Raw genomic sequence first — 113,378 nt, 5'->3', positions numbered from 1 at the left:
TCTGTCGTGGTATCAGCCGCGCCAGCTCCTGCCGCTCGGCCTGCGGCCGATTCTTGGCCTGCTCCTGAGCCACACTGCGCCAGGTGTCGTGCACCGCGCGGAACTCGACGACCATCGCGATCAGTACGGCAGGAATGACCTGCGCCAGTAAGCCTGCGTGCGAGACAAGATCCACGAAGCCGGATTCTACGGTTGGCGGCCGTGCTGGTCTTCACCTCGCCGGGAGCGCATCGCAAGCAGGCTCCGGTCGCGCTCGCCGACAGTCACGGCGCTCACGACGCGGACGGGTGGGCCGCGTCGTCACCGGGCCGCGTCGTCACTGGGCCGTGACGGGGACGAAGCCCTCGCCGGCGCGATAGTGGGGGGACTGGTGGCGGAAGTACGTGTTGTACACGTCGCAGTACCGCCCCCCGCGCGCCAGCAGCGTCGCGTGGTCCCCCTCCTCCACGATCCGGCCGTGGTCCAGGACGATGATGCGGTCCACGTGCTCGATCGTGGACAGCCGGTGCGCGATGACGATCGAGGTGCGGCCGGCCAGCACCACGTCCAGACCTTCCTGGATCTGCGCCTCCGTGAGCGGGTCGACGCTGGCCGTGGCCTCGTCGAGCACCACGATGGCCGGGTCCTGGACGAGGAGCCGGGCCAGCGCCACGAGCTGCCGCTGCCCCATGGACAGGGCGCGGCCGTGCTCGCCCACGTCGGTGCCCAGCCCGTGGGGCAGGGCCTCTACCCAGTCGCCGCCGCCGACCGCCGCCGCGGCGGCCAGCACCTCTTCGTCGGTCGCCTCGGGTCTCGGGTAGCGGATGTTGTCGGCGACCGTGCCGCTGAACAGGAACGGCGCCTGCGGGACCGCGCCGATCTGCCTGCGGTACGCGCCGAGCTCCAGGGTGCGGATGTCCTGGCCGTCGATCAGCAGGCGGCCCTCCTGGAACTCGTAGAACCGGGTGATCAGCTTGCTGAGCGTGGACTTGCCGGCGCCCGTGTGACCGACCAGCGCGACCGTCTCACCGGCCTCGATCACCAGGTCGAAGTCCCGCAGCACCGGAGTGGCCGCGTCGTACCCGAAGGTGAGCCGCTCGAACTCGATGCGCCCCGCCAAACGGCCGACCTCGCGCGCGTCGCTCTGCACCACCCGCGGCGGCGCGTCGATGAGGGCGAACACCCGCTCCGACGCAGACAGCCCCTGCTGGAACTGCGACCAGAACGCGGCGATGGACGTCAGCGGGAACCAGAACAGCGCCACGCCCTGCAGGAACAGGTACCAGTCGCCGGCCGACAGCCGCCCGCCCAGCACCGCCGTGCCGCCCAGCTGCACCAGCGCGACCGTCGCCAGCCCCGCCACGAGGAACAGCACCGGGAAGATCGACGAGAACACGAAGCCCTGCCCCAGCGTCACCCGGTAGCTCTGCTGGTTGATCGGCTGGAACTCGTCGTAGACCTGCCGCTCCTGCCGGAAGTTCTTGGCCACGGCGATGCCGCCCATGGTCTCCTGCAGGTTGGCGTTGACGCGGCTCAGCGACCGCTGCGCCCGGCGCGTGCTGGTCCGGGCGATTCGCCGGAACAGCAGTGCGACGCCCACCACGACGGGCACCACGAGCAGCGTCAGCAGCGCCAGCTCGACGCTCCGCAGGAACAGCATGACCGTCACGAGCCCGACCATCAGCACCTGGCTGATCAGGTCCATCGTCAGCGTGGAGACCGTGGCGAAGTCGTCGGTGTCGGAGGTGACGCGGCTGACGATCCGGCCCGACGGCGTCTCGTCGTAGAACGACAGGTCGCGCTGGAGCACGGCGTCGAACGCGTCCTCGCGCAGGCGCAGCACGACGTCGCCGGTGACCCGCGAGCTGTGCCACTGGCGGACGAAGTTGAACACCCAGCCGAGCCCGCCCGCCAGCAGCAGGCCGAGCGTGAGCCGCCAGCCGGTCTCGGCGATGGTGCCGTCCTCGATGGCGTCGAGACCCCAGCTCGCCACCAGCGGCATGGCGGCCTGGCTCGCCGAGCCCAGGACGATCATGGCGGCGACCAGCGCCATCGCCCCGAGCTTCGGCCGGAAGTACGACAGGATCCGGCGCAGCAGCTCGCGGTCGCCGTAGGTGCGGTCGTAGTCCTCGGCGTCGAGGCCGTCCATGATGAACCCCATCAGCGCACCCCTCCCTGCTCGCCGGCCATCGCCTGGCCGTTCTCCTCCAGCACCCCTCCGGCGTGGAGCTCCAGCCCTTCGCCGTCCACCCCTCCGCCGTCCAGCCCTCCGGAGTTCAGGTCTTCGCCGTCCAGCTCCACCTCGTCGTAGTGGGAGAAGATCCGGCGGTAGAGGCGGCTGCGGGCGATCAGCTCGTCGTGCGTGCCGTAGTCGGCCAGCTCGCCGCGTCTCAGCAGCAGCACCTTGTCCGCCCAGCGGATCTGGGAGAGGCGGTGCGTGATGAGCAGCGTGGTGCGTCCCTCCTGGATGCGGCCGATCGCCTGCTGGATCCGGTCCTCGGTGGCGGAGTCGATGGCGCTGGTGGAGTCGTCGAGCACGAGGATCGCCGGGTCGGTCAGCAGGGCCCGTGCGATGGCCAGGCGCTGCCGCTGCCCGCCCGACAGCGTGACGCCGCGCTCGCCGATCACCGTGTCGTAGCCGTCGGACAGCTCGGAGATGAACTCGGCCGCCTGCGCGTCCTCCGCCGCCCGTACCACGGCCTCGCGGTCGGCCCGCTGGCCCAGGCTGAAGGCGATGTTCTCGGCGACCGACCGCGAGAAGAGCACGATGTCCTGCTCGATGGTGGAGATCTGCGAGCGCAGCGAGTCGAGGTCCCAGTCGCGGACGTCGACGCCGTCGATGAGGATGCGGCCCGCGGTGACGTCGTAGATGCGGGGGACGAGCTTGGTGAGCGTGCTCTTGCCGGAGCCGGTCTCGCCCACGATGGCGACCGTCTCGCCCGGCCGCACGGTGAACGACACGCCCCGCAGCGCCGGCCCGCCCTTGCCCTCGCCCTGGTTCTCGTCCTCGTCGTAGCCGAAGCTCACGTCCTCGAAGACGATCTCGCCGGTGACGGGCGCGGCGTGGCCGTCGGCGGGCTGCGCCAGCTCGCTCTCGGACGTCATGATGGCGAGGATCCGGCGCGAGGAGACGATGCCGATCTGCACCAGCGAGAACGTGAAGATGGACATCTGCGTGGGAAAGCCGAGCATGCCCATGAGGCCCATGAACGCGACCAGCTCCCCGAGGCTGATCACCCCGGACCCGTGCAGCGCCAGCCCGTGCCACAGCGCTCCCGCCATCGCGAAAGCGAACAGCAGCGTCGGCAGGTAGCGGGCCTGCACCAGGCCGTTGCGGGCGAAGGAGTCGCGGTAGCGGCGCGCGTGCGACCGGAAGCGCCGCCGCTCCTGCTCCTCCTGCGCCGTCACCTTGATCACCTCGATGCCGCGCACCGCCTGGTTGAGCGCGGCGTTGAGATCGCCGAACTCCTCCCGCATGCGGGTCGCCACCGGGTTGAGCCGCCGCATGTAGTGCCAGAGCGCCGCTGCGAACACCACGGCGAAGATCCCCGGCACGAGCAGCAGCCGCGGGTTGATCGCGCCGATGAAGAACAGGGGCACGATCCCGCTGAGCCCGGAGTCGACGATGAGGTCGAGGCCGGGAGAGACCATGGTGGACAGCTGCCGGATGTCGTTGGCGGCCCGGGCCATCAGGTCGCCCACCCGCTGCCGGTTGTGGAACGTCTGGCTCTTGCCCAGCAGGCTCACGTAGAGCTCGTCACGGGCGTCGCGCTCCAGCCGCTTGGCCAGCACCTCGCTGGACAGCCGGGCGACGAGGTCGAACACGCCGCGCGCCAGCACGATGGCCAGCAGCGCCAGCGCGATCAGCCGCAGCGCCTCCGCGGGGTCGCCCCGCTCGCCCAGCACGGCGTCGAACGCACCGCCGGTCAGCGAAGGAACGGTGGAGTTGAGCACCACCATCACGAGCGACCCGCCGAGGAACCCCATCAGGTGGACGGCATGGCGGCGCAGATGCGACCACAGCCAGCGGATCGGACCGCGGTGGTCGTGGCGGGTGCCGGAGACGGAGAACTCCGGTGTGCTGACGGCGGTCACCGAATACCTACAGACTGGAGGCCCCGTCCTTCAGAGCGGGCAGGAAAGTCGGAACGGTCGGACACTCTGATCTCCGGGTTTTGTCGGTGAGGGTCGGTAGGTTGATCGGCATGTCCCGCTACCGCCTGACGCCGACGCCTGCCCAGGAGCAGGCGCTGGCCGAGCATTGTGGGCACGCCCGGTACGTGTGGAATCTGGCGTGTGAGCAGCACGCGCACTGGCGGCCGGGACGCAAGAGCGCGCCCAGGTTCGCCGAGTAGTGCCGCCAGCTGACCGAGGCTCGAGTGGAATCCGAGTGGCTGCGGGCGGGGTCGATAGTCGTGCAGCAGCAGGCACTCAAGGACTTCGCCCAAGCGATGGCGAACTTCTTCGGCGGGACGCACCGCCGCCCGACGTGGCGTAAGCGCGGCCAGGGCGAGGGGTTCCGGATCGTCGCGGTCAAGGCGGGCGACGTACGCCGCCTGTCCGGCAATGTCGGCGCGGTGAAGGTTCCCAAGGTCGGCTGGGTCCGGTTTCGCTGGTCGCGTGCTGTCCCCGACGGCGTTAAGTCCTACCGCATCACCCGCGACCGGGCGGGACGCTGGCATGTGGCGTTCGCCGCGATCCCGGACCCGATCCCCGTACCCGGCACGGGCGAGGCTGTGGGCGTGGACAGGGGTGTGGCCGTGTCGGCCGCCCTGTCCACCGGGGAGATGCTGAACGCTCCCGGCCTGCGCGATCCCGAGAAGGTGCGCCTGCTGCGGCTCCTGCGCAAGCTGGCGCGGGCCAAGCGGGGGTCGAACCGGCGCGGCAAGGTCAAGCGGGCCATCGCCAAGCTGAAGGCGCGGGAGACCGACCGACGCAAGGACTGGGTGGAGAAGACCTCCACCGATCTGGCACGCCGGTTCGACGTGATCGCTGTCGAAGACCTGAAGATCCGCAACATGACCACGTCGGCCAAAGGCACCATCGAAGCGCGCGGCCGGAACGTCCGTCAGAAAGCGGGCCGCAATCGGTTGATCATGGCCGCCGCATGGGGCCAACTCGTCCAACGACTGGAACACAAGGCACCTGAGCGGGTCGCCAAGGTCAACCCCGCGTTCACGAGCCAGCGGTGCTCGGCGTGCGGGATCGTGGATGCGAAGTCGCGCGAGAGCCAAGCCGACTTCCGTTGCCGGTCCTGCGGATACGCCTGCAACGCTGATGTGAACGCGGCCAGGAACATCAAGCTGGCGGCAGGGCATGCCGTGTCTGCGCGGGAAGGGCCACGGGTTGCCGGGCCGGTGCACCGCGAACCTCAACGCGACCTCCTCCTCGTGGGGTAGCGGCCGTTGGAATCCCCCGCCTTCAGGCGAGGGAGGATGTCAAAGGCGAAGCTCCCCGAGGCGGCGGCGGGTGGACGTATATCGAACCTGTTTTCTATCACCGCCCACCGACAGATTCCCACCGCTTTTCTCGCGTGTCCCGGCGGGCGCCGCCGCTCCGGTACCGCGCCGCCGGGGGATACGGGGGGATCGCTCCAAGCAGGCGCATCGGTCAGGCGCCCGCGCCAAGGGTCCTGAAACACGAAACCCCAGATCGTGAGACCTGGGGTGAGGTGTGGTGGACGATACTGGGATTGAACCAGTGACCTCTTCCGTGTCAGGGAAGCGCTCTCCCGCTGAGCTAATCGTCCGTTGCCGAGGTGGAGACGGGATTTGAACCCGTGTAGACGGCTTTGCAGGCCGCTGCCTCGCCTCTCGGCCACTCCACCGAGCCGGAAGCTCCGAGCGGAAGACGGGATTCGAACCCGCGACCCTCACCTTGGCAAGGTGATGCTCTACCACTGAGCCACTTCCGCGTCGCCGCCGCTGTGTCGCGGTGACGAGAGAACTCTAGCGAATCCTCGCCGAGTCCCCAAACCGGAGGTCGCCGACCTGCTCCGCGTACCAGATGACGTCGGCGACGTGCTCGGCGATCTGGCGCAGCGTCCAGTTGGGGTCGCGGGGGACGTCCCAGGCGTCGGGGACGGTCGCGTAGCGGTTCACGTACGCCTGGGCGAGGCGGGGCCAGCGGGCGCGTGCCTCGGCGAGGTCGAGCTCGGTGAAGCGGGCCCAGTCGGCGTCCAGCGTCACCGTGCGGCCGTGCCAGGTGTCGGGTGCCGGAGTGGCGCCGGCGAGCAGGGCTTCCACCTCGGCGAGGTGGTCGATGAGGTGGTCCTGGATGCGGCGGGCGGCCTTGGAGGGGGTCCACAGGTTGTCGGCTTCGGTCAGGATGGGCCTGCCGTCCCAGGCGAGCCAGGTCTCGGCCAGAGCGAGGCAGCGGTCGACGGAGGCGGCTACGAGGAGCGCGGGGTTCTCGGTGGTCATGACGCCGATCGTGTACCCGAAGCATTCAAACGGCTGTCGAAGCGTCCCGGTCGCGGGAAGTGTCCGCGGGCAAGCCGTTCTCCGGGCAAGCCGTTCTCCGGGGGCAGTTCGGGTGGGAAGGAGTGGCCGACTCAGGGGGGCGGGGTCTCCGGGCCGTACGCCCGCAGGAAGGTGTCGACCGCGGACCCCGCCATCCCACCCGCCTCGGCGTCGGTGACCTCCTGTGTGCCGAGCCGGCCGCGCGCCTCCAGCGGCCCCGTGAGCAGCGCCAGGAACTGCTCGGCCGCCACCGCGGGGTCGCACGGGCGCAGCCGTCCGGACAGGGAGAGCCGCGCGAACCGGTCGGCCAGGCCCTCGCCGAGCCGGTGCGACGTGCGGCTCTGGACGGTGTCGACCAGGTCGGGGAAGCGGGCGATCTGCGCGTAGGTGAGCCAGCGCAGCGCGTGGGCGCGCTCCCCCCGGCACACGTGGAGCAGCCGGTACGCGACCTCCTCCAACGCCGGCCGGAGGTCGTCGCCCGGGTCGCGCAGCCGGTCAGCCACGGCCAGGCACTCCTCCGACACCGTCTCGGCGGCGGCGGTCAGCGCCTGCCGGAACAGGTTCTCCTTGTCGCTCAGGTGGTTGTACACGGTGAGCTTGGCGACGCCGGCCTCCTCGGCGATCTCCTGCACGCACGCCTGCGAGTAGCCCCGCCGGGCGAAGACGGTGAAGGCGGCGTCGAGGATGGCCTGCCGCTTGTCGATGCGTCCTCGCGCTCCCTTGCGGGCGGTGGCAGCCGTCGTTTCCGTCACGTCCGCAGGGTACCCCTCGACCGGGTCGCGAGTGAACTCGCGGGTTCACTCTTGCTGATGGACCGGATAAGTCGTTACGGTGAACCGACGAGTTTAGAAGAAAAGACCAATGAGGAGAGAAATGATCGTCAACATCCTGCGCTTCAGCTTCAGGAGCGGGACGACGGAGGAGGAGAGGGCCGAGGTCCTGGCGGCCATGCGGCGGACGGCGTCCGTCGAGTCGGTGTCGTTCTCGACGGTCGGCCAGGACCTGGGCGACCCCGCCGAGGGCTACACCCACGCCTACTGCGTCGGCATCGCGGACCTGGAGGCGCTGGAGCGGTACATGCACGACCCGGTGCACATCGAGGGCGACTACACGATCATCCCGCGGGTGGAGAGACTGGCGCCGGCGCGCCTGTCGGACGACCTCGACCCCGAGCTGGCCGGCAAGGTCATGGCGCTGCACCTGAAGAAGGTGGAGACGTACCCGGAGTGGGGGCGGCTCGTCGAGTCGGTCTCGGGCGGGCGGATCCCCAGCGGCGCCTGACCTGGTCCGGGGTCACCACACGGCGACGTCTTCTTTGCCCGTACCGGCCGTGGCGCATACCCGGGCGGAACGGCTTCCGGGACATCCTTGAGCTGACGACCGGGTCCGCCGCGTGACAGGAGACGATCATGGGACAGCTCGACGGCAGGACGGCCGTCGTCACCGGCGCCACCAGCGGGATCGGGCTGGCGGCGGCCCGGCGGTTCGCGGCCGAGGGGGCGCACGTGTTAGTCACCGGCCGCCGCCAGGAGGCGCTGGACGCCGCGGTGACCGAGATCGGCGGCAACGTCACCGGCGTCCGGGGCGACGTGGCCGACCTGGGCGACCTCGACCGGCTCTACGCCGCCGTCGCCGAGCGCGGCCGGGGCGTCGACGTGCTGTTCGCCAACGCCGGCGGCGGGGAGCTCCGGCCGCTGGAGCAGGTCACCGAGGAGCACTTCGACCAGACCTTCGGCAGCAACGTCAGGGGCACGCTGTTCACCGTCCAGAAGGCGCTGCCCCTGCTCAACGACGGCGCCTCGGTGATCCTGACCGGCTCCACCGCCGGCGCCAAGGGCGTGGAGGCGTTCGGCGTGTACAGCGCCTCCAAGGCGGCCATCCGCTCCTTCGCCCGCACCTGGGCCAACGAGCTCAGGGGCCGGGCGATCAGGGTCAACACCCTCAGCCCCGGCCCCATCGACACACCCGGCGTCACCGGTCTGGCGCCCGACCCGGCCGAGGCCGACCGCCTCAGGAACGCCCTGGTGGACCTGGTGCCGCTCGGCCGGATGGGCACGCCCGAGGAGGCCGCCTCGGCCGCCCTGTTCCTGGCCTCCGACGAGAGCAGCTTCATCACGGGCGCCGAGCTGTACGTCGACGGCGGCATGAACCAGATCTGACCGTCACCGGCTCAGGTGTGGCCGCCGTTCACCGTCACGCGCTCGCCGGTGACGAACGAGGCCGCGTCCGAGGCGAGGAACGCCACCGTGGCGGCCACGTCCTCCGGCGTGCCCATCCGGCCCAGGGGCACGTCGTCCCGGTAGGCGGCGATGTCCTCGGGGCCGTGGTGGGCGTGCCGTTCGACGGGGATCCAGCCGGGCGCGACCAGGTTGACCGTGATGCCGTACGGGCCCAGCTCGCGGGCCCATGTCCGGGTGAGCCCGAACTGCGCCGCCTTCGCCGCCGTGTAGGCGGACATGCCGGGCGGGGCCCGGTCGACGATGTCGGAGCCGATCTGGATCACCCGGCCGCCGCCCGCCGCGCGCATGCCGGGCAGCGCCGCCCGTACGAGCAGGGTGGGGCTCTTGACGAAGAACCGGAGCTGGTCGAGGTGCGCCTCCCAGGTGAGGTCCTCGACGGGCACGGCGGGCTGGGGGCCGGTCGCGTTGAGCACCAGCGCCGTCACGGGCCCGAGCCGGTCGGCGACGCGCTCCACCAGGGCGGGGGCCTCCGTGTCGTCCGTGACGTCCGCCGCGAACGCCTCGGCGGCGCCGCCGTCCGCCCGGATCCGCTCCACGACCGCGCCCGCCTCGCCGGCGCTGGAGCGGTGGTTGACCGCCACGGCCCACCCGTCGGCGGCCAGCCGCCGCGCGATCACGCCGCCCAGCCCTCGGGACGCGCCGGTGACGAGGGCCACCCGCCCGCCGTTCGCTGCCGTCAAGGAGAACACCTCCGAACTCGCCGTACGATCTTCGAGCCTAGCCGCCGGGTCTCCGCGGCGGCATCCTTCGGCCGGCGGCGAAACATTCCGGCGCTAGGGTCGTGGACATGGCAGCAATGGAGCACGTCGCGGCCGACGCCGACATCGCGCCCGTCGCGGCGCTCATCGCCGACCCGACCAGGGCCGCCATCCTCACGGCCCTGCTGGGAGGCCAGGCCCTGGCCGCCGGGGAGCTGGCGCGCATGTCGGGCGTGAGCGCCGCCACGGCGAGCGCGCACCTGTCCCGCCTGCTGGAGGGCGGGCTCGTCGACGTCGTACGGCAGGGCCGCCACCGCTACTACCGGCTGGCCGGGCACGAGATCGCCGAGGTGCTGGAGGTGCTGGCCAGGTTCGGCGGGCGGCCGCCCGTGCGGTCCCTGCGCCAGTCGCGCCAGGCCCGCATGCTGGAGGAGGCCCGCACCTGCTACGACCATCTGGCCGGCCGGGCCGGGGTCGGCCTGCTCGACGGCCTGCGGGCCGCCGGCTGCCTGACCGGGGGAGAGGTGACGCCCGAGGGCGAGCGCCTCCTGGGCCTCCTGGGCGTGGACGTCGAGGGAGCGCGCCGGACCAGGCGCCGCTTCGCCCCCGAATGCCTCGACTGGACCGAGCGGCGGGCCCACCTCGGCGGCTCCCTGGGCGCCGCCATCACCGCCGTGCTGTTCGAGCGCGGCTGGTACGCCCGGGGGCCGGTCCCCCGAGCGGTGAGCGTGACCGAAGCGGGCAGGGAAGGGCTGACGGCGCTGTTCTCCGGTAAGGAGCTAACATCGCATACGCCAGTTACCTGAACGAGAGAGAACACCATGCGCGACAACGGAGTCGTGAACGTCGGCCCGGAGCCCCTGACCTTCGACGACGTCATCCGGGTGGCCCGCCACGGCGCCGCCGTCCAGCTCACCGACGACGCCGTCGCCGCGGTGTCGGCCGCGCGGCAGCGCGTGGACGAGCTGGCCGAGAGTCCCGTCCCCGCCTACGGCGTCTCCACCGGCTTCGGCGCGCTCGCCACCCGCCACATCGACCCGGCGCTGCGCGCCCAGCTCCAGCGCTCCCTGGTCCGCTCGCACGCGGCGGGCAGCGGACCCGAGGTCGAGCCCGAGGTAGTGCGCGCGCTCATGCTGCTGCGCCTGCACACGCTGGCCACCGGCCACACCGGCATCAGGCCGACCACCGCGAAGGCGCTGGCCGGGCTGGTCAGCGCGGGCATCACGCCCGTCGTCCACGAGTACGGCAGCCTCGGCTGCTCCGGCGACCTTGCACCCCTGGCGCACGTGGCGCTGGCCCTCATGGGCGAGGGCCCGGTCCGCGACGCCTCCGGCCGGCTCACCTCGGCGGCCGAGGCGCTCAAGCAGGCCGGCGTGGAGCCCGTCGAGCTGGCGGCCAAGGAGGGGCTCGCGCTGATCAACGGCACCGACGGCATGCTCGGCATGCTGATCCTGGCCATCGACGACCTCACCCGCCTGGTCAGGACCGCCGACGTCAGCGCCGCGATGAGCGTCGAGGCCCTGCTCGGCACCGACCGCGTCTTCGCCCCCGAGCTGCAGGCGCTGCGCCCGCACCCCGGCCAGGCACGCGCCGCCGCCAACATGACCAGGATCCTGGCCGGCTCGGCCATCATGGAGAGCCACCGCGACCCCAACGCCTGCACCCGCGTCCAGGACGCCTACTCCCTGCGCTGCGCCCCCCAGGTCGCCGGCGCGGCCCGCGACACGATCGCCCACGCCGCCAACGTCGCCACCTGGGAGCTGGCCAGCGCCGTCGACAACCCGGCCGTGCTCGCCGACGGCCGCGTCGAGTCCAACGGCAACTTCCACGGCGCCCCCGTCGCGTACGTGCTGGACTTCCTGGCGATCGTCGCCGCCGACCTCGCCTCCATGTCCGAACGCCGCACGGACCGCTTCCTCGACGTCGCGCGCAACCACGGCCTGCCCGCGTTCCTGGCCGACGACCCCGGGGTCGACTCCGGCCACATGATCGCCCAGTACACGCAGGCCGCCATCGTCTCCGAGCTCAAGCGGCTGGCCGTGCCCGCCAGCGTCGACTCGATCCCCAGCTCGGCCATGCAGGAGGACCACGTCTCGATGGGCTGGTCGGCGGCGCGCAAGCTCCGCCGGTCCGTCGACGGTCTCACGCGCGTGCTCGCGGTCGAGGTGCTGACCGCCGCCCGCGCGCTCGACCTGCGCGCCCCGCTCCGTCCCGCGCCGGCCACGGCCGCCGTGGTCGAGGCGCTGCGCGAGACGGTCCCCGGCCCGGGGCCGGACCGGTTCCTGGCGCCGGAGATCGACGCCGCGGTCCGCCTGGTGGCGGACGGCTCGGTGATCGCGGCCGTGGAGTCGGTCACGGGCCCGCTCGACTGACCCCCGCGGCCCGGGGTCAGGGCAGGGCCACGACGACGTCGACCTCCAGCAGCAGCCCCGGCATGAACAGCTTCGGCACCTCCACGGTGGTGCTCGCCGGCGGCGTCCCGGTGAGGTACTTCCGCCGCACCGCGCCGTACTCGGCCCGTCGGTCCATGTCCGTCAGGTACGTCCTGATGAAGGTCACGTCGTCGAACGTCGCGCCCTGGTCGGCCAGGATGCGCTCCAGGTTCCGGAAGACGTGCTCGGACTGGGCGGTCATGTCGTCCTCGCCCACCACGCGGTGCCGCTCGTCGAGGGCGGCCTGCCCGGAGACGTAGAGGGTGTCGCCGGCCCGGACGGCGTGGGAGTACATGCCGTTCGTGGGCGGGACGGTCGGCGGGTTCAGCGGCACGGCCCGCCGCCCCTTCCGGCCGCCCGTGACGTGGCCGGCGATCGCGGTGAGGTCACGCCCGCCCAGGCCCGCGGCCTCCGCCTCCTGCAGCCGCCGGCGGGCCGCCGTGGCCAGCGACGCCTCGGGCCACGCCGCCAGCGCCAGGTCCTTGGCCGCCAGCCCGAGCGCGTACCGGGTCTCCCGTGAGGGGACGCGCAGCCGCTCGGACACCGCGCCGAGCGGGGTGCCCGCGAGCACGTCCGCCAGCTCCTCACGCGGCACCCCGTGCGCCTCGCCGTACGCGAACGTCTCGGCGACCAGCACCTGGGCCGGGACGATCGCGCTCATGACGGCGACCTTCACGGCCGCGCCCGCGCCCAGGGGACCGCACGCGCGCACGGTCCCGAACACCGACAGCACCTCCCGCAGCCCGGCGGCCACTGCCCCGTCCCCTTCCCGAGGGCCGTCCAGCCCTCCGGCGAGCACGGTCAGCGTCCCCTCCGCCGCCGGCCCGACGCTGCCCAGCACGGGCGCGTCGACCAGCCCGGCGGACGCGGGCAGCAGCGCCCGCAGCTCCCGCACCGCCTCGGGGCCGATCGTGGACATCTCCACCACCGTCGCCCCGGGAGCCAGCCCCGGCAGCGCGGCGGTCAGCACCTCCCGGACCGCGGCCGGGTCGCGCAGCATCGTGACGACGAGCGCGGCTCCGCGCACCGCCTCGGCGGCCGTGACATCCGTCCCGCGCCGCCACACCGTCACCTGGTGGCCGGCGTCCACGAGCCGCCGCGCCATGGGGACGCCCATCCGGCCCTGTCCAAGAAAAGCGATCTTTCCCTCGAAAGCAGTCATGGGCCCAGTGAACCGGGTGGCGAGAGATTCCACCACCGACTACATTGCATGGCAGCCATGACTGACACGAATGCCTTCGACACCGCCACCCTCCGGCTGTTCGACGAGGTGGCGCGCAACGGCTCGTTCACCGCGGCGGCCGAGCTGCTCGGCTACACCCAGTCCGCGGTCTCCCGCCGGATCGCCGCCCTGGAGCGCGCCGCCGGCGGCCCGCTGTTCGAGCGCCTGGCCCGGGGCGTACGGCTCACCCCGGCGGGGCATGCGCTGCACGCCCATGCCGGCGCCGTCCTCGACCGGCTCGAACGCGCGGGGGAGGAGCTGACCGCGATCCACGGGGGCAGCGGCGGCACGCTGCGCGTCGGCGCGTTCGCCACGGCCAACGTGGACCTCGTGCCGGGCACGCTCAGGCGGTTCGCCCGTGCCCGGCCGCGCGTCGAGCCGCGCGTGCTGGAGGGGCTGACCTCCCGGCTGGTCGAACGCCTCCAGGCGGGCGCGCTGGACATCGCGGTCATCAGCGACTACCCGGCTGGCCTGCCCGCCGGTTTCACCCTCCGCGAGTCACCACCGGAGCAGCCCCGGGGCGCGCGTGGGGACGACGCCGGTCCCGGGAGGGCCGTGCTGCTGCGCGAGGACCGGCTGTTCGTCGCCCTGCCGCGCGAGCACCGGCTGGCCCGCGAGGACACCGTGGAACTGCGCGAGCTGGCGGGCGAGCCGTGGATCGAGGCCGCGCCCCGCGGCCAGCCGACGCTGCTGGCCGCGGCCTGCGCCGCCGCCGGGTTCACCCCGCGCGGCGGCCTGCGGGTGGCGGAGTGGACGGGGAAGTTCGGGTTCGTCGCCGCCGGGCTCGGCGTCACCCTCGTACCGGAGCTGGCGGCCCGCGGCGTGCCGCCAACCGTCGTGCTGCGCCCCCTGCGCGGCCCCGCCCCCGCGCGGAAGGTGTACGCGGCCCTGCCCAGGACGCCGCTGCCCGCGGCGCTGGAGTTCCTCCGGCTGCTGGGACAATGGGAGCCGTGCACGACTCCTTCGCCCACGTAGGCGGTGTCCTCGCCACCGGCCTGCGCGACCTGACCACCGACCTCGCCGCCCTCGACGGCGACGGCTGGTGGGCGGTCGTCGCCGACTACGAGGGCAAGGCGACGTGCGCCCGCTTCGACCACGTCCGCCCCGCGCCGCTGCCGCCGCCCCGCCGCCCCTGGCACGGCCCGCCGCCCGGCCGGTGGCGCAGCTCGCTCGACCGGGCCGCCTACGAGCGCGGCGTCCAGGCCATCCGCGACCACATCGAGCGGGGCGAGGTCTACCAGGCCAACCTGTGCCGCGTCCTGACCGCACCGGTGCCGCACGACGCCGACCCGCTCGCCCTGGCCGCCCGGCTGGCCGCGGGCAACCCGGCCCCGTACAGCGCGGTGATCGACGTGCCGGGCGCGACCGTCGTATCCGCCTCGCCGGAGCTGTACCTGTCGCGCGAGGGCGACGTCGTCGAGTCCCGCCCCATCAAGGGCACCGGCGCCACCGCGGCCGACCTCCTCGACAAGGACCGCGCCGAGAACATCATGATCGTCGACCTGGTCCGCAACGACCTCGGCCGGGTCGCCGAGGTCGGCTCCGTCGAGGTGCCGTCGTTGTGCGCCGTCGAGGAGCACCCCGGCCTCGTCCACCTCGTCTCGGCGGTCCGCGCCCGGCTGCGGCCCGGCGCGGGCTGGGCCGAGCTGTTCGCGGCCACGTTCCCGCCCGGCTCGGTCACCGGGGCCCCCAAGTCGTCGGCGCTGCGGATCATCAATCGGCTCGAACCCGAACCCCGGGGGCCGTACTGTGGGGCGGTGGGCTGGGTCGACGCCTCCCGACGCAGGGCGGCGCTGGCCGTGGGCATCCGCACGTTCTGGATCGCCGCCGGCGAGATCCGGTTCGGCACGGGCGCGGGCATAACCTGGGAGAGCGATCCCCGGCGTGAGTGGCTCGAGACCGAGCTGAAGGCGTCCAGGCTCATCTCACTGGCATCCTCAGGAGGCACTGCATGAACATCCCTGTCTGGGTCAACGGGGAGCTGATCGACCCGCAGCGGGCGACCGTCTCGGTGTTCGACCACGGGCTCATGGTCGGCGACGGCGTGTTCGAGACCGTGAAGATCGTTCACGGTCGCGCGTTCGCCCTCACCCGGCACCTCGACCGGCTCAGGCTCTCGGCCCAGCGCATGGACCTGCCCGAGCCCGACGTCGAGGCCATCGCCGAGGGCATCGGCAAGTGCCTGGCCGCCGCCCCCGCGTGGGCGCTCGGCCGCATCCGCATCACCTACACCAGCGGCCCGGGCCCGCTCGGCTCCGACCGCGGCGACCAGGGCACCACCTCCGTGGTGATCGTGGACGAGCAGAAGCCGTTCCCCGTCACGGCCAACGTCACCGTCGTCCCCTGGCCGCGCAACGAGCGCGGCGCGCTGGCCGGCGTCAAGAGCACCTCCTACGGCGACAACGCCAAGGCCCTGGCCTACGCCAAGGCGCGCGGTGGCGGCGAGGCGATCTTCGGCAACCTCGCCGGCGACCTGTGCGAGGGCACCGGCTCCAACATCTTCATCGTCCGCGACGGCCGCCTGCTCACCCCCACTCTCCAGTCCGGGTGCCTGGCGGGCGTCACGCGGGCACTGACGCTCCAGTGGTGCGGCGGCGAGGAGGCCGACGTGCCGCTGTCGGCCCTGTACGAGGCCGAGGAGGCGTTCCTGACCTCGACCACCCGCGACATCCAGCCGATCAGGCTCGTCGACGACACCGAGCTGCCGGTCGCGCCCGGCCCGATCACGGCCAAGGCCATGCGGGTCTTCGCCGAGCGCTCGGCCGGCGACCTCGACCCCTGACACCCCGCACCCGGGCGGCACCGACCGGCCGCCCGGGCCTGCCACCGCGACACGGTCGACGGCGTGCGCGACCATACCGGTCCGGGCGCGATCACGCCTACGCTGACGCCTTCCCGGCAGGACGTCAGGGATTGGTCGCCACGGTGAGGATCACCGCGCGGGAGCCGACGTGCGCCAGGCGCGACTCCGCCTGAACGAAGCCCGCCGTACGGGCGAACTCCGACGCCTCGCCGGCGGTGCCGGGGACGGGCACGTCCGAGGCGACCAGCGCGGCGAACGCGCCGCTGGGCCGGAACTGCCCGGCCACCGGCAGGGTGAACCCGGCCCGGCCGCCGGGGCGCAGCGCGCGGCGCCAGTCGGCCAGCGCCGTCGAGCCGAGGAAGTGCAGCGAGGACGAGCAGAGGACCAGGTCGAGCGAGGCGTCGGGCACGGGCAGGGGGACGGCCTGCCCCACCCGCCAGTCGATCGCCGTGGCCAGGCCGGCCGCTTCGGCGCGCTCACGGCCGACGGCGATCATGCCGGGGGAGATGTCCACGGCCACGACGGGGACGGTGGCACCCGCCCGGGCCAGCGCGAGCGCGACGGCGCCGTTGCCGCAGGCCACGTCGGCGATCCTGTCGCCCGCGGCCGGTCGGACCAGGTCGAGAAGCAGGCGGGCGATCTCGTCGTGGTGGTCGTTGTCGTAGTCGCCGGCCAGCTCGTCGAAGGCATCGGCCATCTGAGGGGGAATCGTCACGAGGCGATTATCGGGCACGGGCCGTCCGCGCCGCGGACGGCGTCAGTACGTCTTCTGCGTCTGCACGTTGAAGTCGTCCATCGTGACCTTCTTGGCGGGGTCCGTCAGCGGGTCGTCGACGGAGATGACGTCCAGCCCCTCGCGGATGTCGCTGGAGTAGATGTAGCCGTTGTAGTAGTACGCCGACCACGAGCCCGCCACGGGATCGTCGCCGCCGTCCGGGAACGGTCCGCGCTCGAAGAAGCCGATCTCCCTGGGGGCGGAGGAGTCGGTGAAGTCCCAGATCGACACGCCGCCCTGGTACCACGCCTGCACCATGACGTCCTTGCCCGGCACCGGCACCAGGGAGCCGTTGTGGGCGACGCAGTTCTCGTCCTTCTCCTGCTCGCGGGGGATCTTGAAGTAGCCGCGGCGCTCCATCCGGCCGTCGACGATGTCGTAGATCGCGTTCGCGCCCTTGGTCTGCGGGGTGTTCCTGTCGCAGGTGGGGGCGTTGCCGCCGCCGAGCTCGTCGCTGAAGACGACCTTGGTGGCGTCGTTGTTGAACGTGGCCGAGTGCCAGATCTGGAAGTTCGCCTCGTCGCGTACCTGCTGGAGCACCGTCGGGTTGACGGGGTCGGAGATGTCGAGCAGCACGCCGTCGCCGAAGCAGGCGGCGGCGGCGAGCTTCTTCTCGGGGAAGGCGGTGATGTCGTGGCAGCCGCCGCTGCCCTTCTGGCGCTCCGGGAAGATGTTCGGCTTGGCGACGACCCTCGCGGAGCGGGGGTCCTTGACCGGGATCTCCACGACCTGGATGACCTGGTGCTCCGGCGTGCAGGTCGCCGAGTCCGCCTCACCGCCCGGGGAGGAGACGTACACGTAGAGCGTCTCGCCCTGCGGCACCATGGTGTGCGTGTGCGACCCGCACTCGGTCGCCACGGACGAGACGTACGTGGGGCGGGCCTTGTCGCTGATGTCGAAGATGCGCAGGCCCTCCCAGGCGCGCGTGTCCTCGTCGGAGCCGCAGCCCGCGTCGCTGCGGGGCTCGTCCACCGACAGGATCAGCAGGTCGCCGTAGACGGAGACGTCGTTCTGCTGGGCCGGGCAGGCCACCTGGCTGACCGTCCTCGGCCTGGCCGGATCGCTGATGTCGTAGACGGAGAACCCGCCGAAGTTGCCGACGAACGCGTAGTCCCCCTGGAAGGCCAGGTCGGTGTTCCAGTCCATCTCGTTGTTCAGCGGCGCCGAACGCGGGACGTTGGCCACGAGCTTGACGTTGGGGCTGGTCATCACGGTGTCGTCACCCGACCCCCGTGAGGTGCCTCCCGAGCGCGGCGCGGACCCGCCGGGGTCCGATCCCGAACTGCACGCGGACACGAACAGGGCGACCGCGCACAACACCGCCCCCCGAGCCCTGGCAGAGAACACGCACGCACCCCTCGTCTTGTGTCCCAGTATGGAAGCTATGTCAGTACGATCCCGGTTCGTACCGCACCTTGTCGCAATTATGGCGGTATTGGCGGTAGCCGCGTGTGCCGAGCGGCCGGAGGGACCCTCGGCCGTGGGCACGGGCGCCCCGGTGATCGTCCCGGACGAACCGGGGGCTCCGGCCCGTACGGCGACGCCTGGGGAGCGTGTCGGCCAGGCCGACAGGGAGCCGGGCGCGGCGGACGTCCGCTTCGCCGAGGGCATGATCCCGCACCATCGCCAGGCCCTGGAGATGACCGCCCTGGTGGCGGAGCGCACGGGGAACGTGACCGTGCGGGGCTTCGCCGCGCAGATCGCCGCGGCCCAGCAGCCCGAGATCAGCGTGATGACCCGCTGGCTCGCCGGCCTCGGCCGCTCCGTCCCTGCCGGGCACGAGCACGGCCAGGTGGGCTACGGGATGGCGACGCTGGAGGAGATGAACGCGCTGCGCGCCGCCCGCGACGCCGCCTTCGACCGGCTGTTCCTGCGCCTGATGATCAGGCACCACGAGGGCGCGCTGAGGATGGCGGGGGAGCAGCTCTCCGGCGGGCGCGACGTGGGCATGCGGCGCATGGCGCGAGACGTGTACGCGGGCCAGAGCATCGAGATCGCCCGTATGAGGAGGACGCTGCAGGCGCTACCCGGCCGCTAGGGAATCCTGGGGGGTTCAGGAGGGCCAGAGCATGTTGGTCAGCTCGGCGTCGAGGTCCATGAAGTCGGTCTCGCGACCGGCCGGCACCTTCTCGTACGTGCGGTGCAGGAACTCGGTGAGGGGCGTCAGCGGCACCTCGAACAGTGCCTGGCCGAACGGGGAGGTCAGGCTGATGTGCAGGGTGCGCTCGCCGTCGGAGCGCGCCGGCCACACCTGCACGTCGCCGTCGCCGACGCGGCGCACGATGCCGACGGTCAGCAGCTCCCTGGCGAAGATCCACTCGACCGGTTCGTCGTTCCCCACGTGGAAGGCCATGCGGATGGCGTACGGGTCGTCGGCGGTGTAGCTGAGTCCGGCGAGCAGGGGGACGGTCGTTCGGTCGGGGACCACAAGCCGAAGGCCAAGCTCGGCGGAGACGGTGGTGCTGTTCATCGTCAGCCAAACCTTTTCGTCGTAGGTCCCCTCTTCGGGGCTTTCGCTGCTCTGACGGACTTCGTCCTGAGCTATGACGCGGAACGAAGAAACCTGTAGGAAAGATTCCGCTTCCAGGGCCTTCTGTAACGCACCTCACAGCTGGACATTCGGGCATCTATCTGGCCAAACGGCATCTGTTGGCTGGTATTTGCGAGGGCTTTGCGCGCCCTCCGGTCGGCTCCGGCGTAATCCTTCATGAACGTTTCCGGAGAAAAGATCACGATCGGCTCCTACCGGAACACGTCGATGGTATGCCACCGACCCGCTCCGCCGATGGGCAACCACCCCCTTTCCCTCGAATCTCCGTCCCAGTCCGCCTCCCGGCGCGCCGCCGCTTCGCCAGGTGGTCCTGGAGTGCGGTATGGTTTTCCCGTCGGCGCCGCAAGGGGCCGCCAGGGCGGGCGATTAGCTCAGCGGGAGAGCGCTTCGTTCACACCGAAGAGGTCACTGGTTCGATCCCAGTATCGCCCACCGGAATTCACCAGGTCGAAGGCCAGACCGCATGTCGCGGGTCTGGCCTTCTTCATGTCTGGACCCTGATTGGACCCTGCGACCAGCGCTCACCCACGCCCTGGCCGACAGCCCGCCCGGCCGTACCGGGCCATGGCCCGGCCTTCGCGCCGGCGCCCTACTCGACGACCACGCATCCCGCCGCCTCTATGGCGGCCCGGACCGACCGCTCGTCGACCGGCCCGTCCGTCAGGATGCTGACGCGCGAGGTGGCCGGTGTCACCTCCACTCCCACCACGCCGGGCACCTGGATGAGTTCGGTCCTGATGGTCGCCAGGCAGTGGTCGCACGTTTCCGAGGACAAGCCGGTGAGCTGGTAGGCGACCAGGCTGTACGCCACAGTGATCATGGTGTCCTCTTCCTCTCAGGACGCTTCGAGGCTACGTCTGCCCCTGCCTCCGATCGTGGAGCACCGGACCCGGCGCGGGGAGTCCGGGCGGGCGTCGCGAACACGCCATGGCGCGAACAGGAAGCCAGCTTTGCGGCGGTATAGGGAGATCTGTCATCGTTTCGGGAGGCGCACGAGAGGATGGAGGGCAGCTTGCCGCATCAGGATGACGATCATCTCGCGCAGGCCCTCTACCGGCAGATGCACGAGCGCGGCGAGTCATGGTCCGAGGCCGGCGCCGCCCTCGAACTCGGTCCGGCCGAGCTCGCCCAGGCGTGCGAGCACCTGATCCGCCTCCACCTGATCGACTCCGAGACCGGCACCGCCGTCGACGCCGCCGCGGCGCTCGCCCGTAGCCTGCGGGACAGCCACCGAGCTCTCGATCGCCTGGTCGAGCAGCATGTCAGGGCCGCCCTGCTGGCCCAGCGTTATCTGGGCCTGCCCGGCCGCCGGACCGACGACACGCACATCGAGTTCTTCGCCCGCACCCACCACCAAGAGCGGCTGTACCAGCGCATCGACGAGCTGACCGAGCTGACCAGGCACGAGATCGCGAGCATGCATCCCGCGGCGCCGTGGACCTCGGAGGTGCTGGAGAAAGGGCTGGCCCGCAACCGCGTCTCCATCGGCAACGGCCTCCGGGTGCGCAGCCTGCACGCACAGATCACTTTCGCCGACCCGATGATGCGCGAGTACGTCAACACCCTCGCGGAGGTGGGCGTCGAAGTGCGGGCCGCCCCGCTGATCCCCACGCGCATGCTCATCTACGACCGGCACACCGTGATCGTCCAGGCCGACCCCGAGGACCTCGACGCCGGCGCGGTGCTCATCCAGGGCGATGGCGTGGTCCGCTCGCTCTCGGCGCTCTACGACTACTGCTGGATGACCGCCTCCGAACCCGAGGACGTGCCCCGCACCGCGGACGGCGTGACCCTCACCGAGGCGCAGCGGGCCGTCCTGCGGCTGCTCGCCTCCGGCGCCAAGGACACCGCCATCGCCCGCGGCCTGGGCGTTTCCGTCCGTATGGTGACCCGCACCGTCGGCGAGCTGACCACGATCCTGGGCGCGACCAGCCGCTTCCAGGCCGGAGTGCGGGCGGCCCGCCTCGGTTGGCTGGACTGAAGCGGGCGAAGGGCGGCGCCGGAAAGGGCAGGCCGGTCTGTCACAGGGCGGCCTTGGCGTAGCGGCTCGCCGGGCGGGGCAGGCCGAGTCGCCCGCGCAGGTCCGCTGTGTCGTACGCCGTCCGGAACGCGCCCCGGGCCTGGAGCTCGGGCACCAGGCCCCTGGTGATCGACGTCAGGTCGCGGGGCAGCTCGCCCGGCCGGAGGCGGAATCCGTCCAGCCCGGCCTCCCGCCAGCTCAGCAGCAGATCGGCGAGCTCCTCCGGCGTGCCGGTGAAGACGTGCGCGTCCGAGACGAGCTCGTCTCCGTCGAGGTCGTCCAGCCGCGCCTTGCGGTCGGCCGCGCCGCCGGGGTCGAGGAAGGTCACCAGGTCCGCGAAGATCTTCAAGGGCGGTCCGGCACGGCCGACGGCGGACTCCGCCGCCCGGACCCGCTCGACGACGGCCGTGGCCTCGTCCCGCTCGCGCGGCGTGACGTACACGACGTCGGAGGTCCGGGCCGCGAACTCGTACGGCAGCGTGTCGTGGGCCAGGGCGGTGACCAGCGGCTGCCCCTGGGGGGACCGCGGCGTGATCGAGGGCCCCTTCACGCTGAACCACTCGCCGCTGAAGTCGACGTAGTGCAGCTTGTCGCGGTCGATGAACCGGCCGGTCGCGACGTCGCGGATCTCCGCGTCGTCCTCCCAGCTGTCCCACAGCCGGCGGACCACCTCGACCGCGTCGGCCGCCTCGGCGAACAGGCGCTCCACGTGCCTGGTGAAAGCCGGATCGGGGTGGCCGGAGAGGTCGAGCGGCGGGAGGACGCGGCGGCCGAAATGGAGGGCGTGGTCGGGGCGGCCCGAGACCTGGGGCCGCCACCCGCCCCTGCCGCGGGTGACGTGGTCGAGCGAGGCGATGCCGGTCGCGACGTGGAACGGCTCCGTATGGGTCGTGCTGGTGGTCGGCACGAGGCCGATCCGCGAGGTCAGCGGCGCGACGTTGGACGCGATCAGCACCGCGTCGAGGCGTCCGCGCACCTGGTCCAGGCGCTCGTCGGGCTCGTTGAGCCGGGTCGACTGGAGGCCGAGCGCGTCCTCGAAGGTGACGAAGTCGAGCAGGCCGCGCTCGGCCTCCGCGACGAGGTCGGCCCAGTAGCCGGCGGTGAACAGCCGGTCCGGCTGCGCGCCCTCGGCCCGCCACGCGGCCGGGTGCCAGCCCGCCCCGTCGAGCGCGACGGCGAGATGCAGGGTCATGAGATCTCCTCGGTACGGGCGGCGAGAGGGCGGGGGGCGAGAGGGCGGGCGGCGAGGCCCAGGTGGTCGCGCAGGGTGGGCCCCGTGTAGTCGGCGCGGAAGACGCCCTTCTCCTGCAACAGTGGGACGACCTTGTCGACCAGGTCGTCCAGCCCGCCCGGGGTGAGGTGCGGCACGAAGATGAAGCCGTCGGCGGCGTCGGTCTGCACGAAGTGGTCGATCTCGTCGGCGACCGACCGCGGTGTGCCGATGAAGGTCTGCGGCACGCCGACCTCGATGACCAGCTCGCGGATCGACAGGTTCTTCTCCTCGGCGATGGCGCGCCACTTGGCCGCCACGGCGCCACGGTCGCGGCGGAACTGCGCGTCGCCCTTGGACACGCCCTCGTCCAGGTTCGGTTCGAGGTCGGGCAGGGGGCCGTCCGGGTCGTATCCCGTCAGGTCGCGGCCCCACACGCCTTCCAGGAAGTAGAGCGCGGTCTGCGGGCTGACCTGCGCGCGGCGGATCTCGGCGGCCCGTTCCGCGGCTTCGGCATCGGTGTCGCCGAGCACGTACGTGACAGCGGGAAGGATCTTCAGGTCCTCGTGCCGCCGGCCGTACGCGGCGAGCCTGCGTTTGACGTCACGGTAGAAGGCGCGGCCCTCCTCCAGCCTGCTGTGCCGGCTGAAGATCACATCCGCCGAGGACGCGGCGAACTCGCGGCCGTCCTCGGAGTCCCCGGCCTGGATGATCACCGGGTGGCCCTGCGGGCCCCGCGGCACGTTGAACAGGCCGGAGATGTCGAAGTGCCGGTCCCGGTGCCGGAAGGGGGTGACGCCGTCCGGCCGGAGGAACCGCCCCGACTCCGGGTCCGCGACCACCGCGTCGGGAGCCCAGGAGTCCCACAGCTCCCTCGCGGTCCGCAGGAACTCCTCCGCCCGGGTGTACCGGTCGGACTCGTGGAGGAAGCCGCCCCGGCGGAAGTTCTCGCCGGTGAAGGCGTCGAAGCTGGTCACCACGTTCCACGCGGCCCGGCCGCCGCTCAGGTGGTCGAGTGTGGCGAGCCTTCTGGCCACCTCGTACGGCTCGTTGAAGGTCGAGTTGACCGTCGCGGCGAGGCCCAGGTGGGTGGTGACGGAGGCCAGGGCGGAAAGGACGGTGAGCGATTCGGGGCGGCCCACGACGTCCAGGTCGTGGATGCGACCCTTCGCCTCGCGCAGCCGCAGTCCTTCCGCCAGGAAGAAGAAGTCGAACTTGCCCCGTTCGGCCGTCTGGGCAAGGTGGCGGAACGAGTCGAAGTCGAGTTGACTGCCCGATCCGGGGTCGGACCAGACAGTCGTGTTGTTCACGCCGGGGAAGTGCGCGGCGAGATGGATCTGCTTGGTCATCGGGGCTCCTGACGGGGTAATAACCTATAAACATAGTAGGAAAAGAGGGGTATATCGTCAATGATGTCCGTGATCCCTGTCGTCCAGGAAGTCCAGAAAGTCCAGGAAGGGAGTGGTGCTGGGGTGAAGGGTCCGATCCGGGAGGAAGTCGATGACCGGCAGGGTCCGCGGGGACGCCCCGAGCGTCACCCGCTGGACAACCCCGTCCGGTGGTCCCTGGCCGGCCCCCACGCGCACCTCGCCGGACGACGCGGTGCCGCGCTGCGATACCCGGCCGACGTCGCCCCGTTCGCCGCGCTGCCGGACGAGCCGGGCCCCGCCGACTGGGCCGACCTGGCCGCGCTCGCCGGCCCGGGCGCCGTCGTCACGCTCACCGGTCCGGCGATCGCGCCGCCGGACGGGTGGGAGGTCGTGATGTCGCTGGAAGGAGTCCAGATGGTCGGCGACGACGTCGCGGCGGCGTATGACGGCGAGACCGTCCGGCTGGGGACGAAGGACGTGCCCGAGATGCTGGACCTGGTCCAGCGCACGCAGCCGGGCCCCCTGCTCGACCGCACCGTCGAGATGGGCACCTACCTCGGCATCCGCCGCGACACGGCCGCAGGCCACGCGGACGGCTCCCCCGCACTCGTGGCGATGGCGGGGGAGCGGCTGCACCCCCAGGGCTGGACGGAGATCAGCGCGGTGTGCACCGACGCCGCCTTCCGCGGCCAGGGGCTGGCGAGCCGGCTGGTGCTGGCCGTGGCGGCCGGGATCCGGGAGCGAGGGGAGATCCCGTTCCTGCACGCGGTGGCCGGCAACGTCAACGCGATCCGTCTGTACGAGTCGATCGGGTTCCGGCTCCGCCGCCGGGTGGTCTTCGCCGCGCTACGGGTGCCCGCCGATGCGGAGGCCTCCGGAGCGGGCTGAGACCACCCGGCCGCGGCCGCTCGTCACTCCGCCGGCCGGACCGGGCCGCGCCACCTGAGGTCCGGCAGGTTGACCACGATCGCCTCCTGCGAGCTCCGGGCGATCACCACGATCGCCTCCAGGTCGGGGTCCGGGTTCTCCTCACGGTGGGGGACGAACGGCGGCACGAAGATGTAGTCGCCCGGCTTCGCGTCGATCCGCACCTCGTGCGGCTCCTCGGCGTCCAGGTCGAGGAACACGAACGACGGGGTGCCGCTGACCACGTAGATCGCGGTCTCCGAATCGCCGTGGTGATGGTTGAGGGACGCGGTCGCGGGCGCCACGTGGGTCTGGCCCATCCACAACCGCCTCGACCCGACGGTGGCGCCGCTGATGGCGGCGCGCCTGCGCATGCCGCCGGTCTGCGCGGTCTCCGAGGTCAGGCCCGCGGGCGCCACGTGGTGCAGCCTGCGGTGGAACGGGTCTTCGGGAAGAACGACGCTCAACTCTCTCCTCCTGGCGGTCACGAGCGGGCGCCTGGCGGCTCCCGCGCCGGTCAGGCCAGTCTCGCTCCTCGGGCGGAGATCCGGGGCGGCCGGGGAGGACGGCGCGGCGAGCGGGCAGCGACAGCACGGGACGCCGCGTGGATAATGTGATCTCTCGCTACGTCTCCCCGGGTGAGGATCGCACGTGAGGCGAACGACTGCCGCGCTGGCCGCACTGGCGCTGGGGGCGAGCGCCTGCGCCGGCTCGCGCCCGGCCGGAGAATCCCGTGCGAGCTCTCCGGCGCCGGCGGGCACGTCCGCGCCGGCCGGCAGGGTCGCCGAGCCCGCCGCCGTCACGCCCGGCTCCTGCCCCGGGACGCCCCGGGCGGCCGACCAGCTGCGGCCGGTCGAGGTTCGCGGCTCCGGGTGGCGGTTGATCTCGCTCGACGACTCGCCCGGCCACCTCACCGACGGCAGCGTCACCTCCGACGGAGCCCTCTGGGCACTCCACGGCACGCCCGGCGCCATGGGCGACCACGTGGCGGCCCGCCGCTGGGACGGCCGGGCGTGGACCCGGCTGCCGCAGGTTCCGGGTGCCCGTGGCGCGGACCAGGCGCTGTCGGCCGTCTCCCGCGACGCGGCCTGGATCGTGACCCGTGCGCCGGGCAAGGAGGACGGCGCCCGCGGCCCCAGGACGCTGTGGGCCTGGAACGGCGCGGCGTGGCAGACGGCGCCGCTCGACCTGCGCCCGGCCCCGGACGACGTGCGGACCTCGGCCCGCGGGCCGTGGGTGGTGGCCGGGGATCGGTCGATGCGGTGGAACGGCACCCGGTGGCAGCCGGCCCCGCTGCCCGCGCCCGCCCACTCGCTGGGCGGCACCGACGACGAGCCCTGGGTGGTGGGCGAGCTGCCCCCCGACGACACGGACAGCGACAAGTCGCGCGTCGCCCGGTGGACCGGGAGCGCCTGGCAGGACGTGCCGCTGCCGGAGCTGAGGCTGCCACCGGACGCCGAGCCGCAGCACGGGGACGACGGCGACCGCTTCCCGCGGGTGGCGGTGCGGACCGGTTCCGCCGAGTTCTGGGTGCTCGGGAGCTTCCGGTGGCTGGAGCATGACCGCGAGGACCTGGAGGACGTCTTCCCGGCCCGGCCCGTGGCGATGCGCAACGTCTCCGGCGTGTGGACGTGCTTGTGGGGACCGACGGGAGAGCCAGGCTTCAGCGACGCGGTGCCCGACGGAAGCGGTGGCCTGTGGGCCGTCACGGACTGGGACGACGGTCCGCGCAGCGTCCTGTGGCATCGGGCGGGCGGGCGGTGGACGCGGGAGTCCCTCCCCGTGCGGGACGGCGGCCAGGCGCGGGTGTACGACCTGGCGGCGCGCGACGGCACGGTCTACGCGCTCGGCGCGGTCGTCCGGGACCCCCTGCGGGAGGGGCGGGCGGCGCTGTGGCGGCTCGGCCGCTGAACGGGACGATAATCGTCACTGCCACGATCATCGCAACGACTCCGGAGGCCCCCGTCTGGGACCGTCCCGATCACCCGGACCGTCCTCGAAGGGGATCTGGGCCCCGTCGCGTAGTCGTCCATGGCGGGGCCGTGCGGCACCCGTGTTCCGTCATGCGCCCGAAACCTTGACGCACCATTGGCTTCGGTTCATAGTGAGCCCGTCAACCCCATGAGAATTTCCCCCGGAGGTCATATAGCACCTACGAATGTTAGCGCTAACAACGCAAATCCCCTTTCCGTTCTGGCCGCGACACCGCAGGTCAGAGGGCATATCGCTGCGCGCGCAGAAGTGCGGTGGCGGGTTCGATCTTTTCGATCGACGACCCATGCCTGAAATCTCCGGCCCTCGCGGCGGGTCCCCCCTGAAAGGCAGATTCCATGATGATTGTCAGGTCCGGATTCCGGCGTCTCGCCAAGGCACTGCTGTCCGCGGGCGCGGTCGTCGCGCTCGCCGCCGGCCTGCTGACCGGCCTCCCCACGTCGTCACAGGCCGCGACGTCGCCGCCGTGTGACCTCTACGCCTCGGGCGGCACGCCGTGCGTGGCGGCGCACAGCACGACCCGGGCCCTGTACGCCTCCTACAACGGCTCGCTGTACCAGGTGCGCCGTGCCTCGGACAACGCCACCCGGAACATCGGCGTCCTGAGCGCGGGCGGATACGCCGACGCCGCCGCGCAGGACTCCTTCTGCGCCGGCACGACCTGCCTCATCACCGTCATCTACGACCAGTCCGGCCGCGGAAACCACCTCACCCAGGCGCCCCCCGGCGGGTTCCAGGGCCCGGCTCCGGGCGGGTACGACAACCTGGCGAACGCGACCGCCGCGCCGATCGTGATCAACGGCCACAAGGCCTACGGCGTCTACGTGGCTCCCGGCACCGGCTACCGCAACAACAACACCAACGGCGTCGCGAAGGGGGACCAGCCGGAGGGGATGTACGCGGTCTTCGACGGCACCCACTACAACGGCGGCTGCTGCTTCGACTACGGCAACGCCGAGACCAACAGCCGTGACAACGGCAACGGCACCATGGAGGCCATCTACTTCGGCAACATCAAGGTCTGGGGCTACGGCACGGGCAACGGTCCCTGGGTCATGGCCGACCTCGAGAACGGCCTGTTCTCCGGGGTGAACGCGGGTTACAACGCGAACGACCCGAGCGTGAACCACCGGTTCCTGACCGCCATCATCAAGGGCGAGCCGAACCACTGGGCGATCCGGGCGGGCAACGCGCAGTCGGGCAGCCTGTCCACCTTCTACAACGGGAAGCGCCCCAACGTCGCGGGCTACAACCCGATGAAGAAGGAAGGGGCCATCATCCTCGGCATCGGCGGCGACAACAGCCACGGCTCCGCCGGCACCTTCTACGAGGGCGTGATGACGTCCGGCTATCCGTCGGACGCCACGGAGAACTCCGTGCAGGCGAGCATCGTGGCCGCCGGATACGCGACGTCCGCCGGCGGCCAGAACGGAACGCTGACGCCCGGCTCCTCGATCTCGCTGCGCGCGACGACGTCCTGCTGCGCCGACCGCTCCATCCGTCACCAGAACGACCAGGCCGTCACGTCGGTGATCACCTCGTCCAGCCCGGCTCTGGACAGGAACGACGCCACCTGGATCGTGCGCAGCGGCCTGGCCAACAGCTCCTGCGTGTCGTTCGAGTCGAAGAACTACCCCGGCGACTACCTGCGGCACCAGAACTACCAGCTGTACCGGCAGCACAACGACGACAGCTCGCTGTTCGCCGCCGACGCCACCTTCTGCCCGCAGTCCGGCAAGAGCGGCCAGGGCACCTCGTTCGCCTCCGCCAACTTCCCGGACCGGTTCCTCCGCCACTACAACAACACCGTCTACATCGCCGCCAACGGCGGCTCGAACGCCTTCGACAGCGCCACGTCGTGGGCCGCCGACGTGAGCTGGCTCGTCGGCCAGCCCTGGGCGTAGACACCGCCGAGCGGAGCCGCCCCTGGTCCACGGGGGCGGCTCCCCGGAACTCCTGACATGCGGGCATACCAGTATCGATATGACCCTCGGCCCGATATCGATATTGGACATCAGGTGATCGCCTCTGATTTGCTCCTGCGTCTGACCGACCCATGACGCACCGCCGTGAGGACCCCACATGCGACACCTGCACGCGCTCGGCACCACCACCCTGACACTCTCCCTTCTCACCGTCCCGGCCGCCGCCGCCCCGGCGGCCGCGGCCTCCACCACGGCCGGGGCGCAGCCGGTGACCACGAAGCCGGTGACCACGGGGACCGGCGTCAGCAAGGAGCTGCGGGCCCTGGAGAAGTCCTTCCAGGGGCGCATCGGCGCCTACGCCATCGACACCGCCACCGGCAGGACCGTCGCCTACCGGTCGGGTGAGCGGTTCCCGCTGCTGTCCACCTTCAAGGCGATGGGCTGCGCGGCCGCGCTGCACAAGGCGCGCACCTCCGAGCCCGGCCTGATGGACAAGGTCGTCACGTGGACCGCCGCCGACCTCAAGCCCAACTCGCCGACCACCGAGAAGCACGTCAAGGACGGCCTGACCGTCGCCCGGTTGTGCGAGGCGGCCATCACCCTGAGCGACAACACCGCCGGCAACATGGTGCTCAAGCAGATCGGCGGCCCCGCCGGGCTGACCCGCTACTTCCGCACGCTGAAGGACCCGATCTCCCGGCTGGACCGCTGGGAGACCGAGCTCAACGACTGGAGCCCGAAGGAGCGGCGTGACACCACGACGCCCGCCTCCGTCGCCCGTGACCTGCGCGCGGTCACGGCCGGGAACGCGCTGCACGTCAGGGACCGGCAGCGGCTCATCGGCTGGCTGACCGCCAACAGGACCGGTGACGCCCGCATCCGGGCGGGCCTGCCGAAGACCTGGAAGATCGGCGACAAGACGGGCACGAACTCCCGGTACGGCGCCGGCAACGACATCGCGATCGTCTGGCCCGAGAAGTCCGCCGCTCCGATCATCCTGGCCGTCTACACCAACCGCGAGGCCGCCGACGCGGCGGTGAACGACAAGGTCGTCGCCGACACCGCCACCGTCCTCGTCCGGGCCCTCGGCAAGCTCTGACCCCACCCGGCATCGGACCGATCCTGGCGGCACCCCACGACGGGACACCGGGGCGGCCGCTCAAGACCGTCATCGCATCGCCGGAGCCGGTGGCGCAGAATGGAGCAGGCCGCCTCGACCCGGACCAAGGGGACGGGGTGCGGCCCACCCCCTCCAGATGCGAACGCCCCGTACAGGACGGATTCGATGTCAGATTCAGAGTTCCCCCTCGTCCAGTTCATGAGGGAGGGTTTCGATCCGGTAGCGGAGCTTGCCCGCATCCGTACCGAGCATCCGATCTTCCCCATGGAGATCCCGGGCGGCCAGACCGTGTACCTGGTCACCCGCTATCACGACGTGCGGTCCGTGCTGGGGGACCACGAGCGGTTCAGCAACGACTTCGGCAACGTGATCGGGCTCGGCTCCAACCAGGAGGACCCGGGCGGCCTCGGCTTCCGCGACCCGCCCGAGCACACGCGGCTGCGCCGCTATCTCACGCCGGAGTTCACGATGCGCCGCCTGCGCCGGCTGGAGCCCCGCATCGAGGCCATGGTCGAGGAGTACCTCGACAAGATGGAGGCTGCGGGCTCCCCGGCCGACCTGGTCGAGTCGTTCGCGCTGCCCATCCCGTCGCTGGTGGTGTGCGAGCTGCTCGGCGTGCCGTACGAGGAGCGCGCCGACTTCCTGCGGATCAGCACCAACCGCTTCGACCTCACCGCCGGCCCCGAGGCGTCCCTGCAGGCCGTCAACGACGCGATGACGTACCTCACCGACCTGGTCGCCCGCGAGCGGCTCGATCCCGGCGACGGCCTGCTCGGCCGACTGCTGCGCGAGCACGGCGACGAGCTCGACGACCGCACACTCGCCAGCATGGCCGACGGCCTGCTCACCGGCGGCCACGACACCAGCACCAGCATGCTGTCGCTCGGCACCCTCTGGCTGCTGGAGAACCCCGAGCAGGCCGCCAAGGTGCGCGAGGTGGACGGCCACGTCAACGAGGTGGTCGAGGAGCTGCTGCGCTACATGACGGTCGTGCAGGTCGCCTTCCCGCGCTTCGCCCGCGAGGACCTGGAGCTGTCCGGCCACACGGTCAAGAAGGGGGAGATGGTCCTCTGCTCCCTGACCGCCGCCAACCGCGACCCGAGCCTCGGCGACGACATGGACGAGGTCAAGCCGTACCGCGACACGGCCGGCTCCCACCTGGCCTTCGGCCACGGCATCCACCGCTGCATCGGCGCGCCGCTCGCCCAGATGGAGATGCGCATCGCCTTCCCCGCGCTGCTGCGCCGCTTCCCCGGCCTGCACGTGGCCGGCGAGGTGCCGTTCAGGGCGCTGTCCATCGTCCACGGCGTGGAGAAGCTACCCGTCGCCTGGTAATCGGGTTACGTTCACAAGTGTGAACGAGCCCGCCATCGACCTGACCGCGGTGAGCGCCGTCGTGTTCGACACGGACGGCGTGGTCACCGACACCGCACAGAGCCACGCGGCCGCCTGGAAACACGTCTTCGACGCCTTCCTGCGCGGCCGCTCGGCCCCGTTCGACATCAGGGACGACTACCTGCGCCACGTCGACGGCCGGCCGCGGCTCGACGGCATCCGCACGTTCCTCGCCTCCCGCGGCCTGGAGGTGGAGGAGGGCTCGCCCGACGACGAGCCGGGCGAGCCGACCATCCACGGGCTCGGCCGGGCCAAGGACCGGCTGTTCGTCGCCCAGGTGGACAAGTACGGCGTCGCCGCCTTCCCCTCCACGGTGGCGCTGCTGCACGAACTGCGCCACAGGGGCGCGCGCACCGCGGCCGTCTCGGCCGGCTTGCACGGCCGCAAGCTGATCACCTCGGCGGCCGTCACCCACCTGTTCGACGTGCTCGTCGACGGCCACGACGCCGCCCTGATGAACGTGCCCGGCCCGCCCGACCCGGCCCTGTTCCTGGAGGCCGCCCGCCGGCTGGCCGTGCCTCCGGCGCGCACCGCCGTGGCCGAGGCGGCGCTGCCGGGCGTGGAGGCGGCCCGCAAGGCCGGATTCGGCCTGGTCGTCGCGGTCGGCCGCCCCGACGCGCAGGGGGCCGCCGAGCACACGGACCCGGAACGCGCGGCGGCGTACGGCGTGGAGCTGCGCGAGCACGGCGCCGACGTGGTCGTGGCCGACCTCGGCGAGCTCACGGTACGCGGCAGGGTCCTACCCTTGACCACGTGACCGTGCTCATCGACCCCCCGAACTGGCCCGGCCCGCGCGGCCTCATGTGGTCGCACCTCGTCAGCGACCACTCCCTGGAGGAGCTGCACGCCTTCGCCGCGCTGCTCGGGGTGCCGGGGCGCGCCTTCGACCGCGACCACTACGACGTGCCGGAGACGGTCCACCGGCGGGCCGTCGAGCTGGGCGCCCAGGCGGGCAGCTCGCGGGGGCTGCTGCGCCGCCTCATCGCCGCCGGCCTGCGCCGCCGCAAGCGCCACACACCGGGCGCCCCGGTGAGCTGAGGCGCTCGCCGCCCGCCCGGAGGAAGCCCCCCGCCCGGGGGGGGGCGCCCCCGCCGGCGTGAAGTACCCCCGCCGGCGCTACGGCCGGGTGCCCGCCGTGAGGGAGCGCAGCTCGGCGCGCAGGTTCGCGCGCGCCCGCTCCTCCCACAGCTCGTACGCCACGGGAGTCCGGTACAGCCGCGGAGCCGCCAGCAGCCGCCCCAGCACGGCCGCCCGGCCCGCCCTGAACGGCTCGTCGGCCACGTGCGCGTACTCCTGCCGGACGCGCGCCGCGTAGTCGTCGTACGCCTCCCGGCTCGGGGAGCCCAGCACGGCCAGGTCGGCGTCGCACAGCACCTCCCCGTTCGCGTCGCCCGGCGCCACCCGGTCGTGGGCGGCCGTCAGCCGTACCAGCCGGGCCACCTCGGCGACGCGCGCGGGCGGCACCCCGCACCGGGGCAGCCGGACCTGGGCGAGCTGGGCGCTGCGCTCCTCGTCCCGGCCGGGCCGGCCGTCGTACACGGCGTCGTGGAACCACAGGGCCAGGCGCACGGCGCCGGGATCGTCCGCCGCGCCCGCTAGCCGGTCGGCGGCGGCCAGGACGGCGGCCAGGTGGTCGAGCGTGTGGTAGCGGCGGTGCGGCTCGCTCCAGCGGGCCACCAGCTCCGCCCGGGTCGCCAGCGACGCGGGGGAGCGGCCCGCGAGCTTCGTCCAGCCGTCGTCCATGCGCCTCACCCTAGAGCGCCCGTCCCGCTGCCGCCGCAGCGCGGCCGTCAGCGGGTCAGCTCGGCGGAGGGGGCGCCGGGCACGCGGGTGCGGCCCAGGTCGGCGCGGCGACCGGCGGCGGCCCCGTCGTGGTAGCCGGTGCCGCTCATCCGCGGCACCGTCACCCGGATCCGGGGGTACCGCGCCGCGACCGCCCGCTCCACCTCCGCCCGCCGGTCAGCCAGCACCAGGGCCGTGCCGGCGCCCGCCGGGTTCCCGTCGAGATGGTCGGCCTCCGCCCGCTCCTCTGCCTCGCGCAGCAGCCGGTACACCTCGTCGGCGAAGCCCAGCATCCACGAGCGGCGGTAGGCGCGGGCCGCGGCGGCCTCGGCCGGCGGACGGGTACGCCCCAGGCCGGAGGCCATCTGCAGCAGCAGCGACGTGGCCAGCAGGTCGGCCCGCTCCAGATCGGCGGCGAAGCCGAAGATGTGAACCTGGTGCCCGCCGTCACCGCGCCCGATGAGCAGCGGCCGGCAGCGCACGGCCTGGGCCACCAGCCCGACGAGGCGCGCCTTCTCCCGCGCCCACGGGGCGGGCAGGGTGACGATCCGGTCGCCGGGCGCCTGGCGCGGCTCGCCGGGGTCGAGGGCGTCGATGCCGTACTTGGCCATGAGCGCCGAGGCCGCCGCCATGAACGTGGCGCGCTCGTGCTCGTTGTCGGTGCCTTCGGCCTTGGCCAGGAGCTTCCTGACCCGCTCCAGCGTGCGCTCCCTCAACCGGCCTCCCGCGCCGTCAGGACTTGGCCAGCACCCGCCCGTCGGCGCCGAGGGCCGGGAAGGCTCCTGTGTCGACGATGCCGTGCTGCTGGTACAGAGCCTCGATGAGGGCGTGCGCCTCCGGCTCCAGCTTCCACAGGGCACGATACTGGCGCGCGGTGGCCAGCGAGATGCCGATCTGCTGCGCGATGTCGATGGTGCGCGGCACGATGCCCTTGGCGATCTGCCGGTCCCAGTAGTCGCGGGCGGCCCGCATGAGCGCGGCGCGCTGGGCGGTGTCGACGACCTGCGGGGTGGTGTCGAGCACCGTGACGTCCTCGTCCTCGTCCTCGACCAGCTCGGCCAGCGCGGGCGGCAGGGCCGGACGGGCCGGGACGGGGTGGTGGTCGGCGTTCGGCTCCCAGGGCACGCGCGGGTCGGCGTCGATGAGCGCGGTGGTGTTGTAGAGCGCGGCGATCTGGGCGAGCAGCGCCTCCTGGCGGGCCGGGTCGACGGCCAGGCCGGTGTGCTCGACGGCCTGGTCCATGGCCTTGTCGAGCCGGGCGAGCGCGGCGCGCAGCTTGCGCTCGGACGCCCCGCCCTCGCGCAGCGCCTTGGCCTTCTTGGCGGCCAGCGCGACGCGGGTCAGCCGCCGGTGCGCGTCCACCTCGCTCGCGGTGCGGTCGCTCACCTCGGCCAGCCCCATGCGGACCAGCAGCCGCTCGGGGGTGAGCCGCCAGTTGATGCGGCCGGTGCCGCGGATGCGGTGCCGCTCGATGGCCATGCCGCGCTCCCACAGCCAGGCGGCGACCAGCGGCGCGGCGAGCCGGAAGAGCGCCTCGGGCAGGCTGCGGGCGTCCATGCTGGACAGCACGGCCGTCAGGCACGTCAGCGCCCACACGGCGATGCCGTCGATGCCGGCGGAGAAGTTCTCGCGCATGTTGCGGCGGGCGCGCACGGCCGAGGTGATGATGGCCACCTCGATGAACGCGAACAGCAGCAGCCGCAGCGGCCCGTCGAGGCCGAGCACGTCACCGGAGAAGCGCCACATGCCCTGCGCCGACACGCCGGTGGCGATGGACGCGGCCACGACCGTCAAGATGTCCTCGACGGGACGCGGCGCGACGTAGCGGGCGACCAGGAACGCGCCGGCTCGCCACGCCACGCGGACCAGCAGGAACGCCAGGCCCAGGGCGGCCAGGACCAGCAGCGCGATGACAGCGGTGGCGAACGGCTTTTCCGTGACGAAGGCGGCTATTTCCTCGAATGTGGGCATCAGTCACTGTCCGTGGGGGGCTACATACTCCGGCTGTCCAACGACGAGATCATTGCAGAATGTCGCCATCTTGTACGCCAAACAGCCGCTGCCGCCCCATTTTGCCCACCCTTATCGCAGGTTGTCATGCATCCCGTCAGCCTCAGGCCCCGGCGAGCGTCTCCGAGACGAGCGCCCGCGCCTCCTGCTGGACCTCGGCCAGATGCTCCGGCCCCTTGAACGACTCCGCGTAGATCTTGTAGACGTCCTCGGTGCCCGACGGCCGCGCCGCGAACCAGGCGCTCTCCGTGGACACCTTCACCCCGCCGAGCGCGGCGTCGTTGCCCGGAGCCCGCGTCAGCACCGACGTGATCGGCTCCCCGGCCAGGGCCGTCGCCGTCACCTGGTCGGCCGACAGCCTGCCCAGCACCGCCTTCTCCTCGCGCGTGGCCGGCGCGTCCACCCGGGCGTAGGCGGGCTCGCCGTACCGGGAGGTCAGCTCGCGGTAGCGGGCGCTCGGCGACTCGCCCGTGACGGCCGCGATCTCCGAGGCCAGCAGCGCCAGGATGATGCCGTCCTTGTCGGTCGTCCACACCGAGCCGTCGCGGCGCAGGAACGACGCCCCCGCGCTCTCCTCGCCGCCGAACCCGAGCGACCCGTCCAGCAGCCCCGGCACGAACCACTTGAACCCGACCGGCACCTCGTACAGCCGCCGCCCCAGCGACTCGGCCACCCGGTCGATGATCGAGCTGCTCACCATCGTCTTGCCCACCCCGGCGCCCTGCGGCCAGCCGTCCCGGTGGGTGTACAGGTAGGAGATCGCGACCGCGAGGTAGTGGTTGGGGTTCAGCAGCCCGCCGTCGGGCGTCACGACGCCGTGCCGGTCGGAGTCGGCGTCGTTGCCGGTGGCGATGTCGAAGCGGTCGCGGGCGTCGATCAGCGACGCCATCGCGTACGGCGACGAGCAGTCCATGCGGATCTTGCCGTCCCAGTCGAGCGTCATGAACCGCCACGTCGGGTCCACCAGCGGGTTGACCACGGTCAGGTCCAGCCGGTGCCGCTCGGCGATCTCGCCCCAGTAGGCCACGCTCGCCCCGCCCAGCGGGTCGGCGCCGATCCGCACCCCGGCCGCCCGGATCGCGTCGAGGTCCACCACCGACGGCAGGTCGTCCACGTACGCGCCGAGGAAGTCGTGGCGGCCCGCCTCCCGCCGCGCCCTGGCGTACGGCACGCGGCGCACCCCGGCCAGGCCGCCGGCCAGCAGCTCGTTGGCCCGGTCCTGGATCCACGAGGTGGCGCCGGTGTCGGCCGGTCCGCCGTTCGGCGGGTTGTACTTGAAGCCGCCGTCGGCCGGCGGGTTGTGCGACGGCGTGACCACGATGCCGTCGGCCAGGCCGGACGAGCGGCCCCGGTTGTGGGTGAGGATCGCGTGCGAGACGGCCGGCGTCGGCGTGTAGCCGTCGCGGGAGTCCACCAGCACGTCCACCCCGTTGGCCACCAGCACCTCCAGCGCCGACACCTGGGCCGGCTCGGACAGCGCGTGCGTGTCCGCGCCGAGGTACAGCGGCCCGTCGGTGCCCTGCGCCGCGCGGTACTCGCAGATCGCCTGGGTCGTGGCCACGATGTGGTCCTCGTTGAAGGCGGTGTTGAGCGCCGACCCGCGATGACCGGACGTGCCGAACGCCACCCGCTGCCCCACCTCTCCGGGGTCCGGGTGCAGCGCGTAGTAGGCGGTGACCAGCCGGGCGACGTCGACGAGGTCGGCGGGCTGAGCGGGCTGTCCGGCGCGATCGTGGGTCATGTTCCCACCTTACAAACGCCTCCCGCGCGCACCCCCGGCGATCTCCCGTGTCGCGTGGCGGACCGTCCCGGCCCCCGCGGTTAGACTCGCGATCACCAGAACAGAATGGAGCTCGGTGGCCATGCGCATCGGATTGTTGCTGAACGAGACCACGGGACCGGATCCGCTCAAGGACCTGGGCGACAGCATCGCCGCGGCGCGCGACGACGGCTTCGCCTCGGCGTGGCTCTCGCACATCTTCGGCCTCGACGCGCTCACCGCCCTGGCCGTCGCGGGCGCCCGCACCCCCGGCATCGAGCTCGGCACCGCCGTCGTGCCGACCTACCCGCGCCACCCGGCCGCGCTCGCCCAGCAGGCGATGACCGCCAACGCCGCGCTCGGCGGGCGGCTGGCGCTCGGCATCGGCCTGTCCCACCAGGTCGTCATCGAGAACATGTTCGGCTACAGCTTCGAGCGCCCGGCCCGCCACATGGCCGAGTACCTCGACATCCTGCTGCCCGCCGTCCGCGGCGAGCACGTCCGCGCCGAGGGGGAGACGCTGAAGGCCGACATCCGGCTGAGCACGCCCGGAGCCGGCCTGCCGGTCCTCATCGCCGCCCTCGCGCCGCGCATGCTCAAGCTGGCCGGCTCCCGCGCCGACGGCACCGTGCTGTGGATGACCGGCCCCAAGACCGTGACCGAGCACGTCGTGCCCGCCATCACCGCCGCCGCCGAGGAGGCGGGCCGCTCCCGGCCGCGCGTCGTCTGCATGCTGCCGGTCTGCGTCACCGACGACGCGGACGCCGCGCGGGCCCGCGCCGACGAGGTCTTCGCCACGTACGGCCAGCTCCCGTCCTACCGGGCGATGCTCGACAAGGAGGGCGTGTCCGGGCCGGGCGAGGTGGCCATCGTGGGCGACGAGGACTCCGTGCGCGGCCAGATCGAGGAGCTGCGCCGGGCCGGCGTGACGGACTTCGTGGCCTCGCCGTACTCCAGGCGCGACCGCACCCTCGCCCTGCTCCGCCAGCTCCTCTGACGGCGCGTCGAGGGCCCCGCCGGGAGGCGCCCGCCTAGACTTCCGCAAGGTGAAGCGCTTGCTGCATGGCATCGACGTGTCCAACTGGCAGGGCCGGGTCGACTGGGCCCACCACGCCGGTGAGGGCGTCGCCTTCGCCTTCGCCAAGGCCACCGAGGGCGGCGACTTCACCGACAAGTTCTTCGGCCGCAACTGGCAGGGCATGCGCGAGAACTGGGTCGTCTGCGGCGCCTACCACTTCGCCCGGCCCAAGGGCGACCCCGCCGAGCACGCCCGCCACTTCCTCGCGACCCTGCGCGAGGCCGGCGGGCTGCGCCGCGGCGACCTCATCGCGATCGACCTGGAGACCAGCGACGGCCTGCGGCCCGAACAGGTCGCCCGGCACGCCCGCCGCTGGTGCCGCTACGTCGAGCGGCACGCGGGCATACGCCCGTTCATCTACACGTTCCCGAACTTCGCGCACGGCGGCCACTGCGCCGGGCTCGGCGACTACCCGCTGTGGATCGCCAGCCCCAGCCATCCGCGCGGAGCGCCGCAGGTGCCGTCGCCGTGGGCTGCGTGGACGATCCACCAGTACTCCAGCCGGCCGGTGGACCGCAACGTGTTCGACGGCAGCCGCCAAGCACTGACCAGGCTGGGGTATCACCCGCGATAGCATCGGTGTCCATCACCGCCGGACGCCATCCGGGCCACCCGGCGCCTAGCATCAGGGAGCCACCGTGTCAGCCGAGTTGCACATCACCCGCGCCGGAGCCGAGCGTGTGGTGGCGGCCGGCACGACGGCGGGTGACGCGCTCGAGGCCGACGGCCGCACCGTCATCGCCGCCCGGGTCAACGGCGAGCAGCGCGACCTCGCCTGGGTGCTCGCCGACGGCGACGTGGTCGAGCCGATCGACATCTCCAGCGACGAGGGCCGGGCCATCGTCCGCCACTCCACCGCCCACGTCATGGCGCAGGCGGTCCAGGAGCTGTTCCCCGACGCCAAGCTGGGCATCGGCCCGCCGGTCGAGAACGGCTTCTACTACGACTTCGACGTCGAGCACGCCTTCCAGCCCGACGACCTCAAGCGCATCGAGAAGCGCATGCGGGAGATCGTCAAGGAGGGGCAGCTGTTCTCCCGCCGCCCCGTCGGCGACGACGAGGCGCGGCAGGAGCTCGCCGGCGAGCCGTACAAGCTGGAGCTCATCGGGCTCAAGGGCGGCGCCGCCGACGAGGAGTCCGTCGAGGTCGGCGCGGGCCAGCTCACCATCTACGACAACCTCGACGCCAAGAGCGGCGACCTGCGCTGGAAGGACCTGTGCCGCGGCCCGCACGTGCCGTCCACCCGGTCCATCCCCGCGTTCAAGCTCATGCGCTCCGGCGGCGCCTACTGGCGCGGCAGCGAGAAGAACCCGCAGCTCCAGCGCATCTACGGCACCGCCTGGGAGTCCCGCGACAAGCAGGACGAGTACCTCAAGCTGCTGGAGGAGGCCGAGAAGCGCGACCACCGCAAGCTCGGCGCGGAGCTCGACCTGTTCAGCTTCCCGCCGGAGCTGGGCAGCGGCCTGCCGCTCTTCCATCCCAAGGGCGGGATCATCCGCAAGGAGATGGAGGACTACATGCGCCGCCGGCAGGCCGAGGCCGGCTACGAGTTCGTCAACACCCCGCACATCACCAAGTCGTCGCTGTTCGAGACCTCCGGCCACCTGCCGTGGTACGCCGACGACATGTTCCCGGCCTTCGAGCTGGAGGGCATCGAGTACCGCGTCAAGCCGATGAACTGCCCGATGCACAACCTGATCTTCCGGGCGCGCGGGCGGTCCTACCGTGAGCTGCCGCTGCGGCTGTGCGAGTTCGGCTCGGTCTACCGCTACGAGAAGTCGGGCGTGGTCCACGGCCTGACCCGGGTGCGCGGCATGACGCAGGACGACGCGCACATCTACACCACCCGCGAGCAGATGGCGGATGAGATCAAGTCGCTGCTGCGGTTCGTGCTGAGCGTGCTGCGCGACTTCGGCCTGGACGAGTTCTACCTGGAGCTGTCCACCCGCGACGACTCCGACAAGTTCATCGGCGACCCGGCCGAGTGGGAGGAGGCCACCCAGGCGCTGCACCAGGTGGCCAGCGAGTCCGGGCTGGAGCTGGTGGACGACCCGGGTGGCGCGGCCTTCTACGGCCCGAAGATCTCCGTGCAGGCCAGGGACGCGATCGGCCGCACCTGGCAGCTGTCGACCATCCAGCTCGACCTGAACCAGCCCAAGCGCTTCGGCCTGGAGTATCAGGCGGCCGACGGCAGCCGGCAGACGCCCGTCATGATCCACCGGGCGCTGTTCGGGTCGATCGAGCGCTTCCTGGGCGTGCTGACCGAGCACTACGCGGGCGCCTTCCCGCCCTGGCTGGCCCCGGTCCAGGTGGTCGGCATCCCGATCGCCGACGCCCACGCCCCCTACCTGCAGGACCTCGCCAAGCGGCTGCGCGAGCGGGGCATCCGGATCGAGGTCGACACGGCCGACGACCGCATGCAGAAGAAGATCCGCAACGCGCAGAAGGCCAAGGTGCCGTTCATGCTGCTGGCCGGTGACGACGACATCGCCAACGGCGCGGTCTCGTTCCGCTACCGCAACGGCGAGCAGAAGAACGGCGTGCCGGTGGACGACGCGGTCGACGAGATCGTCTCCGCGGTGGAGCGCCGGATCCAGGTCTGATCCGCACGAGCGGGTGCGGCGAGCAGTGTGACGGGACGCCCGGCCGGAGTCATCCAGCCGGGCGTCCCGCCGCCGGCCACTACGATCATCCGTATGCGGGAGGACGAGACGGAACTCGGGGTGCGGCTGGCTTCGCCCGCCCTGAGCCCGTTGCGGGCGGTGCTGCGCCGGATGGCCGTCGCGCTGCTCATCCTGCTGGCGATGTACGCGCTGGTCCTGATCGACCTCGAAGGCTACCGCGACAACGCCGACGGAGCGGTGTCCCCGCTGGACGCCCTCTACTACGTCACGGTGTCGCTCTCCACGACCGGCTACGGGGACATCACGCCGATCACCACCGAGGCGCGGGTCGTCAACATCGTGGCGGTCACGCCGCTGCGCATCGCGTTCCTCGTGGTGCTGGTCGGCACCACGCTGGAGGTGCTCACCAAGCGCACGCGCGACGCCATCAGAATCCAGCGATGGAGAGCCAGATTGCGAGACCACACGGTGATCGTCGGCTACGGCACCAAGGGCCGGGCCGCCATCCGCACCCTGCTGGAGAGCGAGCGGTCCAAGGACTCGATCGTCGTGGTCGACCCGAGCCGGGCGGCGATCGAGGAGGCCGCGGGTGACGGCTTCACCGGTGTCGTGGGCGACGGCACGCGCGGTGAGGTGCTCAGGCGCGCGAGCCTCGGCACGGCCAGGGAGGTCATCATCGCCACCCAGCGCGACGACACCACGGCGCTGGTGACCCTGACCGCCCGCAGCCTCAACGAGACCGCCACGATCGTGGCCGCCGTGCGCGAGGCGGAGAACGACCCCCTGGTGCGGCAGAGCGGCGCCGACGTGGTGATCACCTCCTCCGACGCGGCCGGCCGCATGCTGGGCGTGGCCACCCAGAGCCCGGCGGTCAGCTCGCTGATCGAGGACTTCCTCGTCTACGGCAAGGGCCTCGACCTCTACGAGCGGGACGTGCGCGCCGGCGAGACGGGCCGGCCCACGCAGGCGGCGGGCGAGATCGTGCTGGCCGTGGTGCGGGGCCGCGAGACCATGACCTACGCCGACCCGCGCGCCGCCACGCTCCAGGCCGGCGACAGGCTGGTCGTCATCCGGGTCCACCCTCCGCAATAGCGACGACGCGGCGAGCCGGGGTGTTCGGCGACCACGGGAAGGGGCGCATCCCGGGGGGAGCCCTATGCTGCTAGATATGCACGATCAGCCTGGAGCGGGGGACCCCGACAACTTCGAGCGGCTGTGGACGCCGCACCGCATGGCCTACATCAAGGGCGAGGGCAAGCCGACCGGCACGGGCCCCGGCGACGGGTGCCCCTTCGACGCCATCCCGCGGATGAGCGACGAGGAGGGCCTGGTCGTGGCCCGCGGCGAGGTCGTCTACGCGGTGCTCAACCTCTACCCGTACAACTCGGGTCACCTCATGATCGTGCCCTACCGCCACGTGTCCGACTACGACGAGCTGGACCGGGCCGAGGTGCTGGAGCTGGGGGAGTTCACCCAGCGGGCGCTGCGGGCGCTGCGCAAGGCGTCGGGCGCGCAGGGATTCAACGTCGGGCTCAACCTCGGCGACGTCGCCGGCGCGGGCATCGCCGCGCACCTGCACCAGCACGTGGTGCCGCGCTGGGGCGGCGACACCAACTTCATGCCGGTGGTGGCCCGCACCAAGGTGCTCCCTCAGCTCCTGCGCGACACCCGCGACGTCCTCGCGAGCGCCTGGGGCTGACCCACGTCCTCAGCGGTGGCCCTCAGCGCACCGTGACCGTGGCCGCGTCGCTCTCGTGCTGGAGCCGGTCCAGCGCCGTCACCAGGTACGTGCCCGGCTTGGGCGCGGTGAACGACGGCGCGGTGACCACGGCCACCAGGTCGCGGGCGTCCGTATTGTGGCAGTCGGCGCCCGAGCCGGGCAGCCGGTAGACCGCGTAGGACCGCGCCCCCTGCGCCGGCGTCCACGTCAGCGCGGCGCCCGCCGCCTTGAGGCCCGCCGGCCTGGCCGGGGCGGCGCCGCCGCGCTCCTTGATCAGCGGCAGCAGCGCGGGCCGCGCGTAGTGGTCGGCCGCCAGGCGGCTCATGGCCCCGAGGGGGTCGTCCATGACGTTCTTGGCGCTGAAGTAGACGTCGCCCTCGATCTGCTTGTACTTGCGGTTGAGCGTCAGGTGCGCCGACAACTCGCCCGGCCGGGTCCACGCCTTGTCGTCGCGCGCCCCGACCCGGTAGACGGCCTGGCCGATGTACAGGTCGACGCCGGTGCCCTTGACCTGGCGCGCCCACCACGGCGCCAGCACCCGGTAGTCGGCCGCCTTGAAGCCGCGCGGCCAGTACAGCTGCGGGAGCACGTAGTCGACCGTGCCCGCCTTGATCCAGGCACGGGCGTCGGCGTAGATGCTGTCGTAAGCCGACATGCCCGTCGTGTCGGAGCCGGCCGGGTCCTGGGCCTTGTTACGCCAGATGCCGAACGGGCTGATGCCGAACTTGACGTACCCCTTGGTCGCGTGGACGGCCGCGTCGACCTCGGCGACCAGCGTGTTGACGTTCTGGCGCCGCCAGTCGGCCAGGCTCTGGCCCTTGCCGTACTTGGCGAAGGCCGCCTTGTCGTCGAACGTGCCGCCGGAGCCGGGGTACGGGTAGAAGTAGTCGTCGAAGTGGATCCCGTCGACGTCGTAGCGCTTGGTCACGTCCGTGACGACCTTGACGACGTGCTCGCGCACCTGCGGCAGGCCCGGGTTGTAGTAGCGGCGGCCGTCGTAGGTGACCGTCCAGCCGGGGTGGCGCCGCGCCGGGTGGGAGGCGGGCAGCTTGGCCAGGTCGGTGTCGTCGGCGACGCGGTACGGGTTGAACCAGGCGTGGAACTCCAGCCCCCGCTTGTGCGCCTCCTCGACCAGGAACGGCAGCGGGTCCCAGCCCGGGTCCTTGCCCGCGGTGCCGGTCAGGTACTGCGACCACGGCTCCATGGAGGAGCGGTAGAGCGCGTCGGAGGCCGGGCGCACCTGGACGAAGACGGCGTTGAACCGGAGCTTGACCGCCCCGTCGAGGATCTTCACGTACTCGGCGCGCTGCCGCTCGGGCGTCAGCCCCGTACGGGAGGGCCAGTCGATGTTCTTGACCGTCGCGATCCAGAGGCCGCGCAGCTGCCGCTTCGGGTAGCGGGCGTCGGCCGTGCAGGCCGCGGCGGGCGCGCCGGTCGTCTTCTTCTTGGCGGATCCCGCCGCGGGCGGCTCACCGGGGCCGGGGCCGAACAGGAAGGCGGCGCCGGTGGTGAGGACGGCCAGCGCGGCGGCGGCGAGCAGAGGGCGTCCGGTTCGCATAATGTCCCCAGTCTCGCATCGCCTCCCGGATGCTCCGGCCCGAAAAGAGAAATCGATTCGTGATGCCGGAGTGAAGGAAGCGCATGTGAGGGGTCAGAGGCGTGCCCCCGGGAGGCACGCCTCTCCTGCCCTCACTCGGCGGCGACCTTGCCCGCCAGGTGCGACGGCAGCGGCTCGTAGCGCAGGAACGTGCGCGTGAACGTCCCCGTCCCGTGGGAAATGGACCGCAGGTCGATGGCGTACCGGATGATCTCCAGCTGGGGCACCTCCGCCTTGACCAGCGTGTGGCCCGTGCCGACCGGCTCGGTGCCGAGCACCCGGCCGCGCCGTGACGACAGGTCGGACATCACCGAGCCGACGTGGTCGTCGGCGACCAGCACCGACAGCTCGTCCACCGGCTCCAGCAGCAGCGTCGACACCTTGGCGGCGGCCTCCTTCAGCGCGAGCTGCCCCGCGATCTGGAAGGCCATGTCGGAGGAGTCCACCGAGTGCGCCTTGCCGTCGTACAGCGTCACCCGCACGTCCACCATCGGGTAGCCGGCCACGACGCCGCGCTCCATCTGGGAGCGCACGCCCTTCTCCACCGACGGGATGAACTGCCGCGGCACCACCCCGCCCACGATCTTGTCCACGAACTCGAAGCCCCCGCCGGAGGGCAGGGGCTCGACCTCGATGTGGCAGATGGCGTACTGGCCGTGGCCGCCCGTCTGCTTGACGTTGCGGCCCATGGCCTGGCACCTGCCGCCGAACGTCTCGCGCAGCGGCACCCGCAGCTCGACCCGCTCCACCTCGACGCCGTGCCGCTTGGACAGCCGGTCGAGCAGGACGTCGGTGTGGGCCTCGCCCATGCACCACAGGACGAGCTGCTTGGTCTCGGGGTTGTTCTCCAGCCGCAGCGTCGGGTCCTCGGCGACGAGCCGGGCCAGCGCCTGCGACAGCTTGTCCTCGTCGGCCTTGGACCTGGCCTGGATCGCCACGGGCAGCAGCGGGTCGGGCATCTGCCAGGCGGTCATGAGCAGCGGCCGCTCCACCTCCGACAGCGTGTCGCCGGTCTCGGCCCGCGACAGCTTGGCGACGGCGACGATGTCGCCCGCGACGGCCTTGGGGACGGGCCGCTGCTGCTTGCCGAGCGGGCAGGTGAGGGTGCCGATGCGCTCGTCCACGTCGTGGTCCTCGTGGCCGCGCTCGGCCAGGCCGTGCCCGGAGACGTGCACGGTCATGTCGGGGCGCAGCGTGCCGGAGAAGATCCGCACGAGGCTGATGCGGCCGACGTACGGGTCGCTCGTGGTCTTGACGACCTCGCCGACCAGCGGCCCGTCGGGATCGCAGGAGACGTCCTTGACCGGCTTGCCGTCGACCGTGGTGATCTCGGGCAGCGGGTGCTCCAGCGGCGAGGGGAACCCCTGGGTGATCAGCTCCAGCACCTCCATGGCGCCGACGCCGATGCCGGAGCAGAGCACGGGGTAGAAGCTGCCGCGCGCGACGGCCTTCTCCAGGTCCTCGATGAGCACCTTGGTGTCGATCGGGTCGCCCTGGAGGTAGCGGTCCATGAGCGACTCGTCCTCGCTCTCCTGGATGATCCCCTCGATGAGGACACCCCGGTGCTCCTCGATCCGGCTCTCGTACTCGGCTCCGGGGTCCTTCTCCGTGCGGGCGCCGGTGGCGTAGTTGTAGAACTTCTGTGACAGCAGCCCGATCAGGCCGTTCACGTGCCCGTTCGTGATGACCGGCAGGTAGAGGGGGGCGACGCCGTCACCGAAGGCGTCCTGGCAGGCGGCGAGCACCTCGTCGAAGTCGGCCCGCTGGTGGTCGATCTTGGTGATCACGACGGCGCGGGGCATGCCGACCCGGGCGCACTCCTGCCACAGCATCTGGGTGAGCCCGTCGACGCCCTCCGCCGCCGAGACGACGAACAGCGCGGCGTCCGCGGCGCGCAGGCCGGCGCGCAGGTCGCCCACGAAGTCGGCGTAACCGGGGGTGTCCAGCAGGTTGATCTTCACACCGTTGTGCGTCAGCGGCGCCAGCGCCAGGTTCACCGACCGCTGCTGGCGCACCTCCACCTCGTCGAAGTCGCTGACCGTGCTGCCGTCCTCGACCCGGCCCGCCCGCTGAATGGTGCCGGTGGCGGTCAGAAGCTGCTCCGTGAGGGTCGTCTTTCCCGCTCCCGAATGGCCGACCAGGACGACGTTGCGTATCGCGTCCGCCCTGTCGGCCGATGGTGCCCTGCCCGCGGCTCCCATGGCCGCGCCGGGATTCTTGTCCGCCACATCGCCTCCGGTCTCGTGGGACGAGCCGGCCCGCTCCGTCGGCCTGACCTGGGGCCAGGCACCCGGCCGGGCTTCCTCTCCCGTGTCGTCGGTTGAGTTCCAACGCCGCGCCCGCGCGGAGGGTGAACAGGACCGCATGGACAGACGCGGTGTGTTCACCAAATACCCGTGTGGCGGATATCACAAGGGGGAGGAGGCAAAGAAAGTGGCCGGGCCCGGGATGGCCTACGATCGGACCGCGATGCTGAAACTCCTGCGTCCGGCCGTCACCCGGATACTCACCCCGCTCGGCAGGGCCCTGGTCCGCCATGGGATCGGGCCCAACACCGTCACGGCGATCGGCACTCTCGGCACCGTCGTCGCGGCCCTGCTGTTCTATCCCCTGGGCCTGCTGGCCGCCGGCGCGCTGGTGATCACCGTTTTCGTGCTGTTCGACCTGCTCGACGGCGTGGTGGCGCGGCTCGGCGGCGGGGGCGGCAGCACCTGGGGCGCCTTCCTCGACTCCACGCTCGACCGGGTGGCCGACGCCGCGATCTTCTGCGGGCTGATCCTCTACTTCATCTCGCTCGACGACCTGCTGATGACGTCGGTCACACTGTTCTGCCTGGTCGCGGGCACCCTGGTGTCCTACGCCAAGGCCCGCGCCGAGGGGCTGGGCCTGACCTGCGACGTGGGCGTGGCCGAGCGGCCCGAACGGCTCGTGGTGGCGCTGGTGGCCAGCTTCCTCGCCGGGCTCGGCGTGCCGTACGTGCTGGCGGCCGGCATGTGGTTGCTCGCGGCGGCCAGCGCTGTCACCGTGGTGCAGCGCGTGGTCCACGTCCACCGGCAGACGAGGGAGCGATGAGCGAGAAGGCGTCCGTCACCGACAGGGCCGTCGCCGCGGGGTTCGCGGCGGGCTGGCGGCTCGTCCCGCTGCTGCCGCGCCGGCTGACCAGGGGCGCGTTCCGGTTCGCCGCCGACCGGCTGTGGGCACGGCGGGGCAGGTCCGTGCTCCGCCTGGAGTCCAACCTGGCGCGGGTGACCGGGCTCGCCCCGGGCAGCACCGAGCTGCGCGAGCTGAGCAGGGCGGGCATGCGCTCCTACTTCCGCTACTTCGAGGAGATCTTCCGGCTGCCGTCCATGCCGGTCGAGGAGATCGTGCGGCGCACCCACGTGACCGGGGGCGAGCACATCTTCGACACCGTCGCCGCCGGCCGCGGGGTCGTGCTGGCCCTGCCGCACATGGGCAACTGGGACCAGGCGGGCGCCTGGCTGGTCGGCGTCGGCCACCCGTTCGCCACGGTCGCCGAGCGGCTGCGGCCCGAGTCGCTGTTCCGCCGCTACGTCGCCTTCCGCGAGGGCCTCGGCATGGAGGTGCTGCCGCTCACGGGCGGCGACGGCCACAACTTCGCCACCCTCGCCATCCGCGTACGGCGGGGCGGCATCGTCTGCCTGCCCGCCGAGCGCGACCTGACCAGGAGCGGCGTCGAGGTCGAGTTCTTCGGCGCCCACACCAAGATGCCGGCCGGACCGCCGCTGCTGTCGGTGCAGACCGGGGCGGCCCTGCTGCCGGCGACCGTCTACTTCCACGGCGACGACTGGGGCATCGACATCCACGAGGAGATCCCGGTGCCCGCCGAGGGCACCCGGCAGGAGAAGGTGGCGGCGATGGCGCAGAGCCTCGCCCACGTCTTCGAGAAGGGCATCACCGCCCACCCGGAGGACTGGCACATGCTGCAACGCCTCTGGCTGGAGGACCTCCCGCGATGAGAGCCGCGCCATGAGAGTCGGCATCGTGTGTCCCTACTCCTGGGACATGCCGGGCGGGGTCAAGCAGCACATCGACGACCTGGCGCAGGCGCTCATCGCCCAGGGCCACGAGGTGTCGGTCATCGCGCCGGCCGCCGACGACGAGGATCTGCCGCCGTACGTGGCGGGCGCGGGCCGGGCGGTGCCCGTGCCGTACAACGGGTCGGTGGCGCGGATGTCGTTCGGGTTCCTGTCGGCGGCGCGCGTGCGCCGCTGGGTGCGCACGGGCGAGTTCGACGTGCTGCACATCCACGAGCCGCTGATCCCCAGCCTCGGCGTGCTGGCGTGCTGGGCGGCCAGGGGGCCGATCGTGGCGACCTTCCACGCGTCGTTCTCCCGCTCGCGGGCGATCGCCGTGGCCGAGCCGCTGCTGCGCAGCGCGCTGGAGAAGCTGAGCGGCCGCATCGCGGTGTCCGACGCGGCGCGCAAGAGCCTGGTCGAGCAGTTCGGCGGCGACACCGTGCTCATCCCCAACGGGGTGACGGTGGCGCGCTACGCCGACGCCGAGCCGCTGGAGGGGTGGGGGCCCGACGGGTCCACGATCGGCTTCCTCGGCCGCATGGACGAGGAGCGCAAGGGCCTGCCGATCCTGCTGGACGCCTTCGCCGAGCTGGCCCCCGCCCGGCCCGGCCTCAAGCTGCTGCTCGCCGGGCCGGGCGACGCCAAGGACGTCTACGACCGGGTGCCGAAGGACTTCCACGACCGGGTGACCGTGCTCGGCATGGTCAGCGAGGCCGACAAGATCCGCGCCTACCACTCGGTCGACGTCTTCTGCGCGCCCAACACGCGCGGAGAGAGCTTCGGGATCGTGCTGGCCGAGGCGATGGCGTCCGGGGCGACCGTGCTGGCCAGTGACATCCCGGCGTTCCGCAAGGTGCTGGGGGAGGGGCAGGCCGGGGCGCTGTTCGCCAACGGCGACCCCTCGTCGCTGGCGCGCGAGGCCGCGGCGCTCCTCGACGCCCCCGAGCGGCGGGCCAAGCTGGCCGAGGAGGCGCTGGTCGCGGTCCGCAAGTACGACTGGTCGACGGTGGCGCGCGACGTGGTCCGGGTGTACGAGACGGTGACCACGGCCGGCGCGGGCCGCGTCGAGGAGGACCTGTGACACGAGACGTCCCGGCCGTGCTCGGCCGCGTGGAGGAAGATCTGTGACGTCCACCCTGATCGTGCTGGTCGTGGGCATCGTCGTGGTGCTCACCGCCGTCTACGTCTCCTGGCGGGCGGGCCGCCTGGACCGGCTGCACATCCGGCTGGAGCTGGCCCGCGAGGCGCTGGACGCGGCGCTGGTGCGGCGCCGGGCGGTCGTGCTGGAGCTGGCGGGCTCGCGGCTGCTCGACCCCGCCACCTCGCTGGTGCTCGCCGCGGCGGCCCACGAGGCCCGCATCGCCGGGCCGGAGGAGCGCGAGCACGCCGAGAGCGACCTGTCCCGCGCGCTGCGCGCGGCCGTGGACCAGGAGCGGTTCCGCGAGAAGCTGTCGGAGGCGCCGGGCGGCCCCGACCTGCTGGAGGAGCTCGACGCGGCCGTGGCCAAGGTCGTCTACTCCCGCCGTTTCTACAACAACGCCGTGGGCGTCACGCGCACGGCCCAGCGGCGCTGGCTGGCCAGGACCCTGCGGCTGGCCGGGCACACCGAGTTCCCCGAGTTCTTCGAGATAGACGACGATCCTCCGGCGGCCATGGCAACTGAATGACCCCGATTTGGCCCGGCCGGTAAGCTTCTTCCATTTTCCGGGCCTAAGCGGAGGAGTCGTACAGGTGCGCCTATCCCGGTTGATCGCCGTGACGCTGGCGGGAGCGGCCGTCGTGCCGCCCCTGGCGGCCTGCTCGTCGGAGGAGCCCGCGCCCGGCAAGGTCCCGCAGGCCGCCACCTCCTCGCCGGCCGCCGAGGAGCCGACGGCCGAGCCGGACCTGCACCCCTTCACCGGGAAGCCGACCGGCGCGCTCAAGCCGGTCCTCGCCGTGAAGATCGAGAACACCGCCGCGGGCAAGCCGCAGCTCGGCCTCAAGAGCGCCGACATCGTCTACGTCGAGCAGGTCGAGGCCGGCCTGACCCGGCTCATGGCGATCTTCTCGTCCAAGCTCCCGCCGAAGGTCGGCCCGGTCCGCAGCGCCCGCATCTCCGACCTGCACATCGTGCCGCAGTTCGGCAAGCCGGCCTTCGCCTACTCGGGCGCGCAGACCAAGATGCTGCCCTTCATCGCGCAGGCGTCGCTGTGGGACGTCTCCGACAGCCGCGCCCCCGGGGCGTACTTCCGCCAGCCGGGCCGCTTCGCCCCGTACAACCTGTTCGCCAACACCAAGGAGCTCCTGGCCAAGGCGCCCAAGGCGAGCAAGGCCAAGGACATCGGATTCACCTTCGGCGACGCCCCGGCCGAGGGCGGCGTGGACAAGTCGTCGTACACGGTCCGCTGGCCCGGCGCGCGCTTCACCTTCGCCTGGTCGGAGGAGAAGAAGCAGTGGCTGATCTGGCAGGACGGCAAGAAGGACATGGCGGCCGAGGGCGGCCAGCTCGGCGCGCCCACGGTGGTGGTGCAGTACACCAAGACCGAGCGCTCCGAGTTCCACGACAAGAACCAGAGCTACACGCCGCTCGTCCACTCCGTCGGCAAGGGCTCGGCGATCGTGCTGCGCGACGGCAAGGCGTACAAGGCGCGGTGGGAGCGGAAGTCCGAGGAGGAGGGCACGACGTTCACGACCGACAACGGCGAGCCGATGAACTTCTCCCCGGGTCAGGTGTGGGTCGCGCTGGCGAGCCGCAAGCCCGTCACTCCGTGACGTACAAATATCCCGAAATATCGTGACATTGTGGTGTGTCGGGGGCGGGCCCCTTCAGGACCTACCATGGGTTTGATAACTGACTGTAGGCGCAGGAGAGGCAGCCGGCCCCGACCCCCGGCGACGGGACGACGGGCGCGGCACACCCGACCAGAGAGTTCGTGAGGAAGACCGTGTCCAGCAGCACGCCCGAAGCCCCGTCCACCCCCGGGCCGGCCACCGGCCCCGTCACCGGAACGGCCCGCGTCAAGCGCGGCATGGCCGAGATGCTCAAGGGCGGCGTCATCATGGACGTCGTCACCCCCGAGCAGGCGAAGATCGCCGAGGACGCCGGGGCGGTCGCCGTGATGGCCCTGGAGCGCGTGCCCGCCGACATCCGCGCGCAGGGCGGCGTCTCCCGGATGAGCGACCCCGACATGATCGACGGCATCATCTCCGCGGTGTCGATCCCGGTGATGGCCAAGGCCCGCATCGGGCACTTCGTCGAGGCCCAGCTGCTCCAGTCGCTGGGCGTCGACTACGTCGACGAGTCCGAGGTGCTCACCCCGGCCGACTACGCCAACCACATCGACAAGTGGCAGTTCACCGTGCCCTTCGTGTGCGGGGCGACCAACCTCGGCGAGGCGATGCGCCGCATCACCGAGGGCGCGGCCATGATCCGCTCCAAGGGCGAGGCCGGCACCGGTGACGTCTCCAACGCCGTCACCCACATGCGGACGATCCGCGGCGAGATCAAGCGCCTCACCTCGCTGCCCGAGGACGAGCTGTACGTCGCCGCCAAGGAGCTCCAGGCGCCGTACGAGCTGGTCGCCGAGGTGGCCCGCACCGGCAAGCTGCCGGTCGTGCTGTTCACCGCGGGCGGCATCGCCACCCCGGCCGACGCCGCGATGATGATGCAGCTCGGCGCCGAGGGCGTGTTCGTCGGCTCCGGCATCTTCAAGTCGGGCGACCCGGCCAAGCGCGCCGCCGCCATCGTCAAGGCCACGACGTTCTACGACGACCCCGACGTCGTCGCCAAGGTCTCGCGCGGCCTGGGCGAGGCCATGGTCGGCATCAACGTCGACGAGATCCCGCAGCCGCACCGCCTGGCCGAGCGCGGCTGGTGACCCGCCCGGAGGCCGCTGCCGTTCGGTGAACGGGTGGCCGGACGCGACGCGTCGATCATCATCGGCGCGTCGCAGCAGGTCGCACCGCCGTCATAAGGCATGATCCTGCACGGCGGGCGCCGGCCTCCATGAGGGAAAGTTCCGAAAAGGCGATATCCGCGAAGGATGTCGCCTTTTTCGTGTTGTGTGGCGTTCACCGGGGCGTCACGGTGCTCAGTCAGGCTACGGGACGTCCTCCACCCTTGATCGTCCCAGGAGCCACGCATGTCCCAGCTCAACCGGCGGCACTTCCTCGTCACCGGGTTAGCGGCCGGAGCCGCCGCGGCGCTCCCCGCCGGAGCCGCGCACGCCGATCCCACCCCTGGCCCCACCTCCGGCCCCGCCGCCGAGACCGCCCAGTCGCCGGCCTCGCGCGGCCTGCGGACAGACCCGTTCACCCTGGGCGTCGCCTCGGGCGACCCCGACCACTCCGGCTTCGTGCTGTGGACCCGCCTGGCCCAGGAGCCGCTGGCCGAGGACGGTCTCGGCGGCATGCCGCAGCGGCCGTTCACCGTGCAGTGGCAGGTCTACGCCGACGAGAAGGGCCGCCGCGTCGTGCGCACCGGCGTCGCCGTGGCCGCGCCCGAGTGGGGACACAGCGTCCACGTCGAGGTGGACGACCTGAGCTCCGACCGCGACTACTGGTACCGCTTCCGCGTCGGCCCGTACGTCTCGCCGGTCGGCCGCGCCCGCACCGCGCCCCACCCGCTGGCGTACGGCGTGCCGCTCACCATGGCGTTCGTCTCGTGCGCCCAGTACGAGCACGGCCTGTTCACCTCGTACCTGCGCCTGGCCGAGGAGCGCCCCGACCTGGTGCTGCACCTGGGCGACTACCAGTACGAGTACGCCCGCGACACCTACACCATCCCCGGCGGCAACGTCCGCGACCACGAGGGCCCGGAGACCGAGACCCTGGCCGGCTACCGCCAGCGCCACGCCCAGTACAAGGCCGACCCCGACCTCCAGGCCGCGCACGCCGCCGCGCCGTGGCTGGTCGTGTGGGACGACCACGAGCTGGACAACAACTGGGCCGACGAGGTCCCCGAGAAGCCCGAGGTGCCGCAGCCGAACTTCCTCGCCCGCCGCGAGGCCGCCTTCCGCGCCTATTACGAGAACATGCCGCTGCGCCGCACCTCGATCCCGCGCGGCATCGACATGCAGCTCTACCGGCGGATCCGCTGGGGCCGCACGGCCACGTTCCACATGCTCGACACCCGCCAGTACCGCGACGACCAGGGCTGCGGCGACGGCTACCGCGACTGCCCCGAGGCCGTCGACCCCAACCGGTCGATCACCGGCTCCGCGCAGGAGGCGTGGCTGATCGACGGCTTCCACAAGTCCCGCGCCCAGTGGGACATCATCGGCCAGCAGGTGTTCTTCGCCCAGCGCGACAACAATGCCGGCCCCGCCAAGATCACCAGCCAGGACGCGTGGGACGGCTACGTCGCCTCCCGCCGCCGCATCACCCAGGGCTGGGTCGACGCCGACGTGCGCAACGCGGTCGTCCTGACCGGCGACGTGCACGCCCACTGGGCCAGCGACCTCAAGCTCGACTACGACGACCCGACCGGGCCCTCGGTCGGCTCCGAGCTGGTCACCACCTCGATCACCACCGGCGGCGACGGCGCCGACTCCGACCCCGCCTCGCAGCCGTTCCTCAAGAGCAATCCGCACCTGAAGTTCTACAACAACCAGCGCGGCTACGTCCTGACGAGGATCGAGCGGGACGCCCTCACCGCCGACTTCAAGGTCGTGCCGCAGGTCCGCCAGCCCGGCGCCGAGGTCCACACCAAGGCCACGTTCGTGGTCGAGGACCGGGTGCCCGGCGTCCAGCAGACCTACCTGCGGCCGCTCGACCCGGCGGCGCGCACCCTCGGCGCCCCGTCGATCGAGGAGACGGTCCGCCTGGAGACCGAACGCCCCTGACCCCGTGACCCCCGGAGGAGCGGCGCCGCTGATGCGGGCGCCGCTCCTCGCGTTTCCGGGACGGGCCCGGAATATTAGCTCAGCTAAGTTAGTTGGGCTAAGTATGAGCGCCCACCCCAGCGACACGCACTCCGGCGACAGAGAAGAGTCCAGCGATCCGGACGTGCTCGCCGAGCAGGTGTCGGCGGTCCTGCGCCACCTGGTCCTCCTCCTGAGACGGACCACCGCGGGCCAGCCCGTCACCACCCAGCAGTACGCCATCCTCGGCTCCCTCGAACACGGGCCGCGGCGGATGACCGAGCTGGCCGAGGAGCACGCCGTCCAGCTGCCCACCATGACCGTGCAGATCAACCGGCTGGAGGACGCGGGGCTGGTCGCCCGCGGAGCCGACCCCGCCGACGCCCGCGTCAGGACGGTCGAGCTCACCGGAGAGGGCCGCACCCGGCTGCTCGCCGTACGGGAGGCGCGGATCACCCGCCTCGGCCGCGACCTCGCGGCGCTCAGCGAGCAGGAGCGCGAGACACTCGCCGCCGCCCTGCCGGTACTGGCCAAGTTCGGCCGCCTCTAGCCGACACATCCAGAAACACCCGTACGACCCGGAGAAGGAGCACCATGTCATCCGGTGGCGGAATCCTGCGTCAGCCGATGTCCGTCTGGGCCACCGCGTTCGCCGCGGTCGTGGCCTTCATGGGCATCGGCCTCGTCGACCCGATCCTCCCGTCCATCGCCCAAGGGCTGAAGGCCACACCCAGCGAGGTGTCCCTGCTGTTCACCAGCTACTTCCTGGTGACCGCCGTGGCCATGCTCGCCACCGGCTGGGTGTCCAGCCGCATCGGCGGCAAGCGCACCCTGCTCGTGGGCCTGGCCCTGGTCATCGTCTTCGCCGCGCTCGCCGGCACCTCCACGAGCGTCGCCGAGCTCGTCGGCTTCCGCGCCGGCTGGGGACTCGGCAACGCGCTGTTCGTGGCCACCGCCCTCGCCGTCATCGTCGGCGCGGCCAGCGGCGGCGCCGAGTCGGCCATCATCCTGTACGAGGCCGCGCTCGGCCTCGGCATCTCCGCCGGCCCCCTGGTGGGAGCGCTGCTCGGCGACTGGAACTGGCGCGCGCCGTTCTTCGGCACCGCCACCCTCATGGCCGCCGGCTTCGTGCTCATCGTCGTGCTGCTCAAGGCCACCTCCCGGCCGGCCGTCAAGACCCGGCTGAGCGCGCCCATCCGCGCCCTCGCCCACGGCGGCCTGTCCACCACCGCCTTCACCGCGCTGTTCTACAACTTCGCCTTCTTCACCGTCCTCGCCTTCACGCCGTTCATCCTCGGCATGTCGCCGTACGGCATCGGCGCCGTCTTCTTCGGCTGGGGCGTCTGCGTGGCGCTCGCCTCGGTCTTCGGCGCGCCACCGCTCCAGCGCCGCCTCGGCTCCGTGAACGTGCTGCATCTCGCGCTCGCCCTGCTCGCCGTGCTCCAGATCGGCATCGCCGTGTCGGCCGGCGCCGGCGCCCGCACCGGGATCATCGTCTGCACGATCCTGTCCGGCATCCCGATCGGCCTCAACAACACCGTCTTCACGGAGTCGGCCATGGAGGTCTCCGACGCGCCCCGGCCCGTCGCCTCCGCCGGCTACAACTTCGTCCGCTGGATGGGCGGCGCGCTCGCCCCGTTCATCGCCACCAAGCTGGGCGAGGAGATCGGCGTCGCCGTGCCGTACGTCCTCGGCGCAGTCTGCTGCGCGGCCGGCATGACCGTCCTGTACACCCGCCGCCACCACCTGCGGTCCCTGGCGCGCGTGGACCTCGACCACACCGTCCACGACGTGGCGCCCGCCTGAACCCGGCGTCCCGTGTGATCAGGCGCCCGCCTGATCCCCGGCGGAAGACACCGCCCCGCGGTGGTGTTGAATGAACCGGACCCCGCACCCCGACGGAAGGACGACCGTGCCCGCCACCGTGCCCGCCAGCGAGCCCGCCGGAGCGCCCGCGAGCCGCCCGCCCACCATCGGGGTGCTCGCCCTGCAGGGCGACGTGCGCGAGCACCTGCGGATGCTCACCGAGGCCGGCGCGACGGCCGTCGCCGTGCGCAGGCCGGCCGAGCTGGCGGCCGTCGACGGGCTCGTCATCCCCGGCGGGGAGTCCACCACGATGTGGAAGCTCGCCGACACGTTCGAGCTGCTCGAGCCCCTGCGCGGTCGCGTCAAGGCCGGCATGCCGGCCTACGGCTCCTGCGCCGGCATGATCATGCTCGCCGACCGCATCGAGGACGGCGTGTCCGGCCAGCAGACGATCGGCGGCATCGACATGGTCGTCCGGCGCAACGCGTTCGGCCGCCAGATCGACTCCTTCGAGGCCGACCTCGACTTCGCGGGCGAGCCCGTGCACGCGGTGTTCATCCGCGCTCCCTGGGTCGAATCCATCGGACCGGACGTCAAGGTGCTGGGCATGGCCGAGCCTGGGGATAGGATCGTCGCGGTCCGTCAAGGGCCGCTGCTCGCGACCTCGTTCCACCCGGAGCTCACGGGGGACACGCGGGTGCACCGATACTTCGTAGACATGGTGAGGGAGCTCTAGGTAATGTCCGGCCACTCCAAATGGGCGACGACGAAGCACAAGAAGGCCGCGCTCGACGCCAAGCGCGGCAAGCTGTTCGCGAAGCTCATCAAGAACATCGAGGTGGCGGCCCGGACCGGTGGCCCTGACCCCGACGCCAACCCCACCCTCTTCGACGCCATCTTCAAGGCGAAGAAGAACTCCGTGCCCAACGACAACATCGAGCGGGCCCGCAAGCGGGGCGGCGGCCTGGAGGCCGGCGGCGCCGACTGGCAGACCATCATGTACGAGGGCTACGCGCCCGGCGGCGTCGCGGTGCTCATCGAGTGCCTCACCGACAACCGCAACCGCGCCGCCTCCGAGGTGCGCGTCGCGCTGACCCGCAACGGCGGCTCCCTGGCCGACCCGGGCTCGGTGTCGTACATGTTCAACCGCAAGGGCGTCGTGATCGTGCCCAAGAACGGCCTCGACGAGGACACCGTCCTCATGGCCGTCCTCGAAGCCGGCGCCGAGGAGGTCAACGACCTGGGCGACTCCTTCGAGGTCGTCTCCGAGGCCGGCGACCTCGTCCCCGTGCGCAAGGCGCTGCAGGAGGCGGGCATCGACTACGACTCGGCCGAGTCGGGCTTCATGCCGACCATGACGGTGCCGCTCGACGAGGACGGCGCCCGCAAGGTGTTCCGCCTCATCGACGCGCTGGAGGACAGCGACGACGTGCAGAACGTCTTCGCCAACTTCGACGTCTCCGACGACATCATGGAGAAGCTGGAGGCCTGAGCCTCCCGCTTCCCTCTGCCCCGGAGCCGCCCTTCACACGGGCGGCTCTCCGGGACGCAACGGGGTGCCCTGCTCACCGGAAGCCGGGGAGCGCCTTCCGGGACGCCCTGGACCGCTTTCCGGCCCTCCCAGGCGCCCTCCACGCCGTTCCCGGCGGGTAGCGCGCGCCGGGCGTCGCATCCCCGGCGTCCACGGCGTGCAGGGCGCTCCGAGATCGGCGTAGGGTCGGGGGACGTGACCTCCGACAGCCTTCCCCGACCCCCGTCCTCCCCGCTCGGCTGGGTGCTCCTCATGCCCGCCGGGCTCGGGATGCTGATCACGCTGCTGCTGCCCACCGTCCAGACGATCCGGCTCAGCCTGGAGTCCGGCGGCACGCTCACCCCTCTCACCTTCGTGGGCCTGGACAACTACACGCGCCTTCTCGGCTCGGGTGGCGGGTTCTGGGGCGCCCTGGGGTTCAGCCTGTCGCTGGTGCTCGTGCCCCTGCTGGTCGCGCTGATCGCCGGGCCGCTGCTCGCGCTGGCGCTCGACCGGGCCGGCACCGGGCCGCGGCGCGCCGGACTGGTCGTGCTGTCACTCGCCCCCGTGGCGTTCTCCCCGGCCGCCGTCGCCGTCGCGTGGATGCACGGCCTCACCTCGGGCGCCTCCGGGCTGGTCACGCTCGCCACCACGCTCCGCGACCCCGCCACGGCCCCCGGAGGGCTGCGGCTGATCCTCGGCGCCGCCACGTTCGGCGCCGTTTGCGCGCTGGCCGTGATGGCGTTCCTGCCGGCGCTGCGCGGCGGCGCCGTGACCCGGAGCATGCTCGCGGTGGGCGCCGTCGTCGCGCTCGCCACGGTCGCGGCGGGCCTCCAGACGTTCACCCTCACGACGGTCCTGACGCGGGGCTCCCGCCCCACGCAGACCCTCGCCGGCCTCCAGTACACCGAGGCGTTCGTCCAGGCCCGGCCGGGCATGGGCGCGGCCGTCGCCACGCTGACGGGGGTCATCCTGGGCGTGCTCGGCCTCGCGGCGGCGATCATCGTGGTGGCGGCCGGCGTCCGCCTGTGGGTCACTCCGAAGAGCTCCCTGCCGTACGAGCCGGAGGACGCCCCGGCGGGCTCCGGCGCCTTCGCCGTACCGGCCGGGACCTCCGGCGCTTCCGCCCCGTCCGGCGCCCACGTCTCCTCCGGTCCCGCCGCCGGCCCCGGGCCTGCGGCCGGGCACGGCCCCGCGTCCGCCACGGGCGCGTTCCCGTACGGCGCACACGGCGATCCCTCCGAGCGGGCGCCAGGCGGCGAGCAGGCGCAGAGTGGCGGGCGGCCGGAGAGCGGCGGGCGGAGCGTCTCCGCCGCGGGGAGGGCCGCCGGCATCGCCGCCGTCGTCGTCTACGCCGCCGTCACCCTCGCCCTCACCTGGCCCTGGCTCACGGCCCTCACCGGACCCTCCGGCGGGCGGGACGGCGGCATCGCCACCCAGGTCAACACGTGGGTTCCCGCTCTCGTCGGCGCCGTGGTCTCCGTGGGCGTCGCCTACCTGGGCGCTCTGGGCATCGGCGGGCTGCGGCCCCTCGGCCGGCGCAGCGAGTGGCTGCTGCTCCTGTTCGCGCCCTGGCTGTTCGTCGGCGTCGGGCCGCTCAGCGTGGCCGGCTGGAACGACATCCGCAACCTGGGCCTGATCGACACCTTCGTCTCGCTCGTACCGCCGGTGCTGGTCAGCGTCCCGTGCCTGTTCGTGCTCACGCTGCTGTGCAGGGGGCTGGCCGAGCGCTCCGGCGGCGACTTCGCCGGCGGCGTGGTGAGGCCGTCGCTGCCCATGGCCGCCGTCCTCGTCGGCGTCGTCACCCTCCTCAACGGCCAGGACCTCCTCTGGCCGCTCCTCGTCGCCCACGACCCCGGCCTGGCCACCGCTCCCGCCGCCCAGTTCCTCCGCATCAGCGAGTACGGCGCCGCGGCCGACGCAAGCCTGTCCACGCCGCTGCCCGTCATGCTGCTCGCGCTGCTCACCGCGGGCGCCGCCCAGGTGCTGTACCTGCACCGCCTGGCCATCGGCGCGGGGACGCCACGGGCCGGTTCGGGAAACCCCGCGCCCGCTGCGTAGGGTGTTGCCTCGTGGAGATTCGCGACCTCACCCCCGATGACCAGGATGCCCTGCTCGACGTGCGCAGGCGCTCGTTCGGACCGGTCCCGCCCGCCGAGGTGGAGAGCTGGCGAGCCCTCGCCGTCCCCGACCTGAACGAAGGCCGCTACCTGGGCGTGTTCGACGGCGGCAGGCTGGCCGGCTCGGCCCGGGTGCGGGGCTTCACCCAGTGGTGGCACGGCAGGCCGCAGCCTCTCGCGGGCGTCGCGGGCGTCACGGTCAACCCCGAGTACCGGGGCAGGGGCGTCGGCACCGCGGTCATGCGGGCCGCCGTGGGCAGGGCCACCGACCTGGGCGACGCGGTCTCCGCGCTGTATCCGGCCACCACCCCCCTCTACCGGGCGACGGGGTACGAGCACGCGGGCGCCCAGCACCTGGTCACCATCCCCACCGAGGCGCTGCGCGCGATCAAACCGGCGGGCGACGTACCGGTGCGGCGCATGGACGCCGGCGACGCGGCCGAGGTCGTCGCCCTGCTGCACCGCCTGCACGGCCAGGCCCGAGCCTCCGGCCCGATCTCCTGGGACGAGCGCACCTGGGCCCGCCGGCTGGCCCGCGAGGACGACTTCCTCTACCTGGCCCCCGACGGCTATGCCGTGTACCGCTGGGACGGCGACCGCATGCGCGTCGACAACCTCGTCGCCGGCTCCCAGGAGACCGCCCGCGCCCTGTGGTCGCTGGTCGGCTCCGCCTCCTCGGTCGCCAAGACCGTCACAGCCGTGCTGGCGCCCGACGACCCCGTCCGCTGGCTGCTGCGCGAGCGGTCGGTCGAGGAGGTCACGATGGTGCGGTGGATGTTCCGGGTGATCGACGTGGCGGCCGCGGTGGAGCGAAGGGGCTTCCCGGCCGGGGCGACGCTGGACACGACGGTCGAGGTCGAGGACCCGGTACGCCCCGGCAACACCGGACGCTGGCGGCTCACGGTCTCCGGCGGCCGGGGCGAGGCCAAGGCCCTGTCCGCCGACGCGGGCGCCGGCGCCGGGCCCGCTCTCCGCATCAACGGCCTGTCCGCGCTCTACGCCGGGATCCCCACGGCGACGCTGCGCCGCACCGGCCTCCTGTCCGGGGACAACTCGCACGACGAGGCCCTGGACACCGCCTTCGCCGCCCAGCCGTACATGCTGGACTACTTCTGACGGACCCCGCCGGCGTGCCCCCTCGTGCGACCGGACGCCCGCCCGCGCGGACGGGCGTCCGGTCGTCGCCCCGCCGCGCGGCCGTCCTCCCCCGCCGCGCGGCCGTCCTCCCTCGGCGCGCGGGCGTTTCCCGGTGCGCGGGCACGTCAGCCGGGGTAGAGTCTCGTGCCGAACACGTGTTCGGCGGGCGCGAGCGGGCGCTGTGACAGGCGGACGTGACGATCGCCGTGACTGGCGGTCGTGGTGCGGGCAGGCCGGCGGGCGAGAACGAGCGGGAGGCGCGACGGTGCGAGTGATGGGCGTCGACCCGGGACTGACCCGGTGCGGCGTGGGAGCGGTCGAGGGTCGTCCGGGCGCGCCGCTGTCCCTGGTGGCCGTCGGGGTGGTGCGCACCGGAGCCGACGAGGAGCTGGGCGCCCGCCTGGTCGGCATCGAGGCCGGCATCGAGCAGTGGCTCGACGAGGTGCGGCCCGACGCCGTCGCGGTCGAGCGGGTCTTCAGCCAGAACAACGTCCGCACCGTCATGGGCACCGCCCAGGCCGCCGGCATCGCCGTCCTCTGCGCCGCCCGGCGCGGCCTGCCGGTCGCCCTGCACACGCCGTCCGAGGTCAAGGCCGCCATCACCGGCAGCGGCACGGCCGACAAGAAGCAGATCGGCGCCATGGTGACCCGGCTGCTGCGGCTCAAGGAGATGCCGAGGCCCGCCGACGCCGCCGACGCCCTCGCCCTGGCCATCTGCCACGTGTGGCGCGGCGGCGCCCAGCACCGCCTGGCCCAGGCCCTGGCCACCGCCGGCCGTACCGGGACGGCAAGCCGTACCGGGACGACAGGCCGTACCGGCGCGGCAGGCCGTACCGGCGCCGGCCGTGAGAAGGACGTGGCGCCGTGATCGCCTCAGTGGCCGGCCGGGTCGCCGCCATCGCGCCCGACGGCGCGGTCATCGAGGTCGGCGGCGTCGGCATCCTCACTCACTGCACGCCCGGCACGCTGGCCCGGCTCAAGGTCGGGGAGGAGGCGCGGCTGTCCACGTCGCTGGTGGTGCGCGAGGAGTCCCTCACCCTGTACGGGTTCGCCACCGACGACGAGCGGGCCGTGTTCGAGCTGCTCCAGACGGCCAGTGGCGTCGGACCCAAGCTGGCCCTGGCCATGCTCGCCGTCCACACGCCCGGCGCGCTGCGCGCCGCCGTCGCCGCCGCCGACCTCAAGGCCCTCACCAAGGTGCCCGGCATCGGCCAGAAGGGCGCCCAGCGCATCGTGCTGGAGCTCAAGGACCGCCTCGGCACGCCCGACGCCGCCGTCGACGCCGCGCTCAACGGCGACCGCCCCGCCCCGCTGTGGCGCGAGCAGGTCCACTCCGGGCTGGTGGGCCTCGGCTACTCCGCCAAGGACGCCGACGAGGCGATCCTCGCCGTCGAGCCGCAGGCCGAAGCCGACGCCGCCGACGGCCGCGAGCCGCAGGTCGCCGCGCTCCTCAAGTCCGCCCTCCGCGCCCTGAGCGTCCGATGACCCCACCGCCTCCGATCCTGTCCCTGACGGCACCGCGCCCGACAGCGTCGTCCCCGGCCCCGCCGCCCCCGGGACGCTGCTTCCGGAGAGGCGTGAACGGCGTGGGTGCCGTACTCTCGCAGGGCCCCCGCACCGGACGCGGCGGGGCAGAGCGCGCGAGGCCGAGCGTGACGCGGATGGTGAGGGGGACGGGGAAGTGAGCCTGGATCGGGACCTCGTGTCGCCCGACGCCGAGGGCGACGAGCTGCAGATCGAGGCGGCGCTGCGCCCCAAGAAGCTCAGCGAGTTCATCGGCCAGGGCCGCGTCCGCGAGCAGCTCTCGCTGGTGCTGGAGAGCGCCCTGCGCCGCAACCGGCCACCCGACCACGTACTGATGAGCGGATCTCCCGGACTCGGCAAGACCACACTGGCTATGATCATCGCGGCCGAGCTGAGCGCCCCGCTCCGCATCACCTCGGGACCCGCCCTGGAGCGGGCCGGTGACCTCGCGGCCATCCTGTCGACGCTGGCCGAGGGCGAGGTGCTGTTCATCGACGAGATCCACCGGATGGCCCGGCCCGCCGAGGAGATGCTCTACCTCGCGATGGAGGACTTCCGGGTCGACATCGTCGTCGGCAAGGGGCCCGGCGCGACCGCGATCCCGCTCGAGATCGCGCCGTTCACCCTCGTCGGCGCGACGACCCGGGCCGGGCTGCTGCCCGCCCCGCTGCGCGACCGCTTCGGCTTCACCGCCCACATGGACTTCTACGAGGTCGACGAGCTGGAGCAGGTGCTCAACCGGTCGTCCCGGCTGCTCGGCGTGGCCCTGCCCCCCGAGGGCGCCTACGAGATCGCCCGCCGCTCACGCGGCACGCCCCGCATCGCCAACCGGCTGCTGCGCCGGGTGCGCGACTTCGCCGACGTGCGCGCCGGCGGCGTCATCGACCGCGACGTCGCCTCCGCCGCCCTCGACCTGTACGAGGTGGACGCCGAGGGGCTCGACCGGCTCGACCGGGCGGTGCTCGGGGTGCTGCTGCGCAAGTTCGGCGGCGGCCCGGTGGGCCTGTCCACCCTGGCCGTCGCCGTGGGGGAGGAGCCCGAGACCGTCGAAGTGGTCGCCGAGCCGTTCCTCGTACGGCAGGGCCTGCTGGCCAGGACCCCGCGCGGCCGGGTCGCGACCGCCGCGGCCTGGCAGCACCTGGGTTTGACGCCACCCCCCGACGCCTTCGGAGCCACGCTTTTCGACTGATTACAGAACGGTTGCAACCGTTTCGAATTGGGAACTTCCCCGCGCGGCGAAACGCTGCCTCGTTGCCGCGTTTCGCAACAACGGCCTACACTCCGTGGCTTGGCTGGCTGTGTAGGCTGACGGGCTGAGCGGCGCGGCCCCGAGGCATCGCCCGGAATTTCCGGCGCAACGCCGGTGTCAACTTCTTGTACGACAATGGAAGGTCGCCCCTTATGACCACGGGTCAACTCACAAGTATCCTGCCGCTGATTCTGCTGGTGGTGGTGTTCTACTTCCTGCTGATTCGTCCGCAGCGCAAGCGTCAGCAGGAAGCGGCTCAGATGCAGAACAGCCTGACCCCCGGGGCGCGGGTGATGACCACGACGGGCCTGTTCGGCACCGTGGTGACGGTGGAGAATGACGATGTGGTCCTTGAGGTGGCCCCTGGCATCGAGACGCGGTGGGTGAAGGCCGCGATCGGACGTGTCGTCACCCCCGGCGAGCCCACGGCCGGCGACCCCGTGGCCGACGAGCCCCTGACGGACGACGTGCCCGACACCGCCGGAACGGACAAGGACGGCACCACCGGCACCACCGGCAGCACCCCCGAGCGCAACGACGGCCAGGACACCACGAAGTCCTGACTAGGCTTCTGCGACAACTTCTATCCGAAAGAACTGACGACCAGTGGCCCGACCGACCAGCAGCCACAGCAAGCCGGGGCGGACGCTCCTGCTGCTCCTGGCGCTCATCCTCGCCCTGGGCGGGACGATGTTCCTGCAGAAGGCGTTCACGCCGAAGCTCGGACTCGACCTCGCCGGCGGCACGACGGTGACGCTGTCACCGGTGACCCAGAACGGCGCGGCTCCGCCCCAGGAGATCCTCGACCGCGCGGTCAACATCATCCGCGACCGGGTCAACGGCACCGGCATCTCCGACGCGGAGGTCGCCAAGTCCGGCGACAACATCATCATCTCGATCCCGGGCGTCGGGCAGAGCGAGGCCATCAAGCTGGTCGCCACCACCGCGGAGCTGCGCTTCCGCCAGGTGCTCGCCATGGAGGCCACGCAGCTCCCGCAGGAGCTCCCCACCCAGGCGCCCTCCCCGGGCGCCACCCCCTCCGGCTCGGCCTCACCTGCCGGTACGGCGTCGCCGTCGGCCAAGCCGCAGACGACCTCCACCCGCTCGGCGGGCACGCCCGGCCCGTCGGTGTCCCCGACGGGCAAGGCGCTGTCCTCGGCGTTGACCGCGCCGACGCCCGCCCCCACGGACGCCTCCGCCAAGCCGCAGAGCACCCGGGGCGCGCAGACGGAGCAGCAGCAGAAGAAGGGCCAGAACGCGAAGGCCACCCCGACCGCCGCTCCGACGCCGGCCACCACGCAGCAGCCGGCCGACTCCGGCGTCGACACCACGGGCATCGACCCGGCGGTGCTGAAGCAGTTCCAGGCCCTCGACTGCAGCGACCCCAAGAAGCGCGGCCAGGGCGTCCAGGACGACCCCAACAAGCAGTACGCGGCCTGCGAGAGCGACGGCAGCTACAAGTACGTCCTCGACAAGGCCAAGGTCGTCGGCACCGACATCGACACCGCCAGCTCGGGCGTGCGCCAGGGCACCACCGAGTGGCTCGTCCAGCTCGACTTCAAGTCCAAGGGCGCCAGCGCGTGGGCCACGCTCACCGGCCAGGCCGTCAGCGCGCCCGAGCCCCGCAACAAGGTCGCGGTCGTCCTCGACGGCGTCGTCATCACCGCCCCGAACATCATCAGCGCGATCCCCGGCGGCCGCGCGGAGATCACCGGCGGCTTCGACCAGAAGAGCGCCACCGACCTGGCCGAGCAGCTCAAGTACGGCGCGCTGCCGCTGAAGTTCGAGCGCAGCTCGGTCGACACGGTGTCCTCGACCCTCGGCCAGGACCAGCTCAAGGGCGGCCTGATCGCCGGCATCATCGGCCTGGCCCTCGTCGTCGTCTACAGCCTGCTGTACTACCGCGGCCTCGGCATCGTCGCCGTGCTGAGCCTCGTGGTCGCCACGATCCTCACCTACACGGCCGTGGTCGTGCTCGGCCACAACGCCAACTTCCGGCTCTCGCTGCCGCACATCATCGGCCTGGTGGTCTCGATCGGCATCACCGCCGACTCCTTCATCGTCTACTTCGAACGCATCCGCGACGAGATGAAGGAGGGCCGGCGGACCCTGCGCGCCGCCGTGGAGGTGGCCTGGGTCCGCGCCCGGCGCACGATCCTGATCGCCGACGCCGTCATGTTCATCGCCGCGGTCGTGCTCTACGCGCTGGCCGTGGGCGGCGTGGCGGGCTTCGCGTTCGCCATGGGCCTGACCACCCTCATCGACATCCTGGTCGTGTTCATGTTCACGAAGCCGTTCATCGCGATGCTGGCGAGGCTGAAGTTCTTCGCCAAGGGGCATCCGCTGTCCGGTCTCGACTCCGAGCGCATGAGCGCCGACCACACCGGCTCCGCCGGCCGTCCGAACACCCCGCAGGAGGCCTGACATGGGACTGGGGCGTCGCCTCTACCGCGGCGAGATCGATATCGACTTCGTCGGCCGCTGGAAGCTCTGGTACAGCCTGTCCGGCTTGCTGCTGATCATCTCCATCGCGGGCCTGCTGTTCAACGGGCTCAACCTGGGCGTGGAGTTCAAGGGCGGCTCGGTCATCTCGTTCAAGCCGGCCGTGGCCACGACGGTCCAGGACGTCCGCGGCACCTTCCTCGAGCAGGGCGTCCACCAGCCGATCGTCCAGACGACCAACGAGCGCTACCGCATCACCAGCGAGGACCTGTCCGAGGCCACCACGACCAAGCTGCAGCAGGTCATCAAGCAGAAGTACGGCGTCAAGGAGGAGATCGACGTGCAGTCGATCGGCGCCTCCTGGGGCGGTGAGGTCTCCCAGAAGGCCTGGATCGGCCTGGGCGTCTTCATGCTGGCGATCATCCTGTACCTGTCGATGGCGTTCGAGCCGAAGATGGCGCTGGCCGCCATCGTCGCGCTCGTCCACGACCTCGTCATCACGGCGGGCATCTACGCCTGGTCCGGCTTCGAGGTCACCCCGGCCACGCTGCTGGGCTTCCTGACCATCCTCGGTTACTCGCTCTACGACGCGGTCGTGGTGTTCGACATGATCAAGGAAGTCACGGCCAAGCTGGGCACCACGTCCAAGCAGACGTACTCGATGGCGGCCAACAACGCGCTCAGCCACACGCTGATCCGGTCGCTGAACACGTCGCTGGTCGCGATCCTGCCGGTGGCGGCGATCCTGTTCATCGGCACCACGCTGCTCGGCGCGGGCACGCTGAAGGACCTGTCGCTGGCCCTGTTCGTCGGCATGATCGTCGGCACCTACTCCTCGCTGTGCGTCGCCACGCCGCTGCTGGTGACGCTGAAGGAGCGGGAGCCGAAGTACCAGGCCATCGCCCGGCGCGTCGCCGCCGCGAGCGGAGGCGGCAAGAAGAGCGGCAAGGGAGCCAAGGGCTCCGAGAACGCGGCCGTCGCCAACGGCTGAGCATGACGCGCGGGGCGGGCCGGCACCACGCCGGCCCGCCCCGCCGCGCGTCCGCCCCCCGCGACCCCCGGCCGCACCCCCGTCATCGGCGCGTCGTCGATGCGTCATCATGGAGCCCGTCAGCCGCCGGACGAGCCCCTCCCGAAGGAGTCCCGACATGACCGACCTGCGCACGCTGATCCTCGACCGGATCAGGGACGTGCCCGACTACCCGAAGCCCGGCGTGCTGTTCAAGGACATCAGCCCCCTGCTGGCCGACCACGTGGCGTTCGCCGCCGTGGTGGACGAGCTGGCCGGGCTGCACACCGTCGACAAGATCGTCGGCATCGAGGCGCGGGGCTTCATCCTGGCCGCGCCCGTGGCCTACCGCGCGGGAGCGGGATTCGTGCCCGTACGGAAAAAGGGCAAACTCCCCTCCGAAACCCTCGAGGAGTCCTACGATCTGGAGTACGGCTCCGCGACCATCGAGGTGCACCGCGACGCTTTCACCGAGGGCGACCGGGTGCTCATCGTCGACGACGTGCTCGCCACCGGCGGCACGGCCGAGGCGACCGTGGAGCTCGTGCGCAGGGCCGGCGCGGAGGTCGTCGGCGTGGCCATGCTCATGGAGCTGGCCTTTCTCCAGGGGCGCGAGCGTCTCAAGGGAGTCGACCTGCGCTCCTTGGTGATCGTCTGAGCCGGACCCGCGGGAGGCCAGGTTTCGCGCCTGGATACACTGGGGGACCTGGACTCGAACCAAAGGAGTCTGAGTGCCCCGTGACGCGGTCGTACCCGACGTAACCGATGCAGGTAGTGCCGAGCCCGCCGGCGCCCCTGCGACGCGTCGGCGACGGTTTGGGGGTGGGGCCATGAACCCGGTGCTGGAACCGCTGTTCCGCACGGTCCGTGCCACCCATCCCAAGGCCGACCTGCGCCTGATCGAGCGCGCCTACGAGGTCGCCGCGCACCACCACCGCGACCAGAAGCGCAAGTCCGGCGACCCGTACATCACGCACCCGCTGGCCGTCGCGACGATCCTGGCCGAGCTGGGCACCGACGACGAGACGCTGTGCGCGGCCCTGCTGCACGACACCGTCGAGGACACCTCCTACGGCCTGGAGGAGCTGCGCGCCGACTTCGGCGACACGATCGGCTCGCTCGTCGACGGCGTCACCAAGCTGGACAAGGTGAAGTTCGGCGACGCGGCCCAGGCCGAGACCGTGCGCAAGATGGTCGTCGCGATGTCGCGCGACATCCGCGTGCTCGTCATCAAGCTGGCCGACCGGCTGCACAACATGCGCACCATGCGCTACCTGCCCGAGCACAAGCGCCACCAGAAGTCCCGCGAGACGCTGGAGATCTTCGCCCCGCTCGCCCACCGCCTGGGCATGAACACGATCAAGTGGGAGCTGGAGGACCTCGCCTTCGCCATGCTCTACCCCAAGCGCTACGACGAGATCGCGCGCATGGTGTCGGAGCGGGCCCCGCGGCGCGACCTGTTCCTGCAGGAGGTCATCGAGAAGGTCTCCGGCGACCTGCGCGACGCCAAGATCCGCGCGGTGGTGAAGGGCCGGCCGAAGCACTACTACTCCGTCTACCAGAAGATGATCGCCCGCGACGTCGCCTTCGACGACATCTACGACCTGGTCGGCATCCGGGTCCTCGTCGACAGCGTGCGCGACTGCTATGCGGCCCTCGGAACGATTCACGCGCGATGGAACCCGGTGCCCGGCCGGTTCAAGGACTACATCGCGATGCCGAAGTTCAACATGTACCAGTCGCTGCACACCACGGTCATCGGTCCCGAGGGCAAGCCGGTGGAGCTGCAGATCCGCACCCACGCCATGCACCACCGGGCCGAGTACGGCGTGGCCGCCCACTGGAAGTACAAGGAGGAGGTCGGCGCCGCTCCCGGGCCCCAGGGCAAGGTCAAGCCGGGCAGCGACATGGCCTGGCTGCGCCAGCTCCTCGACTGGCAGAAGGAGACCTCCGACCCGGGTGAGTTCCTGGAGTCGCTGCGCTTCGACCTGTCGGTCTCCGAGGTGTACGTCTTCACCCCGCGCGGTCAGGTGGTGGCCCTGCCCGAGGGGGCGACGCCGGTCGACTTCGCCTATGCCGTCCACACCGAGGTCGGCCACCGCTGCATCGGCGCGCGGGTCAACGGGCGGCTGGTGCCGCTGGAGTCGCGCCTCGGCAACGGCGACACGGTCGAGATCTTCACCTCCAAGTCGCCCGACGCCGGGCCGTCGCGCGACTGGCTGAAGTTCGTCAAGTCGGGCCGGGCCCGCAACAAGATCCGGCAGTGGTTCTCCAAGGAGCGCCGCGAGACCGCGATCGAGGCGGGCAAGGAGGCCATCGGCCGGGCCATGCGCAAGCAGGGCCTGCCGCTGCAGCGGCTGATGTCCGGCGAGTCGCTGCTGGCTCTCGCCCGGGACCTGCGCTACCCCGACGTGTCGGCGCTCTACGCGGCCGTCGGCGAGGGCCACGTCGCCGCCCAGACGGTGGTGCAGAAGCTCGTGAGCTCCATCGGCGGGGTGGACAGCGCCGAGGAGGACATCGCCGAGACGTCGCTGCCGACGCGGCTGCGCGGTCGTCCCCGGGGCGGTGGCGGCGCCGGGGTGGTCGTCGCGGGCGACGCCGACGTGTGGGTGCGCCTGTCCAAGTGCTGCACCCCGGTGCCCGGGGACGAGATCGTCGGCTTCGTCACGCGCGGCCACGGCGTCTCGGTCCACCGGGCCGACTGCACGAACGTGCAGCAGCTCAAGGAGCAGCCGGACCGCCTGGTCGAGGTGAGCTGGTCGCCGGGCGACGACTCGGTGTTCCTGGTGGCGATCCAGGTGGAGGCCCTCGACCGGCCGCGCCTGCTGTCGGACGTCACGCGCACGCTGTCCGACCAGCACGTCAACATCCTCAGCGCGTCGGTGACCACCTCACGCGACCGGGTCGCGGTCAGCAAGTTCACCTTCGAGATGGGCGATCCGAAGCACCTGGGCCACGTGCTCAAGGCCGTGCGCAACATCCAGGGCGTCTTCGACGTCTACCGGGTCAGCGGCGCGGGAAGCTGACATCCCGCCCGCCGTACGGGGACGCCCGCCGTACGGCACGGCGGCGCGGACCCGCAGGCGACCCCCGTCGCCCGCGAAAGCCCGCGGCCCGCTTGATGAGCCGTCAGACCGAACCGGCCGCGGAGCGGGTCAGCTGAACTCGGCCAGCGTGCGCTCGGCCTCCTCCAGCCACGAGCGGCGGGCGGTCAGCGCCTCCTCGGCCTCCTTGACGTCCTTGGCCCGGCCCGCGTCCTGTGCCTTGGCCAGACGCTTCTCCAGCTGCTCGATGGAGGTGCGGAGCTGGTCGACCGTGCTCTGGGCGCGGGCGCGCGCCTCGGGGTTGGACCGCTTCCACTCGGCCTCCTCGGCCTTGCGGACGGCGTCGTCCACCTTGCGCAGGCCGCCCTCCAGGCGGTCGCGCTGGTCGCGCGGCACCGGGCCGGCGGCCTCCCACCGCTCCACGAGGTGCCGCAGCGCGGCGCGGGCGGCGCGCACGTCGGTGACCGGCAGGATCTTCTCCGCCTCGGCCAGCAGTTGCTCCTTGACCTCGGCGTTGGCCGCCAGCGAGGCGTCACGCTCCGCGAACACCGCCGAACGCGCCTGGAAGAACTCGTCCTGGGCGCCCTTGAAGCGGGCCCACAGCTCGTCCTCCACCTCGCGCGAGGCCCGGCCGGCGTTCTTCCACTGCTGCATCAGGTCGCGGTAGGCCGCGGCCGTGCCGCCCCAGTCGGTCGAGCCGGCGATGGCCTCGGCCTCCTGGACGATGCGCTCCTTGGTGGCGCGGATGCCCTCACGCTGCTCGTCGAGGCCCGCGAAGTAGTGCTTGCGGCGCTTGGCGAACGCGGTGCGGGCGGCCGACAGCCGCTTCCACAGGGCCGCCTCGGTGACCCGGTCGATGCGGTCGGCGGCCTTCCACTCCTCGACGATCTGGCGCAGCCGCTCGCCGCCGGACTTCCAGTGCGTCGTCTCCTCGGCGATGCGCTCCGCCTCGGCGACGATGCGCTCCTTGACCGCCCTGGCCTCGCCGCGCGCCTTCTCGCGGGCGGCCTTGACCTCCTCGCGGCGGTGCGCGACGAGCTCGGTCAGGCCGTCGAGGCGGGCGGTCAGCGCGCCCAGGTCGCCGACCGCGTGCGCCTCGGCCACGGCCTCGCGCAGCTTGACGATGCTGGACTCGGCCTGGGCGGGCGCCAGGTCGGTGCCCTTGACCCGCTGCTCCAGCAGCTGGACCTGGCCGGCCAGCTCGTCGTACTTGCGATGGAAGTATGCCAGCGCTTCCTCGGGTTCACCGGCCTGCCAGGAGCCGACGGCGCGCTCTCCCTCAGCCGTACGCACGTAGACGGTGCCGTCGTCGTCTACCCGGCCCCACGGGTCGGTGCTCACCGTGTCCTCCCGCACTTTCCATCAGACCCTTCGGGACATGTCGTCCCTTGTTGTATTACGTCAGCTCTTGCCAGCTATTGTCACGTCTTTGATTTCGACGGTTTCCTTGGGTGCTCCCGTGCCGTCCCCGGCGTCACCGACGACGCCTGCCTTGTTGACCTTGTCCAGGATGTCGAGCCCCTTCGTGATCGTACCCACCGGGGTGTAATCGGGCGTAAGTCCGATATCGCCATAGACCAGGAAGAACTGGCTGCCCGTGCTGCCCGGCGCCTGCGTCTTGGCCATCGCCATCACGCCGCGCTTGTACGTGGCTCCCTTGAGATTCTCCTCGGCCATCACGTAGCCGGGGCCGCCGGAGCCGTCCTGCCCCGGCTTGCCGTCGGCCTTGGCCGTCGGGTCACCGCACTGGAGCATCGGGAACTTGTCGCTGCCCAGCCGGTGGCACTTGCTGCCGTCGTAGTAGTTCTTCTTCGCCAGGAACGCCAGCGAGTTGACCGTGCAGGGCGCCTTGGCGTTGTCGAGCTCGACCTTGATGTCGCCCAGGTTGGTCACCAGCGTCATGGTCTTCGTGGCTGGCTTGGGCGACACCTTCGCCGGCGGCATGCCGACGTCCTTGACCTTGCCGCCGCCGGTGTCGGCCACGTAGCCGCACGTGCCGGTCGCCGGGTCGTACGGCTTGGGCTGCGCGGCCGGGGACGCCGAGGTGGTGTCCTGAGGCGTGGAGGTGTCCTGCGCCGAGGCGGTGGGCGTCGCCGCGGCCTCGTTGTTCGGATCGCCGCCCAGCAGGGCGACCGCGGCGACGATGCCGCCTACCACGACCACGACTCCCACCGTGGAGCCGATGATCGCGGTGCGCTTGGCCCGCTGCTCGCGCTCGATGCGGCGCTGCAACTGCCGCTCGTGGTGCTCGCGTGCCAGCTGCTTCTGCCGGTCCTTCCCCGTGGCCACCGCTTTGCCTCCCATAGTCAATCAACTGAGGTGGGCGAATCGTATCGGCCAACGGGCGATGATTCGCAGCCCGGCGACCCGCACCGGTACCCTTCGGTTACATTCCCATTGGCTTTTTTGACGAGATCACCTGAGGCAGATGCTCATCGCAGGCTTCCCCGCAGGGGCCTTCCAGACCAATTGTTACGTCATCGCGCCCGCCGCGGGCGAGGAGTGCGTGATCGTCGACCCTGGTCAGGACGCCGTGGACGGGGTCGACGAGCTGCTGCGCGAGCACCGGCTCAAGCCGGTCGCGGTGCTGCTCACCCACGGCCACCTGGACCACGTCTGGTCGGTGGCCCCGGTGTGCGGCGCGCGGGACGTGCCGGCCTGGATCCACCCCGAGGACCGCCACCTGCTGTCCGACCCGGCCGCCGGCTGGTCGCCGACGAGCTCCCAGATCTTCGGCGGCATCACGCTGAGCGAGCCCGACGACGTGCGGGAGCTGTCGGACGGGGCCACGCTGCCCCTGGCCGGCCTGGAGTTCGTGGTCGACCACACGCCCGGCCATACCAGGGGGTCGGTGAGCTTCCGGCTGCCCGGCGACGCGATCATGTTCGCGGGCGACCTGCTGTTCGCCGGCTCCATCGGCCGCACCGACCTGCCGGGCGGCGACTACCCGACGATCCTGCGCAGCCTGGCCGCCAAGTGCCTGACGCTGCCTGACGATACGGTCGTCCTGCCGGGCCACGGACCACAGACCACGATCGGCCGCGAGCGCGCCAGCAATCCTTACCTCAAGGACGCCGCCCCGCACGCCGGTCCCACACGAGGGATCTGATGAACTTCCAAGCACCCAAAGGGGTCAAGGAATACGTCCCGCCGCAGGCCTCGACGTTCTCCGCGATACGCGCGGCGTTCGCGGAGACGGCCAGGCGCGCGGGCTACGCCTACCTGGAGACGGCGGTCTTCGAGGACACCCAGCTGTTCGCGCGCGGGGTCGGTGAGTCCACCGACGTCGTGAGCAAGGAGATGTACACCTTCACCGACCGCGGCGGCAGGTCGCTGACGCTGCGCCCGGAGTTCACCGCCGGCGTGCTGCGCGCGGTCCTGGAGTACGGTCTGCACCGCGGCCAGCTCCCGGTGAAGGTCTGGACCGACGGGCCGGTGTTCCGCGCCGAGGCGCCCCAGGAGGGCCGCTACCGGCAGTTCTACCAGCTCGACCTGGAGGCGATCGGCAGCGAGGACCCGGCGGTCGACGCCGAGACCATCGCGCTGGCCTGGCAGTGGTACTCCACGCTCGGCCTCACCCAGGTCCGGCTGCTGCTCAACTCGCTGGGCTGCAAGGAGTGCCGGCCGATCTACCGCGCGCGGCTGCAGGAGTTCCTGCGGGGGCTCGACCTCGACGAGGCGACCAGGGAGCGGATCGAGATCAACCCGCTGCGCGTGCTCGACGACAAGCGTCCGGAGGTCCGCGCGCAGGTCGAGGACGCGCCGCTCATCGGCGACCACCTGTGCGCCGACTGCAAGTCGTACCACGACCGCGTCAAGCAGCTCCTGGCCGATCTCGGCATCCCGTGGGAGGACGCCCCGAGACTCGTGCGCGGGCTCGACTATTACACCCGCACCACCTTCGAGTTCGACCACCCCCTGCTCGGCGCGCAGTCCGGCATCGGCGGCGGCGGCCGCTACGACGGGCTCTCCGAGGCCATCGGCGGGCCGGCGCTGCCCGGCATCGGCTTCGGGCTCGGCCTCGACCGCACGGTCATCGCCCTGGAGCGGGAGGGCGTCGCCCCCGCGGCCCCGCCCCGCTGCGAGGTGTACGGTGTGCCGCTGGGCGAGGAGGCGGCGCGCGCCATGTTCAGGCTCCTCAGCGAGCTGCGGGCGGCGGGGGTCGCCGCCGACATGGCCTTCGGGGGCAAGGGGCTGAAGGGCGCCATGAAGGGCGCGGACCGCTCGGGCGCCCGCTTCGCCCTCATCCTCGGCGAGCGCGACCTGGCCGCGCAGGCCGTCCAACTGAAAGACCTGACCACCGCTGAGCAGACCGAGGTGCCGCTGGCCCAGGTCGTCGACGTTCTGAAAGGGAAAGTGCAGTGATTCGCACGCATACGGCCGGGTCGCTCCGTGAGGAGCACGCCGGGCAGCAGGTGACGCTCGCGGGATGGGTGGCCCGGCGCCGTGACCACGGCGGCGTGGTCTTCATCGACCTGCGCGACGCCTCCGGCTCGGCGCAGGTGGTCTTCCGCGAGGAGGACCACGCCCACGACCTGCGCGCCGAGTACTGCGTGAAGGTCGTCGGCCAGGTCCGGGTGCGCCCCGAGGGCAACGAGAACCCCGACCTGCCCACCGGCGCCATCGAGGTGGTGGCCGAGGAGGTGGAGGTGCTCAGCGAGTCGGCGCCGCTGCCGTTCCCCATCGAGGGCAACGTCGGCGTCTCCGAGGAGGCCCGCCTCAAGTACCGCTACCTCGACATCCGCCGCCAGCAGGTGGCCCAGTCGATGCGCACCCGCTCCAAGGCCACCTACCTGGCCAACGAGGTGATGAACGAGCTCGGCTTCGTCTACGTCGAGACGCCGACGCTCACCCGCTCCACGCCCGAGGGCGCCCGCGACTTCCTCGTGCCGGTCCGCCTCCAGCCCGGCAACTGGTACGCCCTGCCGCAGTCGCCGCAGCTGTTCAAGCAGCTCCTCCAGGTGGGCGGCCTGGAGCGCTACTACCAGCTCGCCAAGTGCTACCGCGACGAGGACCTGCGCGCCGACCGGCAGCCCGAGTTCACCCAGATCGACGTCGAGATGTCGTTCGTCGACCAGGAGGACGTCATCGCGGTCGGCGAGAAGCTGATCGGCCGGCTGTGGCGTGAGGTGCTGGGCTACGAGATCCCGATGCCGCTGCCGCGCATGACCTACGCCGACGCGATGGCCCGCTTCGGCTCCGACAAGCCCGACCTGCGCTTCGGCCAGGAGCTCGTGGACATGACGGAGTACTTCTCGGCCACCACGTTCCGCGTCTTCCAGGCCGACTACGTGGGCGCGGTCGTCATGCCCGGCGGCGCCTCCCAGACCCGCAAGGAGCTCGACGGCTGGCAGGAGTGGGCCCGCTCGCGCGGCGCCAAGGGCCTGGCGTACGTGCTGGTGCAGGCCGACGGCACGCTCGGCGGCCCCGTGGCCAAGAACCTGTCGGAGCAGGAGCTGTCCGGCCTGGCCGCCGCGGTCAAGGCCGAGCCGGGCGACGCGATCTTCTTCGCGGCCGGCGCCCGCAACGCCTCCCGCGACCTGCTGGGCGCCGCCCGCCTGGAGATCGGCCGCCGCTGCGGGCTGATCGACGAGTCGCAGTGGTCGTTCCTGTGGGTGGTGGACGCCCCCATGTTCGAGGAGGACGGCGAGGGCGGCTGGACCGCGGTCCACCACCCGTTCACCGGCCCCAAGCCCGAGTGGGCCGACTCCTTCCAGGACCACCCGGCCGAGGCCCTGGCCTACGCCTACGACATGGTGTGCAACGGCATGGAGATCGGCGGCGGCTCCATCCGTATCCACCGCGCCGAGATGCAGCAGCGCGTCTTCGACGTGCTGGGCATCTCCAAGGAGGAGGCCGAGAGCAAGTTCGGCTTCCTGCTGGAGGCGTTCAAGTACGGCCCCCCGCCGCACGGAGGCATCGCCTACGGCTGGGACCGCATCTGCATGCTGCTGTCGGACGGGGAGTCCATCCGCGACGTCATCGCCTTCCCGAAGACGGCCTCCGGCTTCGACCCGCTCACCGGAGCCCCCACGCCCATCACGGGAGCCCAGCGCAAGGAGGCCGGTGTCGACGCACAGCCCAAGGCCGAGGCGTAGTCACAGACCGGTTACAGGCCGTCCCAGGCGGCACCGGGCGCCCCGTCTCCCTCGCGGAGGCGGGGCGCCCGCGTTCTCCGGCCCCGAAACACAGCCGGCCGCCTCCCGGAGGGCTTCCGGGGAGGCGGCCGGCTCGGGCCTGACTACGGTCAGGACACGACGACCCGCTTGATGATGATCGGGTTCTTCGGCGCGGTGGAGCCGCCGTCGCCGGTGATGTCCTGATCGTTGACGATGACGCCGTCCTTGGCGACCTTCTCGATGATCTCCAGGCCGGAGCGGACCATGCCGAGCACCGAGAACTGCGGCTCGATCTGCGCGTTCTCGTCCGACACCGAGATGGCGAACTGGCTGCTGTTCTGCCCCGCCGCGTCCGGCGGCTGGGTCAGGAACACCACGCCCCGCGTGTACGGGACGGCGCCGACGGCCTCGTCCGGGAAGACGTAGCCCGCGGTGCCCTGACCGTCGGTCGGGTTCTTGCCGTCGGCCTTGGCCTTGGGGTCGCCGCACTGGAGCAGGAACAGTCCCGAGGTCTCGGGCGTCACCAGCCGGTGGCACTTGGTGTTGTCGTAGAAGTGCTTCTTGGCCAGGAACGCCATCGAGTTGACCGAACACGGGCTGATGTTCGGGTCGACGTCGATGACGATGTTGCCGTGGTTGGTGACCACGGTCATCGTCTTCAGCTTCAGGTTGGGTCGCTTGCCCGGCATGCCGACGTACTTCTGCGGCACGTCCGAGGTGTCCCGCTTGTAGGTGCAGGTGACCGGGCCGGCGTGCGTCGGGGACGCCGGGGCAGTGGGCAGCGCGGCCGACGGGGTGGCCGAGGCGGACGGCGTGCTCTCGGCCGCGACGGTCCTGGCCGGCTCCCGGTTGATCAGGGTGGTCGCGGCGAAGATGCCGCCCGCCACCACGACGACGGCCACGCCTGCGCCGATGAAGGTGTTCCGCCTCGCCTTGGCGGACTGCGCGGCGGCACGCTCCGCCTGCCGCTCCTTGTGCTCCCGCGCCAGCTGGCTCTGGCGGTCTTCGCCGCTCACCGGTATGTCCTCCACTTTGCCTACACATGACCAAACAACTCCGCGAATGCTACCGGCACCGGAATGTGATGGGCGTAAGTGAAGGAACCGGGCCACTGTTGCGCGGCAGGTCGTGAACCATATCGTCCTGCCGTACGTGGTTGAAATAAGGACTAAAGAGGTGCGAGCCATGTTCGACCAGATCCTGGGGCTGCCGGCGCACGCGTTGATCATTCATTTCGCCGTCGTCCTGACGCCGCTGCTGGCCGTGGTCGCCGTCGCGTACGCGGTGCTGCCGAGCAGGCGCGCGTTGCTGGGCTGGGCCCTCGCGCTGCTCTCCCTGGCGGCGCCCGTCGCGGTCTTCGCGGCCAAGGAGAGCGGCGAGCGGCTCAGGGAGGCCCGCTTCGCCGCGGCCGGCGGCACGCTCGGGGAGCGGATCGAGACGCACGAGAGCTTCGCCGGGCCGCTCCTGCTGTCGGTGGCCGGCCTCGCGGCGGCCTCGCTGGTGCTCGTGTACGCCACCACGTCCGCGCGCGGCTCCACTCGCGACCGCTTCGGTCGCGGCGCCACGCTGGGCCTGTCCGCCCTGTCCGTGGTGCTCGCCGTCACGGCCGCCTACTTCGTCTTCCGGGCCGGTGACTCGGGGGCGAGGGCCGTGTGGGGCGGGGCCTCGTAGTCCCCGGCGGCCCTCCCGTGATGGATCGCCGGGCGCGGACCAGCGTGTAATCTCACGCTGTGGAGAGCTTGTTCGATTCGGCGGCCGAGCAGGCCACACCTCAGCCGCTCGCGGTCCGGATGCGCCCGCGCTCGCTCGACGAGGTGATCGGCCAGCGCCACCTGCTCGGCCCCGGCACCCCGCTGCGCCGCCTCGTCGAGAGCGAGGCCCCCATGTCGCTCTTCCTGTGGGGGCCGCCCGGCACCGGCAAGACCACGCTGGCCTACGTCGTCTCCAACGTCACCAAGCGCCGCTTCGTCGAGGTCTCCGCGGTCTCGGCCGGGGTCAAGGACGTCCGCGCCGCCATCGAGCAGGCCCGCCGCGAGCTGGGCATGACCGGCCGGCAGACCGTCCTCTTCGTCGACGAGGTCCACCGCTTCAACAAGGCGCAGCAGGACGCCCTGCTGCCCGCCGTGGAGAACCGCTGGGTCACCTTCATCGGCGCCACCACCGAGAACCCGTTCTTCTCCGTCATCTCGCCGCTGCTGTCGCGCTCGCTGCTGCTCACGCTGGAGTCGCTGTCCGACGACGACATCCGGACGGTGCTGGAGCGCGCCGCGGCCGAGGAGCGCGGGCTCGGCGGCCGCGCCACCCTGGCCCCCGAGGCGCTCGACCATCTCGTACGCCTGGCCGGCGGCGACGCCCGCCGCTCGCTGACGTACCTGGAGGCGGCGGCCCTGCTGGAGGACGAGATCACGGTCGAGGTGGTGGAGCGGGCCGTCGACAAGGCGGCCGTCCGCTACGACCGGCAGGGCGACCAGCACTACGACGTGATCAGCGCGTTCATCAAGTCGATGCGCGGCTCCGACGCCGACGCCGCGCTCCACTACCTCGCCCGCATGGTCGAGGCCGGCGAGGACCCCCGCTTCATCGCCCGGCGCATCGTCATCTTCGCCTCCGAGGACGTCGGCATGGCCGACCCCACCTGCCTGCAGACCGCGGTGGCCGTCGCCCAGGCCGTCCAGCTCATCGGCCTGCCCGAGGCGCAGATCAACCTGGCCCACGCCGTCATCCACTGCGCGCTGGCCCCCAAGTCCAACGCCGTCGTCAAGGCCATCGGCGCCGCGGCCGGCGACGTGCGGCGCGGCCTCATCGGCCAGGTGCCGGTCCACCTGCGCGACGCCCACTACCCGGGCGCCGCCAAGCTCGGCAGCGGCGAGGGCTACAAGTATCCCCACGACTTCGACCACGGCCTCGTCCGCCAGGAGTACGCGCCGGAGCAGGTGCGGCAGCGCCGCTACTACGAGCCCACCCGGCACGGCGCCGAGGCCCCGGTCGCGGACCGCTGGGCCAAGATCCGCGACTTCCTCCGGGGCACCTGACCGCTCTGCCGGGCCCCTCACGCGGAAGGCCGGCGACCTCAGGGGCGGGCGGAGGGGACCACGGGCGGGGCGGCACGGGCCAGGTGATCACGGTGCGGCGGATCCGGCGGCGCCCCCTGTGCCCAGTAACCTGGGTGCCCGAACGCGATAGGGTTCTTGCGTTTCCGGCGCAGCGTACGAGGGAGATGACCGGATGCTTACCGCTGGAGAGGTCGCCGGGCTGATCGCGGCCACGGGCTGGATAGTCCTGGTGTGCGTGCTCACGATGGTCCTCGTCAGGCTCGCCAGGCTGCTGACCGAGACCACCCGGGCGGTCTCCGACCTCAGCAGCCGCGTGGCGCCGCTGCTCGACGACGTCAGCGTCACGGTCAACGAGACCAACCGGCAGCTTGTCGCCGTCGAGGCGATCGCGCAGGACCTCAAGCAGGTCAGCGGCCACGCCGCCCGCCTGAGCGCGGTGACCCAGACCATCTTCACCGGCCCCCTGATCAAGGTGTCGGCGCTCGGCTACGGGCTGCGCCGGGCCATCGAGGCCCGCCGTCCGCGCAAGCCGCGCGCCACGGGCGGCCGGGCGGCGGGCCAGGCGACAGGCGAGGCAGCGGGTCGGGCGGTTCGCCAGGCCGGGAGGCGCCCGTGATCCGCCGCCTGTTCTACCTGTCGCTCGGCGCGTTCCTCGCCCTGTGGGTGATGCGCAAGCTGCAGGCGCTCCAGCCCGACCACGTGGCCCGTCGCACGGCCGCCGGCGCGGCGGGCATGCTCGCGCGGGTGAGAGACTTTACTTCCGACGCGCTCGGCGAGGCGGCCGACCGCGAAACCGAGTTGCGGGCCAGGTTCGGCCTTGACCAGTCTGGTCAGGGCGACTGAGCGCCAACGGATCGACCACATACGACTAACGCAAAGGATGGCCACCATGGAGTCGGCAGAGATCGCGCGCCGCTTCCTGCGCTTCTTCGAGGAGCGTGGGCACACGGTAGTGCCCTCGGCCAGCCTGATCGCAGAGGACCCGACGCTTCTCCTGGTCAACGCAGGTATGGTGCCGTTCAAGCCGTACTTCCTGGGGCAGCGTAAGCCTCCGGCGTCCCGGCTGACCACCGCCCAGAAGTGCGTCCGCACGCCCGACATCGACGAGGTGGGCAAGACCACCCGTCACGCCACGTTCTTCCAGATGCTGGGCAACTTCTCCTTCGGCGACTACTTCAAGGCCGAGGTCATCCCGTTCGCCTGGGAGCTGCTCACCCGCTCCGAGTCCGAGGGCGGCTTCGGCTTCCCCGAGGACCGGCTGTGGGCGACCGTCTACCACGAGGACGACGAGGCGTTCGACATCTGGCACAACAAGGTCGGCCTGCCCGCCGAGCGCATCCAGCGCCGCGGCCTGGAGGACAACTACTGGCACATGGGCGTGCCCGGCCCCGGCGGTCCCTGCTCGGAGATCTACTACGACCGCGGCCCCGAGTACGGCAAGGACGGCGGCCCCGTCGCCGACGAGGACCGTTACCTCGAGGTCTGGAACCTCGTGTTCATGCAGTACCAGCTCAGCCAGGTTCGCAGCAAGGTCGACTTCGACATCAGCGGCGAGCTGCCGAGCAAGAACATCGACACCGGCATGGGCCTGGAGCGCATGGCGGCGATCCTGCAGGGCGTCGACAACATCTACGAGATCGACACCACGTACAAGATCCTCGACCGGGCGGCCGAGCTCACCAAGACCCGCTACGGCCGCGACGCGCGCGCCGACGTGAGCCTGCGCGTCATCGCCGACCACGTGCGCACCGGCACCATGCTCGTGGCCGACGGCGTCATGCCCGGCAACGAGGGCCGCGGCTACGTCCTGCGCCGCATCCTGCGCCGCAGTGTGCGCAACCTGCGCCTGCTCGGCTCCGGCGACGAGCGCTACATGCACGAGCTCACCCGGGTCGCGATCGACGTCATGGGCGAGCAGTATCCCGAGCTCAAGGCCGACGCGCCGCAGATCCACGGCGTCATCGACGCCGAGGAGGCGTCGTTCCTCGGCACGCTGCGCACCGGCACCGCAATCTTCGACGTCGCGGTCGAGGAGACCAAGCGCAAGGCGGGCTCCTCGATCTCCGGTGAGCAGGCGTTCCAGCTCCACGACACCTACGGCTTCCCCATCGACCTGACGCTGGAGATGGCCTCCGAGCACGGCCTCGCGGTCGACGAGGAGGGCTTCCGCCGCCTGATGAAGGAGCAGCGGGAGCGGGCCAAGGCCGACGCCGCGGCGAAGAAGACCGGCAACGCCGACATCTCCGTCTTCGGGCAGCTCCTGGAGAAGGCCGGCAAGATCGAGTTCCTGGGCTACGACGAGACGGAGGCCGAGACCACCGTCGTCGGCGTCCTCGTCGACGGCGTGCCCGTCCCGGCGGCGGGCGCCGGCTCGACCGTCGAGGTCGTGCTCGGCCGCACCCCCTTCTACGCCGAGGGCGGTGGCCAGCTCGCCGACCAGGGCGTCATCCGCACGGCCGGCGCCGAGGTCGAGATCGTCGACGTGCAGTCGCCGATCAAGGGCCTCGTCGTCCACCGCGGCAGGGTGCGCTCCGGCGAGCTGCGGGTCGGCGACGAGGCGCAGGCCGAGATCGACGTCGAGCGGCGCCGCGCGATCTCGCGCAGCCACAGCGCCACCCACCTCGTCCACCGGGGCTTCAAGAACGCCCTGGGCGAGTCGGCGGCGCAGGCCGGCTCGGAGAACTCTCCCGGCCGGTTCCGCTTCGACTTCACCGCGGCCGGCGCCGTCCCGCCGAGCGTGCTGCGCGACGTCGAGGACGAGGTCAACGCCGTCCTCATCAACGACCTCAAGGTCAACGCGTTCTACACCTCCCAGGCCGAGGCCCGGGCGATGGGCGCGCTGGCCATGTTCGGCGAGAAGTACGGCGACGAGGTCCGCGTGGTGGAGATCGGCGACTACTCCCGCGAGCTGTGCGGCGGCACCCACGTCCACAGCTCCGGCCAGCTCGGCCTGGTCAAGGTGCTCGGCGAGCAGTCGGTCGGCGCGGGCGTGCGCCGCGTCGAGGCGCTCGTCGGCATCGACGCCTTCCGCTTCCTGGCCCGCGAGAGCGTGCTGGTCGCCCAGCTCACCGAGCAGCTCAAGGCGCGCCGCGAGGAGCTGCCCGAGCGCATCGAGGGCATCGTCACCCGGCTGCGCACCGCCGAGAAGGACCTGGAGCGGCTGCGCTCCGCGCAGGTGCTTCAGGTGGCCGGCGAGCTGGCCTCCCAGGCCCGCGATCAGCAGGGCGTCTCCGTGGTGACACACCGCGCGCCTGATGGCACGACCGGGGATGATTTGCGTAAGCTCGCGCTTGATGTGCGTGGCAGATTCCCGGCCGACAGGCCTGCGGTCGTCGTGATCGCCGGTGTCCCCTCCGACCGACCCGTGGTGGTCTCCGCGGTCAACGAGGCGGGACGCGAGCGAGGGCTCAAGGCCGGGAGACTGGTCGGCGTCGCCGCCAAGGCTCTTGGGGGTGGCGGTGGAGGCAAGGACGACGTCGCGCAGGGTGGCGGCACGCGCCCGGAGGCGATCGGCGACGCGCTGCGGCTGGTCGAGCAGGCCATCGAAGGACAGCTCGGCTGACATGCGGTTCGGCTCACGGATCGGCGTCGACGTCGGATCCGTCCGCATCGGCGTGGCCCGCAGCGACCCGTCGGGGATGCTGGCCACGCCGGTCGAGACCGTCAGGCGCGGCAAGGGCGACCTCGACCGCATCGCCGCCATCGCGGCGGAGCACGAGGCGATCGAGGTCGTCGTCGGCCTGCCGACCTCCCTGTCCGGCAGGGAGGGGCAGGCCGCCGTGCTGGCCCGCGAGTTCGCGGGCGCGCTGGCGGGGCGGCTCGTGCCCACCCCGGTCCGGCTGTTCGACGAGCGTCTGACGACCGTGGCCGCCCAGCAGGGGCTGAGGGCCAGCGGCGTACGGGCCAAGAAGCAGCGCGACGTGGTCGACCAGGCGGCGGCGGTGGTGCTGCTGCAGGACGCCCTGGACGTCGAGAGAGCCACCGGCGCTCCGCCGGGCAGGCCCGTCGATCCGCCGTCCGCGGCGGACGCCGGGCCCACCTCATGACCCGCCCTCCGACAGGGCACGGCCGCTCCGGCCACGGAGCACGCCGATGAGCGGGGGAGCGGCGCGGGGTCCCGACGAGGATCCCCACGCCGGCGCCTCCCACCCGAACCCGCCTGCTGCGGAGTCCCCGACGCCCGCGACCGGCGGCCACGAGGACGCCGAGCAGGCGAAGGACGGCCATGACCGCGGCGAAGCGGCTGGACCGGTCGCTGAACGGGGGGACGACGAGGCGGACACGCTGCCCCTGCCCGTGGGGCGGCGCGAAGGCGTGCGCCGGGCCGTCGTCACCGGTGGCGCCACGCTCTTCGCGCTGGTCCTGGCGGCGGGCGTGTACGCGCTGGTCAGGCCGTACCTGAACCCGGACGACCACGGGGACGCCGGAGCCGTCACCGTCCGCATCACGCCCGGCGCCGGCGCCGCCGACGTCGGCGAACTGCTGGCGGCCAGCGGGGTGGTGACGAGCGCCCGCTCCTTCGTGGCGGCGGCCGAACGGCGCCAGCCGGCCGAGCTCAAGCCCGGCTTCTACCAACTGCGCACCGGCATGTCCGCCGGTGAGGCGCTCGACCTGCTGCTCGCGCCCGCCTCGCGGGCCGTCCGGCGGGTCACGTTGCCGGAGGGCATGCGGCTGGGGGAGACCCTGCGGCACATCGCCGAGCAGTCCGGCGTGCCGCTCGCGGACCTGCGGGCGGTCGACTCCCGCCAGGTCGGCCTGCCCGACTACGCCCAGGGACTGGAGGGCTTCCTGTTCCCCGCCACGTACGCGCTGCAGCCCGGCACGACCGCCGGGGGACTGCTCACGGCGATGGCGCAGCGGTTCGCGACCGTCGCGGACCGGATCGACCTGGAGGAGCGGGCGGCCCGGCTGGGCCTGACCCCGCTCCAGGCCGTCACGGTGGCCAGCATCGTGCAGGCCGAGCCGGCCAAGGACGCCGATTACCCGAAGATCGCCCGGGTGATCTATAACCGGCTGAGGCGTGACATGCCGCTCCGGATCGACTCCACCATCCTGTACGCCCTGGGCAAGCGGACCTCCCGCCCGTCACGGAGCGACACCAGGGCGGGCTCGCCGTACAACACGTACACGCGCAAGGGGCTGCCGCCCGGGCCGATCTCCAACCCCGGTGTGACGGCGCTGAAGGCGGCCCTCCACCCGGCCAAGGGTGATTGGTACTGGTTTGTCGCGACGGATCCGGCGCATAGAATCACCAAATTCACCGACAAAGAGAGCGAGTTCGTGAGATACCGGGAAGAGTTGAACGAACACCTCGGGACGAACTGATGCTCCCCGCGACGCCCCCCACCTCCCGCAGGATCGGCGAGATCCCCGGGCGGAGTCACGGAGCCGGGACGCCGGCGCTCTTCTCGTTGCCCCGCACGGCTACGGAGAGTGACGTCCCGGAGGTATCGGTGCATGACCGGCGGATTCCCCCGTTCCGTACGGTGACCCCCCACTGTTCGGTCCGGCCGCTTGACGGCGGGCGCACCGAACCGGGAGATTGGCCAGCGCACCTATGAGCGAGCTCGATATGGATTTCCTGCTGGGCGCCGAGGACGACGACGAAGGTCGTGACCGGCGCCGGTCCCGTGGTTCCGGCGGACGCGGCAACCGGAGGCGGCGCAGACGCCGCAGCCGCGGCCGTTTCATCGCCCCGCTTCTCGCGTTCATCATCCTCGCCGGCATCATCGGCGGCGGCGGCTACTTCGGCTACCAGTGGATCAGCGGCGCCCTCGTCCCCGACGACTACACGGGGCAGGGCCAGGGCAACGTGGTGATCGAGATCAAGGAGGGCCAGAGCGCCTCCGACGTCGCCGTGGAGCTGGAGCGGCAGGGGGTCGTGGCCAGCGCCCGAGCCTTCACCAACGCCGCCGCCAGCGCCAACATGAGCTCCAAGCTCCAGCCCGGCTCGTACACCATGCGCAAGCGCATGTCCGCCGCCAACGCGGTCAAGCTGCTCGACTCGGGCAACCGCCTGCTCGTACGGGTGACCGTCAAGGAGGGCCTGCGCCTGTCCGACACGCTCACCCAGCTCGCGCAGAAGACCGGCAAGCCGCAGAAGGAGTTCCTCGCCGCGGCCCGCGACGCGCGTGCGCTGGACCTGCCCAAGTACGCGAAGGGCAAGCCGGAGGGCTACCTCTTCCCGGCGACGTACGAATTCCAGCCGAAGGACACGCCGGCGGACATCCTGGGCAAGATGGTCGAGCGCTTCGGCGAGGCGGCCGACAAGGCGGGCCTGGAGGAGAGCGCCAGGAGCCTGGGCCACACCCCGGGGGAGATCGTCACGATCGCGAGCATCATCCAGGCCGAGGCCGGCCGGTACGAGGACATGCCCAAGATCGCCCGAGTGATCTACAACCGGCTCGACCGCCAGCCGCCCATGAACCTGAAGATGGACAGCACGGTCATGTACGGGCTGAACAAGTACCGAACGGCCGCCACGCTCGCCGAGACGCGCATCAACACGAAGTACAACACGTACATGCACGCCGGGCTGCCGCCAGGCCCGATCGGCAACCCGGGCGACCACGCCATCGAGGCGGCGCTCAACCCGGCCAAGGGCGACTGGCTGTACTTCGTCGCCACGGACCCGAAGAGCAACATCACGAAGTTCGCCACCACGGACGCCGAGTTCCAGGCGCTCCTGAACGAGTACCGCAAGAACGGCGGCTGAGCCCGGCCCTTCCGCCCAGGCCGTCGAGGGCCGCCCGCACGGACGCGGGCGGCCCTCGTCATGTCCGCAGGTCGCCGAGCCCCGAGGGGGCATGGCGCCTGCGTCGGGGGCGAGGTCGGGGGCGATAGGGTGCTCGCAGTTCGGAAAGGCGCGAAGGAGCAGGTGATCATGCGGGCCGCGGTGATGGGCTCACCGATCGCACACTCGCTCTCCCCCTGTCTGCACCGGGCCGCTTACGCGGCGATGGGGCTGGCCGGGTGGAGCTACGAGGCGATCGAGTGCGACGAGGCGGCGCTGCCGGAGACGCTCCGGCGGCTTCGTCCGGTGCGTGGCGAGGCCCCCGGGGACGGGGACGCCTGGGCGGGCCTGTCGCTCACGATGCCGCTCAAGCGAGCCGTGCTGCCCCTGCTGGACTCCGTGACCGAGCCGGTCGTCGAGGTCGGCGGCGCCAACACGGTGGTGTTCCGCGACGGCGCCGCGCACGGCCACAACACCGACGTCCACGGCGTGCGGCAGGCCCTGGTGGAGGCGGGGGTGCCCGCTCCCGGCTCGGCCACCGTGCTGGGCGGCGGCGCGACCGCGGCCTCGGCGCTGGCGGCGTTGCGCGGCCTCGGCCTCCAGGCGGCCACGCTGCTGGTACGGGATCCCGCCCGCGCGGGGGAGACGGCCGAGGCGGCCGAACGGATCGGCGTGGCGCTGTCCGTGGAGACGTTCGACAAGCTCGACGCGGCGCTGCGGGTGGACCTGGTCGTCTCCACGCTGCCCGGCGGCGCGGCCGACGCCTACGCCGAGGCCCTGGCCGGGGTGCCCGCCCTGTTCGACGTCGTCTACTCGCCCTGGCCCACGCGCGCGGCCTCGGCGGTGCGGGCGGCGGGCGGCACGGTGGTGGGCGGCTTCGCGATGCTGCTGCACCAGGCGGTCCGGCAGGTGGAGCTGATGACGGGCCGCACGGACGTCCCGGTGGAGGCCATGCGCGCGGCAGGCGAGGCCGAACTCCTCAGACGGGCCACGCGAACGGGTTGACCATCTTGACGTCGAGGTCGGCGAAGTCCTTGACGTTGCGCGTGACGAGAATCCATCCGTGCGCACTGGCCGTGGCCGCGATGAGACCGTCGATGACGGGCAGGGGGCGCCTGGCGTTCATGCGCCCCCATTCCTCGGCCACGTCGAGGGTCACCGGCAGGATGCGTGTCCTGAATTCCCGCTGCAGGTGGTCGAGCCATGACTCGTACGCTCCGGCCTGCGCCGGGTCGCGTCGGCGCAGGAGCTCGACTCCCTTCCGGATCTCGCCGAGGACGAGGACGCTCATGTACAGCGCCGGGCCGTTGATCGTGTCCAACCACGCCTGAAGGCCGGCGCTCCTGGTGCGCTTGGTCATCTCGGACACCACGTTGGTGTCGAGCAGGTAACTCACCAAGCATCACCCAGCTCGATCTCGCGAGGCAGGTCCTTCGAACGCGTGAGATCCAGCTCGCTCAGGTCGGGCGCGCTGAGCAGGAACTCCTTGAAGTCGGGCTCGTCGCCCTTGAGCCGGCGGTACTCCGCCATGTCGATGACGACCGCCACGTCCTCCCCGTGGCGCGTGACGACCTGCGGGCCCTCGTCATGCGCCCGCCGCACCACCTCGCTGAAGCGCTGCTTCGCCTCCTGCAACTGCCAGACCGCCATCATCCCCTCCAATCTGGACAGGCTGGACAGAGTCCGCCCTCGTCCAAACCTTAACCGAGCCGGAGGTCGCCGGAGGAGGGAACATTCGAGGTGGTCCCGCGGTTGTGGTAACGTAGCTCTCTGATCGGTCCGGCATGTTTGCTGGACGCGCAAGCGGAGGTCTCCCTCCCACCCGGGTCGCCGAGAGGTGGCCGGGTCAAGGATCACGCCGGACTATTCCGGGGAGCTTGAGGCCACGCCGCCGAAAAGCTCAGTGGCCCCGCATGCGCGACGTGCGGGGCTTTTTCGCGTCTGCGTGAAGCTCTCCGGCACGACGAGCACGTAGGGATCGCAAACCTAGGAGGCCCCATCAGCACTGAGCCCCGCATCAACGAGCGTATCCGAGTTCCCGAGGTCCGCCTCGTGGGCCCGAACGGCGAGCAGGTCGGCATCGTGTCCATTCACGATGCGCTGAAGCTCGCCCAGGAAGCCGACCTTGACCTCGTCGAGGTCGCGGCGACGGCTCGACCGCCCGTGTGCAAGCTCATGGACTACGGCAAGTTCAAGTACGAGTCCGCGATGAAGGCGCGCGAGGCGCGCAAGAACCAAGCGCACACGATCATCAAGGAGATCAAGCTCCGGCCGAAGATCGACCCGCACGACTACGAGACCAAGAAGGGTCACGTGGTGCGGTTCCTCAAGGCGGGGGACAAGGTCAAGGTCACGATCATGTTCCGTGGTCGCGAGCAGTCCCGTCCGGAGCTCGGCTTCCGGCTGCTGCAGCGGCTGGCCGAGGACGTCCAGGAGCTCGGCTTCGTGGAGTCCCAGCCCAAGCAGGACGGCCGTAACATGATCATGGTGCTCGGCCCGCACAAGAAGAAGGCCGAGGCCAAGGCCGAGAAGGCCGCCGCCAAGGCACAGCGTGACGGTGAGGAGCTTCCCGCCCAGGAGGAGCCTTCCGAACAGGAAGCGTGACCCCTGGTAGGGGTTAGCCTTACAGCGCACCCCTAACGGCCACAGCATGACGAAGACGCCGCGACCGGGTCGGCCAGCACCGGCCCGGCCACCGGCACGACCGAATTGAGGAGAGACGGCGACATGCCGAAGATGAAGACGCACAGCGGTGCGAAGAAGCGGTTCCGGCTCACCGGCACGGGCAAGATCAAGCGTCGCCGCGCCAACCGCGCGCACTACAACGAGTGGAAGTCGTCCACGCTGACGCGCCGTCTCAAGAACGAGGTCGTCCTTTCCGACGCCGATTCCAAGAAGATCAAGAAGCTGCTCGGCAAGTAGCGCGAACCCCCGGGGAGAAGAAACATGGCACGCGTGAAGCGGGCGCTCAACGCCAAGAAGAAGCGCAAGATCGTCCTCGAGCGGGCGGCCGGTTACCGTGGCCAGCGGTCGCGGCTGTACCGCAAGGCCAAGGAGCAGATGCTCCACTCGATGACCTACGCCTACCGCGACCGTAAGGATCGCAAGGGCGCCTTCCGCCGTCTGTGGATCCAGCGCATCAACGCTGCGGCCCGCCAGAACGGCATGACCTACAACCGCCTGATCCAGGGGCTGCGCCTGGCGGGCGTCGAGGTCGACCGCAAGATCCTCGCCGACCTCGCGGTCAACGACAGCCAGACCTTCGCCACGCTCGTCGAGGCCGCCAAGAAGGCGCTGCCGGCGAACGTGAACGCTCCGGCCGCGAGCTGAGCGACGCGAGCCGAGGGATGTGACGAGCCCGGCCCGGGCTCCAGCCGAGGGCCCACCTCACGGTGGGCCCTTTGCCATCTGCGGGGACGGGTTGTAACACCGGCGGGTCGTCCGCACGGACGGACCGAGCCGGTCACCGGCGGCGCGAGCAGGCCACAGGCAGGGGGAGCAGGGAGAGCATGGCGGGATCCGAGCTGACCAACGTCAAGTCGCCGCGCGTGAAGGCGGCCCGGCGGCTGACCAAGCGCGCCTTTCGCGACCAGGACCGCAAGTTCCTGGCCGAGGGCCCGCAGGCGGTGCGCGAGGCCCTCAGGCTCGACGACGTGACGGTGGAGCTGTTCACGACGGCCGAGGCCGAGCTGCGCCACCCCGAGATCGTCGGCGAGGCCGCCGCGCGCGGCATCCCGGTCCACCGCGCCAGCGGCGAGGTCATGGCCGAGCTGTCCCAGACCGTCACCCCGCAGGGGCTGCTGGCCGTCTGCCGGCTGGTGCACGTGCCGCTGGAGGAGGCGCTGCCCGCGCAGCCGCGGCTGGTGGCCGTGCTCGCCCACGTACGCGACCCCGGCAACGCCGGCACCGTCATGCGGGCGGCCGACGCCGCCGGCGCCGACTCCGTGGTCTTCACCGACGCCTCCGTCGACCCGTACAACGGCAAGTGCGTGCGCGCGAGCGCCGGCAGCCTGTTCCACCTGCCGGTCGTGATCGGCGCGCCCGTGTCCGACGCCGTACGGCGGCTCAAGGAGCGCGGCCTGCGGGTCCTCGCGGCCGACGGGGCGGGCAAGCACACCCTGGACGACGTGGACCTGTCCGGCCCCACCGCGTGGATCTTCGGCAACGAGGCGTGGGGGCTGCCCGAGGAGATCCTGGCCCAGGCGGACGACGTGGTCCGGGTGCCGATCTACGGGCAGGCCGAGAGCCTCAACCTGGCGACCGCCGCCGCCGTCTGCCTGTACGCCTCCGCCCGTGCCCAACGCACGGCCTGAAAGCGCTCCACCCGAGTGCGCTCACTGCGACTGCGCTCACCCTGAGCGCGCTCGGCGGGAAAGGGCGCGGGACGGCTTGAGACGGTGGCCGCGGCCGATGGCATGAAGCGGTCACGCCCCTGCCATAGGGAGCCTCGCGGCGAGTCCCCTAGGCGACGGGAAACCCGCTATTGTCGGCCTTGTAGGCGGAGGAGGCGAGGTCGTGCACGGAGCGGACACCGGCGGTCGGGGGATCGTCCCCGCGTGCTCGATCGCCATCGACGACCTCCCCGACGGCCTCATCGTGACCGACAGGTTCGGCCGCGTCCTGGCGGTCAACCGGGCGGCCGTCCGGCTCACCGGGGTTCCCGCCGCGCGGGCGGTCGGCAAGGAGATGGACGAGGTCTTCCCGTTCCGCGACCACGACGGGCGCGAGTGGTGGAAGGCCCTCGACCCGCAGGGCGGGCTGCGCACCCGCACCCGGGTCCCCGAGCGCCCGCTGCACCTGCCCGGCGGTCAGGAGTTGCACGTCGCGGCCCGGCTGGTCCGCGAGCCCGCCCGCGGCGGCGACGTCGCGCGGGTCGCGATCACGTTACGCGACGGAGGGGCCCGCGCCAGGCTGGAGCGCAGCCGCGCCGACCTGGTCTCCACCGTCGCCCACGAGCTGCGCTCGCCGCTGACCAGCGTCAAGGGCTTCACCGCGACGCTGCTGGCCAAGTGGACCCGCTTCACCGACGAGCAGAAGCGCGTCATGCTGGAGACCGTCAACAACGACGCCGACCGCGTGACCCGGCTCATCACCGAGCTGCTCGACGTGTCCCGCATCGAGTCCGGCCGGCTGGAGGTGCGCCGCCAGGTCGTGGACGTGGCCGCGCGGGCGCGCCGCGCCGTCGCCGGGCGGGTGGCGGCCGGCGAGCCCGAGGACCGCTTCCGCCTCGTCGCGGGCGACGACCTGCCCGAGATGTGGCTCGACCAGGACAAGATCGACCAGATTCTCGGTAACCTGGTGGAGAACGCGGTGCGCCACGGCCGGGGCACCGTGACCATCGTCATCGAGTCCGTCGGATGGGGAGTGGCCGTGTCGGTGCGCGACGAGGGCGAGGGCATCGCGCCCGAGCTGGCTCCGCGCGTCTTCCGGCAGTTCTGGCGCGGCAACAGCCGCCGGCGCGGCGGCACGGGGCTCGGCCTGTTCATCGTCAAGGGCCTGGTCGAGGCGCACGGCGGCACGATCACCGTGCAGCGGGCGCCCGAGGGCGGTGCGGAGTTCCGATTTACCGTGCCCACCGGCACGCCCGACTTCGCCTGACGCGCGAGTCGGCCGGTGGGCCCGCCACCGTTAGACTCTTGACCGCTCAAGCCCTGGATACGGAGCTCACTCTTGTCTGACTACGACCCCGTCGAGGTGACACCGTTGCATGCCGACGAGGTGTCCCGCATGGAGGCCGAGGCCCTCGACGCCATCAAGTCGGCCGGCAGCCTCGAAGCCCTCAAGCAGGCCCGCCTCGCGCACGCGGGTGACCGCTCGCCCATCGCCCTGGCCAACCGTGAGATCGGCGCGCTGCCCCCGGCGGCCCGCGCCGAGGCCGGCAAGCGCGTCGGCACGGCTCGCAAGGCGATCGGCCAGGCCCTCGCGACCCGCCAGGCCGAGCTGGAGGCCGAGCGTGACGCGCGCGTGCTCGTCGAGGAGGCCGTCGACGTCACCCTCCCGTGGGACAGGCGGCCGCGCGGCGCCCGCCACCCGCTGACGACCATGCAGGAGCGCATCGCCGACACGTTCGTCGCGATGGGCTACGAGGTGGCCGAGGGCCCCGAGCTGGAGGGCGAGTGGTTCAACTTCGACGCCCTCAACATCGCCCAGGACCACCCGGCGCGCTCCGAGCACGACACGTTCTTCGTCGGCTCCGCCGGCTCCGGCATGGTGCTGCGCACCCAGACCTCCCCGGTGCAGATCCGCGCGCTGCTCCAGCGTGAGCTGCCCGTGTACGTGATCTCGCCGGGCAAGGTGTTCCGCACCGACGAGCTCGACGCCACCCACACCCCGGTCTTCCACCAGGTGGAGGGGCTGGCCGTGGACGAGGGCCTGACGATGGCCCATCTCAAGGGCACGCTCGACCGCTTCGCCGAGGTCATGTTCGGCGAGGGCATCACGACCCGGTTCCGGCCGAACTACTTCCCGTTCACCGAGCCGTCGGCCGAGATGGACCTCAAGTGCTTCGTCTGTCGCGGCGCCTCGGCGGTGCCCGGCAACCCGCCGTGCCGCACCTGCAAGTCCGAGGGCTGGATCGAGTGGGGCGGCTGCGGCATGGTCAACCCGCGCGTGCTGGTCTCCTGCGGGGTCGACCCGTCGAGATATTCGGGGTTCGCGTTCGGCATGGGCATCGAGCGGACGCTGATGTTCCGCCACAACGCCGAGGACATGCGCGACATGGTCGAGGGAGACGTGCGCTTCACGCTCCCGTTCGGAATGGAGATCTGATGAGGGTCCCGCTCTCCTGGCTGCGGGAGTATGTCGATCTTCCCGCGGTCACGGCGCACGAGGTGGCCGACCGGCTCACCGCGGCCGGCCTCAAGCTCGAGTCCATCGCCTCCTACGGCCACGACGTCAAGAACGTCGTCGTCGGCGAGGTCCTGGAGATCGAGGAGCTGACCGGCTTCAAGAAGCCGATCCGGCACTGCAAGGTCGAGACGGGCGAGGCGACGCCGCGCGAGATCGTCTGCGGCGCCACCAACTTCGCCGTCGGCGACCGGGTGCCGGTCGTGCTGCCGGGCGGCGTGTTGCCCGGCGGGTTCGAGGTCGGCGCGCGCAAGACGTACGGGCGCATGTCCGAGGGCATGATCTGCTCCGAGCGCGAGCTGGGCCTGACCGAGGACCACGGCGGCATCATGGTGCTGCCGGCCGACACCCCGGTCGGCGCCGACGTGGTGGAGCTGCTCGGCCTGCGCGACGACGTCATCGAGCTGGAGATCACCCCCGACATCGGCTACGCGTTGTCGATCAGGGGCGTGGCCCGCGAGGCGGCGATCGCGTTCGGCGTGCCGTTCCGCGACCCCGCCGCGGTCGAGCCGCCCCCGGCCGAGGGCACGGCCTGGCCGGCCTCGATCGCCGACCCGTCCTCCTGCGACCGGTTCGTGCTGCGCGAGGTCACCGGCTTCGACCCGGCCGCGCAGAGTCCGCTGTGGATGCGCGTACGGCTGGCGCGCGCCGGCATGCGGCCGGTGTCGCTGGCCGTCGACGTCACCAACTACGTCATGCTGGAGCTCGGCCAGCCGCTGCACGCCTTCGACCGGGCCAAGCTGACCGGGGAGATCGTCGTACGGCGGGCGCTGCCCGGCGAGCGGCTGGAGACGCTCGACCACGTGGTCCGCGACCTCGACCCCGACGACATCCTCATCACCGACCAGGCGGGCCCGCTGTCGATGGCCGGCACGATGGGCGGCCTGGACAGCGAGATCTCCGACACCACGACCGACATCGTCATCGAGGCGGCCCACTTCTCGGCCACCGGCATCTCCCGCGAGTCGCGCCGGCACAAGCTGGTGTCGGAGGCGTCCAAGCGGTTCGAGCGCGGCGTCGACCGCGAGCTGCCGCTGGCCGCGTCGTGGCGGGCCGTACGGCTCCTCGCCGAGCTGGGCGGCGGCACCGCGGGCCACGCGGTCACCCACGCCGAGACCGAGGCGGAGCCGCCGCGCATCGCCATCCCGGCCGGCTACCCCGGTGTCGTCGCCGGTGTCCCGTACACCAAGGAGACCGTCGTCCACCGGCTGGAGCAGATCGGCTGCACCGTGACCGACGGCGACGAGCCGGCCGTGCGCAGGGGCGCCGTCGACCCGACCGGCGTGGTGACCGGCGGCGAGCTGGCGGCCAGGCTCGCCGTCAGCGGCCCCGACATGATCACGGTGACGCCCCCGTCCTGGCGGCCCGACCTCACCGACCCGAACGACCTGGCCGAAGAGGTCATCCGCCTGGAGGGCTACGAGCACCTGCCGTCGGTCCTGCCCAAGGCCCCCGCGGGGGCCGGGCTGACCGAGGGACAGCGGCTGCGCAGGCGCGTCGGCCGGACCCTGGCCGCCGCCGGGTACGTCGAGGTGCTGGCCTACCCGTTCATCGGCGAGAGCGACTTCGACCGCCTGCAGCTTCCGGCCGACGACGCCCGCCGCCGGGCCGCGCGGCTGGTCAACCCGCTGGCCGACGACGAGCCGCTGCTGCGCACCACGCTGCTGCCGGGCCTGCTCAAGACGCTGGCCCGCAACGTGGGGCGCGGCTTCACCGACGTGGCCCTGTTCGAGTCCGGCTCGGTGTACCGGCCGCGCGAGGACGGCCCGGACACCGCTCCGACGCCCGGCGTGGAGCGCAGGCCGACGGAGGAGGAGCTGGCCGAGATCGAGGCTGCCCTGCCCGATCAGCCGCGCCGCGTCGCGGTCGTGCTGGCCGGCGAGTTCGAGCGGTCCGGATGGTGGGGGCACGGGCGCCAGGAGTGCTGGGCCGACGCGGTGCAGGCCGCCCGGCTCGTCGCCGCCGAGGCCGGAATCGAGCTGTCGGTCGTCGCCGACCAGCACGAGCCGTGGCACCCGGGCCGCTGCGCGGCCCTCTACGTGGGTGACACGCTCGTCGGCCACGCCGGCGAGCTGCACCCGCGCGTCATCGAGGCGTACGGCCTGCCGCCGCGCACCTCGGCCATGGAGCTGGAGCTGTCCCGGCTGGAGTCCGCCCTGCCCGGCCCGGTGGACGCCCCCAGGGTGTCGGCCTACCCGGTCGCGACGCAGGACGTGGCGCTCATCGTCCCCGACTTCACGCCGGAGGCCGACGTGGCCACGGCGCTGCGTGACGGGGCGGGGGAGCTGCTGGAGTCGATCCGGCTGTTCGACGTCTACACGGGTGAGCAGGTGGGCGAGGGCAACAAGTCCCTGGCGTACACGCTGCGCTTCCGCGCCCAGGACCGCACGCTGACGGTCGAGGAGACGACGGCGGCGCGTGACGCGGCGGTGGCGCTGGCGGCCGACCGCGTGGGGGCCCAGCTCCGCGGCGCCTGACGATCCGCATGCGAAGGGCCCGGTACGGAGGTACCGGGCCCTTCGTCGTGCGCGTCAGATCCGCTCGATCTCGGTGAGGTCGATGTCGATGTCGAACGGGACGGTCAGCTTGAGCCGGTCGCGAAAGATTCCGGTGGCGACATACGAGTCGGTGACCTTGTCGAACTCGTAGACGTAGACGATCGGCTTCTCCTTGGCCTCCTCGACCCGCCAGAAGTGCGGGATTCCGGCCTTAGCGTAGAGAACCGGCTTGCGCTCACGGTCACGTGCCCTCGACTCCGGTGATACCACCTCGACGGCGAGTATGACGTCCTTGCCGTAGTAGAAGGTGGCGTCGAGCTGCGTGACTGCGCTGGGAATGACGATGAGGTCCGGCTCCGGACGCTGCTCCGGCCCCAGAATGACGCTCATCTCCCGGCGCACTCGACAGTCAGCCGGGGCTGCTCTGCGCAGTTCGCTGTGGAGCAGAAACAGCATCGAGGTGTGGAAGTCTCGCTGGGGGCTCACGAAGACCAAGCTTCCATCAATCAACTCTGTGTGCGCAGGCAAATCCGGAATGTGATCGAGGTCTTCGGCCTTGAAGCCTCCCCGCGGCGGAGTGATCCAGTCGGGTAGCGAAGGTGGTTCCATCTCCAGGCTCACCGCTTCTGCCGTCATGGTCCTACGGTAACAAGCTAGCGCGTTCACGGTAAGTAAACCCAGCAACACGCGGCGTTTGATAGATCTGCGGCACAATGCGGTGTCATGAGGCAGTTGCTGGTGTTCGCCGAGCGGGACGATGCCGAGGAGGTCGCGGAGACGCTGGGCGAGTGGTTCCCCGAGCTCGGCACGCCCCGCGTCGTACGGGAGACGCTGGCCGGGGAGGACGACGCCGAGGACGCGCAGTGGCTCGTCGTCGCCGAAGGGCTCGACGGCGCGCACCTGGCCCGGGTCGACGCCCTCGTGGAGGAGTACGACGGGTGGCGCGAGAGCGGATGACGCCGGTCAGGCCGTGCCGGCCTCGGTGACCTGGCGCTGCTCGCGGCGCGCCTTCTCGGCCAGCGCGTGCTCGTCCGTGCGCGCGTCGTACCTCCGAAAGCCGGGCAGCGCCGCGGCGAGACCCGCGACCGCCGCCACGCACAGCAGCCCGCCCGCCCCGAGCGAGAACCTCGCCCCGCCCCAGCCGGCCATCAGCCCGGCGCGCGCGTTGCCCAGCATCGGGCCGCTGGCGTACGAGAGCAGCTCGATGCCCGCCAGCCGCCCGCGCAGCTCCTCCGGGATCGTCTGGTTCCAGATCGTCATCCGGAAGATGCCGCTGACCATGTCGGCCGCCCCCGCCAGCGCCAGGCAGGCGAACACCAGCCACACGCTGGAGGCGACCGAGGCCAGGGCCACGGCGGCGCCCCACACGGCCGCCGCGAGGATCACGCCGAGGCCCTGCCGGTGGACCCGCGACGTCCAGCCGCCCGTGAGCGAGGCCACCAGTCCGCCCACGGCCCCCGCCGAGTAGAGCAGGCCGAGCGCCCGCGCCGCGCCGAGCTGGTCGGCCAGGAACGGGAACAGCGCCGTGGACATGGCGAACACCATCGCCGCGATGTCCACGAGGTAGGTGCCCATGAGGTCGCGCCGGCGCACGGCGTAGCGGACGCCCTCGACCAGCGAGCGCAGCGACGCGGGAGCGGCGTCCTCGGCCGGCGGGCGCGAGGTGGTCCGCCGGAGCAGCAGCAGCGACAGGACGAAGCTGAGGGTGTCGGCCGCGTACGCGGTGGCCGTGCCGAACGAGGTCACGAGCAGGCCGCCGAGGGCCGGGGCGACGATCGCGCCGACGTTCCAGCGCAGGCTCTGCAGGACGGCGGCGGCGCCGAGCTGGTCGTGCCGCACGACCTGCGGCGTCAGGGACTCCAGGCTGGGCCGCTGCAGCGAGCCGATACCCGTCGACAGCGCGCCCACCACGTACAGCACCCACACCTGCGGGTCGGGCAGCAGCGCGTTGACCATGAGCATCGCCGAGGTCACGGCGAGGCCCAGCTCCCCGAGCAGGATGACCTTGCGCCTGTCGAGGGCGTCGGCGATCGCGCCGCCCCACAGCCCGCACACCACCATGGGCACGAACTCCGCGAGGCTCACCAGCCCGACCGCGATGGGGGAGCCGGTCAGCTCCTTCATCTGGTACGGCACCGCCACGACGGTGATGAACGTGCCGAACATGGTCACCACGCCCGAGGCGGTCAGCAGCCGGTAGTCGCGGGAGTCGCGCAGCGGGCCCAGGTCGGGCATGAGGCGGCGGAGCAGATGGCGGAGTCGTGACGGCACAGGCGCTGATTGTCCGGTTCGCGGACGGGCGCCGCAAACACTTTTCCGGTGTGCGAAACGGCCCCCGGGGACACCCCGGGGGCCGTTCGGCGGAAGGTCACGCGCCGGGGACCTTGTCCAGGAACCCGAGCACCCGGGCGATCCTGCCGTCCTCGGCCAGCTCCACCACGTCGAACCCGACGGCCACCGGCTCCCCGCCCTCGGGGCCCAGGTGCCAGGTGAAGCGGGCGACGTTGTTGTGGGCGTCGAACACCTCTCCGGCGCTGAAGACGAGGCCGGGGAACATGCCCTGCGCGCCCTCGATCACGGCGGCGATCGCGTCCTGGCCCTGCACCTGCGCCAGCGGGTCGGTGTAGGTGGCTTCCTCGGTCCACAGCTCGGCGACGGCCTTGGCGCGGGCGGCGGCGTCGGTCTCGTTCCAGGCGGCGACGTAGCGCTCGACCAGCTCAGCGTTCATGATTGTTCAACCTTTCGTACGAAATTTCGGTGTATGTGGGGTAAGCGGGGGGATCAGCGGAGGCGGCGCAGGCCCATGATCTGCAGCTCGGCGAAGACCGCGACCACGAGCGCCTGCAGGACCGTCCAGACCAGGCCGGGCGTCGTGAACTCCCCGGACGCCTCGACCGCGGCGACCAGGCTGGCGAGGGTCCAGGCCAGGTTCAGCCCGATCGCCGCCCTGGTGCCGGCGACGCTGACGGTCCGGCGGCTCGCCAGCACGCCGACGGCCGCGGCGTACACGAAGAGGAAGGCCCCGATCCCGCGCAGCAGGCCGGCGTCCGGCCCGAGCAGCCCGGACAGCGGCCCCGCGGCGGCCAGGTAGGCGAGGCCGTTGACCCCGGTGACGGCCGCGTCGGCGGCCAGCGCGAGGCGCAGGAACTTGGCCCGGTCGGTGGTGACGGTCACGGCGGTCACGGCGGTCATCATGGCTCCTTCTCGGTTTCGGTCTGTCTGCCGGTCCGGCCGGAGTGCCCGGTGCCGACAACCGAAAAGATGTCATCGGGGGCGGGGGTCCCGCGATTACGCCTCAGGTAATGCGTGCGCCTATCTCCGCGCCGACCTGCCCGTACGCGCGCGAAAAAAGGCCGCCGGACGGGTGTCCGGCGGCCTGGGGGAGGGGGTGACAGCGCTACGAACCGAGGATCTCCCTGCGCAGGCGGGTTTTGAGGAGCTTTCCGCCCGGATTGCGCGGCAGCTCCTCCTCCCGGAACCACACGTGCACCGGGATCTTGAACTTGGCGATCCGGCCGGCCAGGAACTCCCGCAGCTCCCCGTCGGTGACCGAGGCGCCGGGCGTCAGGCGGACCACCGCGCCCACCTCCTCGCCCAGCTCGTCGTGCGGGACGCCGATCACCGCCGCGTCGTCCACGGCCGGGTGCTCGAACAGCGCGGCCTCGACCTCGGCGCAGTAGACGTTCTCCCCGCCCCGGATCACCATGTCCTTGGCCCGGTCGACGATGTAGACGAAGCCCTCCTCGTCCATCCGGGCCAGGTCGCCCGTGTGCAGCCAGCCGTCGACGAACGTCTCGGCGGTCGCCCGGGGCTTGTTCCAGTAGCCCATGATGACGTTCGGCCCTCGTACGCACAGCTCGCCCACCTCGCCGCGCGGCAGCTCCTTGCCGGCCGGGTCCACCACGCGCACGTCCACCACGGCCGAGGGCAGGCCGATGCTGTCGGGCCGGGACAGGTAGTCGGGGCCGCCGTTGCCGATGGCCAGCGCGGTCGTCTCCGTCATGCCGTAGCCGTTGGAGGTGGCCCGCTGGGGGAGGTTCGAGGTGATGCGCTCCAGCAGCTTGGGCGGGGCCGGCGCGCCGCCGTACCCGAGGGTGGTGAGCGAGGACAGGTCGTGCGCGCCGAAGTCCGGATGCGACATGAGCTGCCAGGCGTTGGTGGGCACGCCGATCATGGTGGTGACGCGCTCGCGCTCGATGAGCCGCAGCGCCTGCCCGGGATCCCACTTGTACATGAGCACCAGCCCGCCGCCGCTGAACATCGTGGTGGTCAGCGCCGAGAAGCACCCCGTGACGTGGAACAGCGGCACGGTCAGCAGCGTCACCCGTCGCTGGCCGGCGACCTCGGAGACGTCCTTGCCGGCCAGGGCGACCGCGCGCATGAGGCCGTAGGCGACGGTCATGGGGGACTGGCCGAGGTTGCGGTGGCTGCCGAGCGCGCCCTTGGGCCGGCCGGTCGTCCCGGAGGTGTAGAAGATCGTGGCCGGGTCCTCGGGCGACAGCTCGACGTCCGGGAGCCGCGCGTCGGGCCCGGGCTCGCCCATGACCTCGGCGAGCGTGCGGGCGCCGGGGGGCGCCTCTCCCCGGGCCACGATGAGCGGCAGGCCGGTCGAGGCCAGCCTGGCGGCGCGCTCACCGTCGGCGATCAGCACCTTGGCGCCCGAGTCGGAGACGCCGTAGGCCAGCTCGGGCTCGGTCCACCACGCGTTCAACGGCACGGCGATGCCGCCGGCGGCGAGCACGGCGGAGAAGGCGATGACCCATTCGGGGTAGTTGCGCATGGCCACGGCCACCCGGTCGCCCTTGCCGACCCCGTAGTCCTCCACGAGCCGGGTGGCCAGCGTCGCCACCCGCCGGTAGTGCTCCTCGAAGGTGATGTGCTCGTCCTCGTAGACGAGGAACACCTTGTCGCCGTGGAAGCGGCTGATGTCGAGCAGGGCTCGGAAGTGGGCGGGCGCGTGCTTCCAGGTGCGCACCCCGGTGTGTCCGATCTCCTCCACCTCGAACAGCTGGCCGGGCCCGGTGAGCTGGGCTTCGACCTGGGCATGCGTGAGCGTCATGCGCAAGACTCCCGCGATGAGACGGCTGGTCCGGAAGCCTCACAGTACCGACCGGTAGGTACGGTCCGCTAGAGCAACATTCCGTTCGCCCCTTGCCCAGCGGGAACACCCGGCCCGGCGGCGTGCCGTACCCCTTCCGACTTGCATGTTCTTGCCGTGCCGTGCATCATTTCTCCTAGCAAGGACATGAGGTATCATGCATGACTATGCAAGCGTGGAGGTCAGGATGAGGGCGGCGGTCGCGGGAGCCAGCGGCTACGCGGGAGGCGAGCTGCTCCGGCTGCTGCTCGGCCACCCCGAGCTCGAGATCGGCGCGCTGACCGCGGCCTCCAGCGCCGGCAGCCCGCTCGGCGTGCACCAGCCGCACCTCGCGCCGCTGGCCGGCCGGGTCATCGAGGAGACCACCACCGAGGCGCTCGCCGGTCACGACGTCGTCTTCCTGGCGCTGCCGCACGGCCACTCCGCGGCCGTCGCCGCGGAGCTGGGCGACGACACGCTCGTGGTCGACTGCGGCGCCGACCACCGGATCTCCGACCCGGCCGCCTGGCAGGAGTTCTACGGCGGCGAGCACGCCGGCACCTGGCCCTACGGCCTGCCCGAGCTGCCCGGCCGGCGCGAGCTGCTCAAGAGCGCCCGCCGCGTCGCCGTCCCCGGCTGCTACCCCACCTCCGTCCTGCTCGCCCTGTTCCCCGCCTTCGCCGCCGGCCTGGCCGAGCCCGACGTCGTCGTGGTGGCCGCCAGCGGCACCAGCGGCGCCGGCAGGTCGCTCAAGCCCCACCTGCTCGGCAGCGAGGTCATGGGCTCGGTCAGCGCGTACGGCGTGGGCGGCGTGCACCGCCACACCCCCGAGATGGAGCAGGGCCTGTCGGCCGTCGCCGGCACACCGGTGCGCGTGTCGTTCACCCCGACGCTGGCCCCGATGAGCCGCGGCATCCTCGCCACCTGCTCGGCCCCCGCCGCTCCCGGCCTCACCCGCGCGGCCGTCCGCGACGCCTACGAGAGCGCCCTGGCCACCGAGCCGTTCGTGCGGCTCCTGCCGGAGGGCGTCTGGCCCGCCACCTCCATGACCTACGGCGCCAACACCGCGGCCGTGCAGGTGACGCTCGACGAGCGCGCCGGCCGCCTCATCGCCGTCATCGCCATCGACAACCTCACCAAGGGCACGGCCGGAGGAGCGCTCCAGAGCGCCAACCTCGCGCTCGGCCTGCCGGAAGAGCTCGGTCTCCCCACGACAGGAGTCGCCCCATGAGCGTCACCGCCCCCCTCGGCTTCCGGGCCGCGGGCGTCGCCGCCGGCATCAAGTCCGGAGCCGCCCGCGACCTCGCCCTCGTCGTCAACGACGGGCCCAGCCGCGCCGCCGCCGGCGTCTTCACCGCCAACCGCGTGAAGGCCGCCCCCGTGCTGTGGTCGGAGCAGGTCCTGCGCGGCGGCAGGGTGCGGGCGGTCGTCCTCAACTCCGGCGGCGCCAACGCCTGCACCGGCCCCGAGGGCTTCCAGGACACCCACGCCACCGCCGAGAAGGCGGCCGAGACGCTCGGCGACTCCGCCGGCGAGATCGCCGTCTGCTCCACCGGCCTGATCGGCGAGCGGCTGCCGATGGACGCCCTGCTGCCCGGCGTGGAGCAGGCCGCCTCCCAGCTCTCCCGCGACGGCGGCCTGGCCGCGGCGGACGCCATCCGCACCACCGACACCGTCTCCAAGATCTCGTTCAAGCGGGCCGACGGCTACATGGTCGGCGGCATGGCCAAGGGCGCCGGCATGCTCGCCCCGGCCCTGGCCACCATGCTGTGCGTGATCACCACCGACGCCGATCTGACCAGCGGCCAGCTCGACGCCGTGCTGCGCCGGGCCACCTCCCGCACCTTCGACCGGCTCGACACCGACGGCTGCATGTCCACCAACGACACCGTGCTGCTGCTGGCCAGCGGCGCGTCCGGCGTCGTGCCCGACCTGGCGGAGTTCGAGCAGAAGGTCACCGAGGTCTGCGCCGACCTGGCCAGGCAGCTCCTCGTGGACGCCGAGGGCGCCACCAAGGCCATCGCCATCGAGGTCGTCGGCGCCGCCTCCGAGGACGACGCCGTCACCGTCGGCCGCGCCGTCGCCCGCTCCAACCTGCTCAAGTGCGCCGTCCACGGCGAGGACCCCAACTGGGGCCGCGTGCTCGCCGCCGTCGGCACCACCCGCGCCGTGTTCGAGCCCGACCGGGTCAACGTGGCCATCAACGGCATCTGGATCTGCCGCGGCGGCGCCGTCGGCGACGACCGCTCCAAGGTGGACATGCGCCCCCGCGACGTGACGATCACGGTCGACCTGTCGGCGGGCACCCAGTCGGCGACCGTCCACACCACGGACCTGACCGCCGCGTACGTCCACGAGAACTCGGCGTACTCCTCATGACCGGCTCCTCGCTCGCCACGGCACGCGCCAACGGCGCGTACGCCAAGGTGGGCACCCTCATCGAGGCGCTGCCCTGGCTGACCCGCTTCCACGGCGCGACCGTCGTCATCAAGTACGGCGGCAACGCGATGGCCGAGGAAACGCTCAAGGCCGGCTTCGCCGAGGACGTCGTCTTCCTGCGCCACGCCGGGCTGCGGCCGGTCGTCGTCCACGGCGGCGGCCCCCAGATCAGCGAGCACCTCGACCGGCTCGGCATCGAGTCCACCTTCACCGCGGGGCTCAGGGTCACCACGCCCGAGGCCATGCGGGTGGTCCGGATGGTGCTGGTCGGCCAGGTCAACCGCGACGTGGTCGGCCTGATCAACCGGCACGGCCCGTTCGCGGTCGGCCTGTCCGGCGAGGACGCCCACCTGTTCACCGCCGAGCGCAAGCACGCCATCGTCGACGGCGAGCCCGTCGACATCGGCCAGGTCGGCGACATCGTCCGGGTCGAGCCCGGCGCGGTGAGCGCGCTCATCGACGACGGTCGCGTCCCGGTCGTCTCCAGCATCGCGCGCGGTGAGAACGGCGAGGTCTACAACGTCAACGCCGACACCGCGGCCGCCGCGCTCGCCGTCGCGCTCGGCGCCGACAAGCTCATCGTCCTCACCGACGTCGAGGGCCTTTACGCCAACTGGCCCGACGACACCGACGTGATCGACAAGCTGAACGCGGCGGAGCTGGAAGACCTGTTGCCCAGCCTGTCCAGCGGCATGGTGCCCAAGATGGAGGCGTGCCTGGCCGCGGTGCGGGGAGGAGTGCCGCAGGCGCACGTCCTCGACGGCCGGGTCCCCCATGCGCTGCTGCTGGAGATCTTCACCGACGAAGGAATCGGAACCATGGTGATGCCCGATGAGTGACCGGCCCAGCCTGTACGACAGGTTCGAGCGGGCGTTCATGCCCAACTACGGCGTGCCGCCGGTCGCGCTGGCCCGCGGCGAGGGCACCCGCGTGTGGGACGTGGACGGCAAGGAGTACCTCGACTTCATCGGCGGCATCGCGGTCACCTCCCTCGGCCACGCTCATCCGGCGCTGGTCGAGGCGGTCACCCGCCAGGTGGCGACGCTCGCCCACACCAGCAACCTGTTCCTGCACGAGCCCGAGGTGCTGCTCGCCGAGCGGCTCCTGGAGCTGCTGGACGCGCCCGCCCGTGTCTTCTTCGCCAACTCCGGCACCGAGGCCAACGAGGCGGCCTACAAGCTCGCCCTCAAGTACGGCCGGCGCGAGGGCCGCACCCACTTCGTCGCCGCCGAGAACGGCTTCCACGGCCGCACCATCGGCGCCCTGTCGCTGACCGGCAAGAAGGCCATCCGCGACCAGTTCGGCCCGTTCCCGGTGGACGTCCGCTTCGTCCCCTACGGCGACGCCGACGCGCTCAAGGAGGCCGTGAACGGCGACACCATCGCCGTCTTCCTGGAGCCCACCCAGGGTGAGGCCGGCGTCGTCCCGCCGCCCGACGGCTACCTGGCGGCGGCCCGCGAGATCTGCGACGCCACCGGAGCGCTGCTCGTCGCGGACGAGATCCAGTCCGCGATCGGCCGGACCGGCCACTGGTTCGCCCACCAGGCCGACGGTTTCACCCCCGACATCCTCACCCTCGCCAAGGGCCTCGGCGGCGGCCTGCCGATCGGCGCCTGCGTCGGCTTCGGCGAGGCCGGCACGCTGTTCGAGAAGGGCGACCACGGCTCCACCTTCGGCGGCAACCCCGTCGCGTGCGCCGCCGCCCTGGCCGTCCTCGACAACGTCGACCTCGACCACGTCCGGTGGGCCGCCCGCCGGCTGCGCGACGGCCTGGAGTCGATCGACCACCCCCTGCTCAAGGGGGTGCGGGGCCGCGGCCTGTGGCTGGCCGCCGTGCTGGAGCAGCCCGCCGCGCCCCGCGTCCAGGAGGCCGCCGCGCGCGCCGGCTTCCTCGTCAACGCCCTGCAGCCCGACGCCGTACGGCTCGCCCCGCCGCTGGTCGTCACGGGCGAGGAGATCGACGCGCTCGTGTCCGCGTTCCCCGCGATCCTGACGGAGGCGACCCCGTGACCCGGCACTTCCTGCGGGACGACGACCTCACGCCCGCCGAGCAGGCGGAGGTGCTCGACCTGGCCGAAGCCATGAAGAAGGACCGCTACGGCCACCGCCCGTTCGAGGGCCCGAAGACCGTCGCCGTGCTGTTCGACAAGCCGTCCACCCGGACCCGCGTGTCGTTCGCCGTGGGCGTCGGCGAGCTGGGCGGGCTGCCGCTCGTCATCGACGGCGGATCCTCCCAGATGGGCCGCGGCGAGCCGATCGAGGACACCGCCCGCGTGCTGGAGCGCCAGGTCGCCGCGATCGTGTGGCGCACCTCCGGCCAGGAGCGGATCGACGCCATGGCCTCCGCCTCCGGCGTCCCCGTGGTCAACGCCCTCACCGACGAGTACCACCCCTGCCAGATCCTCGCCGACCTGCAGACGGTCCGCGAGCGCTTCGGCCGCACGGCCGGGCTCACGCTCGCCTACCTCGGCGACGGCGCCAACAACATGGCCAACTCCTACCTGCTGGGCGGCGCCACCGCCGGCATGCACGTGCGCATCGGCGCCCCGGCCGGCTACCAGCCCGACGCCGCCGTCCTCGACCGGGCCGCCGCCGTCGCCGCCGGCACCGGCGGCTCGGTCCTGGTGACGTCCGACCCGGCCGCCGCGGTCGCCGGGGCGCACATCGTCGCCACCGACACCTGGGTGTCCATGGGGCAGGACGGCAAGGAGGAGCGGGTGGCCGCGCTCATGCCGTACCAGGTGAACGCCGAGCTGCTGGAGCACGCCGCCGACGACGTGATCGTGCTGCACTGCCTGCCCGCCTACCGCGGCTACGAGATCACCGAGGACGTCCTCGACGGGCCGCGCAGCGCCGTGTGGGACCAGGCCGAGAACCGCCTGCACGCCCAGAAGGCGCTCCTGCACTGGTTGGTGACCTCGGCATGACCATCCCGATGACCAAGGTGGCCCGCCAGGCGAAGATCACCGACCTGCTCGAACGGCAGGCGGTGCGCTCCCAGCCCGAGCTGGCCAAACTGCTCGCCGAGAGCGGCGTCGAGGTCACCCAGGCCACGCTGTCGCGCGACCTCGACGAGCTGGGCGCGCTCAAGCTGCGCGCCGAGGACGGCTCGCTGGTCTACGCGCTGCCCGGCGAGGGCGGCGGCCGGATCCCGCTGGCCCGGCTCGGCACCGGGGAGTCGCCCGCGGCGCGGTTGCACCGCATCGCCGAGGAGCTCCTGGTCTCGGCCGAGGCGTCCGCCAACCTGGTCATCGTCCGCACCCCGCCCGGGGCCGCGCAGTTCCTGGCCTCCGCCATCGACCACGCCGACTGGGAGTCCATCCTGGGCACGGTCGCCGGTGACGACACGATCCTCGTCATCAGCCGCGACCCGCAGGGCGGCGGGACGGTGGCCGAGGCCCTGCTCAAGGTCGCCGACCGCCGTGCCTGACCCACTCTGAGAGGTTTTCCGATCATGTCCGAGAGAGTTGTTCTCGCGTTCTCCGGAGGTCTGGACACCTCCGTGGCCATCCCGTTCCTCGCCGAGAAGATGGACGCGGAGGTCGTCGCCGTCGCGGTGGACCTCGGCCAGGGCGGCGAGGACATGGAGGCCATCCAGAAGCGCGCCCTGGACTGCGGCGCCGTGGAGTCGGTCGTGGTGGACGCCAAGGAGGAGTTCGCCGCCGACTTCTGCGTGCCGGCCCTGCGCGCCAACGCCCTCTACATGGACCGCTACCCGCTGCTGTCGTCGCTGTCGCGGCCGCTCATCGTCAAGCACCTCGTCTCGGCGGCCAAGCGGTTCGGCGGCACGGTCGTCTCCCACGGCTGCACCGGCAAGGGCAACGACCAGGTCCGCTTCGAGGCCGGCCTGGCCGCCCTCGCTCCCGACCTGCGCGTCGTCGCCCCGGCCCGCGACTTCGCCTGGACCCGCGACAAGGCGATCGAGTTCGCCGAGCAGAAGGGCCTGCCGATCGAGACCACCAAGAAGAACCCCTTCTCGATCGACCAGAACCTCTGGGGCCGCGCCGTCGAGACCGGCTTCCTGGAGGACATCTGGAACGGTCCGAGCGAGGACGTCTACGCCTACACCGCCGACCCGTCCGTCCCGCGCGACCCCGACGAGGTCGTCATCACCTTCGAGCAGGGCGTCCCGGTCAAGCTCGACGGCCGCTCCCTGACCCCGTACCAGGTGATCGAGGAGCTCAACAGGCGCGCCGGCGCGCAGGGCGTCGGCCGCATCGACATGGTCGAGGACCGCCTCGTCGGCATCAAGTCCCGCGAGGTGTACGAGGCGCCCGGCGCCATCGCGCTGATCACCGCCCACATGGAGCTGGAGAACGTCACCGTCGAGCGCGACCTGGCCCGCTTCAAGCGCGGCGTCGACCAGCGGTGGAGCGAGCTCGTCTACGACGGACTGTGGTTCTCCCCGCTCAAGCACGCCCTCGACGCGTTCATCGACGACGCCCAGCGGCACGTCTCCGGCGAGATCCGCATGACCCTGCACGGCGGGCGCGCCACCGTCACCGGCCGGCGCTCCGACGACTCGCTGTACGATTTCTCGCTGGCCACCTACGACACCGGTGACAGCTTCGACCAGTCCCTCGCCAGGGGCTTCGTCCAGCTCTTCAGCCTGCCCGCGAAGATCGCGGCGGCCCGGAACGCCAGGCATGGCTGACGTGCACTATGGTCGCCCAGGTGATCCCGCACCGGCGCGACCATGAAAGTTGACCAGGAGGAGATGACGGTGAGTGAGGCGAAGCCGATGCGGCTGTGGGGCGGACGCTTCGAGGGGGGTCCGGCCGACGCGCTGACCCGGTTGTCGGTGAGCGTGCACTTCGACTGGCGGCTCGTGCCGTACGACCTGGCGGCGTCCCGCGCGCACGCCCGCGTGCTCAACCGCGCCGGGCTGCTGGACGACCAGGAGCTCGACCGCATGATCGGCGCGCTGGACGACCTGGAGCGCGCCTGCAAGGCCGGCGAGTTCCGGCCGACGGTCGCCGACGAGGACGTGCACACCGCGCTGGAGCGCGGCCTGCTGGAGCGGCTCGGCTCGCTCGGCGGCAAGCTGCGCGCCGGCCGCAGCCGCAACGACCAGATCGCCACCGACCTGCGCCTCTACCTGCGCGACCACGCGCGCACCGTCGTCTCCCGGCTGGTGGAGCTGGAGACGGCGCTGATGGAGCAGGCCGAGCAGCACGCCGACACGGCCGCGCCCGGCATGACGCACCTGCAGCACGCCCAGCCGGTGTCCTTCGGCCACCAGCTGCTCGCCCACGTCCACGCCTTCGCCCGTGACATCGACCGGATCACCGACTGGGACAGGCGGGCCGCGGTCTCGCCCCTCGGCGCGGGCGCGCTGGCCGGCTCGTCGCTGCCGCTCGACCCGCAGGCGGTGGCCGCCGAGCTGGGCTTCGACAGCGCAGCGCCCAACTCGATGGACGCCGTGTCCGACCGCGACTTCGCCGCCGAGTTCCTCTTCGACGCCGCCATGATCGGCGTGCACCTGTCCAGGCTCGGCGAGGAGATCGTGCTCTGGGCCTCGCAGGAGTTCCGCTGGATCGAGATGGACGACGCCTACTCCACCGGCTCGTCGATCATGCCGCAGAAGAAGAACCCCGACGTGGCCGAGCTGGCCCGCGGCAAGTCCGGGCGCCTCATCGGCAACCTCATGTCGCTGCTGACCACCCTCAAGGGCCTGCCGCTCACCTACAACCGCGACCTGCAGGAGGACAAGGAGCCGGTCTTCGACGCCGTCGACACCCTCCTGCTCGTCCTGCCCGCGATGGCCGGCCTGGTCGCCACCATGCGGGTCAACACCGCCCGGCTCCAGGCGTCGGCGCCCGACGGGTTCGCCCTGGCCACCGACCTTGCCGAGCTGCTCGTACGGCGTGGCGTCGCCTTCCGCGAGGCGCACGAGGCCGTCGGCCACCTGGTCGTCTACTGCCAGTCCTACGACAAGGACCTGGGCGACCTCACCGACGAGGAGCTGATCAAGGTGTCGGAGCACCTGACGCCCGACGTCCGCGACGTGCTCAACGTGCCCGGCGCGCTGGCCGCGCGCAAGGCCCACGGCGGCACCGCCCCCGACCGCGTGCGCGACCAGCTCTCCGCGCTGCGCGAGGCCGTCGACGCCCAGGCGGCGTGGGCGGCGGGCTCCTGACCTCCGCGCCGCTGCCGCGCTCGTTCTTCGACCGGCCGTCCCACGAGGTGGCGCCCGACCTGCTCGGGCGCGTTCTCGTCCACGGCGGCGCCGACGGAACGGTCGCGGTGCGGCTCACGGAGGTCGAGGCGTACGGCGGGCCGGGCGAGGACCCGGCCGCCCACACCTACCGGGGCAGGACGCCCCGCAACGCGGTGATGTTCGGGCCGCCGGGCCACCTGTACGTGTACTTCACCTACGGCATGCACTTCTGCGCCAACCTGGTGTGCCTGCCGGAGGGCCACGGGTCGGCCGTGCTGCTGCGCGCAGGGGAGATCGTGGCCGGGCACGAGCTGGCCCGGCTGCGGCGCTCCGGCAACGGCCGCGCCCCCGCCGCGGCGCCACGCCGGGTCCCCGACCGCGACCTCGCCCGGGGCCCCGCGCGCCTGGCCACCGCCCTCGGCCTGCTGCGCGAGCACAACGGGCTCGACGCGATACGCGGGGGCGCGAGCGGCCACGCCGTCCCGGCCGGCCTGACCGGTGTGCCCGCCGGGGCCGCCGCCGTGCTGAAGGGGGCACCGCCCGAGCCGGAGACGATCAGGTCAGGCCCGCGCACCGGGATCTCCACGGCCAAGGACACGCCGTGGAGGTTCTGGATCGACGGCGACCCGACCGTGTCGCCGTACCGGGCTCACGTGCCGCGCCGCCGCAGCGCCGCCGCCACCTCGGTGGGAGAGACGCCCAGCTCGTGAGCGCTGAGGAGGTGCAGATGGTCGCCGGTGTCGATCTCCAGCATCTCGCTGCGCAGGCCGTACCTGCGGCGCACGTCCACCTTGACGTCCCGGATGTCCTCCCACGGCACGTGCCGCCGCCCCGCGAACCCGTGCACCACCGTGATCCCGTCCTCCGCGACCGACAGCCGCACGGGCACGAGCACGTCCCGCAGCCCCATGGCGCCCACGAGAAGCGCCGCCGGCACCGCCAGGAGCACCCCGCGCAGGTCTCCGTTCAGGTACCAGAAGACGGCGAGACCCGCGCACCCCAGAGCCCCTAAGATCTTCGAAACGGCCAGCTCGCGACGGACCCTCCACATGGTTGCCGAGCGTATCCAAGTGGCGGGGTGAGGCCACGATCGGGCAGGCTGTAACCATCCACCGTCTATCGGAAAGCCAGCACCGTGACCGACATTCTGGACGAGCTCGAATGGCGCGACGTCCTCGCGCAGACCACCGACATCGCGGCCCTGCGCGAGTCGCTGTCGAAGGGTCCGATCACGGTCTATGCCGGCTTCGACCCGACCGCCCCGTCCCTGCACATGGGCAACCTGGCGACCCTGCTGATCCTCACCCGGTTCCAGCAGGCCGGCCACCGGCCGATCGGGCTGGTCGGCGGGGCGACGGGCCTGATCGGCGACCCCAGCGGCCGCAGCACCGAGCGGGTGCTCAACACCACCGAGGTCGTCGCCGAGTGGGTGAGCAAGATCCGGGTGCAGGTGGAGAAGTTCCTCTCCTTCGAGCCCGGCCCCACCGCCGCCGCGCTCGTCAGCAACCTCGACTGGACCGCCGAGCTGTCGGCCATCGACTTCCTGCGTGACGTCGGCAAGCATTTCCCGATCAACCGCATGCTGGCCCGCGACTCCGTGGCGAGCCGGCTCGGCGGCGACGGGCTCAGCTACACCGAGTTCAGCTACCAGATCCTGCAGTCCAACGACTACCTGGAGCTGTACCGCCGGCACGCCTGCACCCTGCAGGTCGGCGGCAGCGACCAGTGGGGCAACATCACCGCCGGCGTCGACCTGATCCGCCGCGTCGAGGGCGCCCACGTCCACGCGCTCACCGGCAAGCTCATCACCAAGGCCGACGGCACCAAGTTCGGCAAGACCGCGGGCGGCGCCGTGTGGCTCGACCCGGCGCTCACCTCGCCGTACGCCTTCTACCAGTACTGGCTCAACGCCGACGACCGCGACGTGGTCCGCCTGCTCAAGGTGTTCACCTTCCGCACGCGCGAGGAGATCGACGAGCTGGAGAAGTCCGTGGCCGATCGGCCGTTCGCCCGGGAGGCGCAGCGCACGCTGGCCGAGGACCTCACCACGATGGTCCACGGCGCCGACGAGCTCGCGGCCGTCGTCGCGGCGTCCAAGGCGCTGTTCGGCCAGGGCTCGCTGGAGGAGCTGCCCGCCGCGACGCTGGAGGCCGCGCTGGCCGAGGTGCCCAAGGCCGTCGTGCCGGCGCTCGGGGCGCCGCTGGTCGACCTCATGGCCGAGAGCGGGCTGGTGGAGTCCAAGTCCGCCGCCCGCCGTGCGGTCAAGGAGGGCGGGGCGTACCTCAACAACGTCAAGATCACCGACGAGTCGTACGTGCCGGCGGCCGAGGACCTGCTCCACGGGCGGTTCCTGGTGCTGCGGCGCGGCAAGAAGTCGGTCGGCGGCGTCGTCGTCGGCTGACGCACCCGTTCGTTCGCCGCGGGCACTCTCCTCACGGGGAGGGCCCGCGCGCGTGCCCGGACTCGTGCGGTCAGCGCCGGGACCGGGCGAACAGCGCCACGGTCAGGCCCGGCAGCTCGGCCGAGTGCCAGGCCGACGCCCGCTCGAACCCGGCCTCCTCGACGGCCTTCACTCTCGGCAGGTTCCCGCCCGCCGCCTTGGCGCCGCGCCACACCACCCAGACGCGTCGCCGGTCCCGCAGCGCCCCGGCGACGTCCGAGCGCTCGGGGAACCCGAACCCGTCCGCCTGCGGGGCGTCGCCCAGCCGCAGCACGTCCGCCGCCGGACCCGAAGGCGCGTAGTAGTCGAAACCGGCGCGCACCGAGCTCTGCCCGAACACGATCGCGTCGCCCTCCCGCGCCGCGACCCGCCGGACCGCGCCCGGGAAGTCCTCGAACCTCCCGTTGGCGGAGCGCAGCTCCGTGTGCCGGTCCAGTCCCGCGACCGCCGTGACCGCCACCAGCAGGCAGCCCGCCGCCGCGGCCGCGACGGGAGGCCGGACCGCCGCCACGGCCAGCGCCGCCAGCAGTGCCAGGGCCGGGGCCGTGACGAACAGGTACCGGTCCACGTACAACGGCGTGATGAGCAGCGACACGGTGAGCAGCAGCAGCGGCGGCGCCATGAGCCAGGCCGCCAGCGTCCCCGACCAGGCACGGTCACGCGGCCACAGTGTTGCCGCACCGGCGAGCGCCACGGCGAACAGGATCACCCCGGCCGTCTCCGCCCCCGTCACCATCTTGGGGAACTTCAGCAGCACCTCCGGCCCACGCTCCTGGATCCAGCTCACCGCGTGTCGCTCGCCGTACCCGACCAGGCCGAGCACCAGCGCGGGAACGCAGCCGGCGACCATCGCCGGCGCGGCCCGGGTCAGCAGCTCACGGCGGGACAGCGCCGCGAGCAGGACCGGCAGGTGCGCGGGCAGCGTCAGCACGGCGAACAGGTGCGTCGAGCACACGAACGCGACCGACACCCCGTACAGCACCCACCCGCCCCGGCGCGGCGTTCCCGTGAGGCGGTGGAGGGTCCACAGCGAGAACACCACGGCCGCGGCCGCGAACGCGTACGGCCGCGCGAACGCCCCGTAGTACGACACGGAGGGCAGCACGGCGAACACCGCCGCCGCCGTCACCCCGGCCCGGCCGCTGTGCAGCCGCCGCCCCAGGTCGGCGAGCAGGCCCGCAGCCACCACGATCGCCAGCGCGGACGGCAGCCGGAGCCACAGCTCCGCCGTGCCGATCAGGGTCCAGAAATGCATGAACAGGTAGTACGGCAGGAAATGCCCGTCGATGTGCCGGGCCAGCTCCCACAGTCCCGCCAGGGAGCGGGAGGCCGCGCTGATCGTGGCCAGCTCGTCGCCGTTCAGGGAGGACGTGCCGGATCCGCTGAGCGCCGCCACCCCGGCCACCACGCCCATCGCCCATGCCTTCCACCAGCGGGCGCCGGAAACCGCCGGGGCATATGGGGGATTCGGGGCAAGGGTGGCGCTCGTCACCGGGGCAGAATACGCGCATAGGCTCGGAGGCATGCCTGAAGTGATCGTATTCGACCTGTACGGCGTGATCGCACGGACCCAGACCGAGGCGGCCAGGGAACGCCTGGTCGAGCTGGCAGGTGTGCCGGCGGAGCACTTCTGGCGGGCGTACTGGGCCTGCCGTCCCGCCTACGACGCGGGCCAGGAGGGCGTTGCGTACTGGGAGACGGTGGCCGGTCACCTGGGGACCCGGTTCGCCGACGTGCCGGCGCTGCTGCGGGCCGACCTGGAGAGCTGGTCCCAGGTGGACGAGGAGATGGTCGGGCTGGTGTGCGAGCTCGCCGACGAGGGGCGCAGGCTCGGGCTCCTGTCCAACATCATCGAGGACCTGGTGCCGGTGTGGGAGACGCGGCACGGGTCGTGGCTGGGGAGGTTCGCGGCGCTGACGTTCTCATGCCGGATCGGGGTGGCCAAGCCCGACCCGCGGGCGTACGAGATCTGCGCGGACAGGATGGGGGTGTCCCCGTCGGACGTGCTCTTCTTCGACGACAACGAGGCGAACGTGGTGGCGGCGCGCGAGGCCGGCATGGCGGCGGAGCTGTTCCTCTCCGCGGACCAGGTACGCGCCCTGACGGCGCGCTTCTGATCCCCGTGGCTGAGCCGGCGCAGGTCAGAGCTGGTACGGCGGCCAGGAGGCGCGCCGGGGCGTGGTGAGATTTGACGAGTGGTGGATGTCGACCTAGTCTTTGTCTCCGCCCGGGAGTGAGCCGGACGCCAGATGGCGGCCGGGCCCCAGGCAAAACCCTTCAAAGCGAGCCACTCGGCCGGCGTGACATGTCACGTGCGGGTCCGGGTCGTTCTGGGTGTGTCCACATCACTGGAAAACCGGTTGATTCGACACGGCCAGAGTGACACGGTAAGTTAGACGGGTTGCCCCAGAGACGGGGCGGCGAAACTTAGCAGAACATCACGATCTGGAGTTTGACACCGGATCGGAAAGCCTGATAAGATAGCGATACGGAGTTTGTGCCTCTCGCAGTTCTGGGGAGTACGCGTCCGTTTCTTGAGAACTCAACAGTGTGTTAAAAGCCAGTGCATGATGCACAACCCCGTCATTTCGGTGACGGATTCCTTTTTTCAGTTAGGTTCAGACCT

At 71.9% G+C, this 113,378-nt stretch carries 107 protein-coding genes and 4 tRNA genes (1 of these 111 running past the window's edge); 76 read left to right on the top strand and 35 right to left on the bottom strand.

All coding sequences use genetic code 11. The annotated features are described in order from the left end of the window. The 3 genes from MTP10_RS26570 to MTP10_RS26560 form a co-directional block, all read right to left on the bottom strand. Positions 1-175 carry the start of a hypothetical protein gene (locus tag MTP10_RS26570; RefSeq protein ID WP_310712403.1) on the bottom strand. The gene continues 299 nt to the left of window position 1, outside the view, so only the first 175 of its 474 coding nucleotides appear in the window; its start codon is at positions 173-175; its stop codon lies beyond the left edge, outside the window. A gap of 141 nt (positions 176-316) precedes the next feature. Then, positions 317-2,140 carry an ABC transporter ATP-binding protein gene (locus MTP10_RS26565; RefSeq protein ID WP_310712402.1) on the bottom strand — a complete coding sequence of 608 codons (1,824 nt, stop codon included), beginning with the start codon at positions 2,138-2,140 and terminating at the stop codon, positions 317-319. Next, entirely contained in the window at positions 2,140-4,074 is a 1,935-nt protein-coding gene (locus tag MTP10_RS26560; RefSeq protein ID WP_310712401.1) for an ABC transporter ATP-binding protein, read from the bottom strand. Before MTP10_RS26560 ends, MTP10_RS26565 begins: the two co-directional genes overlap by 1 nt. A 110-nt stretch (positions 4,075-4,184) precedes the next feature. Between MTP10_RS26560 and MTP10_RS26555 the strand changes: the two genes are divergently transcribed. Both MTP10_RS26555 and MTP10_RS26550 read left to right on the top strand, forming a co-directional pair. Beyond that, positions 4,185-4,334 (top strand): helix-turn-helix domain-containing protein, encoded by a 150-nt coding sequence (locus MTP10_RS26555; RefSeq protein ID WP_310712400.1) that lies wholly within the window; start codon positions 4,185-4,187, stop codon positions 4,332-4,334. Positions 4,335-4,358: 24 nt separating this feature from the next. Then, complete coding sequence (locus MTP10_RS26550; protein ID WP_310712399.1) at positions 4,359-5,378, top strand: transposase; 1,020 nt, start codon at positions 4,359-4,361, stop codon at positions 5,376-5,378. Between the two features lie 275 nt (positions 5,379-5,653). Here MTP10_RS26550 and MTP10_RS26545 read toward each other — a convergent pair. From MTP10_RS26545 to MTP10_RS26525, 5 genes are all read right to left on the bottom strand, one after another. Then, a tRNA-Val gene (locus MTP10_RS26545) sits at positions 5,654-5,728 on the bottom strand. Between the two features lie 7 nt (positions 5,729-5,735). Beyond that, a tRNA-Cys gene (locus tag MTP10_RS26540) sits at positions 5,736-5,806 on the bottom strand. Between the two features lie 15 nt (positions 5,807-5,821). Beyond that, positions 5,822-5,893 (bottom strand) — tRNA-Gly (locus tag MTP10_RS26535). A 34-nt stretch (positions 5,894-5,927) separates the two neighbouring features. Beyond that, positions 5,928-6,401 carry a hypothetical protein gene (locus MTP10_RS26530; protein ID WP_310712398.1) on the bottom strand — a complete coding sequence of 158 codons (474 nt, stop codon included), beginning with the start codon at positions 6,399-6,401 and terminating at the stop codon, positions 5,928-5,930. A 131-nt stretch (positions 6,402-6,532) separates the two neighbouring features. Continuing rightward, positions 6,533-7,192: a TetR/AcrR family transcriptional regulator gene (locus MTP10_RS26525; RefSeq protein ID WP_310712397.1), complete on the bottom strand. Its 660-nt coding sequence runs from the start codon at positions 7,190-7,192 to the stop codon at positions 6,533-6,535. 121 nt (positions 7,193-7,313) lie between these two features. Between MTP10_RS26525 and MTP10_RS26520 the strand changes: the two genes are divergently transcribed. Beyond that, positions 7,314-7,721: a Dabb family protein gene (locus MTP10_RS26520; RefSeq protein WP_310712396.1), complete on the top strand. Its 408-nt coding sequence runs from the start codon at positions 7,314-7,316 to the stop codon at positions 7,719-7,721. A gap of 128 nt (positions 7,722-7,849) precedes the next feature. After that, on the top strand, positions 7,850-8,599 hold the full coding sequence (locus tag MTP10_RS26515) for a glucose 1-dehydrogenase (RefSeq protein ID WP_310712395.1): 750 nt from the start codon (positions 7,850-7,852) through the stop codon (positions 8,597-8,599). Between the two features lie 11 nt (positions 8,600-8,610). Here MTP10_RS26515 and MTP10_RS26510 read toward each other — a convergent pair whose 3' ends face one another. Beyond that, positions 8,611-9,360 carry an SDR family oxidoreductase gene (locus tag MTP10_RS26510; protein ID WP_310712394.1) on the bottom strand — a complete coding sequence of 250 codons (750 nt, stop codon included), beginning with the start codon at positions 9,358-9,360 and terminating at the stop codon, positions 8,611-8,613. 107 nt (positions 9,361-9,467) lie between these two features. Between MTP10_RS26510 and MTP10_RS26505 the strand changes: the two genes are divergently transcribed. Both MTP10_RS26505 and hutH read left to right on the top strand, forming a co-directional pair. After that, positions 9,468-10,184, top strand: coding sequence for a helix-turn-helix transcriptional regulator (locus MTP10_RS26505; RefSeq protein WP_310712393.1), 717 nt, complete (start codon positions 9,468-9,470; stop codon positions 10,182-10,184). A 15-nt stretch (positions 10,185-10,199) separates the two neighbouring features. Continuing rightward, positions 10,200-11,750, top strand: a complete 1,551-nt coding sequence (gene hutH, locus MTP10_RS26500; protein WP_310712392.1) for a histidine ammonia-lyase — start codon at positions 10,200-10,202, stop codon at positions 11,748-11,750. Positions 11,751-11,766: 16 nt separating this feature from the next. Here hutH and MTP10_RS26495 read toward each other — a convergent pair whose 3' ends face one another. Next, on the bottom strand, positions 11,767-12,972 hold the full coding sequence (locus MTP10_RS26495) for a Rid family hydrolase (RefSeq protein ID WP_310712391.1): 1,206 nt from the start codon (positions 12,970-12,972) through the stop codon (positions 11,767-11,769). Positions 12,973-13,029: 57 nt separating this feature from the next. Here MTP10_RS26495 and MTP10_RS26490 point away from each other — a divergent pair, with 57 nt between their 5' ends. Genes MTP10_RS26490 through MTP10_RS26480 form a run of 3 tightly spaced genes read left to right on the top strand, consistent with a single transcriptional unit; the run spans position 13,030 to position 15,814 of the window. Beyond that, positions 13,030-14,007, top strand: a complete 978-nt coding sequence (locus MTP10_RS26490) for a LysR family transcriptional regulator (protein ID WP_310712390.1) — start codon at positions 13,030-13,032, stop codon at positions 14,005-14,007. Beyond that, entirely contained in the window at positions 13,974-14,987 is a 1,014-nt protein-coding gene (locus MTP10_RS26485; RefSeq protein ID WP_310712389.1) for a chorismate-binding protein, read from the top strand. Before MTP10_RS26490 ends, MTP10_RS26485 begins: the two co-directional genes overlap by 34 nt. Next, a complete protein-coding gene (locus MTP10_RS26480; RefSeq protein ID WP_310712388.1) occupies positions 14,984-15,814 on the top strand; it encodes an aminotransferase class IV in 831 nt (276 codons plus the stop codon). The genes MTP10_RS26485 and MTP10_RS26480 overlap by 4 nt, the downstream gene beginning before the upstream one ends. Before the next feature lie 124 nt (positions 15,815-15,938). Here the strand turns inward: MTP10_RS26480 and MTP10_RS26475 are convergent, their stop codons facing one another. Then, a complete protein-coding gene (locus MTP10_RS26475; protein WP_310712387.1) occupies positions 15,939-16,550 on the bottom strand; it encodes a methyltransferase domain-containing protein in 612 nt (203 codons plus the stop codon). Positions 16,551-16,592: 42 nt separating this feature from the next. Continuing rightward, positions 16,593-17,822, bottom strand: coding sequence for an LVIVD repeat-containing protein (locus tag MTP10_RS26470; protein WP_397334514.1), 1,230 nt, complete (start codon positions 17,820-17,822; stop codon positions 16,593-16,595). Positions 17,823-18,090: 268 nt separating this feature from the next. Here MTP10_RS26470 and MTP10_RS26465 point away from each other — a divergent pair, with 268 nt between their 5' ends. Continuing rightward, positions 18,091-18,648 (top strand): DUF305 domain-containing protein, encoded by a 558-nt coding sequence (locus MTP10_RS26465; protein ID WP_310712385.1) that lies wholly within the window; start codon positions 18,091-18,093, stop codon positions 18,646-18,648. 15 nt (positions 18,649-18,663) lie between these two features. Here the strand turns inward: MTP10_RS26465 and MTP10_RS26460 are convergent, their stop codons facing one another. Further along, positions 18,664-19,080: an SsgA family sporulation/cell division regulator gene (locus MTP10_RS26460; RefSeq protein WP_175594684.1), complete on the bottom strand. Its 417-nt coding sequence runs from the start codon at positions 19,078-19,080 to the stop codon at positions 18,664-18,666. Between the two features lie 441 nt (positions 19,081-19,521). Here MTP10_RS26460 and MTP10_RS26455 point away from each other — a divergent pair. Then, positions 19,522-19,593: transfer RNA gene (locus MTP10_RS26455), tRNA-Val, on the top strand. 157 nt (positions 19,594-19,750) lie between these two features. On the opposite strand, the gene MTP10_RS26450 is transcribed toward MTP10_RS26455, so the two are convergent. Next, positions 19,751-19,981 (bottom strand): heavy metal-associated domain-containing protein, encoded by a 231-nt coding sequence (locus MTP10_RS26450; RefSeq protein WP_310712384.1) that lies wholly within the window; start codon positions 19,979-19,981, stop codon positions 19,751-19,753. A 192-nt stretch (positions 19,982-20,173) separates the two neighbouring features. On the opposite strand from MTP10_RS26450, the gene MTP10_RS26445 reads away from it, so the two are divergent. Further along, positions 20,174-21,142: a helix-turn-helix transcriptional regulator gene (locus MTP10_RS26445; RefSeq protein ID WP_310712383.1), complete on the top strand. Its 969-nt coding sequence runs from the start codon at positions 20,174-20,176 to the stop codon at positions 21,140-21,142. Positions 21,143-21,182: 40 nt separating this feature from the next. Here MTP10_RS26445 and MTP10_RS26440 read toward each other — a convergent pair whose 3' ends face one another. Both MTP10_RS26440 and MTP10_RS26435 read right to left on the bottom strand, forming a co-directional pair. After that, complete coding sequence (locus MTP10_RS26440; RefSeq protein WP_310712382.1) at positions 21,183-22,373, bottom strand: LLM class flavin-dependent oxidoreductase; 1,191 nt, start codon at positions 22,371-22,373, stop codon at positions 21,183-21,185. Then, a complete protein-coding gene (locus MTP10_RS26435) occupies positions 22,370-23,740 on the bottom strand; it encodes an NtaA/DmoA family FMN-dependent monooxygenase (RefSeq protein WP_310712381.1) in 1,371 nt (456 codons plus the stop codon). The genes MTP10_RS26440 and MTP10_RS26435 overlap by 4 nt, the downstream gene beginning before the upstream one ends. Before the next feature lie 123 nt (positions 23,741-23,863). Between MTP10_RS26435 and MTP10_RS26430 the strand changes: the two genes are divergently transcribed. After that, positions 23,864-24,649, top strand: a complete 786-nt coding sequence (locus MTP10_RS26430; RefSeq protein ID WP_310712380.1) for a GNAT family N-acetyltransferase — start codon at positions 23,864-23,866, stop codon at positions 24,647-24,649. 23 nt (positions 24,650-24,672) lie between these two features. On the opposite strand, the gene MTP10_RS26425 is transcribed toward MTP10_RS26430, so the two are convergent. Then, the gene (locus MTP10_RS26425) at positions 24,673-25,134 is read right to left on the bottom strand and encodes a cupin domain-containing protein (protein ID WP_310712379.1); all 462 of its coding nucleotides are present in this window, start codon (positions 25,132-25,134) and stop codon (positions 24,673-24,675) included. Positions 25,135-25,318: 184 nt separating this feature from the next. Between MTP10_RS26425 and MTP10_RS26420 the strand changes: the two genes are divergently transcribed. The 6 genes from MTP10_RS26420 to MTP10_RS26395 all read left to right on the top strand — a co-directional run bounded on the left by MTP10_RS26420 (position 25,319) and on the right by MTP10_RS26395 (position 32,137). Then, positions 25,319-26,578 carry a hypothetical protein gene (locus MTP10_RS26420; RefSeq protein WP_310712378.1) on the top strand — a complete coding sequence of 420 codons (1,260 nt, stop codon included), beginning with the start codon at positions 25,319-25,321 and terminating at the stop codon, positions 26,576-26,578. Positions 26,579-26,997: 419 nt separating this feature from the next. Then, a complete protein-coding gene (locus MTP10_RS26415) occupies positions 26,998-28,563 on the top strand; it encodes an alpha-L-arabinofuranosidase B (RefSeq protein ID WP_310712377.1) in 1,566 nt (521 codons plus the stop codon). Positions 28,564-28,741: 178 nt separating this feature from the next. Then, a complete protein-coding gene (gene bla / locus MTP10_RS26410; RefSeq protein WP_310712376.1) occupies positions 28,742-29,683 on the top strand; it encodes a class A beta-lactamase in 942 nt (313 codons plus the stop codon). 186 nt (positions 29,684-29,869) lie between these two features. Beyond that, positions 29,870-31,039 carry a cytochrome P450 gene (locus MTP10_RS26405; RefSeq protein ID WP_310712375.1) on the top strand — a complete coding sequence of 390 codons (1,170 nt, stop codon included), beginning with the start codon at positions 29,870-29,872 and terminating at the stop codon, positions 31,037-31,039. A 19-nt stretch (positions 31,040-31,058) separates the two neighbouring features. Next, positions 31,059-31,856, top strand: coding sequence for an HAD family hydrolase (locus MTP10_RS26400; protein WP_310712374.1), 798 nt, complete (start codon positions 31,059-31,061; stop codon positions 31,854-31,856). Then, positions 31,853-32,137: a DUF4031 domain-containing protein gene (locus MTP10_RS26395; protein WP_310712373.1), complete on the top strand. Its 285-nt coding sequence runs from the start codon at positions 31,853-31,855 to the stop codon at positions 32,135-32,137. Before MTP10_RS26400 ends, MTP10_RS26395 begins: the two co-directional genes overlap by 4 nt. 78 nt (positions 32,138-32,215) lie before the next feature. On the opposite strand, the gene MTP10_RS26390 is transcribed toward MTP10_RS26395, so the two are convergent. From MTP10_RS26390 to pgm, 4 genes are all read right to left on the bottom strand, one after another. Continuing rightward, positions 32,216-32,842, bottom strand: coding sequence for a metal-dependent phosphohydrolase (locus MTP10_RS26390; protein WP_310712372.1), 627 nt, complete (start codon positions 32,840-32,842; stop codon positions 32,216-32,218). A 47-nt stretch (positions 32,843-32,889) separates the two neighbouring features. Further along, complete coding sequence (locus MTP10_RS26385) at positions 32,890-33,597, bottom strand: DUF2786 domain-containing protein (protein WP_310712371.1); 708 nt, start codon at positions 33,595-33,597, stop codon at positions 32,890-32,892. A 16-nt stretch (positions 33,598-33,613) separates the two neighbouring features. Beyond that, a complete protein-coding gene (locus MTP10_RS26380) occupies positions 33,614-34,852 on the bottom strand; it encodes a hypothetical protein (protein WP_310712370.1) in 1,239 nt (412 codons plus the stop codon). 142 nt (positions 34,853-34,994) lie between these two features. Then, positions 34,995-36,632, bottom strand: coding sequence for a phosphoglucomutase (alpha-D-glucose-1,6-bisphosphate-dependent) (gene pgm / locus MTP10_RS26375; protein WP_310712369.1), 1,638 nt, complete (start codon positions 36,630-36,632; stop codon positions 34,995-34,997). 121 nt (positions 36,633-36,753) lie between these two features. Here pgm and MTP10_RS26370 point away from each other — a divergent pair, with 121 nt between their 5' ends. The 5 genes from MTP10_RS26370 to MTP10_RS26350 all read left to right on the top strand — a co-directional run bounded on the left by MTP10_RS26370 (position 36,754) and on the right by MTP10_RS26350 (position 42,051). Beyond that, the gene (locus MTP10_RS26370; RefSeq protein WP_310712368.1) at positions 36,754-37,647 is read left to right on the top strand and encodes a TIGR03564 family F420-dependent LLM class oxidoreductase; all 894 of its coding nucleotides are present in this window, start codon (positions 36,754-36,756) and stop codon (positions 37,645-37,647) included. A 49-nt stretch (positions 37,648-37,696) separates the two neighbouring features. Continuing rightward, a complete protein-coding gene (locus MTP10_RS26365) occupies positions 37,697-38,302 on the top strand; it encodes a GH25 family lysozyme (RefSeq protein WP_310712367.1) in 606 nt (201 codons plus the stop codon). A 64-nt stretch (positions 38,303-38,366) separates the two neighbouring features. After that, positions 38,367-40,331 carry a threonine--tRNA ligase gene (thrS, locus tag MTP10_RS26360; RefSeq protein WP_310712366.1) on the top strand — a complete coding sequence of 655 codons (1,965 nt, stop codon included), beginning with the start codon at positions 38,367-38,369 and terminating at the stop codon, positions 40,329-40,331. 93 nt (positions 40,332-40,424) lie between these two features. After that, positions 40,425-41,444, top strand: coding sequence for a potassium channel family protein (locus tag MTP10_RS26355; protein WP_310712365.1), 1,020 nt, complete (start codon positions 40,425-40,427; stop codon positions 41,442-41,444). A gap of 76 nt (positions 41,445-41,520) precedes the next feature. Further along, positions 41,521-42,051, top strand: a complete 531-nt coding sequence (locus MTP10_RS26350) for an HIT domain-containing protein (RefSeq protein ID WP_310712364.1) — start codon at positions 41,521-41,523, stop codon at positions 42,049-42,051. 22 nt (positions 42,052-42,073) lie between these two features. On the opposite strand, the gene MTP10_RS26345 is transcribed toward MTP10_RS26350, so the two are convergent. Then, positions 42,074-43,630, bottom strand: coding sequence for a family 10 glycosylhydrolase (locus MTP10_RS26345; protein WP_310712363.1), 1,557 nt, complete (start codon positions 43,628-43,630; stop codon positions 42,074-42,076). Between the two features lie 131 nt (positions 43,631-43,761). Beyond that, positions 43,762-45,897 (bottom strand): elongation factor G-like protein EF-G2, encoded by a 2,136-nt coding sequence (locus tag MTP10_RS26340; RefSeq protein WP_397334513.1) that lies wholly within the window; start codon positions 45,895-45,897, stop codon positions 43,762-43,764. 241 nt (positions 45,898-46,138) lie between these two features. Here MTP10_RS26340 and pgsA point away from each other — a divergent pair, with 241 nt between their 5' ends. From pgsA to MTP10_RS26235, 21 genes are all read left to right on the top strand, one after another. Next, positions 46,139-46,741, top strand: a complete 603-nt coding sequence (pgsA, locus tag MTP10_RS26335) for a phosphatidylinositol phosphate synthase (protein ID WP_310712362.1) — start codon at positions 46,139-46,141, stop codon at positions 46,739-46,741. After that, complete coding sequence (locus tag MTP10_RS26330) at positions 46,738-47,646, top strand: phosphatidylinositol mannoside acyltransferase (protein WP_310712361.1); 909 nt, start codon at positions 46,738-46,740, stop codon at positions 47,644-47,646. The genes pgsA and MTP10_RS26330 overlap by 4 nt, the downstream gene beginning before the upstream one ends. A gap of 10 nt (positions 47,647-47,656) precedes the next feature. Next, the gene (locus tag MTP10_RS26325) at positions 47,657-48,787 is read left to right on the top strand and encodes a glycosyltransferase family 4 protein (protein WP_310712360.1); all 1,131 of its coding nucleotides are present in this window, start codon (positions 47,657-47,659) and stop codon (positions 48,785-48,787) included. 43 nt (positions 48,788-48,830) lie between these two features. Further along, positions 48,831-49,373 (top strand): hypothetical protein, encoded by a 543-nt coding sequence (locus MTP10_RS26320; protein ID WP_310712359.1) that lies wholly within the window; start codon positions 48,831-48,833, stop codon positions 49,371-49,373. Positions 49,374-49,437: 64 nt separating this feature from the next. Further along, positions 49,438-50,457: a DUF3048 domain-containing protein gene (locus tag MTP10_RS26315; protein ID WP_310712358.1), complete on the top strand. Its 1,020-nt coding sequence runs from the start codon at positions 49,438-49,440 to the stop codon at positions 50,455-50,457. A gap of 173 nt (positions 50,458-50,630) precedes the next feature. Continuing rightward, entirely contained in the window at positions 50,631-51,563 is a 933-nt protein-coding gene (gene pdxS, locus MTP10_RS26310) for a pyridoxal 5'-phosphate synthase lyase subunit PdxS (RefSeq protein WP_310712357.1), read from the top strand. Between the two features lie 264 nt (positions 51,564-51,827). Continuing rightward, positions 51,828-53,528, top strand: a complete 1,701-nt coding sequence (locus MTP10_RS26305) for an alkaline phosphatase D family protein (protein WP_310712356.1) — start codon at positions 51,828-51,830, stop codon at positions 53,526-53,528. A 103-nt stretch (positions 53,529-53,631) separates the two neighbouring features. Further along, positions 53,632-54,096, top strand: a complete 465-nt coding sequence (locus tag MTP10_RS26300) for a MarR family transcriptional regulator (protein ID WP_310712355.1) — start codon at positions 53,632-53,634, stop codon at positions 54,094-54,096. 44 nt (positions 54,097-54,140) lie between these two features. Further along, complete coding sequence (locus tag MTP10_RS26295; protein ID WP_310712354.1) at positions 54,141-55,352, top strand: MFS transporter; 1,212 nt, start codon at positions 54,141-54,143, stop codon at positions 55,350-55,352. Between the two features lie 70 nt (positions 55,353-55,422). After that, positions 55,423-56,088 carry a pyridoxal 5'-phosphate synthase glutaminase subunit PdxT gene (pdxT, locus tag MTP10_RS26290; RefSeq protein ID WP_310712353.1) on the top strand — a complete coding sequence of 222 codons (666 nt, stop codon included), beginning with the start codon at positions 55,423-55,425 and terminating at the stop codon, positions 56,086-56,088. A gap of 3 nt (positions 56,089-56,091) precedes the next feature. Next, entirely contained in the window at positions 56,092-56,844 is a 753-nt protein-coding gene (locus MTP10_RS26285) for a YebC/PmpR family DNA-binding transcriptional regulator (protein WP_310712352.1), read from the top strand. A gap of 234 nt (positions 56,845-57,078) precedes the next feature. Further along, positions 57,079-58,923, top strand: coding sequence for a hypothetical protein (locus tag MTP10_RS26280; protein ID WP_310712351.1), 1,845 nt, complete (start codon positions 57,079-57,081; stop codon positions 58,921-58,923). A gap of 11 nt (positions 58,924-58,934) precedes the next feature. Next, positions 58,935-60,098, top strand: coding sequence for a GNAT family N-acetyltransferase (gene eis / locus MTP10_RS26275; RefSeq protein ID WP_310712350.1), 1,164 nt, complete (start codon positions 58,935-58,937; stop codon positions 60,096-60,098). Between the two features lie 286 nt (positions 60,099-60,384). Beyond that, positions 60,385-60,987, top strand: coding sequence for a crossover junction endodeoxyribonuclease RuvC (ruvC, locus tag MTP10_RS26270; RefSeq protein ID WP_310712349.1), 603 nt, complete (start codon positions 60,385-60,387; stop codon positions 60,985-60,987). Beyond that, on the top strand, positions 60,984-61,604 hold the full coding sequence (ruvA, locus tag MTP10_RS26265; RefSeq protein ID WP_310712348.1) for a Holliday junction branch migration protein RuvA: 621 nt from the start codon (positions 60,984-60,986) through the stop codon (positions 61,602-61,604). The genes ruvC and ruvA overlap by 4 nt, the downstream gene beginning before the upstream one ends. Positions 61,605-61,800: 196 nt before the next feature. Continuing rightward, the gene (gene ruvB, locus MTP10_RS26260) at positions 61,801-62,832 is read left to right on the top strand and encodes a Holliday junction branch migration DNA helicase RuvB (protein ID WP_310712347.1); all 1,032 of its coding nucleotides are present in this window, start codon (positions 61,801-61,803) and stop codon (positions 62,830-62,832) included. 212 nt (positions 62,833-63,044) lie between these two features. Then, positions 63,045-63,455 (top strand): preprotein translocase subunit YajC, encoded by a 411-nt coding sequence (gene yajC, locus MTP10_RS26255; RefSeq protein WP_310712346.1) that lies wholly within the window; start codon positions 63,045-63,047, stop codon positions 63,453-63,455. A gap of 43 nt (positions 63,456-63,498) precedes the next feature. Continuing rightward, positions 63,499-65,316: a protein translocase subunit SecD gene (gene secD / locus MTP10_RS26250; protein WP_310712345.1), complete on the top strand. Its 1,818-nt coding sequence runs from the start codon at positions 63,499-63,501 to the stop codon at positions 65,314-65,316. A gap of 1 nt (position 65,317) precedes the next feature. Then, the gene (gene secF, locus MTP10_RS26245; protein ID WP_310712344.1) at positions 65,318-66,325 is read left to right on the top strand and encodes a protein translocase subunit SecF; all 1,008 of its coding nucleotides are present in this window, start codon (positions 65,318-65,320) and stop codon (positions 66,323-66,325) included. A 157-nt stretch (positions 66,326-66,482) separates the two neighbouring features. After that, the gene (locus tag MTP10_RS26240) at positions 66,483-67,001 is read left to right on the top strand and encodes an adenine phosphoribosyltransferase (protein WP_310712343.1); all 519 of its coding nucleotides are present in this window, start codon (positions 66,483-66,485) and stop codon (positions 66,999-67,001) included. 172 nt (positions 67,002-67,173) lie between these two features. Then, positions 67,174-69,369, top strand: a complete 2,196-nt coding sequence (locus tag MTP10_RS26235; RefSeq protein ID WP_310712342.1) for a bifunctional (p)ppGpp synthetase/guanosine-3',5'-bis(diphosphate) 3'-pyrophosphohydrolase — start codon at positions 67,174-67,176, stop codon at positions 69,367-69,369. Between the two features lie 129 nt (positions 69,370-69,498). Here the strand turns inward: MTP10_RS26235 and MTP10_RS26230 are convergent, their stop codons facing one another. Together MTP10_RS26230 and MTP10_RS26225 are read right to left on the bottom strand one after the other, a co-directional pair. Further along, positions 69,499-70,728: a DUF349 domain-containing protein gene (locus tag MTP10_RS26230; RefSeq protein WP_310712341.1), complete on the bottom strand. Its 1,230-nt coding sequence runs from the start codon at positions 70,726-70,728 to the stop codon at positions 69,499-69,501. Positions 70,729-70,788: 60 nt separating this feature from the next. Continuing rightward, positions 70,789-71,676 carry a peptidylprolyl isomerase gene (locus MTP10_RS26225; protein WP_310712340.1) on the bottom strand — a complete coding sequence of 296 codons (888 nt, stop codon included), beginning with the start codon at positions 71,674-71,676 and terminating at the stop codon, positions 70,789-70,791. 139 nt (positions 71,677-71,815) lie between these two features. Here MTP10_RS26225 and MTP10_RS26220 point away from each other — a divergent pair, with 139 nt between their 5' ends. The 3 genes from MTP10_RS26220 to aspS are packed head-to-tail and all read left to right on the top strand — an operon-like array spanning position 71,816 to position 75,485. Then, positions 71,816-72,496 carry an MBL fold metallo-hydrolase gene (locus tag MTP10_RS26220; protein WP_310712339.1) on the top strand — a complete coding sequence of 227 codons (681 nt, stop codon included), beginning with the start codon at positions 71,816-71,818 and terminating at the stop codon, positions 72,494-72,496. Further along, on the top strand, positions 72,496-73,752 hold the full coding sequence (gene hisS, locus MTP10_RS26215) for a histidine--tRNA ligase (protein ID WP_310712338.1): 1,257 nt from the start codon (positions 72,496-72,498) through the stop codon (positions 73,750-73,752). The genes MTP10_RS26220 and hisS overlap by 1 nt, the downstream gene beginning before the upstream one ends. Continuing rightward, on the top strand, positions 73,749-75,485 hold the full coding sequence (gene aspS, locus MTP10_RS26210) for an aspartate--tRNA ligase (protein ID WP_310712337.1): 1,737 nt from the start codon (positions 73,749-73,751) through the stop codon (positions 75,483-75,485). The genes hisS and aspS overlap by 4 nt, the downstream gene beginning before the upstream one ends. 149 nt (positions 75,486-75,634) lie before the next feature. Here aspS and MTP10_RS26205 read toward each other — a convergent pair whose 3' ends face one another. Then, on the bottom strand, positions 75,635-76,522 hold the full coding sequence (locus tag MTP10_RS26205) for a peptidylprolyl isomerase (RefSeq protein ID WP_310712336.1): 888 nt from the start codon (positions 76,520-76,522) through the stop codon (positions 75,635-75,637). A gap of 169 nt (positions 76,523-76,691) precedes the next feature. Here MTP10_RS26205 and MTP10_RS26200 point away from each other — a divergent pair, with 169 nt between their 5' ends. From MTP10_RS26200 to MTP10_RS26160, 9 genes are all read left to right on the top strand, one after another. Beyond that, the gene (locus tag MTP10_RS26200; RefSeq protein WP_310712335.1) at positions 76,692-77,177 is read left to right on the top strand and encodes a hypothetical protein; all 486 of its coding nucleotides are present in this window, start codon (positions 76,692-76,694) and stop codon (positions 77,175-77,177) included. 59 nt (positions 77,178-77,236) lie between these two features. Then, positions 77,237-78,538, top strand: coding sequence for a replication-associated recombination protein A (locus MTP10_RS26195; protein WP_397202536.1), 1,302 nt, complete (start codon positions 77,237-77,239; stop codon positions 78,536-78,538). Between the two features lie 193 nt (positions 78,539-78,731). After that, on the top strand, positions 78,732-79,175 hold the full coding sequence (locus tag MTP10_RS26190; RefSeq protein ID WP_310712334.1) for a DUF948 domain-containing protein: 444 nt from the start codon (positions 78,732-78,734) through the stop codon (positions 79,173-79,175). After that, a complete protein-coding gene (locus MTP10_RS26185) occupies positions 79,172-79,402 on the top strand; it encodes a hypothetical protein (protein WP_310712333.1) in 231 nt (76 codons plus the stop codon). The genes MTP10_RS26190 and MTP10_RS26185 overlap by 4 nt, the downstream gene beginning before the upstream one ends. Before the next feature lie 46 nt (positions 79,403-79,448). Further along, the gene (gene alaS / locus MTP10_RS26180) at positions 79,449-82,121 is read left to right on the top strand and encodes an alanine--tRNA ligase (protein WP_310712332.1); all 2,673 of its coding nucleotides are present in this window, start codon (positions 79,449-79,451) and stop codon (positions 82,119-82,121) included. Position 82,122: 1 nt separating this feature from the next. Continuing rightward, positions 82,123-82,605: a Holliday junction resolvase RuvX gene (gene ruvX / locus MTP10_RS26175; RefSeq protein ID WP_310712331.1), complete on the top strand. Its 483-nt coding sequence runs from the start codon at positions 82,123-82,125 to the stop codon at positions 82,603-82,605. A gap of 46 nt (positions 82,606-82,651) precedes the next feature. Next, the gene (gene mltG, locus MTP10_RS26170) at positions 82,652-83,884 is read left to right on the top strand and encodes an endolytic transglycosylase MltG (RefSeq protein ID WP_310712330.1); all 1,233 of its coding nucleotides are present in this window, start codon (positions 82,652-82,654) and stop codon (positions 83,882-83,884) included. A 232-nt stretch (positions 83,885-84,116) separates the two neighbouring features. Continuing rightward, a complete protein-coding gene (gene mltG, locus MTP10_RS26165) occupies positions 84,117-85,274 on the top strand; it encodes an endolytic transglycosylase MltG (protein ID WP_310712329.1) in 1,158 nt (385 codons plus the stop codon). 168 nt (positions 85,275-85,442) lie between these two features. Beyond that, positions 85,443-86,297: a shikimate dehydrogenase gene (locus MTP10_RS26160; protein WP_310712328.1), complete on the top strand. Its 855-nt coding sequence runs from the start codon at positions 85,443-85,445 to the stop codon at positions 86,295-86,297. Here the strand turns inward: MTP10_RS26160 and MTP10_RS26155 are convergent. Both MTP10_RS26155 and MTP10_RS26150 read right to left on the bottom strand, forming a co-directional pair. Then, positions 86,272-86,688, bottom strand: a complete 417-nt coding sequence (locus MTP10_RS26155) for a type II toxin-antitoxin system VapC family toxin (RefSeq protein ID WP_310712327.1) — start codon at positions 86,686-86,688, stop codon at positions 86,272-86,274. The two genes, MTP10_RS26160 and MTP10_RS26155, sit on opposite strands and share 26 nt — an antisense overlap. Beyond that, positions 86,685-86,945 (bottom strand): type II toxin-antitoxin system Phd/YefM family antitoxin, encoded by a 261-nt coding sequence (locus tag MTP10_RS26150; protein WP_310712326.1) that lies wholly within the window; start codon positions 86,943-86,945, stop codon positions 86,685-86,687. Before MTP10_RS26150 ends, MTP10_RS26155 begins: the two co-directional genes overlap by 4 nt. Before the next feature lie 345 nt (positions 86,946-87,290). Here MTP10_RS26150 and infC point away from each other — a divergent pair, with 345 nt between their 5' ends. The 7 genes from infC (at position 87,291) to MTP10_RS26115 (ending at position 94,615) form a co-directional block, all read left to right on the top strand. Continuing rightward, the gene (gene infC / locus MTP10_RS26145; RefSeq protein ID WP_355447114.1) at positions 87,291-87,896 is read left to right on the top strand and encodes a translation initiation factor IF-3; all 606 of its coding nucleotides are present in this window, start codon (positions 87,291-87,293) and stop codon (positions 87,894-87,896) included. A 123-nt stretch (positions 87,897-88,019) separates the two neighbouring features. Further along, positions 88,020-88,214 carry a 50S ribosomal protein L35 gene (gene rpmI, locus MTP10_RS26140; RefSeq protein WP_310712325.1) on the top strand — a complete coding sequence of 65 codons (195 nt, stop codon included), beginning with the start codon at positions 88,020-88,022 and terminating at the stop codon, positions 88,212-88,214. A 24-nt stretch (positions 88,215-88,238) separates the two neighbouring features. Then, positions 88,239-88,622: a 50S ribosomal protein L20 gene (rplT, locus tag MTP10_RS26135; RefSeq protein WP_310712324.1), complete on the top strand. Its 384-nt coding sequence runs from the start codon at positions 88,239-88,241 to the stop codon at positions 88,620-88,622. 179 nt (positions 88,623-88,801) lie between these two features. Beyond that, on the top strand, positions 88,802-89,605 hold the full coding sequence (locus tag MTP10_RS26130; protein WP_310712323.1) for an RNA methyltransferase: 804 nt from the start codon (positions 88,802-88,804) through the stop codon (positions 89,603-89,605). A gap of 202 nt (positions 89,606-89,807) precedes the next feature. Further along, positions 89,808-90,890: a PAS domain-containing sensor histidine kinase gene (locus tag MTP10_RS26125; RefSeq protein ID WP_310712322.1), complete on the top strand. Its 1,083-nt coding sequence runs from the start codon at positions 89,808-89,810 to the stop codon at positions 90,888-90,890. Positions 90,891-91,019: 129 nt separating this feature from the next. After that, positions 91,020-92,060, top strand: coding sequence for a phenylalanine--tRNA ligase subunit alpha (gene pheS, locus MTP10_RS26120; RefSeq protein WP_310712457.1), 1,041 nt, complete (start codon positions 91,020-91,022; stop codon positions 92,058-92,060). Beyond that, complete coding sequence (locus MTP10_RS26115; RefSeq protein WP_310712321.1) at positions 92,060-94,615, top strand: phenylalanine--tRNA ligase subunit beta; 2,556 nt, start codon at positions 92,060-92,062, stop codon at positions 94,613-94,615. The genes pheS and MTP10_RS26115 overlap by 1 nt, the downstream gene beginning before the upstream one ends. A 54-nt stretch (positions 94,616-94,669) precedes the next feature. On the opposite strand, the gene MTP10_RS26110 is transcribed toward MTP10_RS26115, so the two are convergent. Continuing rightward, positions 94,670-95,272: a Uma2 family endonuclease gene (locus MTP10_RS26110; RefSeq protein WP_310712320.1), complete on the bottom strand. Its 603-nt coding sequence runs from the start codon at positions 95,270-95,272 to the stop codon at positions 94,670-94,672. 87 nt (positions 95,273-95,359) lie between these two features. On the opposite strand from MTP10_RS26110, the gene MTP10_RS26105 reads away from it, so the two are divergent. Then, positions 95,360-95,593, top strand: a complete 234-nt coding sequence (locus MTP10_RS26105) for a hypothetical protein (protein WP_310712319.1) — start codon at positions 95,360-95,362, stop codon at positions 95,591-95,593. A 6-nt stretch (positions 95,594-95,599) separates the two neighbouring features. On the opposite strand, the gene MTP10_RS26100 is transcribed toward MTP10_RS26105, so the two are convergent. The 4 genes from MTP10_RS26100 to MTP10_RS26085 form a co-directional block, all read right to left on the bottom strand. Continuing rightward, positions 95,600-96,907, bottom strand: a complete 1,308-nt coding sequence (locus MTP10_RS26100) for an MFS transporter (RefSeq protein WP_310712318.1) — start codon at positions 96,905-96,907, stop codon at positions 95,600-95,602. 97 nt (positions 96,908-97,004) lie between these two features. Further along, positions 97,005-97,364, bottom strand: a complete 360-nt coding sequence (locus tag MTP10_RS26095; protein WP_310712317.1) for a nuclear transport factor 2 family protein — start codon at positions 97,362-97,364, stop codon at positions 97,005-97,007. A gap of 53 nt (positions 97,365-97,417) precedes the next feature. After that, positions 97,418-97,831, bottom strand: coding sequence for a hypothetical protein (locus MTP10_RS26090; RefSeq protein WP_310712316.1), 414 nt, complete (start codon positions 97,829-97,831; stop codon positions 97,418-97,420). A 202-nt stretch (positions 97,832-98,033) separates the two neighbouring features. Then, on the bottom strand, positions 98,034-99,695 hold the full coding sequence (locus MTP10_RS26085) for a class I adenylate-forming enzyme family protein (RefSeq protein WP_310712315.1): 1,662 nt from the start codon (positions 99,693-99,695) through the stop codon (positions 98,034-98,036). A 226-nt stretch (positions 99,696-99,921) separates the two neighbouring features. Here MTP10_RS26085 and argC point away from each other — a divergent pair, with 226 nt between their 5' ends. From argC to MTP10_RS26040, 9 genes are all read left to right on the top strand, one after another. Further along, complete coding sequence (argC, locus tag MTP10_RS26080) at positions 99,922-100,944, top strand: N-acetyl-gamma-glutamyl-phosphate reductase (protein ID WP_397334516.1); 1,023 nt, start codon at positions 99,922-99,924, stop codon at positions 100,942-100,944. After that, complete coding sequence (argJ, locus tag MTP10_RS26075; RefSeq protein ID WP_310712313.1) at positions 100,941-102,092, top strand: bifunctional glutamate N-acetyltransferase/amino-acid acetyltransferase ArgJ; 1,152 nt, start codon at positions 100,941-100,943, stop codon at positions 102,090-102,092. The genes argC and argJ overlap by 4 nt, the downstream gene beginning before the upstream one ends. Then, on the top strand, positions 102,089-102,991 hold the full coding sequence (gene argB, locus MTP10_RS26070) for an acetylglutamate kinase (RefSeq protein ID WP_310712312.1): 903 nt from the start codon (positions 102,089-102,091) through the stop codon (positions 102,989-102,991). The genes argJ and argB overlap by 4 nt, the downstream gene beginning before the upstream one ends. Next, positions 102,984-104,162, top strand: a complete 1,179-nt coding sequence (locus MTP10_RS26065) for an acetylornithine transaminase (RefSeq protein ID WP_310712311.1) — start codon at positions 102,984-102,986, stop codon at positions 104,160-104,162. Before argB ends, MTP10_RS26065 begins: the two co-directional genes overlap by 8 nt. Continuing rightward, on the top strand, positions 104,159-105,079 hold the full coding sequence (gene argF, locus MTP10_RS26060) for an ornithine carbamoyltransferase (protein ID WP_310712310.1): 921 nt from the start codon (positions 104,159-104,161) through the stop codon (positions 105,077-105,079). The genes MTP10_RS26065 and argF overlap by 4 nt, the downstream gene beginning before the upstream one ends. Further along, positions 105,076-105,582: an arginine repressor gene (locus MTP10_RS26055; protein WP_310712309.1), complete on the top strand. Its 507-nt coding sequence runs from the start codon at positions 105,076-105,078 to the stop codon at positions 105,580-105,582. The genes argF and MTP10_RS26055 overlap by 4 nt, the downstream gene beginning before the upstream one ends. Before the next feature lie 24 nt (positions 105,583-105,606). After that, complete coding sequence (locus MTP10_RS26050) at positions 105,607-106,806, top strand: argininosuccinate synthase (RefSeq protein ID WP_310712308.1); 1,200 nt, start codon at positions 105,607-105,609, stop codon at positions 106,804-106,806. A 63-nt stretch (positions 106,807-106,869) separates the two neighbouring features. Further along, positions 106,870-108,291, top strand: coding sequence for an argininosuccinate lyase (gene argH / locus MTP10_RS26045; RefSeq protein WP_310712456.1), 1,422 nt, complete (start codon positions 106,870-106,872; stop codon positions 108,289-108,291). Then, positions 108,273-109,022, top strand: a complete 750-nt coding sequence (locus MTP10_RS26040; RefSeq protein WP_310712307.1) for a DNA-3-methyladenine glycosylase — start codon at positions 108,273-108,275, stop codon at positions 109,020-109,022. The genes argH and MTP10_RS26040 overlap by 19 nt, the downstream gene beginning before the upstream one ends. Here MTP10_RS26040 and MTP10_RS26035 read toward each other — a convergent pair. Further along, complete coding sequence (locus tag MTP10_RS26035; RefSeq protein WP_310712306.1) at positions 108,962-109,363, bottom strand: PH domain-containing protein; 402 nt, start codon at positions 109,361-109,363, stop codon at positions 108,962-108,964. The genes MTP10_RS26040 and MTP10_RS26035 overlap by 61 nt on opposite strands. 84 nt (positions 109,364-109,447) lie before the next feature. Between MTP10_RS26035 and tyrS the strand changes: the two genes are divergently transcribed. Continuing rightward, positions 109,448-110,713 carry a tyrosine--tRNA ligase gene (tyrS, locus tag MTP10_RS26030; protein ID WP_310712305.1) on the top strand — a complete coding sequence of 422 codons (1,266 nt, stop codon included), beginning with the start codon at positions 109,448-109,450 and terminating at the stop codon, positions 110,711-110,713. 70 nt (positions 110,714-110,783) lie between these two features. On the opposite strand, the gene MTP10_RS26025 is transcribed toward tyrS, so the two are convergent. Next, entirely contained in the window at positions 110,784-112,244 is a 1,461-nt protein-coding gene (locus MTP10_RS26025) for a glycosyltransferase family 39 protein (RefSeq protein ID WP_397334512.1), read from the bottom strand. Between the two features lie 31 nt (positions 112,245-112,275). On the opposite strand from MTP10_RS26025, the gene MTP10_RS26020 reads away from it, so the two are divergent. Further along, positions 112,276-112,869, top strand: a complete 594-nt coding sequence (locus MTP10_RS26020; protein WP_397334511.1) for an HAD family hydrolase — start codon at positions 112,276-112,278, stop codon at positions 112,867-112,869. Positions 112,870-113,378 lie beyond the last annotated feature (509 nt).

Source organism: Nonomuraea sp. 3-1Str, assembly GCF_031570565.1.
GTDB lineage: Bacteria > Actinomycetota > Actinomycetes > Streptosporangiales > Streptosporangiaceae > Nonomuraea.
The sequence above is the reverse complement of the archived record's forward strand: the minus strand, read 5'-3'. Positions and strand labels throughout refer to the sequence as shown.

Excerpts from the sequence above, each read along its gene's own strand:
- alaS (WP_310712332.1), top strand. The coding sequence starts at position 79,449 with ATGGAGTCGGCAGAGATCGCGCGCCGCTTCCTGCGCTTCTTCGAGGAG.
- MTP10_RS26405 (WP_310712375.1), top strand. The coding sequence starts at position 29,870 with ATGTCAGATTCAGAGTTCCCCCTCGTCCAGTTCATGAGGGAGGGTTTC.
- MTP10_RS26450 (WP_310712384.1), bottom strand. The coding sequence starts at position 19,981 with ATGATCACTGTGGCGTACAGCCTGGTCGCCTACCAGCTCACCGGCTTG.
- MTP10_RS26380 (WP_310712370.1), bottom strand. The coding sequence starts at position 34,852 with ATGCCCACATTCGAGGAAATAGCCGCCTTCGTCACGGAAAAGCCGTTC.
- secF (WP_310712344.1), top strand. The coding sequence starts at position 65,318 with ATGGGACTGGGGCGTCGCCTCTACCGCGGCGAGATCGATATCGACTTC.
- MTP10_RS26050 (WP_310712308.1), top strand. The coding sequence starts at position 105,607 with ATGTCCGAGAGAGTTGTTCTCGCGTTCTCCGGAGGTCTGGACACCTCC.
- MTP10_RS26020 (WP_397334511.1), top strand. The coding sequence starts at position 112,276 with ATGCCTGAAGTGATCGTATTCGACCTGTACGGCGTGATCGCACGGACC.
- pheS (WP_310712457.1), top strand. The coding sequence starts at position 91,020 with ATGGAGGCCGAGGCCCTCGACGCCATCAAGTCGGCCGGCAGCCTCGAA.
- MTP10_RS26370 (WP_310712368.1), top strand. The coding sequence starts at position 36,754 with ATGCGCATCGGATTGTTGCTGAACGAGACCACGGGACCGGATCCGCTC.
- MTP10_RS26105 (WP_310712319.1), top strand. The coding sequence starts at position 95,360 with ATGAGGCAGTTGCTGGTGTTCGCCGAGCGGGACGATGCCGAGGAGGTC.
- pdxT (WP_310712353.1), top strand. The coding sequence starts at position 55,423 with ATGAACCGGACCCCGCACCCCGACGGAAGGACGACCGTGCCCGCCACC.
- MTP10_RS26435 (WP_310712381.1), bottom strand. The coding sequence starts at position 23,740 with ATGACCAAGCAGATCCATCTCGCCGCGCACTTCCCCGGCGTGAACAAC.
- MTP10_RS26200 (WP_310712335.1), top strand. The coding sequence starts at position 76,692 with ATGTTCGACCAGATCCTGGGGCTGCCGGCGCACGCGTTGATCATTCAT.
- MTP10_RS26325 (WP_310712360.1), top strand. The coding sequence starts at position 47,657 with ATGAGAGTCGGCATCGTGTGTCCCTACTCCTGGGACATGCCGGGCGGG.
- MTP10_RS26190 (WP_310712334.1), top strand. The coding sequence starts at position 78,732 with ATGCTTACCGCTGGAGAGGTCGCCGGGCTGATCGCGGCCACGGGCTGG.
- hisS (WP_310712338.1), top strand. The coding sequence starts at position 72,496 with ATGAACTTCCAAGCACCCAAAGGGGTCAAGGAATACGTCCCGCCGCAG.
- MTP10_RS26565 (WP_310712402.1), bottom strand. The coding sequence starts at position 2,140 with ATGGGGTTCATCATGGACGGCCTCGACGCCGAGGACTACGACCGCACC.
- yajC (WP_310712346.1), top strand. The coding sequence starts at position 63,045 with ATGACCACGGGTCAACTCACAAGTATCCTGCCGCTGATTCTGCTGGTG.
- MTP10_RS26505 (WP_310712393.1), top strand. The coding sequence starts at position 9,468 with ATGGCAGCAATGGAGCACGTCGCGGCCGACGCCGACATCGCGCCCGTC.
- MTP10_RS26460 (WP_175594684.1), bottom strand. The coding sequence starts at position 19,080 with ATGAACAGCACCACCGTCTCCGCCGAGCTTGGCCTTCGGCTTGTGGTC.
- MTP10_RS26330 (WP_310712361.1), top strand. The coding sequence starts at position 46,738 with ATGAGCGAGAAGGCGTCCGTCACCGACAGGGCCGTCGCCGCGGGGTTC.
- argJ (WP_310712313.1), top strand. The coding sequence starts at position 100,941 with ATGAGCGTCACCGCCCCCCTCGGCTTCCGGGCCGCGGGCGTCGCCGCC.
- MTP10_RS26345 (WP_310712363.1), bottom strand. The coding sequence starts at position 43,630 with ATGCGAACCGGACGCCCTCTGCTCGCCGCCGCCGCGCTGGCCGTCCTC.
- MTP10_RS26530 (WP_310712398.1), bottom strand. The coding sequence starts at position 6,401 with ATGACCACCGAGAACCCCGCGCTCCTCGTAGCCGCCTCCGTCGACCGC.
- MTP10_RS26415 (WP_310712377.1), top strand. The coding sequence starts at position 26,998 with ATGATGATTGTCAGGTCCGGATTCCGGCGTCTCGCCAAGGCACTGCTG.
- MTP10_RS26495 (WP_310712391.1), bottom strand. The coding sequence starts at position 12,972 with ATGACTGCTTTCGAGGGAAAGATCGCTTTTCTTGGACAGGGCCGGATG.
- pgsA (WP_310712362.1), top strand. The coding sequence starts at position 46,139 with ATGCTGAAACTCCTGCGTCCGGCCGTCACCCGGATACTCACCCCGCTC.
- MTP10_RS26515 (WP_310712395.1), top strand. The coding sequence starts at position 7,850 with ATGGGACAGCTCGACGGCAGGACGGCCGTCGTCACCGGCGCCACCAGC.
- MTP10_RS26300 (WP_310712355.1), top strand. The coding sequence starts at position 53,632 with ATGAGCGCCCACCCCAGCGACACGCACTCCGGCGACAGAGAAGAGTCC.
- rplT (WP_310712324.1), top strand. The coding sequence starts at position 88,239 with ATGGCACGCGTGAAGCGGGCGCTCAACGCCAAGAAGAAGCGCAAGATC.
- MTP10_RS26110 (WP_310712320.1), bottom strand. The coding sequence starts at position 95,272 with ATGACGGCAGAAGCGGTGAGCCTGGAGATGGAACCACCTTCGCTACCC.
- MTP10_RS26065 (WP_310712311.1), top strand. The coding sequence starts at position 102,984 with ATGAGTGACCGGCCCAGCCTGTACGACAGGTTCGAGCGGGCGTTCATG.
- argC (WP_397334516.1), top strand. The coding sequence starts at position 99,922 with ATGAGGGCGGCGGTCGCGGGAGCCAGCGGCTACGCGGGAGGCGAGCTG.
- MTP10_RS26150 (WP_310712326.1), bottom strand. The coding sequence starts at position 86,945 with ATGATGGCGGTCTGGCAGTTGCAGGAGGCGAAGCAGCGCTTCAGCGAG.
- MTP10_RS26115 (WP_310712321.1), top strand. The coding sequence starts at position 92,060 with ATGAGGGTCCCGCTCTCCTGGCTGCGGGAGTATGTCGATCTTCCCGCG.
- ruvX (WP_310712331.1), top strand. The coding sequence starts at position 82,123 with ATGCGGTTCGGCTCACGGATCGGCGTCGACGTCGGATCCGTCCGCATC.
- mltG (WP_310712329.1), top strand. The coding sequence starts at position 84,117 with ATGAGCGAGCTCGATATGGATTTCCTGCTGGGCGCCGAGGACGACGAC.
- MTP10_RS26235 (WP_310712342.1), top strand. The coding sequence starts at position 67,174 with ATGAACCCGGTGCTGGAACCGCTGTTCCGCACGGTCCGTGCCACCCAT.
- MTP10_RS26295 (WP_310712354.1), top strand. The coding sequence starts at position 54,141 with ATGTCATCCGGTGGCGGAATCCTGCGTCAGCCGATGTCCGTCTGGGCC.
- MTP10_RS26095 (WP_310712317.1), bottom strand. The coding sequence starts at position 97,364 with ATGAACGCTGAGCTGGTCGAGCGCTACGTCGCCGCCTGGAACGAGACC.
- MTP10_RS26390 (WP_310712372.1), bottom strand. The coding sequence starts at position 32,842 with ATGGACGACGGCTGGACGAAGCTCGCGGGCCGCTCCCCCGCGTCGCTG.
- MTP10_RS26160 (WP_310712328.1), top strand. The coding sequence starts at position 85,443 with ATGCGGGCCGCGGTGATGGGCTCACCGATCGCACACTCGCTCTCCCCC.
- MTP10_RS26480 (WP_310712388.1), top strand. The coding sequence starts at position 14,984 with ATGAACATCCCTGTCTGGGTCAACGGGGAGCTGATCGACCCGCAGCGG.
- MTP10_RS26085 (WP_310712315.1), bottom strand. The coding sequence starts at position 99,695 with ATGACGCTCACGCATGCCCAGGTCGAAGCCCAGCTCACCGGGCCCGGC.
- MTP10_RS26090 (WP_310712316.1), bottom strand. The coding sequence starts at position 97,831 with ATGATGACCGCCGTGACCGCCGTGACCGTCACCACCGACCGGGCCAAG.
- argB (WP_310712312.1), top strand. The coding sequence starts at position 102,089 with ATGACCGGCTCCTCGCTCGCCACGGCACGCGCCAACGGCGCGTACGCC.
- MTP10_RS26440 (WP_310712382.1), bottom strand. The coding sequence starts at position 22,373 with ATGACCCTGCATCTCGCCGTCGCGCTCGACGGGGCGGGCTGGCACCCG.
- MTP10_RS26130 (WP_310712323.1), top strand. The coding sequence starts at position 88,802 with ATGGCGGGATCCGAGCTGACCAACGTCAAGTCGCCGCGCGTGAAGGCG.
- MTP10_RS26350 (WP_310712364.1), top strand. The coding sequence starts at position 41,521 with ATGCACGATCAGCCTGGAGCGGGGGACCCCGACAACTTCGAGCGGCTG.
- MTP10_RS26490 (WP_310712390.1), top strand. The coding sequence starts at position 13,030 with ATGACTGACACGAATGCCTTCGACACCGCCACCCTCCGGCTGTTCGAC.
- argH (WP_310712456.1), top strand. The coding sequence starts at position 106,870 with ATGACGGTGAGTGAGGCGAAGCCGATGCGGCTGTGGGGCGGACGCTTC.
- MTP10_RS26035 (WP_310712306.1), bottom strand. The coding sequence starts at position 109,363 with ATGTGGAGGGTCCGTCGCGAGCTGGCCGTTTCGAAGATCTTAGGGGCT.
- MTP10_RS26220 (WP_310712339.1), top strand. The coding sequence starts at position 71,816 with ATGCTCATCGCAGGCTTCCCCGCAGGGGCCTTCCAGACCAATTGTTAC.
- pgm (WP_310712369.1), bottom strand. The coding sequence starts at position 36,632 with ATGACCCACGATCGCGCCGGACAGCCCGCTCAGCCCGCCGACCTCGTC.
- MTP10_RS26355 (WP_310712365.1), top strand. The coding sequence starts at position 40,425 with ATGCGGGAGGACGAGACGGAACTCGGGGTGCGGCTGGCTTCGCCCGCC.
- MTP10_RS26305 (WP_310712356.1), top strand. The coding sequence starts at position 51,828 with ATGTCCCAGCTCAACCGGCGGCACTTCCTCGTCACCGGGTTAGCGGCC.
- rpmI (WP_310712325.1), top strand. The coding sequence starts at position 88,020 with ATGCCGAAGATGAAGACGCACAGCGGTGCGAAGAAGCGGTTCCGGCTC.
- mltG (WP_310712330.1), top strand. The coding sequence starts at position 82,652 with ATGAGCGGGGGAGCGGCGCGGGGTCCCGACGAGGATCCCCACGCCGGC.
- MTP10_RS26240 (WP_310712343.1), top strand. The coding sequence starts at position 66,483 with ATGACCGACCTGCGCACGCTGATCCTCGACCGGATCAGGGACGTGCCC.
- MTP10_RS26485 (WP_310712389.1), top strand. The coding sequence starts at position 13,974 with ATGGGAGCCGTGCACGACTCCTTCGCCCACGTAGGCGGTGTCCTCGCC.
- bla (WP_310712376.1), top strand. The coding sequence starts at position 28,742 with ATGCGACACCTGCACGCGCTCGGCACCACCACCCTGACACTCTCCCTT.
- MTP10_RS26055 (WP_310712309.1), top strand. The coding sequence starts at position 105,076 with ATGACCATCCCGATGACCAAGGTGGCCCGCCAGGCGAAGATCACCGAC.
- MTP10_RS26285 (WP_310712352.1), top strand. The coding sequence starts at position 56,092 with ATGTCCGGCCACTCCAAATGGGCGACGACGAAGCACAAGAAGGCCGCG.
- MTP10_RS26555 (WP_310712400.1), top strand. The coding sequence starts at position 4,185 with ATGTCCCGCTACCGCCTGACGCCGACGCCTGCCCAGGAGCAGGCGCTG.
- hutH (WP_310712392.1), top strand. The coding sequence starts at position 10,200 with ATGCGCGACAACGGAGTCGTGAACGTCGGCCCGGAGCCCCTGACCTTC.
- MTP10_RS26520 (WP_310712396.1), top strand. The coding sequence starts at position 7,314 with ATGATCGTCAACATCCTGCGCTTCAGCTTCAGGAGCGGGACGACGGAG.